This window comes from Flavobacterium keumense, from assembly GCF_029866485.1.
GTDB lineage: Bacteria > Bacteroidota > Bacteroidia > Flavobacteriales > Flavobacteriaceae > Flavobacterium > Flavobacterium keumense.
Genome location: NZ_CP092332.1, coordinates 576714 through 692056, shown reverse-complemented (window position 1 = coordinate 692056; position 115343 = coordinate 576714). Strand labels below are relative to the sequence as shown.

The window sequence follows — 115343 nt, the reverse complement described above, 5'->3', positions numbered from 1 at the left end:
ACAAATCGATTGGAAACCCTAAGCTTTCAAAAACCAATCGGTGTCTTTCAAACATCGTGGTCAAAGGCCGGAAATTTTTATTTTCAGCGCGTGTTAACGCTTTTTTCTCGGCGCGTCCTTTATCTACAAAACTGACTTTTTTACCGCTTAAAGCAAATAAACTCCGAACTACTTTGGAACGCAACACGTTATGTAAATCCGCAAACGCATCAATTTGTAACCTTTTTAAATCTTGGAACAACCGCCACAAACCTAAAACTCCTTTATGACGTTCTTTTTCGTCAAAAGCAAAGAAATGTAGATTTGGAATATCCTTGAAAAAAGGTTGAAAAAACGGTCTTGAAATTACTGTGATTTTCAGTTCAGGATATTGGTTTACCAACGCCCGTAAAACAGGAACCGTCATAGCGACATCTCCCATTGCAGAAAGTCTCATAACGGCTATATGTTGTATCTTTTTAAACAATTACTTAATGTATAAAACCATTAAGAGATTAAGGTTCATTAAGTTTTACTTCATTTTCTTAATCCCTTAATGGTTAAAATATAGTTTCTTATTTTTTGTTTTGGTACAAAACCGGATTTAAATCATCGTCGTTGTACATTTTCATTTGTTTGTACACTTTCATGAATTTGTTTCCGTTTTCAATGTCGGTCAACAAATCGTCAATAGCAGTCGATAAATCGGTTCTTTGTTCTAAAAGGACGTTTAGTTTTTCTTGACACTTGTCTTTGTGTTCTTGTGAAGCGTCTGGCCGACTTACCTCTTCTTGCATGTGGTAAATTTTCAAAGCCAAAATAGACAATCTATCAAATGCCCAAGCTGGACTTTCAGAATTGATTTTTGCATCTACTTTTACTTTAACATGACTGTATTTTTGAAGAAAATAACTATCAATATATTCCACCATATCGGTACGTTCTTGATTGGAAGCATCAATTCTTCTTTTCAAAGTCAAAGCCGCAACCGGGTCAATATTGGGGTCACGAATAATATCTTCAAAATGCCATTGCACCGTATCGATCCAGTTTTTTAGATACAATAAATGTTCAAATTGTTCCTTTGGAAAAGGATTATTAATGGGTTGATCTACATTATCAAATTGATGATAATCTTGAATACTTTGTTCAAATACTGAATAGGCTAATTTTGAAAACATGTCTTTAAAATTGAATCACAAAGATACTTTTTTATACATTTATAGGATTGAAAAAACGATTAAAGTTTTATAAAACCATTCTAAACTCAATTTATGCAAATTCATCATCTGTCTGAAAACAATAGTGTTCTGAATCATTTCTTAGGTCAAATTCGCGATGTGAATATCCATAACGACAGCCTCCGTTTTAGAAAAAACATGGAACGCATAGGCGAAATTATGGCGTATGAAATGAGTAAAAGTTTAGACTATCAAGCGGTTACTATTCCAACACCTTTGGGAACAAAACCGACTCATTACATCAAAAATCCATTAGTAATTTGTTCTGTTTTACGTGCTGGTTTAACACTACACAATGGGTTTTTAAACTATTTTGATGCCGCTGAAAACGGGTTTATTTCGGCCTACCGCCACCACCCCAACAACGACGATTTTTTTGAAATTATAGTGCAATACCAAGCGGTTGCTGATATTAACAACAAAACGGTTGTAGTGGTTGATCCTATGCTGGCTACCGGACAATCTATTGTAGCTGTTTTTAAACGATTGATGGAAAGAGGTACTCCTTCCGAAATTCATATAGCGGTAGTAATTGCTGCACCAGAAGGAATTGCACATTTAGAAACGGAATTGCCTGACACTTGTCATCTTTGGATAGCCGCCACAGACGACCACCTCAACGAGCATAGTTATATTGTTCCAGGATTGGGCGATGCGGGCGATTTGGCTTACGGCCAAAAATTATAATTGGCTCACAAACGAAAACAAACTACACAACACAACAGCAATAAACACCATTTCTTGCTTGAATTTAGTTTGTAAATACTCCAAATGTGCACTAGCTAAAATGGCTAGCGGGGCAATCGTCAAAAGTAAAAAATCACTGCTTTTATTGGCCGAAAGGACAAAAACAATCACTCCAATAAAGAAGGAAGCAACAATTTTTTTATACGAAGTTTGTGTTATCGAGGGACGATGAGACAAAGTAATGAACATGGAAAAAACAAAAAACAAGGCTACCGAAACATAAATCGAAAAAGCGATATTTTGGTTAGTATTGGTAAAATAATCTATCGCTATATCTATTTGGGTATTTTGATGCCAATAGTCTAAGATGTTAATGCCGAAAAAAGAAGTGAAAAACGCAAAGAAAATTGCCACTGCAATGAAAGCAATAAAAGGCAAAACCCAATTGGTATAATCTCTCGAAACATGGAAAATAACCGAGATAAAGACCAAAATCAAGAAAAGAATACTCCAAAAACTAAACAAAGAGGCTACAAATATCCACAAAGAGGCATCAAATATTTTTTCCTTGGACGCTTTCATGGACTGTAACGAGATTAAACGACGTAAAGCCAATAGAATAAAAAAATTGGCTAAAAGAATGTTCAAATTATTAAGAATCGTAGGGAAGAACAATAACAGCAACAAGAAAAAAATTGCGGTATAACTACTATTTTTAGTGAGACCGTTACGTTTTCCAATGAAACTCGTTAGGAAAATAGACGCCAATACGACTAGAAAAGTAAACGCTTTTTTTAGAAGCAAAACACCCGAAGCTACCCATGATGTATCTTGGATTTGGTAGATAAAAAAGAAAAACAACACTAAAAATACTGTTAAAGCGTAATTTAATGGTGTAGATTTTTTAAAAACACTTGCAATCATAAGGATATTTTATACTTTTGTGTTTGTAAATATACTACTTGTTTAAAACAAGTTCAAAAAAGATGCTTTTTTAAACGTTCTTTTTGCATACTTACTCAAAAAATAAATAACATTATAATTTTATATCATTATGAAATCATTTTTCGAAGGAATTCAGTTCTTATTTGTAGATGTATTATTTGCACCACTTGATTTTTTAAGATCTTTAGAGCTTTCTTCATGGACTGCTGCTAATGCTATCAACTGGATTTTCATGATTATTTGTGCTGCTGCTATTGTATATTGGATTAAACAATTACAAATTTTTGACGAAGCAGGTACAGAAAATCAAGACACCACTGCACATTCTTTCTTGAAATAATAAATTAAAAAAATATTGGAAACTACTTTAAGTCGTTTCCAATATCTCTTCTAAAATACATCTTATCAAATTGAAGCTTCGCGATATTTTGATAAGATTTTTTTATGGCCTCTTCAAAGTTATCACCATACGAAGTAACGGTTAATACACGCCCCCCGTTAGACAAGACCTGATTATTTTCTAATTTGGTTCCCGCGTGGAATACAATAGAATCAGTAATGTTTTCTAAACCAGTAATTACTTTCCCTTTTTCAAATTCTTCGGGATAACCACCTGAAACCACCATAATTGTGGTAGCGCTTCTTTCGTCAACCTCCAACGCAATTTGGTCTAGTTTTTCATTGGCTACCGCCAAAAATAATTCCACTAAATCGGTTTTCAATCTTGGAATTACCACTTCGGTTTCTGGATCACCCATGCGTACATTGTATTCAATCACGATTGGCTCTCCTTTTACGTTGATCAAACCAATAAAAACAAATCCTTTGTATGCAATCCCATCTTTTTGAAATCCGTCAATCGTTGGTTTTACAATGCGTGTTTCGATTTTTTCCATCAAAACAGTATCTACAAATGGCACTGGAGAAACAGCTCCCATTCCGCCGGTATTCAAACCGGTATCGCCTTCACCAATGCGTTTGTAATCTTTGGCTGTTGGTAAAATTTTATAGCTTTTTCCATCGGTCAAAACAAAACAGCTTAATTCAATTCCGTCCAAAAATTCTTCGATTACCACTTTGGCACTCGCTGTCCCAAATTTTTGATGTACCAACATATTGCGTAATTCTTCTTTGGCTTCTGCCAAATCTTGAATAATCAACACGCCTTTTCCGGCAGCTAATCCGTCTGCTTTCAATACATACGGCGGCTGTAGCGTTTCTAGAAACTGACATCCTTGTTCTACCGTTTCAGCCGTAAAACTATCATAAGCGGCTGTTGGAATGTTGTGTCTGAATAAAAATTCTTTAGCAAATTCTTTACTTCCTTCTAATTGCGCACCAATAGTGGATGGACCAATCACTGGAATATCTTTTAAGCCGGCATCATTCAAGAAGAAATCGTAAATTCCTTTTACCAATGGATCTTCTGGTCCTACCACAACCATTTCCACTTTTTCTTTTAAGACAAAGTCTTTAATGGCTGGAAAATCCGTTGGGTTGATGTTAATATTGTTAGCTATTGCTGCGGTTCCGGCATTTCCTGGTGCAACAAAAAGGGTGTCGCAAAGCGGACTTTGAATCATTTTCCACGCAAATGCATGCTCTCTTCCGCCTGAACCCAAAAGTAAAATAGTCATGTTGTAGTTGTATTAGTTGTGGCGCAAAAATAATGGCTTTTGAACGGAAAAAATAATTAATTTTTAAAAAGTTGTTGGGACACCCCTTTTCCTGTGAGGTTTCTTAAACCTTGTAGGCATTCAACTAATCTTTAAAACAAAACCTACAAGGTCAAAAAGACCTTGCAGGTTAGATAAGTTTTCCAACAAAAAACCCGCTTCAAAAAGCGGGTTCATTTTTATTTAATATAATTCGAAAAATCTTTGTGTTCCTCTTTTGAGAGTTCTTCTGGCGAAAGGGATTTAAAATACTCATAGGTAATTTTCATTCCTTCGGCTCGCCCTACTTTGGCCTCCCAACCCAATAATTCTTTGGCTTTGCTAATGTCGGGTTGACGTTGTAAAGGGTCGTTAATAGGCAACGGATGATAAACTACTTTTTGATTCGTACCTGTTAATTTGATGATTTCTTCAGCAAAATCTTTGATGGTAATTTCGTCTGGATTTCCAATATTCACTGGATACACATAATCGGAATGCAAAAGTCTATAAATCCCTTCTACTTGATCGTCTACATAACAAAAAGAGCGGGTTTGCATTCCGTCGCCAAAAATGGTTAAATCCTCTCCACGAATGGCTTGACCAATAAAGGCAGGAATAACTCTTCCATCGTTGAGACGCATTCTTGGGCCGTAGGTATTAAAAATTCGAACAATGCGGGTCTCTACACCGTGAAACGTATGATACGCCATGGTAATTGATTCTTGGAAACGTTTGGCTTCGTCATACACCCCTCTCGGGCCAATGGTGTTTACATTACCGTAGTATTCTTCAGTTTGTGGATGTACCAATGGATCGCCGTACACTTCAGAAGTAGATGCAATTAAAATTCGCGCTTTTTTCACGCGCGCCAAGCCTAATAAATTATGTGTTCCTAACGAACCTACTTTCAGGGTTTGAATGGGGATTTTTAAATAGTCTATCGGACTTGCTGGCGAAGCAAAATGCAAAATGTAATCCAACTTTCCTGGAACATGGACAAACTTAGTGATGTCGTGGTGGTAAAATTCGAAGTTTTCAAGCTTAAATAAATGCTCGATATTTTTCAAATCGCCCGTAATCAAATTGTCCATCCCTATAACAAAATAGCCTTCTTTTATAAATCGGTCACAAAGATGCGACCCTAAAAATCCTGCCGCTCCTGTTATAAGTATTCGTTTCATAGAAAATTAGTATTGACTTATTTTACATTAAAAATTTGTTCCAAAATTTTGATCGTAATCAAATAAGTTGGCTTTACTCCTGTCGTTCCCAAACCTCCTGAAGCCAAAGTGCTTCCGGTTTCTAATGGATTATCCGAGGCATAATACGCGTAACGCACTTTGATGTCTTTAGGCACACTTTTTCTAATTCTCGAAGCTGATTGGATGGCTTTTTGATAATATGCGCCCTCCATTTCTAATCCGATTGCTCTCCAAGTTGATTCGTGGAAGAATTTCAATAAATCTCGGTTTTGCAATGAAGTTCCTAAAACCGTAACCATTGGACCGGCAAAAACTGCAATATCATTTCCTTCAAACATCTCAGCCGTTAATTCATTTTCAAAAAAGTAATTATCCGCTGTTCCTTCGTTGATGTGCGCATTCGGAATCATAATATCGCCCTTGCCTCCTTCTAAAATTCCCGCTTTTCCCATAATCGAAATCGACTGGGCATTTAGGAAGGTTTCTTTTTTATACGGCTTGAACAACTCGTCAATCGTTTCATAGGCTTGCTCTCCAAAAGCATAATCCATTACGATAATCACTGGTTTTTCGTCGCCTAAATTAGCTTTAGGGAAAGAGGTTTTGCTCCAATCTATTTTGGCGGTGTCAAAAATCTGAACATCGATGTTTGTTCCTGAAGTGTCTGGCAACGAAATCATTCCTTGCTTCAAAGCCACCGCTTCAACCAAATCACGAACATCATTGGCTCCAGACTTACTCAATTCTTCATAAATAACAAAATCCGATTGGTTTTTGAACTTCGTTTTCAAAGCCGGAACGGCAAAAATGGAATTCATTACCGAGTGCATATTAGCACTAATGACATGAATAGGTCTGCCTAATAAATTATTTTCTTTTAAAACTTCTTTGATATTGGTTGCCCAAATTTCGCCGTGAATATGGTGTCCCAAACGCTCTCTCAAGACTGGGCTGAAAGTGATGGTGCGTTTGTTGTTTTCTACAATTTCTTCAATGGCTAATTTTCCTAACCAATAAATAACGTGCAAGAAACGATCTGGGGAGGTAGCCGAACCGAACGCATCGTAGATGTCTAAAACTTCTTCGAAGGTTCTACCCAAAATATTAGCGGTATGAGAAATTGCTTTCTCTTTCTCAATTTGAGTTAATTTTTTTGTTTGTTTGGCGGCAATTTCTAATTTTTTCCAATCGTGGGATACTTCCCCACCTTCATCTAACAACACTCTGTTTTTAATCTTATGCGATTCGATGAAAATAAAGGTTAAGTGCGTCAAAATATCGTAAATGTCCGAACGTCCACGAGTAATCACTACGTTCATTTGGTCCTCGTCGATGCGGTAGCAATTACGGCGTCTTTTTGGAGGGACAATCGCTTTAAAGTGCGATTTAGAATAGCCTTCTTCTGAAGTTAAGTTAATGAATCGGCATTCTTCAATTCCGATAGGAAGTCGTTCAATAACGTACAAAAGTCCGTTCAATTCAACTTTTTCATCGGCAATGTTTCCGTAAATTTCCGGACGTAACGCTAGTAAAGCTTCTCTTAAAGTATCTCCTGAAACACCCATTGGTTTGTAAAAACCTCTGTTAAATAAATGCCTCATGGTAATGTACAGTCGTTCAATAGCTGCTGACGACTCTTGCGCTCGGGAGCGCGAAATGTTTTTGATTTCTATCATCTTTATTTATTTTTTAACCTGCAAAGATAACGGATTTATTTTGAGTTTAACGCATCTGCGATTTTTCTGTCGTTAGCTAAACGAGGAATTTTGTTCTGACCCCCTAGTTTTCCTATTGATTTCATATAGTCTTGAAATCCGTTTTTTGGCACTTTTGTAATTACCAATGGGCGCAAGACGTTGCCCACAATTAAGTCGTCATAATACACGTTTTGTTTGCGCATCGCGATGTCGATTTGTAACGCAAATTCATCTAGGTTTTCAGGTTCGTTTTCGAATTCAATCAACCATTCATGATACGGCAGTCCTTCGGCAGGGTTGATTTGTGGAGCAACGGTAAACTCATTCACGCGAGTTGAACTCCCTTTCATAGCTTCTTGCAAAGCACTTTCTACTTCTTTACCAATCACGTGTTCGCCAAAAGCGGAAATGTAATGTTTGATACGGCCTGAAACTATCACTCGATACGGTTGTAAACTCGTAAACTGAACGGTATCACCAATGTTATACCCCCAAAGTCCAGCGTTTGTTGACAAAATCAAAACGTAATTCACGCCTAATTCTACTTCGCCAATGGTATACCGACGCGGATTTTTATTTAAGAATTCGTCACTCTTAATGAATTCATAGAAAATTCCCGAATTCAACAACAGCAACATGCCTTTTTCCTTCTGACTATCTTGGTAAGCAAAAAATCCTTCCGAGGCTGGAAATAGCTCAATTGAATCCACTTTTCGATCGATTAAATTTTCGAATTTGGCACGATAGGGTTCGTAATTGACTCCGCCGTAAATGAACAAATTAAAGTTTTTAAAGATTTCGCCAACAGGCTTGCCTCCTTTTTGCTGCAATTTTTCAAAATACATTTGAACCCAAGACGGAATTCCTGAAATCACCGCCATATTTTCGTTGAACGTTTCTTCAACAATAGCGTTGACTTTGGTTTCCCAATCCTCAATGCAATTGGTTTCCCAAGATGGCATGCGATTTTTTTGTAAATATTTCGGAACAAAATGCGCGACAATTCCAGACAAACGCCCCAATTTTATTCCGTTTTTTTCTTCTAGAATAGGGCTTCCTTGCAGGAAAATCATTTTACCATCCACAAAATCAGCGTTTCCTGTTTCGTGAATGTAATGCAAAATGGCATTGCGAGCCGCCTCGATATGGTACGGCATGGATTCCTTAGTCAACGGAATGTATTTTGCTCCCGAGGTTGTCCCCGAAGTTTTAGCAAAATAAAGCGGTTTTCCTTTCCAAAGCACGTTCTCCTCCCCTTTTACTACTCGCTCCACATACGGTTTCAATTCTTCATAATCGCGAACCGGAACGTGTTGAGCAAAATCGGCAGGGGTTTGTATTTGGTCAAAATGATGGTCTCGTCCAAATTGCGTGTCTTTCGCTTGACGAATTAATTTTTGGAACACCTTGTTTTGGGTTTCCACAGGATTTGTAGCCCAAGCCTGTGTGTTTTTCACCACTTGGCGTGCAAATAATCGAGCCGCAATAGATTTTATGGACATTGTGTAAATTTATTTGTTCTTTTTAGACGCTTGTTGCTCTTCTTTAGTTACTCGTTTTCGTAATTCTAGTTCTTCTTTTGAAGCGGATAAATTACCTTCTGCTGGAGCTTCTTCCACCGAAGAAAGGATAGAGTCTTTATTGAATTTAGCATACTCTAACTCGCCTGTCAACACTTTTTTAAGTGATTTGATGTAGGCTTCATTTTGTTCCAAAGCCTGAGTCAAAGAATCTGATTTTAGGGCTAATTCGGTAGCATCACGTTTTAATTGTGAAGAAGAATATCCCGGAATAAATTCCCGTAAAGGAGTAAAAGCAATGATAAAAGTGGTCACAAAAATGATGAAAATAGCGCTCAAACTTACCACCACAAAAACATTCATCAAAGTGAGTTTTAGCGAAAAGGTTTCCTCAAAAGTATCTTCGTTTAAAATGATTAAACGCCTTTTGTTGAACAGGTTTTCTTTTAATTGCTGTCTTTTTAATCCCTTTTTAGACATTTTTTTTGGTTTATTGAACAAATATAAACAATTATTAGCTTTGGTACTAGGGCGTAATTTTAGAAGAACAAAGACTACAAAATCACATTTTAATAGAATTTTAACGCTTTTAAAACCAAATAAATGATTAAAAAAGAATTGCCATTCACTAATTCTATATACATTTGTACTTCATTGTTAAACAAATTTGCTACGGCATATAAAATATCTTAGTTATGGGAAGATTTGGTGTTACGGAATTACTTGTTATTGGAGCATTTATTTTATTGCTTTTTGGAGGTAAAAAAATTCCAGAATTGATGAAAGGTTTAGGAAGCGGAATTAAAGAATTTAAAAACGCTGCCAAAGACGATTCATCAGATAAAAAAGAAGACTCAAGCCAAAAAGGCGAATAGGCGAAGCAAACAAAAGAGTAATTCTTTATATTTAAAATAAAAACCCAAGTTACAACTTGGGTTTTTGTTTTATAAAATCATCGTCAATTGAATTCGTTTGCGGTCTTCATCCACTTCAGTTACTTTTACCTCTACGTGTTGGTGTAATTTTACCACCTCATTCACATCGCTCACAAAACCCGCTTTCAGTTGGGAAATATGAACCAAACCGCTTTCTTTAATTCCAATATCTACGAAACAACCAAAATTGGTAATGTTATTCACAATCCCTGGTAAAATCATGCCTGATTTCAGGTCTTTTATGGATTTAACATTCGGGTCAAACTCAAATATTTTAGCCGATTTTCTTGGGTCTAACCCTGGTTTTTCTAGCTCTTTTAAAATGTCTTTTAAAGTCAACAAACCAATTTCTGGCGTAGTATAATTTTCAGCTTTGATTAAAGCTGTTTTGTCTTTGTTGCCAATTAATTCATGTACCGAAAGCTTCAAATCTTTAGCCATTTTTTCTACAATTGGATAGGCTTCAGGATGCACCGCCGAGTTGTCCAGCGGATTTTTTCCTTCTTTAATTCGGATAAAGGCCGCGCCTTGTTGGAACGCTTTATCACCCAGTCGAGGCACTTTTTTCAGTTGTTTTCGGTCGTCAAACGGACCATTTTCTGAACGGTATTGGACTATATTTTCGGCCAACTTCTCTCCTATTCCACTCACATAACTCAATAAATGCTTGCTAGCCGTATTGATATTGATTCCCACCGAGTTGACACAACGAATCACGGTAGCATCTAATTCTTCTTTTAGTTTGTTTTGATCCACATCGTGTTGGTATTGGCCTACGCCAATGGCTTTTGGATCGATTTTTACCAATTCGGCTAAAGGATCGCTCAATCGTCGCCCAATAGAAACAGAACCACGAACGGTAACATCATAATTAGGAAATTCTTCTCGGGCAATTTTTGATGCGGAATAGACCGAAGCGCCCGCCTCTGAAACCACAAAAACCTGAACTTCTTTATCGAAAGCAATTTTTTTGACAAAAAATTCCGTTTCGCGGGAAGCGGTTCCGTTACCAATGGCAATGGCATCAATTTTATACGAATTAACCATTGAACGGATTTTTTTCATAGCCATAGCGTCTTCGTTTTGAGGCGCATGCGGGTAAATCGTTTCGTTGTACAACAAATCGCCTTTTTCGTCCAAACAAACTACTTTACAACCCGAACGATAACCGGGATCAATCGCTAAAATGCGTTTTTCGCCCAAAGGAGGCGCTAACAAAAGTTGACTTAAATTGGTCGCAAAAACCTGAATAGAATTGGCATCAGCTTTAGCTTTAGCTTCTTGCAAGGTTTCATTGGCAATCGCGGGAAGTAACAACCGTTTATAACTGTCTTCAATGGCTAATTGAATGTGGGGAGTGGTATCGTTTTGACGTTTCAAAATCAATTCGTCAATGATATCATACGCCTCGTCAATATCCACTTCAATTTTTAACTTAACAAAACCTTCATTTTCGGCACGCAACATCGCCATTAATCGATGGGGTGGTGTTTTACTCAAGAGCTCTGACCAATCAAAATATTGCGAAAATTTTTGTGCAGCTTCGTCGTCTTTTTTAATTTTTATCACCTTAGTCGTAATAGTTGCTTTTCGATGAAACAAGCGACGCAACTGTTGACGAACGTGAATATTTTCATTAATCCATTCTGCAATAATATCACGAGCGCCTTGCAAAGCGGCTTCTTCGTTAATCACATTATCATTGATGTATTGGGTCGAAATAAAGTCAATATCATCATTATTTTGCGCCATAATTATTTTAGCCAATGGCTCCAAACCGTTCTCGCGCGCCACATCAGCCTTGGTTTTTTTCTTCTTTTTGAAAGGCAAATACAAATCTTCTAACTCTTGCAAATCAAAACTATCTTGAATTTTTTTAGCTAATTCAGGCGAAAGTTGCCCTTGCTCCTCGATAGTTTTAAGCATGCTTTCTTTTCGTTTGATTAACTCATCGTATTGCTTGTTCAATTTAGCAATTTGTTCAATTACTACCTCGTCTAGATTACCCGTTTGGTCTTTTCGATATCGAGAAATAAACGGAATCGTACAATCTTCGTTCAATAATTGAACTGTTTTTTGAATATTAACGGGGGCTGTAGCCACCGATTTTGCGATGAATTGAATGTTGGTCATGAAGTAAAAATATATTGTAACACGAAAATAATATCTTTACCCCACATATCTACTCTCATGCTGCTTTTATATTATTATTTTTTAACCATTTCTGTTTTGAGCTTCATTCTGGTAGGTTGCGATAAATATTTAGCCCGAAACAAAAAACGAAGAGTCTCCGAAAACACTTTACTTTTCTGGGCTTTTTTAGGAGGGAGTCTGGGTGTCGGAATGGGAATGTGGGGATTTAAACACAAAACTTCCAAAAGAAATTTCCTTTGGAAGTTTTATGGAGTTCTTATTATTCAACTAATCTTCTTAGTTGTAATTTATTATTTTATTGACAAGCAATTTTATTCACGCGGTTTTGGTGTCTTCCGCCTTCAAATTCAGTAGATAAAAAAGTTTCAACCATTTCTACGGCTTGCGGAATAGAAGTATAACGAGCAGGAATACTAATTACATTTGCGTCATTATGTAAACGAGCCAAAGCAGCAATTTCTTTCATCCAACATAAAGCGGCGCGCACTTTTTGATGTTTATTCACCGTCATCGCAATTCCGTTACCACTACCGCAAATCACAATGCCAAAATCAGCTTTTCCTTCTTCTACATCTTGAGCGACTGGATGCGCTAAATCAGGATAATCTACTGCATCAAAAGAATCGGTTCCATAATTAGTGATTTGGTGACCTTTTGCCTCAAGCATAGCTACAATTGCTTTTTTATACTCTGGACCAGCGTGGTCGTTTCCTATTGAAATTCTCATTGTTAATTGTGTGTTTAATTTGTGTTCAAAAATAGGGAAAGATTTCGAGTTAGAATTTATAAATAGATGGGTTTCTTTGTTTCTTTATTAACTAAAAACTAATTTTTTTAAAGAGTGCTGTAACTGTCAATTTAACAAAGTATTACTAAAAAATTAATTTGTAACAATTTAGAAATCAACTATTTTTTTACATCAAAAATGTTAAAATTTTGAATTGTTAACAGCAAAATGCAATTAGTTGATTTTCAGAGAATATTAAATTAACATACTTTGTTAATAACTAAAAATAGAAAATAAGAAGTTTTTAATCTTTGAAAAGAAAAAATTTATAATCAAAAACTGGATTTAAAAATCCTAATTTAGTTTCTATAATTTTTAGAAAAGTTATGAAAAACAAAAACATCTTTATTAACAAATTTTAAAAATTTACTTATCTACAAAATGAATGTTTTTTAGGTTATCAACTGTTGTTAATTAAAATCAAGAATGTCTTTATTTTTAAATATTTAACCGCGAAAAAAGGTGTTAACAACTAAAAATAACTACTTACAACTTCATTTCAAATACGTTTTAAAAAAATTTATACTAACTATTAACACGCTATAATAACCATCAAAAAATAAATTTTAATTTTCTTTTCTTTTTGATATTTTAAATAGATGTTGACAACTTTGAAGTTTTAAAAAATATATTTTTTAAGGATAATTAATCTTTTACTAAAAGTTATATTTTTAATAAATCTGAGTCTTTAAAAAGGTATTCTGATATCTTATTTGTAATTTTAGACTTTTAAGAAAAGAAATATGGGAAAGCGTTTAAGAAAACCGCTCAAAAAAGAGAAGACTTACTCTGAAAAAATTGTAAAAATACTGTCTCAAAATGCTAATAAAGTATTTAATTACAAGCAAATAGCCGCTAAATTAGATTTAGACGATACTCAAAGTAGAAATCAAATTATAAAAGATTTAAAAATTTTAGCAGCTAAAAAAACAATTATCGAATCAGAACCTGGAAAATATTTAATTAAGGCGGTTAGTCAAGATTATTACGAAGGTACAATTGATATGACCAGCCGTAAAACTGCTTATTTTATTTGTCCAGATTTAGAAGAAGATGTTTTTATTCCAACTAATAATTTAAATAGAGCTTTAGATAAGGATACGGTAAAAGTGTATGTTTATAACCGTAGAAAAGGACGTCGACCAGAAGGAGAAGTGATTGAAGTAATTGAACGAAATAAAACCGATTTTGTTGGGGTTATTGATATTCAAAAAAACTTTTCTTTTGTTGCTACTGCCAATCCAAAAATGTACACTGATATTTTTATTCCAAAAGACAAAATAGGAGAGGCGGAGCAAGGTGATGTGGTGTTGGTTCATATTGAAGATTGGCCTAAAAGAGCCGATAGTCCTTTTGGAAAAGTAATAAAAGTGCTTGGAAAACCAGGAGAACATGATACAGAAATTCACGCTATTTTAGCTGAATATGGTTTACCGTCTGAATTTCCTATTGAAGTAGAAACCTATGCGCAAAAAATAGACACTACAATTCACGAAAGCGAAATAGCCAAGCGTCGGGATATGCGCGATACTTTAACTTTTACTATCGATCCAAAAGACGCTAAAGATTTTGATGATGCGTTGTCTTTCAAAAAGTTAGAGAATGGAAATTATGAAATTGGAATTCATATTGCCGATGTTTCTTTTTATTTAGAAGAAGGTACTATTTTAGATGACGAAGCTTATCAAAGAGCTACTTCGGTATATTTAGTAGATCGAGTAGTACCAATGCTTCCTGAAGTATTGTCAAATTATGCTTGTTCTTTACGTCCACACGAAGAAAAATACACTTTTTCTGCGGTATTTGAAATCAATGAAAAAGCGCAAGTAGTTAATCAATGGTTTGGAAGAACTGTAATTTTTTCTGACCAACGTTTTGCTTACGAAGAAGCCCAATATATTATTGAAACCAAAGAGCATACTATTCCGCAAGAAATCTCGATTACAGGCGCACCGTATCAAGTTTCAAAGGAAATTGTTGATGCTACACTGAAATTAGATGCATTGGCTAAAATTTTGCGTAGAAATAGAATGAATGAAGGCGCTATTTCTTTTGATAAAGTGGAAGTAAAATTCAACTTAGATCAAGAAGGAGAACCTGCTGGAGTGTATTTCAAAATCTCCAAAGATGCTAATCATTTGATTGAAGAATTCATGCTTTTAGCCAATAGAAAAGTGGCTGAATTTATTGGTAAACAAAAGAAAACTTTCGTATACCGTATTCACGATGAGCCTAATGAAGATAAATTAATTGCAATGCAAACTGTTATTGCTAAGTTTGGCTATAAAATCGACTTTAGAAACAAAGGTGATATCTCTAAATCGTTGAATAATTTATTGAGTGAAGTTGTAGGTAAAAAAGAGCAAAACTTAATTGATACTTTAACTATTCGTAGTATGAGTAAAGCAAAATATTCTACGGATAATATTGGTCATTACGGATTAGCTTTTGATTATTATTCCCATTTTACTTCACCTATTCGTAGGTATCCAGATGTAATGGTGCATCGTTTGTTGCAGTATTATTTAGATGGTGGAAAATCAGTAGATGAAGAAACTTACGAATCCAAATGTTTACATTCGTCTACTATGGAAGGTTTAGCTACGAATGCAGAGCGAGATTCTATTAAATACATGCAGGTTAAATACATGCAAAATCACCAAGATCAAGAGTTTTTAGGGGTAATTTCTGGAGTAACCGAATGGGGTATTTATGTCGAAATTATCGAAAATAAATGCGAAGGTATGGTTCGAATTAGAGATATTAAAGAGGATTATTATACTTTTGACGAAAAACAATACGCTTTAGTTGGTGCTACTTCTCATGGTTTATTACAACTAGGAGATGAGATTTTTGTAAAAGTTAAAAATGCCGATTTAGTTAAAAAACAATTGGATTTTCACTTTATCAGAAGAAACGAATAAGTTTATTTTAAAAAAAGTATTATGAAAAAATTACTATGTAGTCTATTATTAATCAGTTCATTAACCTATTCTCAAACTGAGAAAAAAGTAGGTGATTTTCATAAAGTAACTGCTTTTGACCAAATAACAGTGGAGTTAATTGCTTCAGAAGAGAATAGAATTGAACTTTCAGGGATTAATTCAAATGAGGTAGAAGTAGTCAATAGAAATGGGGAGTTAAAATTGAGAATGCCATTGACTAAATTATTGAAAGGAAATCAAGTAAAAGCTAAAGTATATTATACTGATTTAGATGCAGTTGAAGCTAATGAAGGTGCTCAAATTTCGAGTGAAGCTGTTTTTAAAGGAACCACTTTTAATATTATTGCAAAAGAAGGCGCTAAAATTGATGTTCGTTTAGAAGTGTCAAAATTAAATGTAAAAATTATAAGTGGAGGTATAGTCAACACAGAAGGAATTGCTAAAAATCAAGATATTTTAGTATCAGCTGGTGCACTATATGAGGGTAAAGAATTAACTACTGAACAAACTGTAGTTAGTATCAATGCAGGGGGTGAAGCCACTGTTTTTGCTACAGAATTAGTAGATGCTAAAGTAAGAGCAGGAGGTGATATTACTGTGTATGGAAAACCAAAACAAGTCAATCAAAAAACAGTTATTGGTGGACGAATTGAAATAATAAAATAAGTAGTTTAAACCCAAATCTATGCTAATGATAAATGATATTTTAACTGGATTACCCTGGGGAATTTTCCTCAGTTTTATGATAGGTCCTGTATTTTTTATTTTAATAGAAACCAGTATAACCAAAGGATTTCGAGCTGCTTTAGCTTTTGATTTAGGAGTGGTTTTAGGTGATATTTTCTTTATTGGAGTAGCTTATTTAGGGAGTTATCGTTTGATTTCAAGTTTAAAAGATAAACCCGCTTTATTTATTTTTGGAGGAATTGTAATGGTAGCTTACGGAATAATTTCGTTTGTTAAATTAAAAAAACAAGCTAAAATTCAATACGAAGCTATTGATGACGAAATCATTAAAAAAAATTACGGAAGTCTTTTAGCAAAAGGATTTTTCTTGAATATTATTAATATTGGAGTGCTAGGATTTTGGTTAGCTATTATCATTTCTGTAGGGCCAAAATTAGAAATGCAAACTCCTAGAATGATGACTTTTTTCACCTCAGTAATTGTAACGTATTTACTGGTAGATTGCTTAAAAATTGTTTTGGCCAAGCAGTTAAAATCAAAATTAACACCCACTAATATCCTTAAAATTAAAAAAGCAATTAGTATTGTTTTAATTGTTTTTGGTGTGATTTTAATTTCGCAAGGTTGGTTTCCAAAAGAAAAAGAAATGGTTAAAAATGCTTGGGAGAAGATTGAGGAAAGATAAATATTTAAACTTCTAAATAGACTATAGGTTTTGATTGTATTTTGTCCCTATAATTCAGGAGAACTGGAGTAGCATCTTAACTTTATCTAATTTTTAAATTACTTCGTACCTCGCAATTAAGTAAAAAAAAGAGACACATCGCTGTCCTTTTTGAGAGTTATCGTCCGGATTCAAACTATAATTTTATTTAATTTTTTCTAAAAATTAATCATAAAAAAACCTCCAAGTTTCCTTAAGGTTCTTGAGGCATCGTCTGGATTCGAACTATAATTTTACTTAATTTTTTTTAAAAATTTAAACAAAAAAAAGAGACACATTGCTGTATCTCTTCTTGAGGCATCGTCCGGATTCGAACCGGAGTAGGAGCTTTTGCAGAGCCCAGCCTAGCCGCTCGGCCACGACGCCAATTGTTTATTGGGTGGCAAAGATAACAAAAAGTTTATACTTTACAATAGCCCCTTTTACAAATTAAGTTCTGTATTCTTCCATTTCAATGGTAACTGCTTCAACGTCACCACCAATAGGCGGATTTAATTTTGAAACCCCAATTTTAATTCGGGAAACAGATGGTGCTTCTGCAAAAACACGAACAATAATACGATGTGCAACATGTTCTAATAAATCAGAACGAACCGCCATTTCTTCAACCACAATTTGGTTTAAAAGCACATAATCAACCGTATCTGCTAAATCATCTGAAATACACGATTTACGTAAATCGGTTTTTACTTCTAAATCCACGCTATAATCTGACCCAATTTTTCCTTCTTCTACTAAACAACCGTGATACGAAAAAGTGCGAATATTTTTTAGTTTAATAGTTCCCATTGATGTTATTTGCTGGATAAATTTTTATCGTTTTAAAAGGATAAAAGTACAAAATGTTTTGTTTTTTTAGTTGTAAAGCCGAATAAACCACCTTATATATCGACGAATCACCAACAAATTTGATAACTTTGCTTTTCAAAATTTTTAAAATGGCATCAGAAGAAAAATCATTGCATTTCATTGAACAAATTATAGAAGATAATTTAGCCTCTGGTTTTCCGCAGGATCAATTGCGTTTTCGCTTTCCACCGGAGCCAAATGGGTATTTACACATTGGTCACGCTAAATCAATTTGTTTGAATTTTGGTTTGGGTTTAAAGTACAATGCGCCAGTAAATTTGCGTTTTGACGATACTAATCCAGCCAAAGAAGAGCAAGAATATGTAGATGCAATTAAAGAAGATTTACAATGGTTAGGATTCAATTGGGCTAATGAACAGTATGCTTCTGACTATTTTCAGCAATTATACGATTGGGCAATTCAATTGATTAAAAACGGAAAAGCTTATGTAGATAGCCAAACTTCAGAAGAAATGGCGGCTCAAAAAGGAACACCCACGCAACCTGGTGTGGATAGTCCGTTTAGAATCCGTTCTGTTGAAGAAAATTTAACCTTATTCGAAGCCATGAAAAACGGCGATTTTCCAGAAGGAACTCACGTTTTACGAGCTAAAATTGACATGGCTTCGACTAATATGTTGATGCGTGACCCGTTGATGTACCGTATTTTACACCGTCATCATCATAGAACGGCTAACGAATGGAAAATCTATCCGATGTACGATTATGCACATGGAGAAAGTGATTATATCGAACAAATTTCACATTCTATTTGTACCTTAGAATTTGTGATGCACCGTGAATTATACAATTGGTTTTTAGACCAAATTTATGATGTTAATAAAGTGCGACCTAATCAATACGAATTTGCACGTTTGAACTTGAATTATACGGTAATGAGTAAAAGAAAACTCTTGCAATTGGTTCAAGAAAATTTTGTAGATGGTTGGGACGACCCAAGAATGCCAACAATTTCAGGATTACGAAGAAGAGGATATACACCCAATTCAATTCGTAAATTCTGTGATATTATTGGTGTTGCCAAAAGAGAAAATGTAATTGATTATTCACTTTTAGAATTTTGCTTACGCGAAGATCTGAATAAAACAGCTCCTCGTGTGATGGCGGTTTTAGATCCTGTAAAAGTGGTCATCACGAATTATCCTGAAGGAAAAGAAGAATGGTTAGATGCTGAAAATAATCAAGAAGACGAAAGCGCTGGTTTTAGAAAAGTACCCTTTTCTAGAGAATTATACATCGAAAGAGAAGACTTTTTAGAAGAAGCTCCTGCTAAGTTTTTCCGTTTGAGTTTAGGTAAAGAAGTCCGATTGAAAAACGCCTACATCATTAAAGGCGAATCTGTGGTGAAAGATGCTAATGGTAACATTACTGAAATTCACGTTTCGTATGACGAAGATAGCCGAAGCGGAAGTGGAAGCGAAGCCAGTCAAAGAAAAGTAGCAGGCACCTTACACTGGGTTTCTATTGCTCACGCCGTAGCAGCCGAAGTACGTTTGTACGATCGTTTATTTATTGACGAAGCTCCCGACAGTCATAAAGAGAAGAATTTCTTAGAGTTTATGAATCCAAATTCGTTGCAAATTACCACTGGATATGTAGAACCAAGTTTAAAATCAGTTCAAGCAGGTGATAAATTTCAGTTCCAACGTTTGGGTTATTTCAATGTGGACAAAGATTCAACGGCCGAAAACTTAGTTTTCAACAAAACCGTAGGATTGAAAGATGCTTGGGAAGAAAAAGGGAAGAAGGAAGAAAATGTATTGATAAATACTCAAAAAGAAATCAATAAATACGTTAAAGAAAAAGACGCTTCTGCTGCCGAAGCCATATTAAAGACGATTATTGATAACATCAAAACTATTGATAATTATAGTTTAGTCAATCAAACGATTTTGAAAAACATCAAAAACGACAATAATTCCTTATTGTTTGCCAATTTGATTTTGGAACATTCAGATAAAGTAAATCCAGCCGATATTGATTCAGAGGCGTTATCAAAATTATATACCATGTCGTTGAAAAGTCAATTGGCTTTAGTTCGAATCGCTGTTTTACAAAACTTGATTCACGACACGATTCATTTAGAAAATTTTAAAACCATGTTATTTGAATTGAAAGCCACTGAAAAAAATGAAACGGTTTTGTCTCTTTTAAATCAAATTTAAAAAAGAATACGGTATCAATTTTATAAATTAAAAACCCACTTACTAGTGGGTTTTGTTATTATAATCGATATTTATTACTATTTAATTTTTAATTGATTTATCTAATTAAAAACAGCTTAAATAAATCAATTTTGAGCAACTATTTTTCTTTTTATAACATAGAATACTATTTTGTAAAATGAATCGATTTAAACTTATTTATTTACTTTTTATCTTATAAAAGGACAGTTTAACGAGTTCTTATCTCAAAAAAGAAAAAAATAACGTATCTTTAAGGTAGCAATTGATAAAAAATAGAAATTATGTCAAGTACTTCAGGAAATTCTTTATTGGCACTTGTAACAGGTGCATTAATTGGTGCAGGAGTTGGAATTTTATTTGCTCCAGATAAAGGTTCAAAAACAAGAGAAAAAATAAAAGATGGTTTTCAAGAGGCAAAAGACGATTTGAAACAAAAATTAGATGAAGTTTCAGAGCAGCTTAAAAATAAATTGTCATCTTCCAAAGATACTTTAGAAGACTCATTTGAAGATTTGATTTCTAATGTGAGTTATAAAACAGAAGATGTTATTTCATTTTTAGAACAAAAATTAGCCGAATTGAAAGAGCAAAACGCCAAACTTCAAAAATAAGTTCCACCCCAAATACCTAAATTATGGCTTTTGAAGAAATAAAAAATCAAACCGAACAAATTCAAGAACACGCAAAAGGGTATATAGAAACCAATATTGAGTATTATAAACTTCGTGGTTTTAAAGTTTTGATGCAATCAACCACAATGATTGTTAAATTCCTTTTAATTGTACTTTGTTTGAGTATGGTAATTTTGTTTGGTTCTATTGCAGCGGCGTTTGCTATTGGAAGTTATTTCAACAATACCGCTTTGGGTTTTCTAATCGTTGGAGGATTTTATTTGATTCTTACAGGATTATTATTTTTAGTGAAAGATAAAATTGTAGAAGGACCTATTTTAGAGAAATTTTCAGCCATCTTTTTTAATGATTAATTATGTCTAAACACTATTCATCCTACGATCAAATTAATGCCGACTTAGAAATTCTAAAGCTGGAAAAAGAAATTCATAAGCAACATATTTTGTTGAGTGTGGAAAAAACAAAAGAAACATTACAACCCAAAAATCTTTTTCAAGAAGCATTAACGTCTTACAAAAAAGTGTTTTCTAATTCGTATGTACGCATTTTACAACTAGCCATTCCGTATGTTATTGATTGGCTTATCCATAAAAAAAGAGGCAATTAAGCCTCTTTTATTTTTTTGCCAAGTTTAGAATTATAAACTAGCTATTGCTTTTTGAATTCGTTGAATGGTTTCTTGTTTTCCAATCAATTCAGCAATGTCAAATAGGTGAGGGCCTTTTAAAGCACCTACTAAACTCAAACGGAAAGGTTGCATTATTTTTCCCATTCCAATTTCATTAGCCGTCATCCATTCTTTAACAACCGTTTCTATTGTTGAAGCAGTAAAGTCTTGAATCCCGTCTAAAACAGCAATTAAATTTTGCATTAAAGCAGGCGTTTCCTCTTTCCAGTTTTTGGATGCTTTTTCATCGTACGAACTTGGCGCTTCAAAAAAGTAGTCACTTAATTCCCAAAATTCAGAAACAAAATGCGCACGTTCTTTTATTAATGAAACAATGGTAATTAATTTATTTTCTTCAATTGTAATTCCTTTTTCGGTCAAAATAGGAGAGAAGGCTTTCGCCAAATCAGCATCTGGCTGTTGTATCAAATATTGGTGATTGAACCATTTATTTTTTTCAGGATCAAATTTAGCTCCCGCTTTATGTACTCGATTTAAATCGAAATTTTGGACCAACTCTTCCAAAGAAAATAATTCTTTTTCGGTTCCATCGTTCCAACCCAATAAGGCTAAAAAGTTAACTACAGCTTCTGGAAAAAATCCTTTTTCTCTGTAACCTGATGAAACACCTTCTTCTGTTTTCCATTCTAATGGAAATACCGGGAATCCCATTTTATCACCATCTCTTTTGGATAATTTTCCGTTTCCAATTGGTTTTAGAATCAAGGGCAAATGAGCAAATTCGGGCGCTTCCCAACCAAAAGCACGGTACAATAAAACGTGCAACGGCATAGAAGGCAACCATTCTTCGCCACGAATAACGTGTGAGGTTTCCATCAAATGGTCGTCCACAATATTTGCCAAGTGGTACGTTGGCATTCCGTCGCTTTTAAATAATACTTTATCGTCTAGTAAATTGGTTTCAAATTTTACGTCTCCGCGAATGATGTCGTGTAAATGCAAAGTTTCATTTACAGGAGTTTTAAAACGGATTACATATTCTTCACCTGCAGCGATTCTTCTTTCGGTTTCTTCTTTAGAAATCACTAACGAAGTGTCTAATTTTTCTCTATTGTGATGGTTGTAGATGAATGTTTTTCCTTGTTCTTCGTGTTGTTTTCTATGCGCATCCAAAGCTTCAGCAGTATCAAAAGCATAATACGCATTTCCAGAATTGATTAATTGATTGGCATATTGCTGGTACAACTCTTTTCGTTCGCTTTGGCGGTAAGGGCCAAATTTTTCATTCTTTCCAACGGTTTCATCAGGTGCAATCCCTAACCAATTTAAGGCTTCCAAGATGTATTCTTCGGCACCAGCTACAAAACGATTTTGGTCGGTATCTTCAATTCGTAAGAAGAAAGTTCCGTTATTTTTCTTGGCAAACAAATAATTAAATAAGGCGGTACGAACCCCACCGATATGTAAAGGTCCCGTTGGACTAGGTGCAAAACGCACACGAATTGGCTTTAACATGATAGCTTTTTTTAACTTTTTATTCTTTTGCAAATATAGCTTCAAATTACTTGATATTTCGATTGATTTTTTTAACAGTGGTGTATTCTTATAAATTGTTACTTTTATTGGTTAAAAATAAAGCCGACGTATTTGTCAACTGAAGAAATCATATATCAGAAATTAGAAGCTTTCATAAGAAAGTATTACGCAAATGAATTGATCAAGGGAATCATCTTCTTTTTCGGTTTAGGATTGCTGTATTTTCTTTTCACTTTGAGTATCGAATATTTTCTATGGCTGAAACCAAATGCACGCACCGTTTTGTTTTTGGTGTTTATTTTGGTTGAATTGGTTTTGTTGATTCGGCTGATTTTGTTCCCCACTTTCAAGTTGGTTAAACTAAAAAAGGGAATTAATTATAAACAAGCGTCTGAGATCATTGGGAATCATTTTAACGAAGTAGGAGATAAGCTAACTAACTTTCTTCAGTTGGCACAAAATACAGCGCAATCCGAATTGTTATTGGCGTCTATTCAACAAAAATCAATCGAATTACAACCTATTCCTTTTACTAATGCAGTTAATTTTAAGGCCAATAAGAAGTATTTACCTTGGGTAGTAGTGCCAATAGGTTGTATTTTCTTTTTTTATGCAACTGGCAATAGCAGTGTGTTATTTCAAAGTTTTAATCGAGTGGTCCATTTCAATACGGCATTTGCTCCACCTGCACCTTTCCAATTTCAAATTCTCAATACCACTTTAACTACCGAAGAAAATAAAGATTTTACGATTCGTGTCCGTACCGAAGGAAAAGTGGTTCCTGAGAAAACCATGATTTTTTTCAATAACGAAAGTTATTATATGGAAACCGTTCGTCCTGGCGAATTCAAATACACGATTACCCATCCTAAGCAAGATTTAACTTTTCATTTGGAAGCGAATGAAATCAGTTCCAATGAGTATCAATTACAAGTAATTGCAGTGCCTTCGATAACCAATTTTGAAATGCAATTGAGGTTTCCATCTTATTTGAAAAAGAAACCCGAAACCCTTCAAGGAACAGGTAACGCTATAATTCCTGAGGGAACGCAAGTAGTATGGAAAATTACGACCCAAGCCACTCAAAAAATGAATTGGAAAAGTGCTGGAACGGCCGTTTCTTTTGCTAAAAAAGGGAATCAATTTATTTTGGCTAAAACGATTATTCAAAACACAGAGTATCAAATTAGTAGTTCCAATGCTAACGCAAAACAGCACGAAAAGTTAAATTATCAATTTGCCGTGGTAAAAGACCAGTTCCCCGCTATTCAAGTCGGCCATGCTCCAGATAGTTTAAAGTTGGGAACCAATTATTGCGTGGGTCAAATCTCGGATGATTATGGTTTGTCTAGGCTTCAAGTTGTGTATTATCCTAAAGACAAACTCGCCAATGCTAAGCGTGGAACAATTGCAATTAAGCCAGCGGCTTTTGATCAATTTATTTTTTCGTTTCCAAGTAGTTTACCGGTTCAATCAGGAATTGTTTACGAGTACTATTTTGAAGTTTTTGACAATGATGCGATACATCATTTCAAACGAACTAAATCCGCTGTTTTTTCTTCACGTTTGGCCACAGCCGAAGAGAAAGAAGAACAATCCTTGCAACAGCAAAACGAAAACAGCAACGGATTAGAAAAGTCGTTAAAGACTCAGGAAAAGCAATTGGTCGAATTAGATAAATTGAAAAAATTAGGAAAAGAGAAAAACGAGTTTGAATTCAAAGAGCAACAAAAAGTAACAGATTTCTTGAAGCGTCAAAAAAACCAAGAACAAATGATGCAGGAATTTGCAGAAAAGATGAAAGCCAATTTAGAAAGCTTTAAGTCGGATCAAAAAGATCCTTTGAAAGAAGACTTGGTAAAACGTCTTGAAAAAACCACTCAAGAATCCGATAAAAACAAAAAGTTGTTAGACGAACTTCAAAAACTAAATGACAAAATAGGAGCAGAGGAGTTGCTTCAAAAATTGGACAATTACAAACAGCAAAGTAAAAATCAAACTAAAAATTTGGCACAATTGGTGGAGCTCACTAAGCGATTTTATGTGGAGAAAAAAGCCCAGCAATTGGCAGCTAAATTAGATCACCTTTCAGAAAAGCAAGAACAATTGTCTAACAGCGGAAAAGAAAATAAATCCGACAAGCAAGAAAGTATTAATGCGTCTTTTGATAAGATTCAACAAGAGTTGAAGGATCTTCAAAAAGACAATACCGAATTAAAAGCCCCATTGGATTTACCCAAACAAGAATCTAAAGAAAAAAGTATTGACGATGATTTGAAAAAAGCGTTGGACGAATTGCAGCAAAACAACACTCCAAAAGCACAATCTAAGCAAAAATCAGCCGCTAATAAAATGAAAGAAATGTCTCAAAAAATGCAAGAGAGCATGGAGTCTTCTGAAATGGAACAATTGCAAGAAGATGTGAAAATGTTGCGACAAATTACAGATAATCTTTTGGCTTTTTCTAATGCTCAAGAAGAGGTGATGAAACAATTTAAAGAGACGAAATCGGCTTCGCCTTCGTTTAATAAAAACATAAAAATTCAACAGAATCTAAAACAACAATTCAAACATGTTGACGACAGTCTATTTGCGATGTCTTTGCGCAATCCTAAAATTGCTGAAGAGATTACCAAGCAAGTGGGCAATGTGCAATACAATGTCGATAAAGCTATTGAAACCCTAACCAATTCTCAATTTACTAAAGGGATTTCACACCAACAATATGCCGTTTCAGACGCCAATAAATTAGCGGATAGACTGAGTGATATGCTGTTCAATATGCAACTGTCTTTGTCGGGAATGAGTAGTGGAAAACCAAAGCCAGGTCAGGGGCAAGGAATGCAATTGCCCGACATTATTAAAAAGCAACAAGGCTTGGGCGAACAAATGAAGCAAGGAATGAAAGAGAATGGACAGCAAGGCAAATCTGGCAAGTCACAAAAGAACGGTCAAAGTGGAGAACAAGGTGAAGGTGATGCTGAGGCGATAATGCAACTTTATAAAGAGCAACGTAAACTTCGAGAAGCGCTTGAAAGCGAATTAGAAAAGCAAGGAATTGGAGGTAAAGGACAGTCTGCTTTAGATCAAATGAAACAGTTGGAAAAGCAATTATTAAACAAAGGTTTTAAGAACGAAACCGTTCAAAAAGCTAACAACATTCAACAAGAATTATTAAAATTAAAAACAGCGTTGCAACAACAAGGAGAAGAAAATAAAAGAGAATCAGAAAGCAATAAAAAACAATTTTCAAATACAGCCAATGCTTTACCCAAGCCTTTGTTAGAATATTTGAATAGCATTGAGATATTAAATAGACAATCCTTACCTTTGCGCTCGAATTTTAACGAAAAGGTTCAAAATTATTTTAATAAAAAATGATCGATTTCAATTACGAAACCAACTTTACTTTAGAGAACGAAGACGCGATTTCTTCTTGGTTGTCTCAAGTAATTATTTCAGAAGATAAGAAGGAAGGGGAGATTAATTATATCTTTTGCGACGACGAATATCTTTTAAAAATCAACTTGGAATATTTAAACCATGACACGTTAACCGACATCATTAGTTTTGATTATTCGATGGGTAACGAACTAAATGGTGACATTTTTGTTTCGGTAGAAAGAGTACAAGACAACGCCAACGATTTTAAGGTTTCGTTTGAAGAAGAGTTAAAACGAGTAATGGTTCACGGGGTGTTACACTACTGTGGATACAAAGACAAAACACAATCGGATGAGCAAGTAATGCGCTATAAAGAAGATGAAAAATTAGCAATGTTTCACGTGGAACAATAGCTGGTAATTTTAAATTAAACGCAAGATGTTTCACGTGGAACATCTGCAAAATATATTCAATTCATAATCCAACCGAGGGAATTAAATTAATAAAAAATGTTTTTAAACGAGTATGATGTAATTGTTGTGGGCGCGGGTCACGCAGGTTGTGAGGCCGCTGCCGCCGCTGCTAATTTAGGTTCAACAACATTGTTGGTTACAATGAGTTTGCAAAACATTGCGCAAATGTCATGTAATCCCGCTATGGGTGGAATTGCAAAAGGACAAATTGTACGCGAAATTGATGCTTTGGGGGGTTACTCTGGAATAGTATCGGATAGAACCGCAATTCAATTTAAAATGTTGAATAAATCCAAAGGACCAGCAATGTGGTCGCCACGAGTACAGAGTGATAGAATGCGTTTTTCTGAAGAATGGAGAATGATGTTGGAGACCACTCCCAATCTTGATTTTTATCAAGAAATGGTGAGCGGTTTGATTATTGAAAACGGAAAAATCAAAGGAATTAGAACAGCTCTTGGAGTGGAAATAAAATCCAAATCAGTGGTGTTGACCAATGGTACATTTTTGAATGGATTGATTCATATTGGCGAAAAACAATTTGGTGGTGGTAGAGCAGGAGAGAGCGCTGCGTATGGAATCACAGAAGATTTAGTAAATGCGGGTTTTCAAGCGGGACGAATGAAAACAGGAACACCTCCTCGAGTGGATGGACGTTCGTTGGATTATTCTAAAATGAATGAAGAAAAAGGAGATGCTAAACCAGATAAGTTTTCGTATTCTGATGTAACGTCTCCGTTGATTCATCAAAGATCATGTCACATGACGTACACTTCTTTAGAAGTTCACGATATTTTAAGAGAAGGTTTTGATCGTTCGCCCATGTTTAATGGCCGAATTAAGAGTTTGGGACCAAGATATTGCCCTTCAATTGAAGATAAAATCAATCGTTTTGCAGATAAAGAAAGACATCAATTATTTGTAGAACCAGAAGGATGGAAAACGTGCGAAGTGTATGTAAATGGCTTCTCTACTTCTTTACCTGAAGACATTCAATTTAAAGCACTGCGTTCGGTAGCAGGTTTTGAAAATGTGAAATTTTTACGGCCAGGTTATGCTATTGAATACGATTATTTTCCACCAACTCAGTTAAAACATACCTTAGAAACCAAGTTGGTTGAAGGCTTGTATTTTGCGGGACAAATTAACGGAACAACAGGCTATGAAGAAGCAGCTTCTCAAGGATTAATGGCGGGAATTAATGCCCACTTAAAAGTACATGAAAAAGCACCGTTAATTTTAAAAAGAGACGAGGCTTATATAGGTGTTTTAATTGATGATTTGATTACTAAAGGAACAGAAGAACCGTATCGAATGTTTACTTCTCGTGCTGAATATAGAACCTTATTACGCCAGGATAATGCCGATTTTAGATTGACGCCTATGTCGTACGAAATTGGTTTGGCTTCTGAAGCACGTATGCGCCGTATGGAATTTAAGTTAAACGAGTCGGAGAAAATGGTCAATTTTTTCAAAGAAACAAGTGTTTCGGTAGCAGAAACGAATCCAATTTTAGAATCTAAAGCTTCTGCACCAATCTCTCAGGGGGATAAAATGTTTAAAATATTTTCTAGACCTCAAATAGATTTGGATGATATTTTAAAGTTTGAAAAGGTAATTACCTATGTCAAAGAAAACAATATCGATCAAGAAGTGTTAGAACAAGCCGAGATCCAAGTAAAATATTCGGGTTATATTGAAAAGGAAAGAAACAATGCGGATAAACTAACGCGTTTGGAAGAAGTTAAAATCCCCGAGGACTTTGATTATCACAAGATCAAATCAATGTCAATTGAGGCGAAACAAAAGCTAAGTAAAATTAAACCCACTACTATTGCTCAAGCTTCTAGAATAAGCGGCGTATCACCGAGCGATGTTTCAGTTTTACTGATTTATATGGGAAGATAAATTGTTCCACGTGAAACTACGCTGTGAAGACCTGTTTTTAAAAGGATTTAAAACAAAAGAATATAATTTACAATGACTATTTCAAACAAAAAACATTTTCTTACTGTTACTGATTATTCTGTTTCCAAAGAAATTTTTGACCTGTATCTAGACGAAGAGTTGGATATGTTGATTACGCATCCACAACCTAGTTTAGATGTGCTTGGAAAGTATTATGAAAGTGCTGATTACATTTCGCACACAGACAGTAAGCGCTCTTTGTTTGAAAAAGCGTATCATTTTGTAAAATCCATTGCTTTAAAAAACAAATTAAATTTAATTAATTCGTTGCAACCTAATAAGGGACGAATTCTTGACATTGGAGCAGGTACGGGAGAGTTTCTTTCGGTAGCCAAACAAAACGGTTGGGAAACTACAGGCGTCGAACCTAGTGATAAAGCAAAACAGATAGCCATTAACAAAGGCGTTTCTTTTGTAGAGGCTATCGCGCAACTAGATGACCATTCTTTTGATGTAATTACAATGTGGCATGTTTTAGAACACGTACCTGATTTGGATCACCAAATAAAAGAATTGAAGCGTTTGTTAAAACCAACAGGTTCTTTAATTATTGCAGTTCCTAATTTCAAATCGTTTGATGCGGCATATTATGGTAAATTTTGGGCAGCATATGATGTACCTATTCATTTTTGGCATTTCTCAAAAAAAGCGATTCAAAAATTATTTCAAAAAGAACAAATGGAATTAGTTAAAATTCTTCCTATGAAATTTGATTCGTTTTATGTGAGTTTATTATCTGAAAAATACAAAACAGGAAGAATGAACTTTATAAAAGCATTTTTCATTGGATTATGGTCAAATATAAGAGCAAAATCAGATTTGGAGTATTCTTCTCATATTTATGTGCTTAAAAATTGGTAAAAATCATTTAAAGCGCTTTTAGAGCGCTTTTTTATGGTTGCATAAGGATTTGGTTGTATTTTAAAAGAAACCGTTTTAAATCGAGCCGTTAGGAACCGTTTTTAATAATCGTAAATTATAACAAACGCGATCACTATAATAAAAACTGATGTATTAAATAATACACCATTTTTTCAAGTTTTTGTTAGGACTATCTATTTTTTTATATTTTTGTCCGATACACTTAAAATTTACAAATTCACAAAATGAAAAAAGTATTAGTAATTATTGCACTTTCAATTTCAGTTATTGCTTGTGACAAAAAAGCAGAGGTTAAAGAAGTTAAAACCGCTTATGTAGATACTTCGAAATTAATGAGCGAATACACAGAAGCTAAAGATCTTGAAGCAAAATACAAAGCACAAGCAGAAGAAAAAGGAAGGTTGTTAGAAGCAGAGATTAATCGTTTTAAACAAGAAGCGTCTAATTTTCAAGCGCAAGCACAAGCCAATGGACAAGCTTGGGCACAACAAAAGGGTGCAGAATTACAAAAGAGAGAGCAACAATTGGGCTATGCTCAACAACAATTGTCTCAACAATTACAACAAGAAAGCGGAAAAGAAATGGATTCGTTGGTTTCGGGTGTTAAAAAATTCATCAAAGCCTACGGAAAAGAAAAAGGATACTCTTATATCTTTGGAACAGGTGATGTGGCATCAGTATTGTATGCTGAGGACAAGTATGATATTACCGAAGATTTAATCAAAGCGTTAAACGAAAAATATAAAGCAACTGGAGTTAAAGAAGAAAAAGCACCAGCTAAAAAATAAGAAAAACGTATTTTTCAAAAATGCCTTCATCTTGAACTAGATCGGAGGCATTTTTTTTGAGTCAACTTTACTAAGGAATCTTTATTTTCAATATTTTAGCACTCTCAAATCTATACGCCCGATGCAAACTATATCCGAAGCCGCTTCTTATACTCTAAGATTTATTAATCAAACGCAATGTTCCGTTTTTCTTACGGGCAAAGCAGGAACCGGAAAAACAACGCTTCTTCGCGAAATCATTGAAACTACTCATAAAAATACCGTTGTTGTTGCCCCAACAGGAATTGCAGCTTTGAATGCTGGAGGAGTTACCATACATTCGATGTTTCAATTACCTTTTGGCGGATTTTTACCAGATAATTCAGCACCTGATTTTTCAGAGCACACCAAGTTTGAATCGAAAGCCACCTTGCGACGTCATTTCAAAATGAGCGGTTTAAAACAATCTGTAATCCGCAACATGGAATTATTGATTATTGACGAAGTAAGTATGTTGCGCGCCGATTTGCTTGATGCAATGGATTTTATGATGCAAACAGTGCGTAAAAACAACAAACCGTTTGGTGGCGTTCAGGTGTTGTTTATTGGTGACTTATTGCAATTACCTCCTGTAATTCGAGATGACGAATGGCGTACCTTGAAAAACTATTACAAAGGAAAATTCTTTTTTCATTCGCAGGTGGTGCAACAAAATCCGCCTTTATATATTGAGTTGGATAAAATCTTCCGTCAGACGGATGATGCGTTTATTTCGGTTTTGAATAACCTGCGCAACAATCAAATTTCAAAAGAAGATATTACCACTTTAAATCAATACGTTCAGCCTAATTTTGATTTGAAAGCCAATAAAGGCTATATCACTTTGACGACTCATAATGCCAAAGCGGATACGATAAATTCACAAGCCTTGGAAGACTTAGAGGGTAAAGAATGGTTGTATTCGCCAGAAATAACAGGTGATTTTCCAGATAAAATTTATCCAGTAGATGAAGTATTGCGTTTGAAAGAAGGAGCGCAAATTATGTTTGTTAAGAATGATTTGTCTTTCGATAAAAAATACTTCAACGGAAAAATGGGCGTGATTAAATCACTTTCTGCCAAAGAAATTCTGGTTTATTTTCCCGAAGAAGATAAAACCATTGAGGTTGAAAAATACGAATGGCAAAACATTCGCTACAAAGTAAACGACACGACCAAAGAAATTGAGGAAGAGGTTTTAGGCACGTTTGTGCATTATCCGATTAAGTTAGCTTGGGCGATTACCGTTCATAAGAGTCAAGGCTTGACGTTTGACAAAGCTGCGCTCGATGTATCGCAAGTTTTTCTGCCCGGGCAGGCCTATGTTGCCTTATCACGTTTGCGTTCGTTAAATGGGCTTATTTTGCTTTCTCCGCTGCAAATGAATGGTATTTCAAACGATCAGGACGTGATGGACTATTCATTGAACAAAGCTTCAGAAACGCATTTGGAAAACGCCCTGCATTTTGAAACCAAAAATTTCATTCATCAGTATTTGGTCCAAACCTTTGAATGGGCAGATTTAGCTCAAGAATGGCGCAACCATCAGTATAGTTATAACGATAAATCGGAGGTGTCTTCCAAAGCCAAATATTCCTATTGGGCTAAGGAACAAACTGAAAGAATAGAGAAAGTGGTTGAGCCGGCTAAAAAATTCATTCAGCAATTGAATGTGCTATTTAGTCAAGAAACGGTCGATTTGAATCATATTTCAGAACGGATACAAGCCGCTTATACCTACTTTTTTAATCCAATGGACGAGTTGGTTTTTGAGATTTTGTGGAAACTAGAAGAAGTGAAGCGACTTAAAAAAGCCAAGGCGTATTTTGACGAATTAGTGTTTTTAGAAGAACTTCAAACCAAAGTTGTTTTGCGATTAATGAAGGCCAAACGTTTAATAGAAACTGTTGTGGCGGGAGAAACTATTTCGAAAGAAAAATTAGCTTCACCCGAAATTAAAATGTACGTCAGTCGAAAAGTAGCAGCCATTCAAGCTACCTTTAAAAAGGTAAATGCGAACTTGATTGAAGACGACTTAGACGAAGAACGTTATCTTCCTAAAAAGAAAACAAAATCACCTACCAAGAAAACCACGGTGGAAGAAACCTATGATTTGTGGAAACAAAACAATTCAATTGCTGAAATAGCTTCCATCAGAATGTTGACCCAACAAACGATTTACAATCATTTCGTTCGTTTGATACAAACGGAAGTAGTTGCTATTGAAGACATCCTTCCTTCGGATAAATTAGACGAACTTGCGGCTGCATTTGAAGGATACAAAGAAGAATCGTTAAACGGATTAATGGAAAAACATGGCGATAAATTCAGCTGGGAAGAAGCCAAAATGTTTAAAGCAAGTTTGAATATATAGTCAATAAAAAACCGCCTTTCGAGGCGGTTTATATTTTATAATGATTCAATTAAAATCCAAGCTTCAGGATTTTCTTTGGCCCTGATTTCATTCTTAATTTTTTCAGCTTCGGCATAAGTAGAAAAACTTCCATAAAGAACCGGATATAAACCGTGTTTGTTACGCTCAATTCGTTTGGCTTTGTATCCTTTTTCACTTAAATCCTCAAAGATGCGTTGTGCGTTTTCTTCGTCTCTAAAAGCACCCGCCATCACATGATACGGTAACTTACCTTCTTTAACAGTAAGTGTTACGGCTGGAATTGGACTTTCTATAAAGAAAGTAGCCTCTTGTATTTTGTTTTGAACCTGTCTTTGAACAGCCGTTTCTACAATTATTTTTTGGGTTTCTATTTCATTTTGATAAATAGGGTAACCCACCGTTCCTAATAATCCTAATCCTAAAACAAAAGCCGCGGCATATTTCAAGAAAGTGTATCTGTTTTTGTGTTCAGGAACTAATTGGATTGTTTCTGTTTCTTCTAAAGCTTCTAATTGTTGTTCAAATAGTTCTCTTTTTACAAGTGGAGAAACAAACGGACTCAAACCAAAAGAACTGCTCAAATAATTGGTTTGATCGTGTGGAGTGAATATTAAATTTCTATCGGCGTTCAGACAAAAGTCACCTACGTTTTTAATAGAGAAAACACCAGTTTCTTGCAAGGTTTTTTTCCAATTGAATACTTCATATTGAATAGCGCTAACTGCATATTCGTATGAAGTTTTTTCAGTTTGTGCAATATGATTAGCCAATAAACCGTCGTTATTCTTTAAATAAGAATTAAAAGAAATTAATTTCTTTGGTGGAAAAAACGAGTTGGAACTTTCCACTAATTGAGCGGATTGGATTTCAGTTAAAAAAGCCCCAAAACCCGGCACAGTTACACATTGGTAACGGTACAAAAGTTGCGCGATGTAATTTTCAATTTTCATAGTAACAAAGTTATGCAAGGAAAATAGTTATCAAAATTTTATTCACAATTTTTATTAACAATCGGAATTATTTTTACAGCTATTTCAATTTCAAGGAGTTACTACTATTTTGTGAATTTCAAAAATAAAGAAAATAGAATTTTAGCCACTAATTTTTATCAAAAAAGAACTGATTTTACGACTTTATACCTAAATTTAGACTCCAAATTGACCCCCAATGAATGACCAAGAATTATTTTATTTACTTGCCTTACAACGCGTAGAAGGCGTAGGCGATATTATCGCAAAAAAATTGCTCACGCATTTTGGTTCTGCCGAAGCGGTATTCAAAGCCAAATCGTCACAATTAGCTTCCATTGATGGAATAGGAACTATTCTGTTGAAGAATTTCAAAGACTCATCTGTTTTTGCGAAAGCAGAACGCGAATTACATTTCGTCGCTTCCAATCCAATTACTGTAACTACTTTTCAAGATGTCGATTATCCAGAACGTTTGAAACATTGTTTTGACAGTCCGCTCGTGTTGTTTAGTTCAGGTAATATCGACTTGAAAAACAAGAAAACGATTAGCATTGTCGGTACACGTCAAATTACTTCGTATGGTTTAGAGTTTTGTCGCAAATTTATCGAAGATATAGCTCCTTTGAATCCCGTTATTGTGAGTGGATTTGCTTATGGAGTGGATATTGTTGCACATCAATTGGCTATGGAAAACAACCTTCAAACAGTTGGAGTAGTAGCGCATGGGCTGAACCAAATTTACCCCAAAGCCCATAAAAAATATGTGGCCAAAATGGAAGAAAATGGTGGTTTTATGACTGAGTTTTGGAGTTCGTCCAATCCCGATAAAGAAAATTTTGTGAGAAGAAACCGGATTGTGGCAGGAATGACCGAAGCTACGATTGTCATTGAATCGGCAGAGCGCGGAGGTTCTTTGATTACGGCCAATATGGCGAATGAGTACAACCGAGATGTATTTGCTGTTCCGGGTAGGGTGACTGATAAGTACAGTCAGGGATGCAATACGTTGATTAAAACCCAAAAAGCCAACGTGCTTACTAGTGCTGCCGACTTGATTTATATGTTGAATTGGGACTTAGAAAAAGACGTTAAATCGGTACAAAAACAACTCTTTGTAGCTTTGGACGAAGACGAACAAAAAATCTATGACTATCTTTTAAAAACAGGCAAAGAATTGCTTGATCTTATTGCGCTACACTGTGATTTTCCTATTTATAAAATATCGGGAATCTTGTTAAATATGGAGTTGAAAGGCGTGATTAGACCTTTGCCGGGTAAGCTGTTTGAAGCAATTTAACTTACGATTTACGATATTGGATTTACGAGAAGGAACGCAGATTAGAGAAATTCAAGAAATCTTAATTTATCTTAATCCCTTAATGGTAAAAAAATTGTGGAATTGATGTTAACCCATTTTTTCGAAGCCCAATTTTTCTCTCACTTTTGCTAAAACACCATTTGCTACGGCACTTGCTTTTTCAGCGCCTTTTCGAAGTAAACCATCGACCTCGGTTAAGTTGCTCATGTAGTAATTGTATTGCGCTCTTTCGTTTTTAAATTTTTCCACAATTAGTTCAAACAAAGCTTGTTTGGCGTGACCGTAACCATAATTTCCACCTAAATAATTGGCTTTCATAGTTTCGATTTCACTTTCAGAAGCTAGAAGTTTATAAATAGCAAACGCATTGCAACTGTCTGGATTTTTTGGATCTTCTAGTGGTGTACTATCCGTTTCTATGCTCATAATTTGCTTGCGCAACGTTTTGTCGTCTAAGAAAATATTGATAACATTATTAGCGGATTTACTCATTTTTCCACCATTGGTACCCGGAATAAGCATACTATCTTCTTGGATTTTGGCTTCAGGAATAACAAATGTTTCGCCCATTTGGTGGTTGAAACGAGAGGCTACATCGCGAGTAATTTCAAGGTGTTGCAATTGGTCTTTTCCCACAGGAACAAATTCAGCGTCATACAATAAAATATCGGCTGCCATCAGCATAGGATAGGAAAACAATCCTGCATTCACATCGTCTAAACGATCCGCTTTATCTTTGAAAGAGTGTGCCAAAGTCAATCGTTGGAACGGGAAAAAACAACTCAAATACCAAGACAATTCAGCAGTTTGAGGCACATCCGATTGTCTATAAAACACTACTTTGTCTACATTTAATCCACAGGCTAACCAAGCTGCTGCCGTGCTGTACGTATTAGCGCGTAAGGTTTCGCCGTTTTTTATTTGGGTAACCGAATGCAAATCAGCAATGAAAAGAAATGATTCGTTTGCTGGATTGTTAGACAATTCAATTGCAGGAATGATTGCGCCTAATAAGTTTCCTAAATGGGGAGTTCCTGTACTTTGAACCCCTGTAAGTATTTTTGCCATTGTTGTTTTTTCTTGCGCGCAAAGTTCGCAAAGTTTGCTTCATTTTCGCAAGCTTTCGACGGATTTTTTAAAACCACAGCAATTTTGGTTAATGAAAAGTAGTCTGAAGCACTTTTAGCATGGTAGGAGTGGACCAAGTTCCCGCTATAGTTTTTCTTCGAACGGTGAATTCAGGATGCGTTTTGTCTTTTGCCGAAGAAAGGATAAAAGCGAGTTTGAAATGTTCGGATCTGAGTTTCGAAATGGCATTTTGGTTCCACAACCCAAAGGGGTACGAAAAATAATCAATGGGTTGGCCAATCAGGTTTTCTAATTGTTTTCGAGGACGAATTAATTGGGTATTCCAATCATTTTCGGTATAATGAGTGACCGCTGTGTGGTCCCAAGTATGTAAGCCAATAGTATGTCCTGTTTGAGATAAAATTTTGATTTGATTTTTAGTCATATAGCCCGGTTTTCCTATTGAAACGGTCATAATAAAAAACACGCCCTTGAAGTGGTATTTGTTCATTTCGGCTATAGCCAAGGTAAATTGTTCGGCACGCGTATCGTCAAAAGTAATGAGAATGGGTTTTGGTGGCAATAGCGCGTTGTGAATTAAATAGCGGTACAATTCGTCAGGAGAAATGGTTTGGTAGCCGTTATCGTATAGGGCTTTCATTTGTTCTGTAAATCGTTTGGGAGTGGTGGAGTAGGCTTTGACATCAGGACTTGCCTTGGCACTAAAATTTTTAATGTTGTGGTAGCACAAAATCGGAACTTCTTTTTTATTATTGGGTTTTGTGTGGCAAGACCAGCTGATGGTCAAAAAGGAAAAAACAACACCTAAAACAAGACTCTTTTTCATAATTATTGGTATTGAATGTAAATGGGTTTAGGTTTGAATCGGAGCAGTTCTTCGGGAGAGTACAAACCAGCGCTATTTCCTTTAGTGTCGTTTTTATAGAATAATTTGAAACCTGTAAATTGAACAGGTTCTTTAAAAACACAATCGTGGTAGGTTGATTTTTTTAAGGTTTTGTTGCCAAAACCATCCATATTCATCACAACTTGGACTTCGGGAAGCGGTTTGATTTTATGATAATCAGTGACCATTTTTTGGGTAAACCGATGGACAATTAGTACTTTTGGAGGCAGTTTGTTTTCACGGACAATTTGAGCCAAAAACCGAATCGCATAGTTGATATCTTTTGCCGAGTAGGTTCCGATTTTGGTTCCTGGAAGACTTTTATTTTTCATTGAAAATTCTGGGTCAATGCCCAAATGAACCTGAGGCAGTTGAAGGTATTTGACCAAGGTGGGTAATTCCTCTTGCAAGGTACTATGTCCCACTTGCACATCTAAAAAAACGATACCCTTGATTTCTTTTGCCCAAGATAGTACAATATCAATTTGGTGGTGCGGCATTCGCAGTCGATGGGTGTTGCTTTTTCCGGGAGTATTTTGGGCAGTAATAGCAATATAATGCAATGCAGGAATGGTGGTTACAGAAGCATCGGCTTTGTGCCATCGGTTGACTTCGTAATTTAGTTTTTGGAGCATTTGTTGCTTGGGTAATGCGCCTAAAACGCCCATTCGTTTGGAATACAAATTGCCATAAAATGCCACGATGCGATGGTAAGGTAAAATAGCCCCAGCTAGGGGATAAACTGTTTTAACAGGCCATCGTCCCGAAGCATCTTGGTTGCTTAAAGCCCAAAGACGTTGGTTGTAATCAACAGTGTCAATATGGGTAGTAATAGACTCTTTTACAATCGAATCCTTTACAACTGTTTTGGTTTTCTTTTCTTTTGAAATGAACGCAGGTGCTGTGCGTGCTTTTTCGCAACTGATTACTACTAGTAAAACAGCCAAAAACATCAGCAAAACCAGCACCTGTTTCATTAGTTTAATTTCCTTTTGATTAAAGATAGTTTGGTTTTTTAATAATCAAAAGGGTTTAAGACCAACACCTTTTTTTCTCGTTTAAAAGCACAAAAAAAGACCTAAGTACTTAGGTCTTTTTGTATTGATATCACGTTTTTGGAATGATGTATCTAATTTTTGTTCTCGATTAATTTGTGGTAATACATGTAAGAAACCGCTAAGATCCCTAAAACTACTAACGGGAAAAAGGTTTGTCCATTGATACTATCAACAGCACCGTGGCTGATTGCCGCAAATAGAAAGTTAAAAGCAAAACCCGCATACGCCCATTCTTTTACTCGTTGAGGAACTTGAGGGATAATTAATGCCAGCACTCCTAACACTTTAAAAACAACCAAGGCGTTTCCAAAATACTCAGGATACCCTAAATGTCGAATTCCTTCTTTTGCCAATTCAGTTTGTGAGGTTAAGGCGGGTAACAGCCCTTCAAATAAAGCAATTAGAGTAGTTGCTGTCCAAAAAATTATTTTTTCTTTTTTCATTTGCCTGCTATTATTTCGCTAAATAACTATTGTTTTCCAATTTCACATCCGCCATCAACCCGCTTGGATCAAGGGTAATTTTTTTGATGCTTGCCTTGGGCTTCGCAATACTAAATTCAAAAGTAGGATACGCCCAAGCCCAGTCGTTTAGGACCGTTCTTTTGATAGCAGGAGTTGGGTTTTCTTTTTCAAAACTCATCAAACGCAACGGGATATAGAAACTTTCTGAAGTACCGTCTGCATATTCTACTAGTACATCGATAGGCATTGGCATTCTTCCTATTCGCTCTAGCGTTACTGTAGTGTTTGCAGCATTGTCTTTTACTTCTTTAATGCCGTAATCAATAGTGTTAGTCGTTTCTGTCCAGTCCAATAAGTACCAATCCAAATTAGCGCCTGTAACACGTTCTGCAGAACGTTTAATGTCATTTGGCGTTGGGTGTTTGAATTTAAAATCGGTATAGTAACGGTGTAGTGTTTCTTTTAATTTATCTTCTCCAATCAAGTAACCTAATTGCGATAAAAAGATACTTCCTTTTACATAAGACGAAATGCTGTACGAGCGGTTTTCATCGTAGCGATCACCGTGAGTGCTTTGTGGTTGTTCTTTGCCCGACTCCACTAATTTGGCGTAAGCCATATAACTTCCTTTGAACGGATTGGCAACTTTCTTTTCGGAAAATTCGTTAAGCGCTAAATCTTCAATAAACGAGGTAAAACCTTCGTCCATCCAAGGGTGTTTGGATTCGTTAGACGCCAAAATATGTTGGAACCATGAATGTGCTAACTCGTGTGCCGCTGTTCCCGAAATACCTTCAAAACTTCCGTTTCCTAGCATCAAAGTACACATGGCATATTCCATTCCGCCATCGCCTCCTTGGATGAAAGAATATTGTTTGTATGGGTAGTTCCCTACGGTAGTATTGTAAAAGCCCATCACTTTAACCATTAGTGGTTGTAGTTTTTTCCAATTTTCAATAATCGCAGGATTGTTTTTGTACAAAAAGTGAATCGCCACATTATTAGGCCCTTCAACCACATCGTGAAGATAGTTTTTGTCGGCAGCCCAAGTAAAATCGTGCACCATTGGCGCTACAAAATGCCAAGTTAGGGTTTTTGTTTTCTTGGGTTGTGCTACAGTAATTCCCGCATCTTGGTAACCATAACCAATTTCGTTTTTGTTTTGCAAATATCCCGAACCGCCTAAAATATAATTAGAATCAATAGTAATATTCACATCAAAATTTCCCCAAACACCATGAAATTCTCTCGCGATGTAAGGATCGGCGTGCCAACCTTCAAAATCAAATTCGGCTAATTTTGGGTACCATTGCGCCATGGATAATTCCACACCTTCGGCATTATTTCTTCCCGAACGACGAATCTGAACTGGTACTTGACCATCAAAATCCAAACTAAAAGTAGTTTTTGAATGAGGTAATATTGGCTTCGCTAAAGTCACTTCTAAGATTGTTCCCACTTCTTTTGCCAAAGCAGTTTGTCCATCTTGTTTGAAATTAGCAACGTGCAAATACCCAATTTCATTAGGTTGCAACGTTTTGATTCGGCTTTCTTTAACTTCGGTTTCTCCTACTTTTATTTTGCGAACCATTCTCGCGTCTGGATCTTTAATGCTTTGAATTCTGGCGTCCATTTCGCTTCCTGGTTGAAAAGCATTGTTGTACAAATGATAATACACTTTTCGCAAGGTATCTGGCGAATTATTGGTGTACACCAATTCTTGTTTTCCTTTGTATTGATACGTTTTCACATCCATTTTCACATCCATTTTATAATCGACATGTTGTTGCCAATAGGATGTGTTTTGTGCCATTCCGGTTATTCCAAAAGAAAAAGCAGCGATTAAAAAGAGGTTCTTCATGGTTTAAATTAAAAAAAGGAAGGGCTTTTGCCCTTCCAAGTTGGTTTCAAATTCGAATTATTTTTTTGACATTTTTGCAGCCATTTGCAAGGCGTTGTAGGCATTTACGATTTTTCCTGATTTAGAAAGTGCCGAAAACGGACGTGTATCTGCTGGTTTTCCACCTACAATTACATCGCTTTCAATTGCTACACCAGAATCCATCAAAATATGTTTTACTTGTTTAGCTGATAATTTAGGGTAGTACGAACGAATCAAAGCGGCTACCCCAGCCACGTTTGGCGATGCCATTGAGGTTCCTTGTAAATAACTATACGTGTTATTTGGCGTAGTTGCGTAGATTTTTACTCCAGGAGCAAAAACATCTACATTAGTTTTTCCAATATTTGAAAAGCGAGCTACTAATTTAGCACCGTTTTCAAAATTCAATGCACCAACCGTAATCATATTGTCTGCAAATTCAGTTACTTTGTCATCAGAATCATTAGGAAAATTATCGTTGTAATCAATGTCTTTAGCATCATTTCCAGCGGCGTGAACTATTAAAACATCTTTCTTTTCAGCATATTTAATAGCGTCGTAAACCCATTGCTTATGAGGCGAAAAAGGTTTGCCAAAACTTCCGTTAATTACTTTAGCTCCGTTGTCTACAGCATAGCGAATCCCCAAGGCAATGTCTTTATCGTATTCGTCTCCATCAGGCACGGCGCGAACGGTTAGAATCTGAACATTAGTCGCAATTCCGTCTCCTCCAAGATTGTTGTTTCTTCCTTGAGCTACAATTCCAGCCACGTGGGTTCCGTGACGCGCTTCTTCTTTATCTGGGCCAATAACGTTATTGTTTCCGTATTTAGTATTTGTAATGTCGTTTGGATTGTCTCCCAACACTTTACGATAATTAGGTTTAAGGTTGTCACCATTTAGCAAAGCAACAAATTCGTCTAACTGTTTTTGAATGGCTTCTTTTAATTCAGCAATTGGCATCCCAAAAGACAACATTCTTTGCATATCAGCCTTGCTTTTTTGGATTGCTGGCACATCAGAATTAATGGCATTTACTTCTTCGGCAGTATAGGTGGTTTTTCCTAAATGTTTGCTCAAGGTAGCATCGCCTTCAGTAAGAGTTACCAACATTTGTTCCAAACGCACTTTTCCTTGAGTAGCTTCGGCTACTTTTTTATCATTCATTGCTTTAGCAGCCAAATAGGTTTTTTCGTCCACCAATGATTTGTCTTTGATGATGCGTTCGTATTCTACATTTTCTTTAGTGATGTCGCCCAAAAAGTTCCATCCGTGAATATCATCAATGTATCCGTTTTTATCATCGTCAATTCCGTTTCCAGGAATTTCTTTTTTGTTGGTCCAAACGACTGATTTTAAATCCTCGTGTTCAATATCTACTCCCGAATCCACAATTCCAACAATAACAGGAACGCCTTTTTTACCTTTTAACAACTCAGCATACGCTTTGTCTACACTCATTCCCGGAATAGTGTCTTTAGCTAAATCCAAATGACTCCATCGGTTCAATTCAGTTTCTGTTAGTTTCGCTTTTTTAGTAACAGTTTGTGCCGTTGCCGAAAACGACAAACCAGCCATCACAACAAGTGATAAAAGGGATAAGTTTATTTTTTTCATCGGGTTGGTTTTTAATGATTATTCAAAAATACTTTTATTTGGGTCAATTAATCGCAAAGATTAACTTTATTTTAATATCTCGTCCGCAGAAAACACATCTTTTAATCGAACACCTCTTTCTGTTTTTTCCACCGTAATAATTTCGTTATGCGCATCGTGTTGTAAGAATAAATAATAATTATTCTCAGCTGCGGCATTCATAAATTTTGTTTTTTCAGGCATAGTTAACAGCGGACGCGTATCATAACCCATTACATACGGAATCGGAATGTGTCCGGCTGTCGCCAATAAATCAGCACAAAAAACAATGGTTTTGTCTAGGTATTGCAGGTGCGGAATCATTTGCTTTTCGGTATGACCGTCTACAAATAAAATTCCAAAACCCAATTCGGATTTCACTAAAAAATCTTCTTCAGGACGTTGAATAAAGCGCAATTGCCCACTTTCTTGCATGGGTATAATATTCTCTTTTAAGAAAGATGCTTTTTCTCTCACATTGGGTTCGGTTGCCCATTGCCAATGGTTTTCATTGCTCCAAAAGACAGCATTTTTAAAAGCGGGTTCGTAGCCCGTTCGGTCTTTGTTCCATTGAATACTTCCGCCACAATGGTCAAAATGCAAATGCGTCATAAACACATCCGTGATATCATCGCGATGAAAACCGTATTTTGCCAAGGATTTGTCCAAAGAATGGCTTCCCCAAAGCGAATAATAGCCAAAAAACTTGTCCGATTGTTTGTTACCCATTCCGGTATCAATCAAAATTAGTCTGTTCCCATCTTCAATCAACAAACAACGTGCTGCAATATCAATCAAATTGTTCTCGTCTGCAGGATTGGTTTTGTTCCAAATGGTTTTTGGCACCACGCCAAACATAGCACCACCATCGAGTTTAAAATTTCCAGTCTCTATAGGATATAGTTTCATCACTTTTTCAATTAAAACGGATGCAAATTACTAAATAGTTTTATTCCAATTCTGGAAATCAATTTTTTCTATATTAACATTAGTTATAAAAATCCTATTGTGTATGGCAATTCCTTTAAAAGATAGTATCTTTGCTCTTTATTTAGAAAAAATAAAAATAACACCATTCAACACATGATAAAAGTTTCAGATACAGCAAGCAAAAAAATCATTGAAATGATGCAAGAAGACGGTTTTGATGCAACCCAAGATTACGTTCGTGTGGGCGTGAAGAGCGGAGGTTGTTCAGGCTTGTCTTATGAATTGAAATTTGACAAAGAACTCACCGAAAACGACAAGGTTTTTGAAGATAATAATGTGAAAATTGCCGTAGAGAAAAAATCATTTTTGTACTTAGCAGGAACGGTTTTGGAGTTTTCAGGTGGATTAAACGGAAAAGGATTTGTGTTCAACAATCCCAACGCAAGTAGAACTTGTGGGTGTGGGGAGTCTTTTTCTCTATAAAAATTTAAATTATGTCAAAATATACAGAAGACGATTTAAAAATTGAACTCGAAAACAAGGAGTACGAGTACGGGTTTTATACTGAACTGGATTCGGAGACCTTTCCTATTGGGTTAAATGAAGAGATTGTACGCGCTATTTCTAAGAAAAAAGAAGAGCCACAATGGATGACCGATTGGCGTATTGAGGCGTTTCGTGCTTGGGAACAAATGGAAGAACCAGAATGGGCGAATGTGCATTATGAAAAACCCGATTTTCAAGCGATTTCCTACTATTCAGCTCCTAAAAAAGCCGACCCAAATAAAACACTGGATGATGTAGATCCAGAACTGTTGGCGATGTACGAAAAACTAGGTATTTCTCTCGATGAACAAAAAAAATTGAACAATGTTGCCATGGATATTGTAGTAGATTCAGTTTCTGTAGCTACTACATTCAAGAAAACATTGGCCGAAAAAGGCATTATTTTTATGAGTATCTCTGAGGCTATTCGTGAATATCCTGAGTTAGTTCAAAAATATTTAGGAACTGTGGTTCCAATGAAAGATAATTTCTATGCCGCTTTGAATTCGGCAGTATTTTCAGACGGATCGTTTTGTTACATACCAAAAGGAGTCAAATGTCCGATGGAATTGTCGACCTATTTCCGAATCAATCAAGCAGGAACAGGTCAATTTGAGCGCACGCTTTTAATTGCTGATGAAGGTAGTTATGTGAGTTATTTGGAAGGATGTACAGCGCCAAGTCGTGATGAAAACCAATTGCACGCAGCAGTTGTAGAATTGATCGCATTGGACGATGCTGAAATTAAATATTCTACAGTTCAAAACTGGTATCCTGGAAATAAGGAAGGAAAAGGCGGAGTTTATAATTTTGTAACCAAAAGAGGGTTGTGTGAGAAAAATGCGAAAATTTCGTGGACACAAGTAGAAACCGGTTCTGCTGTAACTTGGAAATATCCTTCTTGTGTGTTGAAAGGGGATAATTCAATTGGCGAATTTTATTCAATTGCCGTTACTAATAATTTTCAACAAGCAGATACAGGAACCAAAATGATTCATTTGGGAAAAAACACCAAATCGACCATTATTTCCAAAGGAATCTCAGCAGGAAAATCACAAAACAGTTACCGCGGATTGGTTCAAATTAGCCCTAGAGCCGATAACGCTCGTAACTTTTCGCAATGCGATTCGTTGTTGATGGGAAACAGTTGTGGCGCACACACCTTTCCCTACATTGAAAGTAAAAATCCAACAGCTAAAATAGAACACGAAGCCACCACGAGTAAAATTGGCGAAGACCAAGTGTTTTATTGCAATCAGCGTGGTATTCCAACCGAAAAAGCCATTGCCTTAATCGTAAACGGATTTAGTAAAGACGTTTTGAACAAGTTGCCAATGGAATTTGCCGTTGAAGCACAAAAACTACTAGAAATTTCGCTTGAAGGAAGCGTCGGTTAACTTAATGAATCTTAACACCTAAATGGTTTAAAATAAAAGAATAAAATGTTAAAAATTAGCAATTTACACGCTTCAATTGGCGATAAAGAAATATTAAAAGGAATCAATCTTGAAGTAAAAGCAGGAGAAGTACATGCTATTATGGGACCAAACGGTGCCGGAAAAAGTACGTTGTCTTCGATTATTGCCGGAAACGAAAATTATGAAGTAACCGAAGGAGAAATTTTCTTAGATGGCGAAGAATTAGCAGATTTAGCACCTGAAGAAAGAGCACACAAAGGAGTCTTCTTGTCATTTCAATATCCAGTAGAAATTCCAGGTGTTTCGGTGACTAATTTTATCAAAACGGCTATTAACGAAAAGCGTAAAGCCAACGGTCAAGAGGAGATGCCAGCGAATGAAATGCTAAAATTGATTCGTGAAAAATCCGAATTATTAGAAATGGACAGAAAGTTTTTGTCACGTTCTTTAAACGAAGGTTTTTCGGGAGGAGAGAAGAAGCGTAACGAGATTTTTCAAATGGCAATGTTAGAACCTAAAATTGCTATTTTGGATGAAACCGATTCAGGTCTAGACATCGATGCATTACGTATTGTAGCTAACGGTGTCAACAAATTGAAAAACGAAAACAACGCGGTTTTAGTAATTACGCACTACCAACGTTTGTTAGACTATATTGTTCCTGATTTTGTTCACGTTTTGATGGACGGAAAAATCGTAAAATCAGGCACAAAAGAATTAGCCCTAGAGTTAGAAGAAAGAGGATACGACTGGATTAAGGAAGAGTTGGTTTAAAATGTTCTCAGTTTTCTGTTTTCCGTTTTTGTACGGACAACCAACAGCTGACAACCGATAACTTTAAAAAATGGAATTAAAAGAAAAATTACTATCGTCTTTTATGGCTTTTGAAGAGCGTGTGGATGTTCAAACTGAACTTCATGACTTGCGTACTTTGGCTATAAAAAACTTTGAAGATAAAGGCTTCCCAACCAAGAAAGACGAAGCGTGGAAATACACTTCTTTGAATGCAATTCTAAAAAAGGATTTTAGTGTATTCCCAAAAAACGAAGCCACTATTGAGTTCAAGGACGTAAAAAAATACTTTTTGCACGAAATTGACACTTATAAAGTGGTGTTTATTGACGGCGTTTTTAGTTCGCATTTGTCTTCTACCACACACGACGGAATCGATGTTTGTTTGATGTCTTCGGCATTGACCAAACCCAAATACAAAATGGTAATTGATACCTATTTCAACCAAATTGCAAGCAAAGACGAATCGTTGACTTCTTTAAATACGGCTTTCGCCAATGAAGGAGCTTACATCAACATTCCGAAAAGTAAAGTGGCTGATAAACCAATTGAAATCATGTATTTTTCTACTGGTTCAGAAGCAGCACTTTTGGTACAGCCAAGGAATTTGGTCATTGTGGGTGAAAATTCACATGTGCAAATCATCGAAAGACACCAATGCTTGAATGAAAATGCGGTGTTGACCAATTCGGTTACCGAGATTTTTGCACAAAAAAGAGCCATTGTGGATTATTATAAAATCCAAAATGATGAGTTGGAAGCCAACTTAATTGACAACACTTATGTGTCTCAAAAACAAGAAAGCCACGTTTCAGTACAAACCTTCTCTTTTGGAGGAAATTTGACGAGAAACAACTTGAATTTTTATCATTTTGGCGAACGTTTGACAAGTACTTTAAACGGAATTACGATTATTGGCGACAAGCAACACGTGGATCATTATACGTTGGTGCATCATGCGCAACCGAATTGCGAAAGTTTCCAAGATTACAAAGGCATTTTTTCAGACCGTTCAACAGGAGTGTTCAATGGGAAAGTATATGTGGAAAAAGAAGCGCAAAAAACGAATGCTTTCCAAAAAAGCAATAACATTTTGTTGAGCGATAAAGCGACGATTAATGCGAAGCCACAATTGGAAATTTTTGCTGATGATGTGAAATGTTCTCACGGATGCACAGTGGGGCAATTAGACGAAACGGCTTTGTTTTACATGCAACAACGCGGAATTCCAAAGAAAGAAGCCAAAGCGTTATTGCTATATGCGTTCTCTAATGCGGTGATTGAAAACATTAAAATCCCCGAATTGAAAAACCGAATTACCACTATTATCGCCAATAAATTAGGCGTGAAGTTAGGGTTTGATTTATAGTCAGCGCAAGGAATGACCCTTCTCATAATTATGTAAAGGCATTATCTAAAAATGTATTCTTGTCAAACTGAACTTGTTTCAGTTTCTATAAAGTATTAATTTACAGAATTTATAGATTCCGAAATAAATTCGGAATGACAAAACAAGTACTTTTTAGATAACGTCTTTTGTTTTTACTTTTTTATACTGCGAACAATTCCTCCAAGTAGCCCATTAAAATTAAACTCTGGGTCTTCTTTCAGTCCCATGCGCACAACAACTAAGTCGTGACTTGGGAAAATGGCAACCATCTGTCCTTGAAAACCACTGGCAAAATACAAATCCTTAGGCGCATCAGGAAAACGCCCGCCCGCATTCAGCCAAAATTGCCCTCCATATTGTCCGTTTGAAGTGTTGGTAGGTGTAGCCACATATTTTGCCCAATTGGGTTTAAAAAGTTGTTCTCCGTTCCAATTTCCTTGGTGCAAATACAACAATCCAAACTTCGCCCAATCACGCGTGGTAGCCCATCCATAAGACGAACCCACATAATTGCCCATCATATCGGTTTCGACCAACATGGAGTGCATTCCTATTTTATCAATTAAAGCCGAATACCAAAAATCCAGGTACTCTTGGTGGGTTTTGAACTGTTTTCTCAAAATTCCGGATAGCAAATTAGTTGTTCCTGAAGAATAGTTCCAATGGGTATTGGGCTGGAAAGCCAATGGTTTTTCGAGTTGCGAACGCGTCATGTCTTCGGCTTGAAAAAGCATTTTAGTCACATCGGATATGGCGCCGTAATTTTCTTCCCATTCTAAACCGGAGTTCATGTGCAACAAATCGTTGGTGGTGATTTTTTTGCGCGCATCGTTTGCCCATTCGGGGATAGGAGCGGGTTGGTAAATGTTGAATTTCCCTTGTTTTTCTAAAATCCCGAACAGGGTAGCAGTAATACTTTTTGTCATGGACCACCCCAATAGTTTACTGTTTTTGTCAAAACCCGTGTCGTATTTCTCAGCAATAATCTTGTCTTTGTAAATCACAATTACTGAGCGGGTGCGCTTGTTTTTCTGTCCTTTTTTGTCAAAAGCGTTGGCTACCGTTCGGTTCAATTGGTCGTAATCAATGTTGGAAAACACCCTGTCTTGTTGCTCCGCATCGCCATACGGATACACCAAACGAGCCTTTGACGAAGTTCTTTTAGGAATCAAATACGGTTTTGAAGTATCAAAGTTATCGTTGATGAGCGTGGCGCCCAAACCTTCGCGATAAATTGCTTTGCGTTCTTTTACACCATTGACCGAAGCGGTAGCGAATAAACCTTTTTCGTCAATTGTATTTTGTGCCAAATCGATGAGGTTGATATCGTTGTCGCCTTGTTCAATTAGTTTTTGCGAACGATGGTCGATAAAATGCGCCGAGGCAATGCTTTTGGCCGAAAAACCAGAGATTAAATCGAGTTTAGGGTAGGTGGTAAACCCAAAATACAATAGTCCAATAACAGCCGATATACCAATAAGTTGAAGAATTTTTTTCATTGGGAGTGATTTGAAATTGATGCAATTTAGTAAATAATAAACATAGATTTCTCGAATGGACTCAAATTTAAAATTCCATCTTTGGAAAATTGTGGAGTTTATGTCGAATAAAACTTTAATTTTATTAACAACTGTTTTGTAAAAATCCACTTCAATTTTATTACTTTTGTATTTAGAAAAATTCTAAATAAATGTTTGACATTCAAAAAATAAGAGCCGATTTTCCAATACTTTCCAGACAAGTAAACGGAAAACCTTTGGTGTATTTTGACAACGGGGCGACCTCGCAAAAACCACAAGTAGTGATTGATGCGATTGCGACTTATTATAGCGAAATCAACGCCAATATTCATCGTGGTGTGCATACGTTGAGCCAGTTAGCTACTGATTCCTATGAAGCGTCTCGAATTAAAATCCAAAATCATATCAACGCTCAATTTTCTCACGAGGTGCTTTTTACTTCGGGGACTACGCATAGTGTGAATTTGGTTGCCAATGGATTTGCCTCGATTTTGAAAGCAGACGATGAGGTTTTGGTTTCGGCCTTGGAACACCACAGCAATATTGTGCCGTGGCAAATGTTGTGCGAAAAAACAGGTGCCGTTTTGAAAGTCATTCCGATGAATGAAAAGGGAGAGTTGGTGATGGCAGACTTTGACCAATTGCTTTCGGATAAAACAAAAATTGTAACGGTCAATCATATTTCCAATGCGTTAGGAACGATTAATCCGATTAAATATATCATAGACCAAGCGCATCAATTTGGCGCTGCCGTTTTTATTGATGGCGCACAAGCGGTGCCACATTTAAAACCCAATGTGCAGGAATTGGATTGTGATTTTTATGCTTTTTCAGGGCATAAAATGTGCGGCCCAACCGGAACCGGAATTTTGTATGGAAAAGAGGCGTGGTTGAATAAATTACCTCCTTATCAAGGTGGTGGCGAAATGATTAAAGAAGTCACTTTTGAGAAAACGACTTATGCCGAATTGCCTCATAAATTTGAAGCAGGAACGCCAAATATTGCCGGAGGAATTGTGTTAGGAGTTGCGATAGATTATCTAAATTCGATTGGTTTTGAGAACATTCAAAAACAAGAATTGGAATTATTGAATTACGCCACCGAGCAGTTATTATCCATTGAAGGATTAAAAATTTACGGAACGGCTGAAGAAAAAACTTCGGTGATTTCATTTAATATTGATGGGATTCATCCCTATGATATTGGAACGATTGTGGATAAATTAGGCATTGCCGTTAGAACAGGACACCACTGTGCGCAACCGATTATGAATTTCTTCGAAATTCCAGGAACCATTCGTGCTTCATTTGCTTTTTACAACACCAAAGAAGAAATTGACATCATGGTCGAAGCGGTGAAAAAAGCTAAAATGATGTTGTCTTAAAACGACTGAAAAATGAAAAAGGCGATCGTTTTGTTGTTCACTATTTTATTTTTTGCTGGATGTGTTGGGCAAAAAAAAGCAGTTGATAGTTCCATAAAAGTCGAATATAAAGCCTATTCAAGAGGATTTTATCAAACCGTTAGGGTGGAAAATCAAATGGTTTTTATATCTAAAAACAGAGAAGAAAAACCAGTTGCATTCAAACTTTCGGCCGCTGAATGGAATAGTTTAATTTTGGTTGTTAATGAATTGAATTTAGAAACGCTTTCGCAAATGAAGGCACCTACCGAAAAACGATTGTTTGACGGAGCAGCGAATGCTAGTTTTAAAATAACCAAACAAGGGAAAGTTTACGAATCCCAAAGTTTTGATCACGGCTATCCGCCGGCTGAAACAGAAAAAATAGTGAATAAAATGCTTTCTTTTGTAAAGTAAAATAGTAAAGTTTGATTATGACAATTAAAGAAATACAAGAAGAAATAGTTGACGAATTCTCGATGTTTGACGACTGGATGCAGCGCTATGAATACATCATTGAGCTAGGTAAAAACTTACCGTTAATCAAAGAAGAACTCAAAACAGAGGAGAACATTATCAAAGGTTGTCAGTCGAAAGTGTGGTTGCAAGGTGAACAACAAGGAGGCAAAGTTGTTTTTACCGCAGATAGTGATGCCATATTAACCAAAGGAATTATTGCTATTTTGATTCGGGTTTTTTCCAATCAAAAACCAGCCGATATCTTGGAAGCTGACATGGACTTTATAGACGAAATCGGACTCAAAGAACATTTGTCGCCCACTCGTGCTAATGGATTGGTTTCGATGATTAAAAACATAAAAATGTATGCCCTGGCATTCAACTCCAAAAAATGATATTAAACATATAAGTCATATAAGTTTTTGAAAAATATGAATATAACAAGGACGTATCTTAAGGATTTAATTTACCAAGTAAATGGTGCGGCTATTGAAGTTCATAAAAATTTAGGACCAGGGCTTTTGGAGAGTGTATATCATCAATGTCTTAAAAAAGAATTAGAATTACGAAAAATAAAATATCCGTCTGAGTTTTTAATTCCGTTAAATTATAAAGGTTATGAATTAGAATCAAAACTAAGATGTGATTTGTTTATTGAAAACACACTTGTTGTTGAATTAAAATCGGTTGCAGAAACAAGTCCCATTTTCGAAGCACAATTGCTTACTTATATGAACTTATTAAATGCCCCAATAGGGTTGTTGATTAATTTTAATGTGAAAAATATCTATTAAGAGGGGCAAAAAACAATTGTTAACGAAATATACAGAAGATTAGAAGATTAAGTAATTACAAGTAAAATTTATATGACTTATATGGTCACAAACAACAAATTATGACACAAGAAATAGACACTAACGAATTAGGAGAAGCGATTGTAAAAAAATTAAAAACAATTTACGATCCAGAAATTCCTGTTGATATATACGAATTAGGTTTGATTTACGATGTAATGGTAAATACGGATTACGAAGTAAAAATCTTAATGACGTTAACCTCTCCAAACTGCCCTGTGGCAGAAAGTTTGCCAAGAGAAGTGGAAGAAAAAGTAAAATCCATCGAAAATGTAAAAGATGCCGATGTAGAGATTACGTTTGATCCGCCTTGGAGTAAAGATTTGATGAGCGAAGAAGCAAAATTAGAGTTGGGAATGCTGTAAAATGGAAGACGAAATCATTAATAAAGTAGCCCAAAGTTCCTTGGTAGTATTCGATTTAGAAGATTACTATCCAGATGATCATGTGGTTGATTTAGATGTTTCACAGTGGTTAACCGAAGGGTTTCTCTTGAGAGAAACGGAGTTTAGGTCACAATTAAAAGTGATGGATTGGACTCCATTTGAAGACAAATACGTGGCTTTATATTGTTCCACTGATGCTATTTTACCTGCTTGGGCGTTTGCTTTGGTAACGGTTCATTTAGCTCCTTTTGCATTAAAAATAATTCACGGAACCAAAGAAATGGCTATTATCGAATGGTATCAAGACATTTTAAATAAGTTGGATTACACGGATTATTTTGAAAACCCTGTCATTTTAAAAGGCTGTTCCAAAAAAGCCGTTCCGAATGAAGTCTATACCTTGGCGATTCAAAAATTGATTAAAGTTTCTAAAAGCGTGATGTTTGGCGAGGCTTGTTCGGCAGTGCCATTGTATAAAGCGAAAAAATAAATTGATTTATTGTTTAGTAAAAAAGCCCTTTTGAAAACTCAAAAGGGCTTTTTTTATTCTTCTTTCTCAACTGCGTCTTTATAATCGGGATACAAGAATTTATTATAAGGAAAACGCGTAATGTGAATTTGTCTAACGGCTTCATATACTCGCTCTCTAAATTCTTCAAAGTTTTCTTTTTGGGTGGCCGAGATAAATAAGGCATTTTGTTCTCCCACACGGTTCATCCAAGTCGATTTCCATTCCTCTAGAGTATAATGACGCGTTGTTCTCTCGGTCATTAAATCGTCTTCGTCAATCGTTAAGTGTTGGTAGGAATCAATCTTATTGAACACCATAATTACCGGCTTGTCATTGGCTTTGATGTCTTGCAAAATTTGATTTACAGCTTCAATATGATCTTCAAAATCAGGATGCGAAATATCTACAACGTGTAATAATAAGTCGGCTTCGCGGACTTCATCTAGTGTACTTTTAAAGGAATCTATCAATTGCGTAGGCAATTTTCGAATGAATCCCACCGTGTCCGAAAGCAAGAAAGGTAGGTTTTTAATCACCACTTTACGAACAGTGGTGTCCAAAGTGGCAAACAATTTATTTTCTACAAATACTTCACTTTTCCCCACGGCATTCATCAAGGTCGATTTTCCTACATTGGTATAACCCACTAAAGCCACACGAACCATCGCTCCACGGTTACTACGTTGAATGCCCATTTGTTTGTCAATCGTTTTGATTTTGTCGCGCAAAAGCGAAATACGATCACGTACAATACGGCGGTCGGTTTCAATTTCGGTCTCTCCAGGTCCACGCATTCCGATACCTCCTTTTTGGCGTTCCAAGTGCGTCCAAAGTCCTGACAAACGAGGCAATAAATAAATACATTGTGCCAATTCTACCTGAGTTCTTGCATAAGAAGTTTCGGCTCTTTGAGCAAAGATATCTAAGATTAAATTAGTTCGGTCTAGAATTTTACAATCAATAATCCGAGAGATATTTTTCTGTTGCGAAGGACTTAATTCATCATCGAAAATTACGGTCGAAACACCATTTTCTCTGACATACAAATTGATTTCGTCTATTTTTCCCGTGCCTAAAAAAGTTTTAGGATTCGGTTTGTCCATTTTTTGCCAAAAGCGTTTCACCACCTGTCCACCCGCGGTAAAGGTTAAAAACTCCAATTCGTCCAAGTATTCCGTTAATTTTTCCTCGGATTGACTTTGAGTAACAATCCCAACAATAACGGTTTTCTCGAAATTTAATACTTCTTTTTCTAGCATAACATTGAATAAGCCACAAATTTAATCATTTGCTTTTACTTATTCTGTTAAATCTGCATCGTGTCGGTTTTTAAAACGGAACTACTATTTTTATAGAAAATAGCTAGACTTTAATTTTGCTTAACTATTGTATTTTGGATCGTAATCTATCATCCATTCAATGCCGTATTTATCTCTAAACATGCCAAAATAGGATCCCCAAGGGCTATCGCCAATTGGCATTTCAACGGTTCCATCTTTAGAAAGTCCGTTGAATAGTTTGTCCGCTTCTTCCTTGCTTTCGGCGCTGATTACAATTTTGCTTCTGTTTTCGTTTTCATTCGTTTTTCCCATTATTTCAGGAACATCATTCCCCATTAAAACAGAATCTCCTATTGGAAGTGCGATGTGCATTATTTTGTTGGCTTCGTGTTCTGCAACTGGAAACTCAGGACCCGCCAATGCTGAGAAACGCATGACCATGGCGAACTCTCCACCAAAAACAGATTTGTAAAAGGTAAATGCTTCTTCGGCATTGCCGTTGAAGTTAATATGAGGATTTATTTTTGCCATGGTTTTAGTATTAAGTTTGTGTTTCAAAAATATAAAATTTTACTTTATTTTTCTCCATAAATCTGAACATCATCAATTTGAAAGGCACCGTCTAAAGTAAGTGTTTTTCCAGAGCCTGTGTAACGAAAGGCAATATGTACTTTCCCACTGTAGGAAGACAAATCAATGCCACCCGAACCCACAAACTGATACCAGGGCGTGGCTTGAGTAGGTAAATTAGCCTTGAGCGGAATCCAAGTAGCTGAGGCAACGTTTACTCCATCGAAATTATTCGAAATAAAGACATCTAAAGCGTTCAAAGGTGAATCAACATCTAAATGATGCTGAGCGGCACGAAATGTCAAAATTTCGCCTGTATGAACGTCTAAATCGATTTTAGGGGAGATTAACCACCCCACATTCGAGGCAACTTTGGTGCCACTTATAGCATATTCAGCACAACCGTTACCCGAATAGACCGAACCTTTCCAATACAAGCTCCCTTTTTGAACAATATTGGTCCAACCTGCCAAGTTGATATTGGTATTGGCTACGATACTTTCAAAATTCTCCGCAAAAAAAGGCGTGTTGCGTTTACTATTTAGAGCAACGTCTTTTTCAGAACGCGCGAGTAATTGATAGTCGGCACCAAACTTGGTCAAAATACCTTTCACTTTTCCGCTCCCTGAAGGAACAATGCTACTAGCAAAATCAGCATAACTACTCGTTCTAAAAAACACTTTGTTGCCTAGTTTGTCTTCCAAAGACCAATTGGTGCCTCCGCCCACATCGTTACTACTTTCATAATAATGCCTTCCAATGGCATCCGAAGCAAATTGTACATCAGGAATTTCCACCAAGGTGTTGAGGTAGCTGTTCTGAAGCAATTCGTTCAGCGCCACCGTTTTTGTTAAAACTTTTTCATTGACTGTGGTGCAAGAGGCGTGGAGTACCGTCTTGTATATATTTGGCGAAAGCCGTCCAACACTTCCTTCGTTAAACGAATTGACATAAATGCTCCCAATACGCAGGCCACCATAAAAAATATCGGTGTATTGGTCTTTCAATTTGAAATACACTTTATTGCCCACCCGAAAATCAATATAAGTATTACTCACATCCACAGGAACACTAAAACCAATAGCGGGTTTAGTAGCTGTAGCCAAAGTTTGAAACGAAATGGTTTTGAAAAAGTTGCCGTGTTCGTCAGATGAAACCACATAGGCTTCGATGATGTCGTCGTATTTGTATTGCGCCACAATGGCATCGGCGGTCTTGTGCACTTCCTCCACGCTTCGGTTAACGGTGAAATTCGGTTGTGTGCATTCTAGCGAAGGGATAGCGACTTCGTCTTTGACACAATTGGTTGTTACTACAGCGAGTACAAAACAAAAAACACGATTTAGAATATGAGATTTCATAGTGATTTGGGATTTAGAAGTTAATAGAAAGGCTTACAAAATAGGTTCTTCCGTAGCCATAAAAATATTTGTTACCAAAGTTGGGTGTTCCGCTGGTTATGTCTTGATTGCGTTGCCTAAAGTTGGCATTCCGAGCTTGTTCGTAACCACCCGTTTTAAACGAAGTGTCCAATAAATTGTTGATGCTACAAAACAAATTCAGGTTCTTTTTGAAAATGCGCCACGACTTTCCTCCGACTAAGTTCAACAATAGTAGGGGAGTCAATTCTTCTTGTTTGAGGAGTTCTCTGCCGCGTTCTTCGGTAGCTTCTGGAAAAGGAAATCCACTAGCGGGATTGATAAAAAAATTTGAAGTTCGCGCAATGGGAGAAATGTCGATGTAATTTTTTGCCAAATAATTCACATTGGTACTTAGCCACCAATATTTTGGATTTCGGTATTCTAATCCCAACGAATACGCCTGTTGTGGTGTTCCTGCTTGATGGTAGTTTTTGAGCGCAGCAGTGCCAAAATTAAAAACGGGATTCGTATTTTCAACCGAAGCTTTGGCGTCATTAGTAATGGTTACATTGGGATTGCTGGCATAGATATATTCGCCAAAAGCTGCCGCTACAATAGTTTTCAAAGTGGGATTTATTTGGTATTCAAAACTCAGTTCAGTTCCCCAATTCTTTTTGTCTAAATGGGTTAAGGTTTGGCTCACAAAAGCATTGGTACTGTTGTTGCCCGCTCCGTTGTCAAAAATTCCTTCGGCATAAAAAAAGGAAGTTTCTGTTGCGTTTTTTATTTGGCTAAAATACCCTGTAAAACGCATTTTTAATTTAGGCGAACGATAAACATAACTCGCATCTAAACTGCTATTGTTTTCACTTTCAATTCCATCCACAATGGAATTATTGAGTCGGGAATTAGGAAAAACGGCTTTCAAATTAGGTGCTTTGGAAGCGTGTGAGCCATTGAAAAGTAGCAATTGTTTACCGGATAATTTCCAAGTCAGCCCCCCTTTGAAACCAAAATTTTCAAAATGAAGAGTTGGGCTTTCGCCAAAAGAATTGGTGGGGTAAATCCCGTTTTTATATAACCCTTCGCGTTGATAGGTAGAGCTTGAATATTCTTGTGCCAAATAAAAATCGACTTTTTTATACCGAAATTGGAATTGGGTAAACCCTTCTAATTTGGCAGACATTAAATTAAAATTGTATCCATAAGTGTCGCCCACTTTCACTTGTCGGTTTGGGTTGTTTAAATCTGATTCTGCTTGATCGCCTTTGTAAAATACATCAACATCTTCAAAATACAATCCGCCCAGTAAATCCAATACATTTTGATAATTATGAGAATGTAATTTATTGAAGGAAGCGCCAGCATTGAGTCGGATATCCTCCGTCAGTTCTGTATTTAAAAGAGCAGAGAAGGCTAAGTTTTTGTCGTCGGTTCTATCTTCATAAAGAATGTATTTGCTCTGGGCGGGTTCAAATTCCGTAATTTTCCCATTGGCATCCACAATTGGGTTTTGATTGGCTTGATACATCGCTGCCCAATTGATTTGTGGTTGGGATAAAAACAACGTTTTGCTACGTTCGGCATTCGCCAAATCAGGAGTAAATGCACCCGAAAACTCCCCCTCATCTTTGGCGTATAGCGAACTAAAGTAACTGGGCATTTTTCGATAATAAGAGGGATCGGGGCTATTAGCGTGTTGGTAATCAATGTTGCTGTTGCTAATTTTTCCAAATTGGTAAAATGCGCCCAAATTCAGCTGGGTGGTAGCATTAATTTTGAAATAATCGTTTAGCATGAAGACGGGTTCTTCGATATATTTGATGCGAGAATTGCGTTGTTTTCCGTTTTGAAAACCCCAATACGAATTGTATTTCTCTGAAGTTAAGGAGACAACTTCATCGGTATTAGGCGAGTTTTTCCCGCGTGAATTGGGTGTATAAAAAGCCGTAAAGTTGATCGAGTTTCGGGGACTAATTTTCTTTTCAACACTCGTAAAAATGGAATTGGCATCATAGTTTGTACCTTCAAAATAACCTTCGTTAGCATAGCGTTTTCCTGCAGAAACGACAAATGCCCAGCCTTTCTCATTCATTCCTGAGGCATAGGTAACCATCGCTCGTCCTTGGTAATTGGTATTGGTTCCAGAGAACGCTATCCGAGTTCCTTTTTTATAGGTGGAAGCTTGTGTGCTGAGGTGTTGTGTGCCTAAAATACCTCCAAAAGCATAGTCGGAAGGGCTGCTGCCAATGGCAATTTCTTGGTTACGCAACACGTCGTTGAGACCGCCCCAATCGCCCCATTGCGGTCTGCCATCATACGCTTTGTTCATTGTTAATCCATTGATCAGGAGTTGGGCATATTGGCTGTCTAGCCCACGCACTCGAAAACGAGATTGTCCCCAATTGAACGCTGCAGCTTGTTGGAAAGCATCTTTAGAAGCCTGCAACAAACCCGAAGTGCTTTCGGAACCGCCATTGTTTTCGTCTAAATCATCATCCAAAATGGAGATGACAGCTCCTTGTTGATTAACTTCATCCTCTTCTTCTAAAACGATGATTCCCAAGTCAATTAATTTGTTTTCTTGTATCTGAACAGCAATTAGTTTGTCTTTGTAGCCTTGATTATGAAATAGTACTAATTGATCGCCTTGCAAATTAGTTTTGAATTGGAATTTACCATCTGCAGCACTCAATTGCATTTGATTGGTGTTTTGAATAGTAACCACAACCGAAATTAAAGGGCTTTGTGATTTTGAATCGATAATTTTTCCAGAAATGAGGGTCTCTTTTTGGGCAAAGAGCAGGCTTGTATAGAATAGAAAAAACAGCTTGGGGCAGAGGGTTTTCATACAATTTGGGATTAAAATGAAAATGGGATTTTTCAAAACAACAATGGGTGTATTGTTTTGAAAGCAAATACTAAAAAGGGTGTTTTTGGAAAAAGAATGGGTAGCGTGGTATTGTGTTCCAATTCTGAAGTTAAAAGTAGTAAAAAAAATTATCGATTGATTTTTTCGGCAAGTTTTTTTGTTTTTTTGCCACAAAGGCGCAAAGTTTTTGAACCATTAAGAGATTAAGAGAATTAAGATTTTCCTGATTTCTTGAATTTTTCCAATCTGCGTTCCACCTCGTAAATCGCACCTCGTATATCGTAAATAAAAACACACCCCCAACCCCTATAACTCTCTTTAATATTATTTTTTGGAATCGTTGAATCTTCGATTTCGAGAGGGGAACGTGTAATCTTCATATCTCGTAAATCGTCCCTCGTATATCGTAAATCAAACTTTTAATTTACTCTGCCGTTTTAATCTTAGAAACCATAAACGAGATGAATACTCCGAAAATTCCAATGAAAGCAAAAGAAAATTGTAATCCAAAAGCCTCTGCGATATAGCCAATTATAGGTGGCCCCATTAAAAAACCTAAGAAACTAACGCTTGAAACAGCCGTTAACGCTTCGCCAGTAGGAATTTCAGGATGTTTTCCAGCGATACTATATAGGGTTGGAATAATAGTCGAAACCCCCAATCCCACAAACATAAATGCGATAGTACACGGAATTAATAATGGAAAAAAGACTGCTGTAAAAAGGCCACTGGAAATAACGACACCGCTGATTTGCATCACTTTTTTTCGTCCAAATTTTTGAATGAAACGATCGCCTAAAAAACGACCGCTGGCCATCATAATCATAAACGAGGTATAACCCAAAATTGCAAGTGGACCAGGCGCTTTTACTACATCTTTGAAATACACGCCGCTCCAGTCAAACATCACACCTTCGCTTGCCATACAACAAAATCCGATAACACCTAACCACAATAACATTTTGTCGGGTTTTCTGAATCCTTTTTCTTTTTTCGGTTGCGGTTTTTCGACTGCTATGATGAGGTATTTGATATTGAATGAAATTAAAGATAAAACAAGGATACCCACAATAGCAAAATGCTGAAAAGGGGTTAGCTTCAAAGCCAACATTCCCAATCCCACAAACGCCCCGGTAAATCCCGCTAAACTCCACATTCCGTGAAAAGACGACATGATGGTTCTTTTGAACAATCCTTCTGTATAAACCCCTTGGGTGTTTACCGAAATGTTAGATAAATTCCCAAACACGCCAAAAAAGAACAATCCTAAAGCCAGTAACCAAGGGTTGGGTGCCAAACCTAAGTTAGTTAAACTAATTGCATACATGATAATGGCAAAAACTAAAGTACGGTGACTCCCGAAACGAGTGACTATCTTTCCCGAAAACGGCATCATTGCTAATTGGCCTACAGGAACAGCAAACAAGATAGAACCCAAAGTAGCTTCGCTAAGATGTAAACTGGTTTTAATATCGGGAATTCGGCTAGCCCATGACGCAAAACACAATCCCATTCCGAAATAAAAAGAACCCACTCCTAATCGGATTCTATTCAAATAAGAGGCTTTGGCTTCGCGGTAGCTTTTTTTGTATTTTCCTTTGCCTTTGAATCGGCCTAAAAAGTTTAAATCTATCAAAATGAAGTCTTTAGGGTTTGTTGTCGCAAAAATACAAAAACAGCAGATTTGGGAAGTATAAATCCGTTAAGAACATTCAATTATAACGTTATTGTTTATAAAAAGAGGGATTTGCCACAAACCTGCCTGCCGCAGGCAAGGGCGCAAAGACACAAAAAAGTTTTTAAACCATTAAGAGATTAAGTTAATTAAGATTTTTTTGATTTCTTGAATTTCTTAAGTCTGCGTTCCATCTCGTACTTCGTACTTCGTATATCGTAAATTTAACCTATTGTAATTACTTTTTGTTCAGTATTACTTTGAATAGCGGCTTCAATAATTTGCATCACATTAGTGCCTTCTTGACCGGTAACAGGTTCTGGTAAATTTTGAGTTATGGATTGATAGACCGCATCAAAATAATCGTAATAATTGCCTTGAAGCGTTGGAATTTTTTCACGAATTATAGCCCCATTTTTTTCAGTATGCAACAAACCCTCTTTGTCTTTCGGTTCGGCTCCCCAAGTGGTTAAATTAGGTTTTTTGCCTAGTTTTAACTCGTCTTCTTGCACATCGCCACGGGGTTTTAAGAACGACCCTTTTTTACCGTGTAGTACAAAGGATGGATTGGGTTCGCGCACAAAAAAACCAGCTTTCAGGCGGACTCTTTTATCCGAATACAATAACAAAATATCAATGTAATCATCTACGATAGAATGTTCGCGAGTGATACGAATATCAGCAAAAACAGACTTTGGCATTCCGAATAAAAACAAGGCTTGGTCAATTAAATGAGGGCCTAAATCTTTTAGAATACCTGCACCGAAGTTAGCTGTTTCTTTATGAATTTTTGGACTTAAAAGTGGGTTGTAGCGATCAAAATGAAACTCGGCCTCCACAATTTCGCCTAAACTATTTTCGTTCAGAATTTTTTGAACGGTTTTGAAATCACTATCCCAGCGTCTGTTTTGAAACACGGCTAGTTTTAATCCTTTGGCTTTAGCCAAATCAGTCAATTCTTTTGCTTCGGCAAGGGTGGTGGTAAAGGCTTTTTCGACCACCGCATGTTTGCCTGCCAGCAATACTTTTTTGGCATATTCAAAATGTGTTCCTACTGGAGTATTCACTATAATGAGTTCAGCATCAGACTCTAAAACGGATTCTAAACTCGGATAACTAGTTACACTTGGATAATCTTCTTGGATTAATTTTTTGGTTCTTTCCCAAGAACCCAACAATTCAAATCCTGGGTGAAGTGCTATAAATGGGGCGTGAAACACTTTTCCAGACATGCCGTAAGAGAGTAATGCCGTTTTGATTTTTTGCATGATTTTTTGTTTTTGATGCGTATGCAAAATAACGATTTTTTTGCCTCAAAGGAGCGAAGTATTTTAAACCATTAAGAGATTTAGTTATTAAGATTTCTTCAATCTGTGTTCAACCTCGTAAATCGTAAATCGTATTTCGTAAATTGAAAACCATATAAGTCATATAAGGAAACAAAAGAAGGTCGCTTCGCTCAATAGAAGAACATATAAGATTTCCTGAATTTCCCACATCTGCATCCCACTTCGCACCTCGTAAATCGTACCTCGTAAATTGAATTAACAAACTTTTAGCAGCCACTACATTTTTATACTATTTGAAATAGAAAAGAAAAGTCTATTTTTGTGCATCGAAATACGAATTAAAACAACACCATGGATATTGTTATCAAGCTTTCTCAGTTTTTATTGAGTTTATCATTATTGATTATTTTACATGAACTAGGGCATTTTATACCTGCTAAGGCATTTAAAACCCGAGTAGAAAAATTCTACTTGTTTTTTGATGTTAAATTTTCGCTTTGGAAAAAGAAAATCGGAGAGACTCAATACGGAATTGGGTGGTTGCCACTGGGTGGTTATGTCAAAATTTCGGGCATGATCGACGAGAGTATGGACAAGGAGCAAATGGCTTTGCCTTCGCAACCTTGGGAGTTTCGTTCAAAACCGGCTTGGCAACGTTTGATAATTATGCTAGGGGGTGTAACGGTTAATTTTATTTTAGCCTTTGTTATTTACATTGGGATGACATTTGTTTACGGCGACATGTTCATCGCTACTAATGATTTAAAAGACGGGCTGTTGATTGAGAACCCAGTGATGCAAAAAGCAGGTTTCCAAACAGGAGATAAAATTGTAGCCATTGACGGCCAAAAGGTGTTGAAGTTTGACAATCAAATGAATGCTCAGATTTTAATGGCTAAACAGGTTTTGATTGAGCGAAATGGAGTACAGCAAACAATAACAATGCCGGTCGATTTTGTAGACCAATTGTCAAAATTAGAAAAAGGTCCGTTGGCAACAATCCGAATGCCGTTTGTGGTAGGGACTGTCTCTGAAGAATCAAAAAACAAGACATTACAACCTAAAGATGTTGTGTTGCGTTTGAACGAAGAACCTGCAAAATATTTAGATCAAGCTAAAGCTATCTTGGAAAAGAATAAAAACAAATTGATTGTAGCTGGAATTTTAAGAAATGACAAAGAAATGCAAGTTCCAGTTCAAGTGGACGGGGATGGGAAGTTGGGGGTACAATTAGCAGCTTTAGATTTGGCTTCTTTAGAAAAATTAGGCTATTACAAAGTGAGTAAACAAGAGTTTGGTTTCTTGGAATCATTTTCTGTAGGTATTCAAAAAGGAGCCGATCAGTTAGTAGGTTATGGCAAACAATTGAAAATGATTTTTAACCCAGAAACCAAAGCCTACAAACAAGTGGGTGGATTTGCGGCTATTTTTAATATTTTTCCAAGTACTTGGAGCTGGGAAGTGTTTTGGAACATTACTGCACTGTTATCGATTATGCTTGGGGTCATGAATTTATTGCCTATTCCTGCTTTAGACGGAGGACATGTGATGTTTTTGTTATACGAGATCATCAGCGGGAAGAAACCAAGCGATAAATTTTTAGAAAATGCTCAAATGGTTGGTTTTGTTTTACTTATCACATTGCTATTGTTTGCTAACGGAAATGATATTTATAAAGCCATTGTAGGCAAGTAAAAAAAATTGAAAATTTAGAGCAAATTATTTGCGAAAATCAAATTTTGCCCTATATTTGCACCGCTTTAAAAGTGAAATACACTTTCCTCCTTAGCTCAGTTGGTTAGAGCATCTGACTGTTAATCAGAGGGTCCTTGGTTCGAGCCCAAGAGGGGGAGCGAGAAAGGGTTTAACGGATTTTTTCGTTAAACCTTTTTTCATTTTACCTTGTAACCCCCTGTTAATACTGGCTATCTCACTTAAGATTGGATTCAAATTTGCGGTTCGAACTTTTTTATTTTCGAATTGAATATTTTTTTCAAATATCGAACCAATTATCTTCCGTTTTTGCTCTAAATCAGAGTTATTGTATTGAATATCAATATTTATAAACTTTTTTGTGGCTTTGCTGTACAAATCAATTAGCTTTTTATTGTCTTCTGAAGATATTTCTTTGGATTTAAGATCGGCAAGTAAATTTTCATACCGTTCTTTTGCAGATTCATAACCTGATTTATCTATTCCACCATCAATGTATAAATCTTGAACTTTGACCAACTTATCTTCTATTGATTTTACATTTTCATGGTGTTTGGGTCCTAAAACTTTTCGATTTGTATCTTCTAATAATTTTTCTTTGATGATTTCAAAATACAATTCTTGGAATTGCTTATCAAAAGACAAATCTGCTAAAAAGGCAGTTACTTGCTGGTGTACTTCCTCAGATGTATATCTCCCTTTACAAGGGCTTACACAATGGTAATAGCTGTAGTATTGTGTTCTTCCTTTTGATGTGCTAGCCCTCATTTGTTTGTTGCAAATTGGACAATGTAAAAACCCTTTCAAAGGAAAGTTATCATTGTAAACTTTTGGTGCTTTCTGTTTTCCCCTTTTTCTGTTATTCATTACTTGCTGTACTTTGTCAAATAATGCTTTGGTTATTATAGGCTCGTGAATTCCATTAACAATTGTTTCTTTCTCGTCTTTATATGCTTTTATAAATACTCCTCCGTAATACAAATGATTGTTTAAGATGTTTGCAAAAGCGGTTTTACTTGACTTAAATCCCTTTTCTTTCAACTTGTAAAAGACCTCATTGCGCTGGTAATTCCCTGTTGCCATGAGTTCAAAAGCTTCTTGAACGAATCTTGCATCTTCATTTGGAATTAAAATAGGCTTTTTAGCCGCATCTTTTCCATTATCATACCCTTTGGGTGCATAACCCACATATCGTCCTTCTTTGAAGGCTCTTCTCATCCCAGAAATAACATTGAGAGAACGTCGCTGATTCTCCACCTCTGGCATTGAGAGATAAACAGCCAACATCAATCCTTGTTCTGGAATGGATAAGTCCAATGGTTGTTCAATCGCATTTACTTGGATAGCTAATTCATTGAACACTCCAATCATTTGATAGGATTCAGCAGTATTTCTTGAAAACCTATCCCATTTGATGAAAAGTAATTGGTGTATTTCTTTTTTGTTCTTTTTACAAAACTCTAATAGTTTTTTAAATTCAGGACGCTTGAATGTTTTAGCAGAATAATCTTCTCTGAATATACGCAACACATTGAAATTATTGTTTTGGCAATAAGTAATCAACTTCTGCTCTTGGTCTCTGAGTGAATATCCTCTTCCTGCTTGCTCATCGGTAGACACCCTAACGTAAAGTATGACATTTTTCATTTTTGATTTCTTTTTTAAGATTATTAATTGTACAACTTGCAAGCATTTCAGCCAAGGCGATAATTTCTTGTATTTGACTTTCTGTTAATTCTTTGTTTTTGTTTAAAATTTGTTTTGCTCTTTCTAATTCCATTTTGACTCTCGGACAAAAAGAAGTAGGACATACTTGTTTTTGTTATAAGTCGATTTTGTGCTAGGGGATACCTAGGACGTATTTAATTTAATTATTTTCTCTTTGTGTATTTTTAATCACTAGATGTTTATCATTTCGGTAGATTACTTCTACCTTTTCGTATTGTTTTAAACCCAAAATCTTTCTTATTTCTTTTGCATGGTCACCCTTTACATCTACTTCCTTTGTTATATCAAAAGTAATACGCTCCGAGTCGTATTTAATGACGCTTATCTTCTTACAAGAATCATCATTTAAGGCTTTGAGTAGTTTCTTTTCGTGGGAATTAAACAAACCAAAAGAAACACAATACTTCTCGAAAGTTTCATCTTCAAACAATTGACTTACTAATGGCACAATTGGAATATTAATTAGTGTATTTTTTGAAAGATGGGTAGCATATTGTTCATACAACTCTTCTTTTTCTTTAATTGATGCATTGCTATTATTTTGTGCAATAAAAAAGTCTAATTCAGATGTTTTGGTTTCTTTGATGATAACAATTGAAACTGCTTTTTTTAATAGTAAAACATCAGTAAGTAAACTTCCAATGTACTTAAAGGCAATAATAGATTCTTCATCAATTACATTTTCTAAAAAACTATCCATGTTTTTCTCTGACAATTCTTCTTTAACTCCATCATGTAGCTCTAGTGGAATTGTTTCTAAAAAGGTATCAATAATTTCTTCAAAAGTAGGTGCCCCTACTTTGTTTTCATCTACTTGTACTATTGTGAAAAGAAACTTTTTTAGTTCCAAAATAGTTTTTAAGTCGATGTTTAAATTTCGAAGTTCTTTAATAATTAAAACCCAAAGTGCCTCAAAAGCATTCAGAAACACCTTTCTTCTTTGAACAGCTATCTTATCATCATTTGGATTAGATTCCTTTTCGTTTAACAAACCTTCTTGTTTCCAATTGAAATACACCCTTGGATGAACATCTAAAGGTTTTAAAGGGATTTTCTTTTCCGTTAGTAAAGGGTAATAGTTTAGTATGGATATCATTATTGATGAATTTGATTACTCAAAAGTAATAAAAAAAAATTCAAATCCTAAAATTAACGTAAAAATATAAAAAATATATAAAAAAAAGAACCTGTTTATGCCTCTAATATAAATTGGTTATAGAATACTTTAAACTTTGAAAATCAAAAGAAGCTATTTTGCAATACTAGTTGTAAAACCGTTTTCATTATTTATCTGACAAAGAAGAAAATCACAATGAATATGAATTTGAAAAAGCATACAAACACAATTAGGAAATAGCGTTACATTTCTTCAAATAAAACCTATTTGAAGTAGATGCCAAAATTGCTAAAGCACTCGAATTCAAAAGAAGTGTTTACATAAGTACCAAACAATTTTCACTAAGTGAGAAACTATATCATTCTTTAAAGAAAATCAAAGACATTTTCTTTAGATACAACATTGAACAAGATGTGATTTGTTTTTATAAATACACTAAACTAGAACAACTATCTTTTATTTGTTTTATTTGCTTTGTTTGCTTCAAAAAACAATTACAACAACAAAAATAATTTAATCAAAATAGCTAAATAAAATTAGGCGGTTTGCTGTATGTAAGATGATACTAAATCGATGCCCCCACCAATTTGCAAACCGCCAAGATCCCAAATCTTAATTCAAAGATAGTAAATGTTATTTCAGAAAAAATGCCGGGATTGTTTCTTTACGATTTCTAATTAACTACTAAAAAGAACATTAGAAACAATTTAGTGTTGAATTGAAAGAAAAAGAAAAGAAAAAAAACAATTGCTACAAATAAAAAAGAATAAACCTTTAGGCATGTATACATAATTGCTTTTGTTTAGTTTGTTCTTTTATTAAGTTTAAAATAGAAAATGGAGTTTTCTAGTTTTAAAATTAGAAAAGAAAGATAAAAAGGAATAGTAAAAGAAAAGTAATACAAAAGCCTAATAAATTTATTAATGCAATAACTAAAACAAAAGCCATTTAAAACTCTTTATAGTTTACAAACAAATACAATTGTTTATAAACGATTTTGGACTATTTGTTCTTTTAGACTTTTGTTTTGGTTTTTGACAGAAAAAAGGTCTTCAAGTAGTCTTCAAAAAGATTTTCTAACCTTCACCTTTAGGTTTTTCTAAGGAAATTTATGATAACAAAATAGTATTCTAAATAATAAAAAATATCATTTGAGATATTTCATATTATTTATACTATTTTTTTTCAGCGCCCTAATAAGCAGCTTTTTTTAAGCCATATTCTATGTTTAATGAGGCTAAACAAACAATCATTCCTTTAAAATTATTTGAAAGTTTAGTTGTATTAGCCGTCGAATGGGTGAGTCTACTTACTCTCCAATTGCTGAATTTTATCTTCAAGCATTTTGATATACTTCTGAGTATAATCGTCTACTTTATTTAGGTTGTTGGTAATGTTACTTTCTTTACTCCCTAACCCTTGCACTTGTTGATTATTAGAAATACTTGGATAAATACAAGATTAAACACTTAAATACGTGTTAATAATAAATCTATTAAAAAACATTGAGAATCAAATTTAGAAAGCGAAGTTTTACTTCTCTCTTTTGTACCTTAAGACAATGACAGTCTAGTAAAATAAGAAGTTAACTAAGTTGTATTTTTTTAAGGTTTTTTTTATAATTTTACATAGTGAAATAAATTGCACGAAAATATACTAATAGCGTTTTGCTATACTTCTTGTCTTGAGAACCGACCAAGTATTAAAGGAACAAGGAAGTATTCAAAGTTGCGCCCGTCGGGCGTAGGCTTTGCTTATACTTTGTTCCAAGTTCTTGGTCGGACTTTCAAGGCAAGTATCTGCAAATGTCCTACGCCTTTTAGTTTTTATTATCTATCTAAACCTTTCAAGGACAGAAAGGATAATTAAACTATGAAAACTATTATTACAAAAATTGTTGTTGTTCTAACTTTGGGACTGTTTTTTGGATGTTCTTCGGATACATTGATTCCTTGTGTTCCTCTAAGTTGTAAAAACGGCGGTGTTTCAACCTCAAATTGTGGTTGTACTTGCCCTCAAGGTTATACAGGTATAGATTGTTCGCTACAAGCTACCCCTTCAAAGATTACAATTACTAAAATTACTGTTAGAACATTTAGTAATTTTGATAATGGAAGTAATTGGGATGTGTTATTCCCTACATCTGCAAATACTACACCAGATATTTATGTTAAGATTAAAAACTCAGTAGGAAGTGATTTCTACACTAGTACTACTTATTATGCAAATGCAATATCTGATGGTACTAGAACATTTGACTTTGTACCAACTACTCCATTAGAAGTTACAAATGCTTTTTCAGCATTTACTTTTCAGTTATTTGATTATGATTTTGCCGATTCCAACATTAATGATGGAGTAGATGATTTAATGGCTTCTAAAGTGTTTTCTGTATATAGCCCAACAGGAGGATTTCCATCTACTTTAACAATAACAGACTCTTCAACTTTATTATCATTTCAATTGACATTAAGTTATACTTGGTAAAATGATGAAAAAATTTATAGTAGCTTTAGTTTTGCTTTCTAATTCATTTTTATTGGCTCAAGAAAGCGTAAAGAAATTGTACAGTGCGCCTAATATTTTGGATAGAGTATCTAATCACAAAATAATCGCGGTTCTTCCATTTAAAACGTCTTTAAAATTTAGAAAGATTCCTAAGGGTTATGATGAGCAAAAAAACAAAGAGGAAGAAACTGTTCTATCTTACAATTTACAAAATAATTTTTATGCTATGATGTCTATTAAAAAAGAAGATTTCCCGATAAAGGTTCTAAATGTAGAAATTACGAATTCAATCTTAAAGGAGAATAATATGCTTGGAAATCTTGATTCGTTTACTCCTCTTCAAATTGCTAAAGCATTACAAGTTGATGCAGTTGTTTATTGTGATTATACTTATACCAAAACAAATAGTGAGCTAGGAGCAATGGTAAACGAATATTTTTTAATGTCCAATAAAGTTGCGTTAGGAGAATTTACGATGTCAATGTACGATGCTACAGATGGAGAATTATTCTGGAGTTTTAACAAAACAATGAAGCAAGAGTATGATAGTTATCCCTACGTAATTATTGAGAGAATGTTTAGTAAGGTGGGTAGAAATTTTCCGTATCGTAAATAGTTTTATTTTCTAATCAGTTGTTATAGTAAGACCTTCACAATTACGTGAAGGTTTTTTTTAAAATTATATTCAAAAATGGTGGACGGCTCAATAAAATTAAATATAAAGACAAAATTACCACCCAAAGCTCAAATCTGAGGGCTATCATAAAAAAAGTAAGCTTCTAAGGCTAATGTCAATGAATTCTGTTAGTGACTTTCCTAAATTGGTTGAAAGCAGTCAAAGTGAACCAATGCCAATATTAAAGACAAATTTTAAAGTACTAAATTAACTGCAAACTCATCCCAAGGAAATCCATCCAATTGACGTTGCGCAATTTTTTGAATAGAAAAATCAGAGATGCTTTCAATTGTGAAAGCAATTACAATTTCTTCTTTCGATCTATTTCACTTGTAGTCATAGTAACAGTCTTTTTCATACGGTTATTTCATTTTAAAAGCAATCCCAATTTTAAAAAAATGCGGCGCTATTGTATATGACAAGAACAATTACACTGTGTTTGATTTTGTTTTTTTATCTCTTTGAAAAAAGCCAAACAATCAATTTCTAGTATATCGAGTAATTGAAAAAATAAATCTAAAGAGAGTTTAGCTTTGCCACGTTCAATTTTGGCATAATAACTTTGAGTTAGGTTCAATCTTGTGGCGATAAATTCCTGAGAGTGGTTTCTTTCGATTCGAGCTAATCGAATAGATTTTAAGACGTTTGGCACCATATTTCGTTACAATTTAGTTTGTATTAGTTTCATTGAGGGGAGTACAATTTTACAAAAAAAGGAGATTAAAAACTAAAATTATTTGCATTTAGTCCTAAATGGAATTATTTAGAATATATGTGAATTGGATATTAATTTTTTGTTTTTCAAATTTGTAAAGTAAATACATCTAGAATTTTTATCACGGATTTAAAAAGCGATATCATTCAGAAAATACCACGTATTTGCAAGAGTACCCAAATTGTTCGTATTATACCTAACCTTTTTCACTTATGAAAAATTGCCCTCTTTCAAGACTCCGTGTTTACGATTCTGACTTTGCTAATGGTTTATAGAAAACCTTAAAAAAATCTTAAAAAAATCGCAGAACACGTTCGAAAACATTTTCAAAATTGCTTCGTTGAAAATACGCCCTTTCAAGGTGCTATTTTCAATAGCTTTTTAAACAACTAACCAAAACCACCATTGCATATGAAGAAAATCTACTTCTATTTATTGCTATTTGTACCGTTTTTAATCCAATCGCAAACTATTCTTTGGGAGAAGTCCTACGGGGGTAAATATGCCGATTACTTATTCGATGTACAACCAACGGCTGATTATGGCTTTATACTGGCAGGTAGTTCTTTGTCTGATAAATCTGGAACCAAAGAAGAAAACAACCAAGGTGACCTAGATTATTGGGTTTGGAAGATGGACGAGAATGGAAAACCAGATTGGCAAAAAAGCTTAGGAGGCTCCGGATTCGACTTACTTAAAAGTATCAAGGCAACCAAAGACGGTGGTTTTATTCTAGGAGGTACTTCCAATTCTGAAAAAGGACTTCATAAAAAAGATTCCTGTAAGGGCAATACTGATTTTTGGGTATTGAAACTCAATGCTAAAGGCGATGAGCAGTGGCAAAAAACCATAGGAGGCTCGGGTCAAGAAGAATTACTATGCGCTTTTCAAACTAGTGACGGAGGCTATATCCTTGGTGGTTCTTCCAGCTCCGATGTAGCTGTAGCCATTGCCACAACTAATAAAAATGCGCTTACGATCACCAAAAAAGACCTAACCTCTAAATCAGAGCCTAGTCGTGGTAATATGGACTACTGGATTGTAAAACTCAATGCACAAGGCGAAGTACAATGGCAAAAAACCTATGGAGGTAAGTATGCTGATGAGCTTAGAAGTATGGAACAAACTAAAGATGGGGGTTACATCTTAGGAGGCTATTCTAATTCGCCTCAATCTGGAGATAAAACCCAGCCTAGTATCGGTATTGGGGATTATTGGGTAGTGAAGATAGATGTTTCGGGTGGGATAGAATGGCAAAGAACCTATGGCGGTAATGGCGACAATCAATTGTATGTGATTCATCAAACAAATGACGAAGGCTATCTTATAGGAGGTAATTCCAATAGTACGAGCTCACTAACCTCTAAAGGAGGCACAGTGAGTAATGGTACTGATTTTTGGCTACTTAAAATTGATGCTAAAGGCAACGAAGAGTGGTCACAAACCTATGACTATGGCAAGGTGGACATCTTAACCTCTTTGGTGGAGAACAAAGACCATACGTTTTTAATTGGAGGGTACTCCCAAAACGACACCTCCAGCGAATCTGGGTTAGCCTTAAAGAAACAAGCCAAAGGTATTAACGATTACATCGCTTTGAAAGTAGACGCCACAGGACAGGAAGTATGGACACAATCTGTAGGGAGTGCAGGAGAAGATATCTTAAGAAAACTAATCGAGACTCGTGATGGTGGTTATTTATTAGCCGGAACCTCGAATGCGAGTTCGTCAGGAGATAAGAATAGCACCATAGGCAGTAATGACTTTTGGGTGGTTAAACTACAAGACAAAGCCAAAATAGAACCTGCTAAAGTAGCTGTAGAGGTATTTCCTAATCCGGTCTCGACTTTTACCAACGTAATTATCGGTTATGAGTACACCAGTGGTACGGCTACCCTAGTGGATTTATCAGGAAGAACACTCCAACAATTCCCTATTACCAGTAGAACAGTACCGATTGATTTTACCATGTACCCTGAAGGGGTTTATATCGTGAATATCAAAACCGATGTGAGAACCGATGGTCTCAAACTGATTAAGAAAACCAAAAAAGAGTAATTCCCAATTGCACCCATTTACTATGAGAAATATATTCAAATTATTCAATCGATCTCTTAGAGATAAAAAACAACTATACTCCTTCGTTTTTTTGCTTTCTATTTCTTCAGTACAAGTAGTAGAAGCCCAGTACCAACCTTTTCAATCCATTAAAAGCCCTAACGTGGCTTCTATGGAAAGATTTGGTGATATCCCTGTAAATTTATTCACAGGTACTCCGGATATATCAGTTCCTCTTTATAATTTGAGTTCTGGAAATATTAGTATTCCAATTGCTCTACGTTATCATCCAAGTTTGGTGAAACCGAATCAACCGTCTAGTTGGGCTGGTTTAGGTTGGGATTTATCTTGTGGTGGCGCTATCAGCAGACAAGTTCGCGGTTATTATGATGAGAGAGACTTAGGAGCTACCTCGGTATTCAATGTCATCAATTACCTCAATGGAGGAGCCACTTCAGTTGAGTCGGATAATACTTGGTATGATTCCGATAAAATGTATGGAGAGTATTATAAAATAGCTGGATTTAGTGAACAACAAGCAGATGAATTCAATTTTAATTTTTTAGGTCATAGTGGTAAGTTTTACTTCTCAGGAGCAACAAAAAGTTGGGTAGTAGTTTCTGATGAAAAAATTAAAATAGAAGTAAGAGGTTTTCTGACTCCTTATGAGATTATCAAAGATGCATTGTTTAAATACAAAACATTCGACCCTAAATGGTATAATGATAGTAGAATTGATTATATTAAGATGAACCAAACGAGTTTTTTTAAAGAATTCACTCTTATTACCCCTGATGGCACTAAATATACTTTTGGAGGTATCGAAGGAGTTGAATTTACTACAAATTTTACAGATTCAAAAACTCAATCTACCCCTTATGAAGGAATAAATGTGACATCATGGTTGCTTAAAAGTATCTTAGATACCAATGGAAGAACAGTAAACTATACCTACAAAAAAGAATACCCGTATGTATCTCTTTCTCATTACTGTAATTCCTATACAACAAGTCAAGCAGACCAAAAATGGAGCGGAAGTTGGGGATTAGGAGGATATTCTGGTTCAAAGGGTAGTAGTAGTAGTTCTTTTTCTCAACTAATAAACCCTTATCGATTAGCAGGAAATTTTGTTTTCCCAATGTATTTGACTTCAATTGAATCGGATATGGAGACCGTTTCTTTCACAAGTTCACCAGCAACAACTTTAAATTACACAGAAGCTCAAATTAGTTCAGGTTCCCACCATTGGGATAATTCAGACGAGTACAATATTTGGATTCCAAATCTAAAATGGAACAAACTAACCAATATTGACATTAAACCCAAAATAGGAAATACTACTAGTTTAAAAAGCTGTTCTTTTGAATACTTTGAAGCTCCTAATCAACGTTTTTCTCTTACTAAGTTAAATATCTTAGGGTCGGATGCAAACGCTTTTCAAAAATATGAGTTTCAATATGATGATATAGCTTCTTTGCCTTTATTAGGAGGGAATTACACCGACCACTGGGGATTTTTTAACAATATAAATATCCGCTCAACTCTAAACACTGCTTTTCAAGATAGACAAACAGACCCTAATTATGTAACTAAAGGGCTGTTGTCTCAAATCAAATACCCTACCGGAGGGATGAGCAAATTGTATTGGGAAGCCCATACTCATAATAAAGTTTTGAGCACCTCCAAAGACCAATTAACTGATTATGTTGGATATGCAGGAGGAAGTAGAATAAAGTCAATAGATAACTATACTGATGTTGGAGTACTGGCGAGTCAAAAAAAATATCTCTATGTAAGGGGATATACTTCTGCATTAAATCCAAGTACCCTTGCTTCATCAGGGGTATTAAATGGAATCCCTAGTTATAGTTTTAGCTTTAATAACTACAAAGGAAAGATTGGAGTTACAACCTTTTCTTTTGATACTTTTAGTTTGAACTCATTCACCAATAGTAATCCTACGGGCAATGGGTCTCATATTGGGTATGATGAAGTAGTAGAACTAAACATGGATAAATCATATACAAAACACTATTTTACTAATTACGGTGCTGATATTAATGGAGAATCGCATTATGACAAAGCCCCTGTAGGGTTTACAGGTTGGAAAATAGGCGAAAATAGTGTTTATATGGCTTTTTCTTCTTTGGAGAATGAGAGAGGGAAAGAAATAGGAACTTACCACTACAATGCTCAAGACAATCTAGTACAAAAGAAAAAATACATCTTTAGAAACGATGCTGCTCGTTTTGACCAATTTGTTAAGCAAAAAATTGTATCAAGTGATTATACTAGTGATACCTCAGGCGATGCCTTAATGTTTGCAGTAGCAATTAAAAATTTCACCTATTCCTATTATCCAATTTCACAGGAGATTACCGATTATGATTTAAAAGGACAAAATCCAATAGTAACCACTACCTATTTTACTTATAACTCTAACAATCAGCTCTCAGAAGAGACATTAGTAAATTCTAACAATAAGAATATTACCTCAAAATATTATTATCCTCAAGATTTTAGTTCGGAACCTTATATGCAGAATTTGATAACTACCAATCGAATTAAAACACCTATAAGTATTGAACAGTACAACACTAATTTATTATCCAAAGAAAAAACAATCTTCATTAGTGACGCTACTACTTCTAATTTAGTACTACCTAAAAGTGTTTATGGGGCTAAGTTTCCTAATAGTGTTGCTTTTACCACCAATATTGGCAATTTAGAAAAGAAGCTCACCTACGATAGCTATGATAGTGCGGGGAATCTGACTCAGTATACCCCTGAAGGAGGAGTACCAGTGTCTATTATTTGGGGGTATAACAAAACCCAACCAATTGCAAAGATTGAAAATGCTACCTATTCCAATGTTGCTTCTTATGTAACTAATCTACAAACTCTTTCTAATACTGGAACTCAAGCGAATTTAATAACGGCACTTAATCAATTAAGAACCGCATTACCTAACGCTATGGTTACTACCTATACCCATATTCCGCTAGTAGGAGTATCAAGCATTACTGACCCTAAAGGACAAACGGTTTATTATAATTATGATGGACTCGGTAGATTACAAAATGTAAAAGATGCTCAAGGGAATATATTGAGTGAAAACGAATACCACTACAAAAATTAATTCATTCAATTGTTTTGAATTTCAGCAAAAAGAATCATTATGAGCAATAAAAAATCTTTAATCCAACTGTATTTAAGTTTAGCGCTACTTTTTTTAGTATCTAACTCCAGTTTTAGTCAAGTGCTGATGTATTGTAGTAATAACAATTACTCATTTCAACATATGCATAATTATCTCTATATCGATGCTGATAAGGATGGTTATGGTAGTACTCAAAAATCAACCACCTTACAATGTACATACAAAGTGCCTAGTGGCTATTCTACTATGAATACCGATTGTAATGATTCCAATGCTTCCATTAATCCGGGTACAATTTGGTATCAAGATGCCGATGGTGATAGCTATGGAAATGTGGCTCTTACCACTACGGGTTGTACCAAGCCCACAGGCTATGTAAGTAATTACAGTGATTGTAATGACTTGGACGGTACAGTGGCAATTATCTCTACTTGGTATAAGGATGCCGATGGAGACGGCTATGGAACCAGCGCAATAAGTACTACTTCTTGTAATCAGCCCTCAGGTTATGTGCGCAATTCAAGTGATTATAATGACGGTACAGCCAACATTACCAATATTGCACCTTCAACTTTTTATAGAGATGCTGATGGAGATGGCTATGGTAGTCCTACAGTTACGGTATATTATAGTGTTAAACCTTCTTCAGGTTATGTCACTAATAATTTAGATTGTAATGATGGGGATGCAGGCTTAAATCCTAATACTCCTTGGTTTAGAGACAATGATGGTGATGGTTATGGTTCGGGTGGAGCCCCGATATTTAGTTGTTCACAACCTGTTGGATATGCTAGAAATACAGGCGATTGTAATGATTATGATAGTTCATTTAGTCCCGCAACGATTTGGTACCGTGATGCCGATGGTGACGGATATGGAATCAGCAGTACAACCACTACTTCGTGTACCCAACCTATAGGCTACGTACGCAATTCAAGTGATTATAATGATGGCACGGCAAACATTACTAATATTGCGCCTTCAACTTTTTACAGAGATGCTGATGGAGACGGCTATGGCAGTACTACAGTAACGGTATATTATAGTGTCAAACCAGTGGGTTATGTCACTAATAGTTTAGACTGTAATGATGGCGATGCTACACTAAATCCTAATACTACTTGGTACCGTGATGTAGATGGTGATGGCTATGGAATTAGCACTACAACGACTAATTCTTGTACACAACCTTCAGGTTATGCAAGGAATTCAGGAGATTGTAATGATTATGACAATACGATAAGTCCCGCTACAATTTGGTACCGAGATGCCGATAGAGACGGCTATGGAACAATTGCTACCACTACTAATTCGTGTACCCAACCTATAGGCTATGTACGCAATTCAAGTGATTATAATGACGGTACAGCCAATATTACCAATATTGCACCACAAACTTTTTATGCTGATAGTGACAGGGATGGTTTTGGAAATCCTAATTTATCGGTTTACTATAGTGTACAACCCACAAATTATGTCACCAACAATTTAGATTGTAACGATGGTGATGCTACGTTGAATCCCAATACAATTTGGTACCGAGATGCCGATGGAGACGGCTATGGAACAATTGCTACTACTACTAATTCGTGTACCCAACCTATAGGCTATGTACGCAATTCAAGTGATTATAATGACGGTACAGCCAACATTACCAATATTGCTCCACAAACTTTTTATGCTGATAGCGACAGGGATGGTTTTGGAAATCCTAATTTATCGGTTTACTATAGTGTACAACCCACAAATTATGTCACCAACAATTTAGATTGTAACGATGGTGATGCCACCCTAAATCCAAACACCAAATGGTATGCGGATGCCGATGGAGATGGCTATGGTTCAAAAACAGTATATAAAACACAATGTACACAACCTACAGGTTATATTCGTACTACAGGAGATTATGATGATAGTACCGTAAACATTACTAATATAGCGCCACAAACTTTTTATGCTGATAGCGACAGGGATGGTTTTGGAAATCCTAATTTATCCGTTTACTATAGTGTACAACCAATAAATTATGTTACGAATAGTTTGGATTGTAACGATGGCGATGCTACGTTGAATCCCAATACAATATGGTATGCTGATGCTGACGGGGATGGTTTTGGTTCCAAAACGGTATTTAAAACACAATGTTCACAACCTACAGGCTATATTAGGACTACAGGAGATTATGATGATACTACGGTCAATATTACCAATATTGTACCCCAGACATTTTATGCCGATAGCGACGGAGATACTTTCGGGAGTAAAATAGTAAGTGTGTATTATAGTGTAAAACCTATAGGGTATGTAACTAATAATAGTGACTTTGACGATACAACAGCAAACATTACCAACATAGCGCCACAAATATTTTACCGTGATGCTGATAATGATGGATTTGGAGATGCTAGTCCGAACACACCAACGCTGTATTATAGTGTAAAACCTACGGGATATGTTACTAACAAAACCGATTGTGATGATACCAAAAACACCATTAATCCCAACACCAAATGGTATGTCGATTCCGATGGAGATGGACTAGGCGATGCTAAAACTTTTGTAACACAATGTATCGCGCCCGCAGGGAAGTATGTACTCAATAGTACCGATAATTGTCCTTTGGTAGCTGGGACTAGTAGTGATTGTGGCACTCTGTCTAATCCCGCTCAAGATAGAAACTATATCATTACTAGAACATATAAACAAGCTAGTACTACATCAATTGCTTCGCCTACGCCTACGCAAGCTAAAGTTGGGATTACGTATTACGATGGACTGGGTAGACCTATACAACAAATTGCCAATCAGCAGTCTAGTACTGGTAAGGATATTGTAACGCATATGGAGTACGATGCTTTTGGAAGACAAACTAAGGACTACTTACCTTTTGTGGGAACTAATCGCAATATGGCATTTGATGGAAGTGCAAAAAACAATACCCTTGCGTTTTACAACACTGCAAAATACGAGAATACGGCTAACCCTTTCTCAGAGAAAGCCATGGAAGCCTCACCACTGAACCGAGTGTTGAAACAAGCGGCTCCTGGTGCGGACTGGGCTTTAGGGCAAGGGCATGAAATTAAACTGGATTACCAAACCAATGTAACAAATGATGTCAAACTCTATACGGCTACGGCTACTTGGAATGCTACCTCTGGTTTGTATACCACTGCTTTAGATAATATGGCTGGGACTACGTTTTATGATACAAACCAACTCTATAAAAATTTAACCTATGATGAGAATACGGCTGCCACGCCTAGCGAAACTAGTGGGTCAACGGTAGAGTTCAAAAATAAAGAAGGACAGGTAGTTCTTAAAAGAACCTATGATGCGGGAGCCAAACACGATACCTACTATGTGTATGATGTATATGGTAATTTGACTTATGTACTCCCGCCTAAGGCAGATATGGCATTGACACAGGCTATTTTGGACGAGTTGTGTTACCAATACCAGTATGACAACCGCAACCGCTTAGTGGCTAAAAAACTACCGGGTAAACAGTGGGAGTTTATGGTCTATGATAAATTAGACCGTGTAGTGGCGACAGGACCAGCGTTTTCTCCTTTTAGTGATGTGACCGCTTCGGGCTGGTTGATAACCAAATACGATGCGTTTAACAGGGTAGTCTATACTGGCTGGGTTAACAGCAGTGCCACGGCAGCCACAAGAAAAACCATGCAAGATGCGCAAAACACGGCTACTACCATTAGTGAGAGTAAACAAACCTCAGGCACTATTGACGGTATTAGTGCGTATTACAGTAATGCAGTTGCACCAACGAGTTTTAAACTCCTTACAGTGAACTACTACGATAATTATGTTTTCCCGAATATAGGGATAGCTCAAACCATAGAAGGACAAACCGTGGCAACTTCAGTAAAAGGTTTGGCAACAGGTTCTTGGACACGAGTGGCTACTACCACGGCAGAGACCAAGGGCGAAACAACACATACCTTGTATGATGTTAAATACCACCCAGTGCGCACGCACAACAAAAACTATTTGGGCGGATATACGTACACTGACAGTAAAGTAGATGCTTTTACGGGTCAGGTGCAATACACCATAGAGCGCCATAGACGTTTGATAACCGATACTGAACTGGTGGTAAAACAGAATTTTACCTACTCGGCGCAAGATAGATTGATGAAACATACCCACCAAATTAACGGTGGAGCAGAGCAACTCTTGGCAGAGAATACCTATGATGAGTTGGGGCAACTCGTGAGTAAAAAAGTGGGCAATACCAGCGCCACACCACTTCAAAAAGTGGATTATGCTTATAACATAAGAGGCTGGATGAAATCCATTAACAACCCTACTGCTTTGCAACAAGGCAGCGACCCTGCGGATTTGTTTGGCTTTAAAATCAATTACAATACGATAGAGGGTAGCACAGCTGCGGCAAACAAACTCTATAATGGGAATATTGCCGAGACGTTTTGGAGTACGACTACTGATGGTGGTTTTGTTAGAAATTACGGTTACAAATACGATAATTTGAATCGTTTGAAAGACGCTACGTATCAAAAATCAAACGTGGTGACTAATATGTACAACGAAAACCTGACCTATGACAAGAATGGGAACATATTGACCTTAAAACGCAACGGAGATAGCGACACACAAGCTGGGACAATAGGGATTGATAACCTTACGTATGGTTATGCCCCTAACTCGAATAAATTAATGCGCGTAACCGAAGCCCAACCCACAGCAACGAGTGGGTTTAAAGACGGCAACACCACAGGTGATGACTATGTATATGATGCCAACGGGAACATGACCGTGGACAAAAACAAGAAAATTACTGCCATAACCTACAACCACCTGAACCTGCCAACAAAAATAATTTTCCCAACAGGAAATATTGTTTATATTTACAACGCTAGTGGGCAAAAAGTACAAAAAGTAGTAACGGAGAATACAACGGTAACCACGACTGATTATTTAAGTGGCTACCAATACAAAAATACGGTATTGCAATACTTCCCAACGGCAGAGGGGTATGTAAAAAACACTCCTGTTAGTGGGACTAACGCTTATAGTTATGTGTATAACTACACGGATCATTTGGGAAATGTGCGATTGAGTTACACCAAAAACCCTAGCAATAACGTTCTTACAATTCTTGAAGAAAGCAATTATTACCCATTTGGATTGAAGCATAATGGGTATAATCCTATTGCGCCAATTCCGGAGAATAGAAGACTTTTTAACGGTAAAGAATTACAAGAAGAGTTGGGGTTGAACCAATATGATTATGGTGCTAGAAACTATGACCCTGCATTAGGACGTTGGATGAATGTTGACCCATTAGCAGAGAAAATGAGACGTTATAGTCCATACAACTATGCTTTTGATAACCCAATTCGATTTATTGACCCTGATGGGATGGAAGCTACTGATTGGTATAAAGGTCAAAATGGAAAAATCATCTGGTTTGATAGTAAAGCTAAAAATTTAACGGATAGAAATGGAAGTAAATGGACAAATTTAGGAGCAACTACATCTGAAGTTCAAAAAAATATGAATATTCCAAAGACAGATGTAATAAAATATAATTCATTACAGGCTTTTGGAACAGACGGTCAAAACGGGGCAGGAAAAGCAGGTGCTGTTGCAAACCTTGTGACGTTTAAAAATAGCGTGCAGTTACAATATAGTATGAATGTCGAAAACAAAGGAGCAAATGGACAATTAATAAGCGGAAAAAGTGAAATTACAGGTATAAATGTCAATGCTAGATTCTCTTCAGAAACATGGGCTCCCGGAATGCAAATCGATGGTGTCTCAGGGACGTTTGGAGTTAAAGAATGGAAACCTACAGGGAAAAATTTCACTTTCGAAAGTACTCCTTTTAAAGATATTGGAACTCCTATGCTAAGTAACGCACCATTTCATGCAACATCCGAAGCAGATTTAACAGTTTCTTTAAAAGCATATTCTCGACTTACAAATTATTCTTCAGGTATAACAGGAGGGGCTTTAGACTTAAAATTCAATACTACAGCACAAACAACTACTGTACATGGACAAGGAGATGAAATACAATTTAATATAGGAAACTAATGAAAAATAAATTATTCTTAATGCTTTTTTGCTTGGCAACTTTGACTTCGAATTGTCAAAGTAAGTCAACAGATTTTAAATGTAAAGAGTTGTTCAGAAAATATAAAGAAAAAAATTCTGCATCTGAAGTTGATAGTGCTCGATATTATATTAATAGTGCTATGAAATGTGCTCCTGAAAACACGAATTTTATTAATAATAGTATTCAATTTTATATTAAAGTAGCAGACTACAAAGCTGCGATTAGCCAAGTTGAAAAACTTAAGGGTTCAGATGGGGATAAATCCTTAAGTTTTATGATTTCAGTATTAAAATTAAAAGACGGCTCTATTTCTGCAAAAAATGATTTGAGGAAGCTTTATGAAGAATATAAGAATGATAAGCAATTATCTTCAACTAATGTAATTTATAAAATAACTCTGGATAATTATTTTAATAATAAAGAATTTGCTTTAGCTCAAATTAAAAAATATCAAAAGATTTATAATTCGGAATATGATGTTCAAAATTTAGAGGCTATTAAGAATCTGATTGTGACTCTTAATAAAGAAAAAGTACTTTTTTCACTCTTTAATATTAAAAACTAAGGAAAATTATATCTGAATAATTAAGGATAGAAAATATAAAATTATACATAATCATTATGGGTCGTGTATCAAAGTTAGTGATGACACAAATTCCATAGTTTAATGTGTTGATAATCAATATTTAAATTAATTTATTTCAAACAAGGGGAGACTATAGTCTCCCTTTTTTTTTGAGTACTGAAAAATAAACGGGTATTCTAGCCCCGATAGTAGTGGCATCCCCCGCTAGGGGATATAGCGAATAGCGGGACAGTACGGGTTGAGAAGATGGGATGGGTGCTGCTAAAAAAAACAAAACCATAGAAGGACAAACCGTGGCAACTTCAGTAAAAGGTTTGGCAACAGGTTCTTGGACACGAGTGGCTACTACCACGGCAGAGACCAAGGGCGAAACAGCACATACCTTGTATGATGTTAAATACCACCCAGTGCGCACGCACAACAAAAACTATTTGGGCGGATATACGTACACTGACAGTAAAGTAGATGCTTTTACGGGTCAGGTGCAATACACCATAGAGTGCCATAGACGTTTGATAACCGATACTGAACTGGTGGTAAAACAGAATTTTACCTACTCGGCACAGGATAGATTAATGAAACATACCCACCAAATTAACGGTGGAGCAGAGCAACTCTTGGCAGAGAATACCTATGATGAGTTGGGGCAACTCGTGAGCAAAAAAGTAGGGAATACCAGCGCCACACCGCTTCAAAAAGTGGATTACACCTACAACATTAGGGGCTGGATGAAATCCATTAATAATCCTAATGCTTTACAACAAGGCTCAGACCCTGCGGATTTGTTTGGCTTTAAAATCAATTACAATACGGTAGAGGGTAGTGTAGCTGTGGCAAACAAACTCTATAATGGGAATATTGCCGAGACGTTTTGGAGTACGGCTACCGATGGTGGTTTTGTTAGAAATTACGGTTATAAATATGATAATTTGAACCGTTTGAAAGACGCTACGTATCAAAAATCAAACGTGGTGACTAATATGTACAACGAAAACCTGACTTATGACAAGAACGGGAATATCATGACCTTAAAACGTAATGGTGATAACGATGCGCAAGCAGGAACCATTGGGATTGATAACCTTACGTATGCTTATGCTACTACCTCAAATAAATTAATGCGAGTAACCGAAGCCCAACCTACAGCAACAAGTGGATTTAAGGACGGCAACACCACAGGCGATGATTATGTGTATGACGCCAACGGGAACATGACCGTGGACAAAAACAAAAAAATTACCGCAATAACCTACAACCATTTGAACCTGCCTACAAAAATAATTTTTCCAACAGGAAATATTGTGTATATTTACAATGCGGCAGGGCAAAAGGTACAAAAAGTAGTAACGACCACCACTCCTGCCAGTGTGGTTACAACGGATTATTTAGGTGGTTACCAATACAAAAATACCGTGTTGCAGTATTTTCCAACGACTGAGGGGTATGTAAAAAACGCTCCTGTTAGTGGGACTAATACCTACAGTTATGTGTTTAACTACACCGACCATTTGGGTAATACTCGATTGAGTTATACTAAAAACCCTAGCACCAACGCTCTTACAATTCTTGAAGAAAGCAATTACTATCCATTTGGATTGAAGCATAATCCGTATAATACCATTACACCAGCTCAGGAGTATAAGGTGAAATTCCAAGGGCAAGAACGCCAAGATGAACTTGGTTTGAATTGGGATAGCTTTAAGTATAGAAATTATGATTTTGCTATTGGACGCTTTATGTCTGTTGACCCATTAGCTGAAGAATATGCTTATAATTCAACTTATGCATTCCAAGAAAATAAAATGGGAATGGGCACAGAACTAGAAGGAAAAGAGCTGCAATTACATAACTGGTTGGTTATTGACGCCGCAGTTAATCCTAATGGAATTGGTGCTCATACTCAAGGTATTAGTCAAGGACTTGTAAATAGTGCTGTTGGATTATGGAATGCTATTACAAATCCTATAGAAACAGCCAAAGAAGTAGGAAATAGTGTATTGTGGCTTGCTGTTGGTTCTCAAGGTTCCCAAGCTGTAGATAAAGCTTTAGGTACAAATTCAACAGGAGCGGGCAATAATATTTTGAATTCCGTTGTTAATGGTACTGACAAATTAGTTAATGGTAATGGTAATCAAAGAGGTGAGGTTATTGGTAATATTGCTGGAGCTGTAATTGGAACTAAAGGTATCGGCGCAGGATTAAAAGCAGGAGCAGCAGCAATTACAACTTCAGATGGATTTTTGATAGGAGGAATAAATATAAAAGCTCCTATTGATATACCAGTTCAAAGGTTTGGCGGACAAATGTCAAGTTCTGGAACTAATTTTTGGGGAGCTAAAATAGGAACTAATTCGTTTGTTAATAGGACTTTTGGTGCTATTAAAACAGGATGGAATCCTCTAACAACATACACAGAGGGTGTGATTCCAAAAGGGACACCTACTAAAGCTGGAATAATCGGCCCACAAAGCGGAGGATTTTATCCTGGAGGGTCATTACAATTTATCACAAAATCAAAAGAAGTTATCGAGCAAACAACCAAAACAATTAACAGATAAGCTAATATGACAAATTTAGATACCCCAATGGACTTCCAAATAGAAAAAGATTTTGGAAATCATAAATTGAAATATATTGACTTAACCGAGATATGCCAAGGAGGACCAGAAATCGGAAATATAACTATTGATAATAAAGTTATACCATCTGCTTTTTTTGGCGGACCAGCAATCAGTGAGAATAATTTTTTGTATATTCCTAAATTCGAAAAAGCCTTTTTAAAAAGTGGTTTTATGATATGCAGAATAAATTTACAGACTTTAGAGACAATTACTTTTGGAAAAATTAAGGACATTATATTCTTTGATAAAATTGAAAATAATGTTATTAATTATTATGAAGACTTAAATAGGAATAAAAAATCATTCTATAAATTACCGGAATAAACAATTGGTGATGTATCAAAATTAGTGATGGCTTAAAATGAATGAGTTATTATGTTGATAATCAAGGTTTAAATTAATTTTCAACGCTAGTGGGTAAAAAGTACAAAAGGTGGTAACGACCATCACTTCTGCCAGTGTGATGACAACGGATTATTTAGGTGGCTACCAATACAAAAATACCGTATTGCAGTATTTTCCATCGGCTAAGGGGTATGTGAAAAACACTCCTGTTAGTGGGACTAACACCTACAGTTATGTGTACAATTACACTGACCATTTAGGGAATACTCGATTGAGTTACACCAAAAACCCTAGCAATAACGTTCTTACAATTCTTGAAGAAAGTAACTACTACCCATTTGGATTAAAGCATAATGGGTATAATCCTATTGCGCCAATTCCGGAGAATAGAAGACTTTTTAACGGTAAAGAATTACAAGAAGAGTTGGGGTTGAACATGACAGCGATGGATTATCGTCAATATGATAATACTTTGGGGAGGTTTAACTCTATAGATGTTCTGTCAGAATTAGCATATTCCATTACTCCTTATCGTTTTGCAAATAATAATCCTGTTTATTTTAATGACCCAACAGGTCTTTTTGAAACAAGGAAAGAAGCAAGAGAATATAGAAAAGAACATGGTATTAGCGGTAGTATTTCTAAACAAAAAGATGGCTCATTTGCAATTAGTGATAAAAAAAATGGAATTAGTTATTCAAAAGGAGACGACTCACAGGGGTATGAAAAATTTGCCAATGATGGTGTCCAAGAATCCGTTTTAGTCCAAGCACCATCAAAAAAAGAAGGAGTAAATGGAGGAACTGGTTTTGGATGGCTAACTTTTTGGGGGACTGATAGAAGTGGAGATACAAGTGGTTTAAAAGGAACTACTACACATTCTCTAGAATCAAGTGATTTTATAACACCTCAGATTTCAAGTTCTTTAAATAAATTGACAGGTCTTTGGGAATGGGTATTAAATCTTTTTAAAAACTCCATTGATACATATCAACAAGGAATTACTATACAAGAGGCTATCAAGAAAAACGGAAACACAGCTACTATGGAGGTACAGAATACAGAACCAATTGTGACTTCATCAATAAAAGTGATTACTTACACCTACAATTTAAATGATAGTACGATTATAAAAAACACAAATACTGTTAATTTAAAAGGAAAAGCATCAGATGTAAAAAGACAGGTGGACTCAACAAACAATAGAAATGCGGCTAGAAATGCTGATAAATCAGCTTGGTTAAGTTCTTGGGGGAAATAATAAATAATAATAATATAAAATAATAAATAATGATTTTGAAAAAACAATTAATTCTAACAATAACCTTTGGTATCTTTTTAATGATTATTGTATTTTTTATTTATAGTGGCTCATTTCATAAGATTAACTCTTCTGTAACTAAGTTTACTAAATTAAATAAAAGACAAAAACTGCAAAGAGGAGAATGGATAAGTAATACTGATAGTTTGTCTGGGATTAGTATCCGAGAAAATAAAATAGCTTTCTTTAAAAATATGAAATTTACTTCTGAAGATATTTATGAATATAAGATATTTGATTCCATCTATAAAAATAATAAAAGCGAAAATAAAGTAGGAGAATATTTGGTAATAAAAGATTTTTCTGACACTATTTATTATCAAATTATTAAAAAAAATGATACGAGTATTACTCTAAAATTGAATGAAACTAAAACAGAAACATTTAACCTTAAAACAACTAAACTAAAAAAGGGGTAGTGTATCAAAGTGGTAGTGTATCAAAGTTAGTGATGACTCAAATTTCATAATTTAACATATTGATAATCAATATTTAAGTTAATTTATTTTACAAAAGGAGAGGCTGTATGTCTCTCCTTTTTTTTGAGTACTGAAAAATAAACGGGTATTCTAGCCCCGATAGCAGCGACAACCCCCCGCGAGGGGATATAGCGGATAGCGGGACAGTACGGGTTGAGAAGATGCGATGGGTGCTGCTAAAAAAAAAACAAAACCATAGAAGGACAAACCGTGGCAACTTCGGTAAAAGGTTTGGCAACAGGTTCTTGGACACGAGTGGCTACTACCACGGCAGAGACCAAGGGCGAAACAGCACATACCTTGTATGATGTTAAATACCACCCAGTGCGCACGCACAACAAAAACTATTTGGGCGGATATACGTACACTGACAGTAAAGTAGATGCTTTTACGGGTCAGGTGCAATACACCATAGAGCGCCATAGACGTTTGATAACCGATACTGAACTGGTGGTAAAACAGAATTTTACCTACTCGGCACAGGATAGATTGATGAAACATACCCACCAAATTAACGGTGGAGCAGAGCAACTCTTGGCAGAGAATACCTATGATGAGTTGGGGCAACTCGTGAGTAAAAAAGTAGGGAATACCATCGCCACACCGCTTCAAAAAGTGGATTATACTTATAACATAAGAGGGTGGATGAAATCCATTAATAACCCTAATGCTTTGCAACAAGGCTCAGACCCTGCGGATTTGTTTGGCTTTAAAATCAATTACAATACGGTAGAGGGTAGTGTAGCTGTGGCAAACAAACTCTATAATGGAAATATTGCTGAGACGTTTTGGAGCACAGCCACCGATGGTGGATTTGTGAGAAACTACGGTTACAAATACGACCAGTTGAATCGTTTGAAAGACGCTACTTATCAAAAATCAAACGTGGTGACTAATATGTATAATGAAAACCTGACTTACGACAAGAACGGAAACATCTTGACATTAAAACGCAATGGCGATAGAGATGTACAAACAGGAACCATAGGAATTGATAATTTAAGTTATGGCTATGCTACTAACTCTAATAAACTTATGAGTGTGGTGGATAATACTAATAATACCAGTGGTTTTAACGATTTTAATAAATCAGGAAATGATTATGCTTATGATGCCAATGGTAATATGACCTTGGACAAGAACAAGAAAATCACAAGCATTGTGTATAACCACTTGAACTTACCTACAAAAATAGTTTTTCCAACAGGAAATATTGTGTATATTTACAACGCTAGTGGGCAAAAAGTACAGAAAGTGGTAACAGAAAACACAACCGTAACCACGACTGATTATTTAGGAGGTTACCAATACAGAAAGAAAACTGCGAGTGAGCCTGTCGAACTCCAGTTTTTTCCAACGGCAGAGGGCTATGTGAAAAACACCCCTGTTAGTGGGACTAACACCTACAGTTATGTGTACAATTACACTGACCATTTAGGGAATACTCGATTGAGTTATACTAAAAACCCTAGCAGTAACGTTCTTACAATTTTAGAAGAAAGCAACTACTATCCATTTGGATTGAAGCATAATGGGTATAACCCTATTTCGCCAGTTCCTGAAAACAGAAGACTTTTTAATGGTAAGGAGTTGCAAGAAGAGTTGGGATTGAACATGTATGATTATGGCTCACGTATGTATGACCCTGCAAGAGCTGGTTGGAGTAATGTTGACCCATTGGCGGAGAAAATGCGTAGATGGTCTCCATATAATTATGCTTTTGATAACCCAATTCGATTTATTGACCCTGATGGGATGGCGCCTACTGATTGGTTTGTTAATACAAAAACAGGTACAGTTGTACATGTTGAAGGACAATCAAAACTTACACAATCTACTGCTGATAAAATTGGAGCTGGTGATGCAAAAAATTATGAACGTTTAGGGGCAGATAATATGTTCGGGGATAAAAATGGAAAAGCAAATAAAATTAGAGAACAAGGGGCTAGCGTTGTTGAAAACTCTGAAGTATTTATGGAAAAGCAAGGATATAATAAAGCTGAAAAAGTAAAAATTGTTGAAACAGAATATACTTCAGGAGGGAAAGTTGGAGAAGAGAATATATCATTAACACATAGTACTATAAAACAAGTTGGAGAAAGTAAAATCACTTATGCTAAACCTGAAAATTTAGATTCTAAAGCTGATATTCAAATTAAATCAAGTTCAAGTACTTACAGTAGTATAGAAACTACAAAGTATATCCTTACGAAACCTTATGGGCAAGATAATAATAATACATCTGTTTATGGCTCAAAAGAAACTTCAAATAACATACTCAAACCACTGCAAATAATAGGTGATTTAGTACAACAAATTATCTCAAAATAAAATTAAGATGAAAAAATTATTATTATTATTCGGATTTTCTATGCTTATTTTTAGTTGTAATGGGCAATCTATTAGTAAGAAAACTAAAGAAAAATATATTAGGTATAAAAATGAGTTTAATAGAGAACTAACGAATCATTTTCCTAATCAAGTAACTAGTTTTCCCAATAGTATTGTTAAAAATAAAGATTTATCAAACAACAATGTTTGTTTTATGCTTTACGAATATAAAGTTGATAGAAATACAATAGATTCTTTAATATCACATATACAAAATAAATATATAGCTAAATACAAATCTGAGGATAAGTGTCTTTTAATTGTTAATCGGTTTGATACTTTTGAATCTCTTGAAAAAATGGAAGCTACTATTATTAAAGATAGTACCAAGATAAATCAAGATTGTTATAAAAATTTATATCCTATTCCAAATTTTATAGATTACAGTTACCCGAAAGAGAATAATGAACTAAAATTAGAAGCTGGTTTTGATATTTATATTTTAGAAGCTAAATCGGGTAACTATTTTAAGGAATTTGAATTACTGCCTAATCCCCAAATGCCGAAAGAATGGGAAAATGGTTATTCAAAAGGCATTGCTATAAATAGTAAAAATAAAACTTTAATTTTTTGGGGGTTGATTTGGTAAAATAAAATTATCCTAGAATTAGAATTTCAAATTATTTATAGAAGTTGATAACCATTACCACGCCAACTAGTGTAGCTACTACAGATTATTTAGGTGGTTACCAATACAAAAATACCGTATTGCAGTTTTTTCCAACGGCAGAGGGCTATGTGAAAAACACTCCTGTTAGTGGGACTAACACCTACAGTTATGTGTTTAACTACACTGACCATTTGGGTAATGTGCGTTTGAGTTACACCAAAAACCCTAGCACCAACGTTCTTACAATTCTTGAAGAAAGCAACTACTATCCATTTGGGCTCAAGCATAATGGGTATAATCCAATTTCTCCAATTCCTGAAAACAGAAGACTTTTTAATGGTAAGGAGTTGCAAGAAGAGTTGGGGCTAAATTCCTATGATTATGGTGCTAGAAACTATGACCCTGCATTAGGACGTTGGATGAATATTGACCCGTTAGCGGAAACGTCAAGACGTTTTTCTCCTTATACTTATGCTCTTAATAATCCTGTGTTATTTATTGACCCTGATGGGATGGAGGCTTACAAATCGCAAGTCGATAGAAGTAGCGGAATGAGTAATTCTGAATGGAACTCCAATAGAAGAGCCGATATGGATAGGCAAGCTGGAGGAGATGGAATTGATGTTGCGAACCCTAATGGATATGTAAAACCTAAATATACTGTCACTGCATCGGATGCTGATAATGAAGTTGAAAAAGAAGATGGTGATTCAAATGAAGATAAACCAAAGAAAAAAAATAATTTAGCACAAAATATTAAAGACAACCCAAGTAAAATTTCAGAAGTAGCAGAAGTAGCAATTTCTTTAAAAAAATTGAGAATGTTGGAGATTAGACAAGGTCTATCTATCAAAGATAGAATAGGAACTTTGGGTAAATTCTCTTCAAAATATGCTAGTTATTCAAAGGCTGGGAAAGTTTTAGGTAAAGTTAATAATGTTGCGATGGGTTATAGTACTTTTTTAGATGTTAAAAGTTATTATAATGGACAATTAAGTGGAGCGAGACTATCTTATAGATTAGGAAGTAATACCGCTACTATAGTAACTTCATCAGCAGTAGGTACAGAGTTTGGAGGACCTGTTGGCACCATTGCTGGGTTCGTTGTTGGGCTTGGCACAAGTGCTGGAGAAATCATATATGACGGTTGGAACAATAATGTAATGCCTGTGATTAATCAGGGTGTTTATGAAATCAATAATAATCACGGATATTCTAATTTCCACCCTTAAATCTTGTTTTATGAAGAATATTAAAATAAACCTTAAAAGTCAATTATACAATTGGTATGACTTTTTTTTACAAACCATATTGTTTATTCCTTTATGTCTTTATTTGTATAATAAGTATAGTAGTACTAGTGGATTTATTGTTTTTTATATTTTTCTTCTAATTCAATTTTCTTTTACCTTTTATCTTCATTTGGTTTATTATTTAAAGAATAAAGGAGAGAACTTTAGTATAAAAGAGGATAAAATAGAGAGGGTGAAAAATGGACAAAAAGAGGTATTTTATTCTGCAGATATAAAAAAAATAGTTATTTGTAAATCTGCTAATATGGATAAATGGGGTATTCCGTATACAACATTTGAAAGTTTTAGAGTAGCAAGAGTTTACCTTAAAGATGGTAGGTCTTTTATAATGACAAATTTATTAGAATATGATTTGGAAAAACCATTGCAAATATTAAAAGGAGTTAAATTTGAAAGAAGAAAAGGTTTTTCATTTTTTATTTAGAGTGATGATAAATCAAAGACCCCCCGCTCCCGCACGAATCCTTTCGTGTGGTATGTGAGTATCGGTAGTGGGTCGTGTATCAAAGTTAGTGATGACACAAATTCCATATTTTAATATGTTGATAATCAATATTTAAATTAATTTATTTTAAACAAGGGGAGACTATATGTCTCTCTTTTTTTATTTTTATTGTTTCTTAAAAACGCTAAAAATGGCTTTTAATACGTCCTCGTGTATCAAAGTTAGTGATGACTCAAATTTCATAATTTAACATATTGATAATCAATATTTAAGTTAATTTATTTTACAAAAGGAGAGGCTGTATGTCTCTCCTTTTTTTTGAGTACTGAAAAATAAACGGGTATTCTAGCCCCGATAGCAGCGACAACCCCCCGCGAGGGGATATAGCGGATAGCGGGACAGTACGGGTTGAGAAGATGCGATGGGTGCTGCTAAAAAAAAAACAAAACCATAGAAGGACAAACCGTGGCAACTTCAGTAAAAGGTTTGGCAACAGGTTCTTGGACACGAGTGGCTACTACCACGGCAGAGACCAAGGGCGAAACAGCACATACCTTGTATGATGTTAAATACCACCCAGTGCGCACGCACAACAAAAACTATTTGGGCGGATATACGTACACTGACAGTAAAGTAGATGCTTTTACGGGTCAGGTGCAATACACCATAGAGTGCCATAGACGTTTGATAACCGATACTGAACTGGTGGTAAAACAGAATTTTACCTACTCGGCACAGGATAGATTAATGAAACATACCCACCAAATTAACGGTGGAGCAGAGCAACTCTTGGCAGAGAATACCTATGATGAGTTGGGGCAACTCGTGAGTAAAAAAGTAGGGAATACCATCGCCACACCGCTTCAAAAAGTGGATTATACTTATAACATAAGAGGGTGGATGAAATCCATTAATAATCCTAATGCTTTACAACAAGGCTCAGACCCTGCGGATTTGTTTGGCTTTAAAATCAATTACAATACGGTAGAGGGTAGTGTAGCTGTGGCAAACAAACTCTATAATGGAAATATTGCTGAGACGTTTTGGAGCACAGCCACCGATGGTGGATTTGTGAGAAACTACGGTTACAAATACGACCAGTTGAATCGTTTGAAAGACGCTACTTATCAAAAATCAAACGTGGTGACTAATATGTATAATGAAAACCTGACTTACGACAAGAACGGAAACATCTTGACATTAAAACGCAATGGCGATAGAGATGTACAAACAGGAACCATAGGAATTGATAATTTAAGTTATGGCTATGCTACTAACTCTAATAAACTTATGAGTGTGGTGGATAATACTAATAATACCAGTGGTTTTAACGATTTTAATAAATCAGGAAATGATTATGCTTATGATGTCAATGGTAATATGACCTTGGACAAGAACAAGAAAATCACGGCTATCACCTACAACCACTTGAACCTACCTACAAAAATTGTATTTACAACAGGAAATATTGTTTATATTTACAATGCGGCAGGGCAAAAGGTACAAAAGGTAGTAACTACCACCACACCAGCCAGTGTAGTGACAACAGATTATTTGGGAGGCTACCAATACAAAAATACAGCATTGCAGTATTTTCCAACGGCGGAGGGGTATGTGAAGAATACTCCTATGGGTAGCACTAATGCTTACAGTTATGTGTTTAACTACACTGACCATTTAAGGAATACTCGATTGAGTTACACCAAAAACCCAAGCACCAACGTTCTTACAATTTTAGAAGAAAGCAACTACTATCCATTTGGATTGAAGCATAATGGGTATAATCCTATTTCACCAGTTCCTGAAAACAGAAGACTTTTTAACGGTAAGGAGTTGCAAGAAGAGTTAGGGTTGAATATGTATGATTATGGCTCACGTATGTATGACTCTGCAAGAGCTGGTTGGAGTAATGTTGACCCATTGGCGGAGAAAATGCGTAGATGGTCTCCATACAATTATGCTTTTGATAACCCAATTAGATTTATTGACCCTGATGGGATGAAACCTGTCGATTGGATTAATTGGACTGGACAAGACGGGAAACAGCATCTAACCTATGACCCTAAAATAAAAACGTTACAAGAGGCAAAAGATAAAGGATACTCTACAGCAAGCCAAGTGTTTGCAAAAGGTAGGGGAACCAATGATAAGACTAATGAAGTGGTTAGTTTTCAAGAAGGTGGAAAATTCAGCATTAATGGGAAAACAATGAATTCGGCTGATGGCGCATATACAACTCAGACTGGAGCCATAATAGATAGAAATAAAAGTGGTGTAGAACAGATTACTGCTGTTGGGCAAGGAGTTGGGGATGGAATAACAGCTATAGGGTTAGTAACATTTCCACCACTTGCAGGTGCTGGAGAAGCTATAAGTAATACCTTTTTAGGTTTAGAAGTTTTAGATAATTTAAGTACTGAAGGACTTTCAAAAGAAACAGTCATTGACAATGGTGTTAAAGTTGGATTAAGCATTGGTTTTGGAGAGTTAGGCAAAGCCGGGGTTAAGGGAACTCAAACCGTTGCTGGTGAAGCTACTGTTAAAGCAGGTAAAAATATGGTTTCTGAATCTATAATCCAAGCAACAACAATGGCGGGACAAAAGGCAACAGAAAAAATCATTGAAGATAAAAGAAAATAAATACGAATATGACGCTTTTTTTATTAGGTATTGTCTTTATTGTTGCTGGTGTAATAATAATGATAAGAAATAAATTTTATAAGACTAGTACCAAAACTATGCTATTTCCAGCTGAAATAAAATTGTTTATGTCAGGTTTAATTTTATTTTTAATGGGAATTTATGTTTTAATAAGTGAGATTTTAAAGTTTTTTAATTAATATATTTAGGATATGAAATTTTTAGGAATTATTTATCTAGTTTTTTGTGGATTTATTTTACCGCAGGAAAGTATGATTAAAGGAAGATATGAGATGCAATTTGAAGAGGAATTTAATTCTCAAAATTGCATAGTCAACTTTGATGGCAATATTTACAAAAGAAAACTTTCTGATGGAAAAACTGTTAAAGGTAAAATTGAGTATTCAAACCAAAGAATACTTTTAAAAGATACAAATACCTCTTTACAAATGGAATTTTATAAGGATGAAATGCCTAATGATACAATTTACTTTAAGACTAAAGATTTGAAAAATAAAAACAAAGGTAAAGAAGGAGAGATAGTTATTTATTCAGGTAAATTGATACGAGTGAAGTGGTAAAGGGTAATGTATCAAAATTAGTAATGGTGATACAATTGCTAATTAGTGAATTAAAAATTCTCAGTAGACGCAAGTGTATCAATTGTAACTGCTAAAAATAACAGCTAGCGACAAAATAAATAGGCAAATACACTATATTTAATAATATATTTGTTTTGTCCCCGTACTGTAATTTAATCAAAAAATTATAAATTAATTTAAACTATTTAATAAGCAATATTGATACCAAATTTTGACCATAATAATGTAATACCCCCGCATCTAGGAAACCCAACTCTTAAAGAACATTTGAGTCCTTATTGTTGTACAACATTAGAACTTTGTACAACATTTGCAACCTCAAAAGAGAGAATTGAAATTTTGAAAGGACTACTATTGTTTAGAAAAAAAATGAACGATTTAGGTATAAAGCAAGGATTTCAATGGTTAGATGGAAGCTTCATTGAAAATATTGAGATTGCTGAAAACAGAGCCCCAAGAGATTTAGATTTGGTAACTTTCTTTGGAGGATTGACTACTGAACTTCAAGAGAAAATACCTGTTGAATTTTTAGAATTTGTTAATCCATTGATTTCTAAAGAAAAATATAAATTAGACCATTACCCAGTAGATTATTGTTTTAGTCCTGAGGTTACGGTAGAGTCAACAAGGTATTGGATACAGTTGTTTACTCATAATCGGTTGAATATATGGAAAGGGATATTGCGTTTAGAATTAAATACTCCGGAACTCGATGCTGAATCTGTTAAATATCTTAAAGAAGTTATGTTATGAGTTTATTTTGGGAAATTGAACAAACGAAAGCTCAGATTGTAGATACTGAAAGAATGTTGAATTTAGTTAAGGGACACCCTCTAATGTCCGTTAGTTTTCAAGAAAAATTAAATTTCTTGAAAAATAAACTAGAAGGTTTACCAAAGGATTCGAAAGAACCAAAAATAAGATTGTTATTTAGTGGCGGAGCCGTTATGGGTTCTATCGGAATAAAATCAAAATTTGTAAGTAAAACAATCAATCCTATTCAAGAACTAATAAAAACTCAAACGGCTTTAGTGCGCTTTGGTGAAGTTGGTAAACGAGGGAGAGCTAAGAAAACAAGTATTTCAGATTTATATTTAACGGCTTTACCAATTGGTTCATTTGGAATAGAGTTATCTCAATTAGAATCAACGGATTTGTTTGTGGAGCAAGAGGTAGGTACAGCAATCCATCAAGTAATGGAATTAATTTCTGCTACAACAAGTAGTAATGAGGCATTCGAAGAAGCTATTGAACATACTCCCAAAAGAAATCTTAATAACTTAAAAGCTTTTTTGAAACAGATTGATGAGGAAAAATCAATTCTAAAAATAGAATCAGGTTCGTATGGGATTAACATAACTGAAGAGCAAATTCATCAAGGTTTTGAAAGAGTTAATCTAACGGTAAATGAAGATTCTGAAATTATTATTAATGGAATTTTGCGAGGGTTTTTACTTGACAGTAGTAAATTTGAAATTACAGATGAAGATGGGAAAACTATTACAGGCATTATAGGCCCAGAATTAACCGAGGAAAAAATACTTGAATATGACAAAAACTATTTGAACAAATCATGTGTTTTTCATCTCAATTTTTATAAAACTATTTTTACTTCTGGTACAGAAAAGTTAAGTTATGAATTACTTGAAATAAAGCCAATTGAGAATAAAAAAGTAAATTAGTCTATTATATTACTCTTATGGTATGAAAACATATAAATTTACAATTTTATTAATATTAATATCAATTTCCAGTTGCAAGAACAAAATTGAATTGGATAAAAAATATTGTTCAAACAATGAAAATTCTGCTACTAAAATTGCCGAAAAAGAATGGCTTAAAATTTATGGTAAGGAAATCTATAAACAAACTCCGTTTATTGTGAAATTAAAAAATGACACTATTTGGGTAGTTGAGGGGACATTACCTGAAAACTCAGATGGTGGTGTACCATATGCCGAAATCAATGCGAAAACTTGTGAAATTCTAAAAATAACACATGGTAAATAGAACTTCAATTGTTTATACTTTAACGGGAGCGTATTAAAATCAATAACAATTATAAATTTATACACGATGAAATACATTAATTTATTTTTAGATTGGTTAGATGTTTTAATGGTAAGTATAGCTACTTTTAAATGGATTCAAAAGATTAGAAAAAATCCAGAAAATGTAAAAATAAAGTTAAATTATTATTTTTATCATAGAAATTCTATAATAATCATATATTGGTTTTTAACAGGGACTTCCTTATTACTTGGACTAAATAATTTACTTATTTTTTGCTTAATTTGGCTTAAATTTAACTTATCTATAGAGGGATTTTACCTAGGAGTTATTTTCGTTTTAGTATTTACTTATGTACCTCGTAGAATCTTTATTAAAATTATTGAAGACCATAGTAGAGATGTTAAACGAATTAATCCGGTCTTGCAGATAGTGTAAAATTTCGTTGATGTATCAAAATTAGTGATGACTCTAAATCAATAAGTTACTGTATTGATAATCAATGTTTAAGTTAATTTATTTTACAAAAGAAGAGGCTGTATGTCTCTCCTTTTGTATATTTATTATCGCTTAAATCTTTTAAAATGGCTTTTTATCAGTCCTGGTGTATAACTTCGTTCAGTTCGCAAAAGCTCGAGTCAAAATTTGCGATACTAAAATTTTTCCTCATTGTACTGCTCCTACACTTATTAAAAATAGGTTTACTGCTAACCAAAAACAACAATTTTATTGTAAAACGTGCACGAAACGATGTATCGATTTTTATACAAATAATGGTTATGGTAAAGAAATCAATGCCCATATTGTAATGCTTATTAAAGAGGGTATGGGAATTAGAAGTATGGCTCGCATTTTATGTATTTCTACCACCACTTTACTAAAACGTATAGTATTCATTGCCAAAGGAGTTCAATCGCCACCCATTAGTTCGAGTCAAATATATGAAGTAGACGAGATGAGAACTTTTTTACGACATAAAGGGAAGGTAATTTGGATTGTATATGCTTTAGATAGAGTCAATAAAAATGTAATCAGTTTTGCTGTTGGTTCAAGAACCAAGAAAACACTCAATCAAGTTATTAAAACCGTAGTACTTTCCAATCCCAAACGAATTTATACTGATGGGTTGATTCACTACAAATTTTTAATTCACAACACTATTCATAAAGTTACCCGTTTTGGAACCAATAGAATTGAAAGAAAGAATCTGAGTCTCCGTACTCAATTAAAACGTCTCAATAGAAGGTCAATTTGTTTTTCTAAAAGTTTGCTTGTACTCAGCGCAGTGCTAAGGATTTATTTTTGGTCTAGATAACTTCCGAAGAGTAAACGCCTAAAAACAACCGAGGTATCAAAACGCAAACAAACACGTATTAATGGCAAGTTTAACCTATAACTTGAAGTCCACGAAGTTGCAGCGAAGCTAAATACTTACGCTTTACCATCAAAAAACCATCCATTTTAGCCCAAGTTATTTCCCTAAAACAAGGGAAGTGCTTTGCTTTTGTAAAAACGGTCTATCAAGACGTCATAATCTCAAATTTAAGCACCCAAAATTTTAGAATTTTCTATAAGAACTAAATAACAAACCTCGCTTAAAAGGGCTTAAACGAGGTCGGAATTTTATGTTTTTTGTCCCGATGCTTCGGGATATTTTAAAAAATGGTAGTTGTGCAACAGTTACCGCTGTTGGCAGTATTTTTTTTACCAATATCTATTTTCTTTTAAAGTGTTCGTAATTTCTACTGCAATTTCTGAACACTTTTTTATTTGAGTTAATTCATCTTCAAAATCTTGTGGCTTGAACTCAAGAAATTTATTTAATATTTTTACGAACCCATGAGTTACTTTTTTAAATTCTACTTTTCTAACCTCGCAAACAAAGACCAATCCATTTTCGGTTTCGTGTAAACTCCAAAGCCCATGAATAAATAGATTTCTGTTTATTCTAATCTTATCAATTGAATTATGTAAAGATTTAATTTTGACTTCTTCAATTTCGTGATATTTCGATAATTTTAATAAGAGTTTTAGATTTTGACTAATTGAATTATCTTCTAACATTATAGAACTTACAAATTCATCTTCGGACTTAATTAAGATATAAATAAGTTCTTTTATTTGGCTTTCAAGATTTGAAAAACCAATTGATATTTGACCAATTTGTGAGTAAAAATTTTGTTCGTTTAAAGTCATTAATTCATTATTTTTATGAGTTATTTTAGCGGTAATTATAAATTTTATTCTACACTATAAGTCAATTTCATATATGATTTACAAATAGAGAGAATTAGAATTTGAGATTCTTTTAAATTAAGTGTTTTTTGAGGCATTCCAATACCTAATTCTCCGTGTCTTGCTTTAACACCAAGTATTCCATAATTATTTACTGTTCCTGTAAATGCGTGAATATCTGTTTCTGAATAACCTGAATCAGCTAATATATTTTTGAAATGATTTTTATTAATTTTTTTTGAATAAGTTCGAAGTGAATCAAATATTGAGTATAAATTAATCCATTCCAATCCATTACCTAATTGTAGAAGAATATGCAAAATATCATTTTCTGTTTTTGATAAATTTATTAAATAAGCAAATCTGTTTTTGACTGATAAAAATTTTGTATCCAAGACTAATTCGTCATCAAAGGGATAACTTTGAGCGATATCAAATTTATTTTGTGGAGTTATATCTATAAACTTATCCCAAATAAACATTTTGACAAGTTTTTGATTAGAAGTGTCATCATAATCATCGTTTATTGTGCAATATAAATTCGCTACTCCATTGTATAAAGACATTAAAGTTAATGCTCTTGCCCAAATTTCTTCTGGATTAATTAAACTTGATAAATGTGGAGATGTAAATAAGCAATTTGGCGGTCTATCATCTTCTTCACAGACAATACATATATCGTGTCCATATAAATTTGAATGTGATAGAAATTTATTATTCTGATAAAATACTGTAAAAATGTATTTGTTTTCCAATTTTTTAGTTGTTTAGATTTCTGTACGGCTTTAAAATTACTGCCAACGTTTTGCATATTTATGAAGTGGAGGCTTTTGAAAACCGATGTTTCTTTTTTGTACTTAACTTTCTTTGATACACATAGTTTCATTTTAGCACTAAACCCGCCATTTCATAAATATGCTGTTGGTGGCAGTACTTTATTCGGTTTTAATTGTTATTACTTGTCTTATCTCACCGTTTTCTATTTGCATTCTTAATCTTTCAAAGTCAAAATTTTGTCCACTTGAAATTGATACATTATCTATTGCATCTAAAGGTCCTTCGATTTTAAGGTCATCTACAAGTTTTATTTGTCCTCTCGTTAAACTTCTTTCTACTAAAGTCAAGTCTTTAGTGAAAGAAGTAGGGTAATTTGAACCTACTTCACTTCCAAACAATCTTAATAAATTTTCTGGAAAGTGAGTTTCTGCAAATTCTTGAGGATTTATTATTCCTGTTGTGTTTTCTCTGTATAATGTATTTAAAGCGTTTTTAAGCCCTCTTTTATCTTCAAATGATGCTACATTAGTTTCAATGAATTGAAATAAGTCATCTTTAAATCTTTTTGTAACCAATTTATCATTTCTGTTTGTTTGAAAACCTAAAAACTCATTATAAAAATATTCTGCTAAATCTCGTTTGCCACTGCTAAAATTGTCATCATACATATAACAAGAATATATATCATTCGGTGGAGTAAGATTATTTGTATCTTCAATAATAAAACCTATTTTGTAAAAATCTTTTGCTGGTGAGAGGAATAAATCATTTACAAGTTCAATTAGTTTCTGATTGTTAAACTCTTTGATTGTAAATGCTTCTTGTAATTCTGCTTTAATTACAAGTACAAAGTGTTTTCTGTGCAAAAAGCCATCAAGAATGAGCAATAAGCCAGCTGGAATGGTCTTTTTATTATGACTCATTGCTAACAAATCTGAAATGCTTTTTGATAAGTCTAAAAATCTATCATTATCTGCATTTTTAATACTCCTCGAATATCCATAAAATGAATTATCGTCTGATTTAGCAATTTCAAGTTTAAAAAATCTTTTAGCCTTGGAAAATGCAGTGCCAATTCTACTTTTTAGTGTTTCAAGTTCTAAAGCACCAAATGTAAAGAGATTTTCAGAATATTCTGCAAACCCAAACTCATCACTATCAGTTTTCTTATGAACTCTGTGTATTACTATTCTATTTATTTCTAATTCGCTAATTTCTATCATATTAAAATTCGTTTATAAAGTCAATATTGTTAGGGTTAATTTCAAAAATATTCTGTAAGTACTCAAGCATATTTGGACTTCCCAAAACGCAAGTATTTAAGTGCTCTAAAACCATATAATACAATGTGCCTAATGAGCTTCTTTTCTTGTCAAACTTTAAAAGAATCCATTCATTATTCTCATTATTTTTATTTATAAATTCTGGGTATAAGTTCACTTTAAATATATTGCTTTCTAATTCTGCTTTGTTTATATTAACTATTAACCCTCTATCATAAAGACAAATGATATTTGGCAAAAACTTCCAATCAGTTTTATTGTAATAATCCTTAATATGTTCAAATGAAAATGATGAACTGTCGCCTATAAACATAAAAGAAAATAAAGGATTTTTATATTCATTTGTAGTAGTTGGAATATTCAGCATTATTCCTTTTCCTCCAGCATCTAAAAATTGTGGGCTAATATTTTCTCTCGTTAAGAATTTATTAAGCCTTTCTTTTGTAGTTACAAAATCGTCAATATGTTTTTTATTCCAACTCGATTTAATTTCAGCATAAGCATAAATTGATTCATATGTCAAATATTCTGTTTCATCAAATGTCTTGTATAAAATTGGTGTTCTAAAATTGTCAGCAATGATTAAATCTAATTGAGGACTAGTTGAAAGGCTAGTGTCTATAATATGACCATTACTTATATAATACTTCTCTGGTAGTTTCTTTTTGAAGAAATTCCTAATAGCAACTTCTAACTGACTTCCAGAAGCGTAAATATCTCCGGAATTATGAATTAATTTGACTTGACTTTGGGCTATATCAATTCCGTCTGCTTCAAAATTGAAGAAGGTGTCAATTGAAAGCTTTTTAAAATCTTTATCTTTTTTGTTGCTCATTTGTTAGGTGTGTAGATTCTGTAGTATTGCCACCAACGGTTTGCTTGTAGGCGATGTTGCCTTGTGTTGCGCCTGCGGCAAGGTAATATTGCTTACAAGCTGTTATAGGAAGTTATTTTATTCAATTTATTAATAAAGGCTACTTCTTTACCTGGTGCACTATTCTCCGCTTTTAACAATCGAATTTCAGTTCTAGTCAAATCAAATATTACTTTGCTAGCTTCACTTAACTTCAATTTTGCTAAATTTTCAATGAAAGACAAGGAAGTTGATACTATAGTTTCAATTTTCCCAAAATCGTATTCAATTCTGTGGAGATTCATATGATTCGAATACTCCAAAAGAAGATATTCTATTTTCTCTTCCATTTCCTTCGTACTCATTTTTGTGTTAGATACTTCGGTTATCCAATTTCGTAAACGACCCAATTTTAATTTTGTGTCGGGATCGGATTTAAACTCAATGACATTTTCAATAGAAATATTTTCATTTATAATTGGAATTTTTTTTAATACTACTCTAACAGCATCCGAAATATCTAACTTCTCTGTGATTAATGTCTTCTTATATTTTTCTCGAATAATTGGTATGTAATGGTCTGAACTCTTAGAGTTATTAATAATTGAAAAAATCCGAGATTTTAATTCGACTATTTCTCTTAACGAACTAAGAGAACCAAAAATATTGTCTTTCGGATTGTTTTTATCTAAATATGGGTTTTCAAAGTCGCTTTCAATTAAGTATTGACCTAAATCTTTGGTCTCATCAATTGAGTGGAAAATTGCATAGTCTTTTTTGAAATCATTAGCAGAATAATCAATAATTAATCCTGCCTTCATATATATTTCTATTTCCTTCAGCTTTCGCTTCACTAAGTCCTTATCGCATGGTCTTAAAGGCAGATTTGAACACACTAATTCTGCAGATGCAATACTTGCTGAACTGAACATTAATTTGTCAAAAAACAGTATATCTTTTGCGATTGGTGTTTCCTCCAAAATATACCAAGGTTCAAACGATAAAAATCCTATTGTATTCATGTGTATAATTTCCTATAACACCCAAATATACGCATTGCGTACATTCGAATTTACAAACATGCGTACATCCATTTATGATTAAGCGCTTTATTGTTGGGAATACCATATTTCTATACTAAAACTAAAAAATTTGTAAGTAAATTAATTTAATTGACGCAAGTTTCTTACATTTATCATCCCAACCCAAATCGATTACGATGGATATTCAAATTTACCTGCAACGCTATACCGAGCGTTTACAAATTCAACGTTACAGTCCTTCCTCTATAAAGAACTATCAAAGTAATGCGTCCCTGTTTTTAACAGTTGCTTCTCACAAGTATACTTCTGCTGAAGAAATTGAAATAGCAGCAATAGAGCAATACATCTTTTGGAAAATTAAAAAAGACAACATAAGCGCCTCCCATCAACGTATTATTTTGGCTAGTATTGCTAAATTTTATGAGTTGGTATTAGTCAAAAGAATCAATCTAAAACATCTTTACCCAAAAAGGAAAGAACATAAATTACCCAACTTCCTAACATTTGCCGAAGTAAGAAAACTCATTGATGTAACTACTAACTTAAAACACAAAAGTATCATAATGCTATTGTACTCAGGAGGCTTGCGTCTTAGCGAAGTTGTTAATTTAAAAATAACTGATATAGATTCCAACTCCATGACCATCACTATTCGACAAGCTAAAGGCAAGGAAGAGCGTCAAGTGATGCTGTCTGAAAGTTTCTTACTAATTTTTAGACAGTATTGTTTAAAATACCAACCTAGCTATTATGTATTTGAAGGACAAAATAATCTGCAATACTCAGGAAGAAGTATTCAACAAATAGTAAAACAAAGTGCTATAAAATCAGGTGTCAACAAAAGAATTTGTCCTCATATTCTTAGGCGTAGCTTTGCAACTCATTTATTGGATATGGGTACTGATATTCGTCACATTCAAGAGCTATTGGGGCACAGTCACCTAAATACCACTAAAGTCTATACCCAGTTAACAGATGTAGCTAAAAATAAGATTAAAAGCCCTTTAGATAGATTGTAGGATTTAAAAAAAATCACTCCAAATTAATCTAGGTCATTTTTTATTAAACAGAAAATTGACAATCTGATTTTTTCTTTTTCAAGATATAATAAAAAGTTTAAACCGAATTACAATTCTAAATTACCATCACAGATTTATGAAACTATTTTAATAAACTGTCTATATGTATAAACCTTTTTTTTTAAATAAATTATGGAAAGAACTCAAGTAGTAACAAGAGAAGAACTTTATGATTTAGTATGGGATAATCCTCTTTCTAAATTAGCTAAACAATATAACCTTTCAGACAATGGCTTAAGAAAAGTTTGTAAGAAACTAGAAATTCCATTGCCTAAAAATGGGTATTGGCAAAAGATTCAATTTAATAAAAAGGTAATTAAAGAAAAATTACCCTTAAACAATACCGTAGCATCTTCAATAACTTTGAAATTTAGAGATAATTCTGAAACTCTCATAAATGGGGAAGAAAATCAATTAAACCAACTCACCAAAGAATTGAAAGTCCAATTAAAAGACATTACCCTATTTCCCGAAAAAATAGCAAAGCCAAGCCAATTGATAATTGATGCTAAAAATGATTTAAAAGGAAAAAAGCCTTCTTCATTTCACGATAGAAATGGATTATTAATCACATCTCAAAATATAATTAACATTGCTGTTTCTCCACAAAATGTAACACGGGCATTGCTGTTTATGGATGTTCTCATAAAAGCCATACAAAGTAGGGGGCATAAAATAATTGTTGATAATGGAACTAAAATAATAATCAACAACATTGAATTAAAAATCGATCTTAGAGAACGATTAAAAAGAAATATAGTTAAAGGAACCCATTGGGATTCAACAGTATTAGAACCTTCAAATATTCTATCATTACGGTTAGATATTTATCCAGTAAAAGAGTGGGCAGACACCAATACTACTCAATTAGAAGATAAAATTCCTAATATAATTGCAAAATTAGAATTACAAGCCATCGAAGAAAAACAAAAAGCTATTGAAAGAGAGATTTGGCAAAGAGAATATGAACGCAAAAAAAAGATTGAAGCAGATTTTGAGGCTAAAAAAAACTCTGAGATAAAAGAGTTTAAAAGTTTATCACAAAAAGCCAACAGATGGCATCAAGCTGAAATTTTAAGAAAATACATCGCTGAGGTTGAAAATAAATCAATAGAAACTAATTCTTTAACCGAAGAAGTTACCCAATGGTTAGAATGGGCAAAAAATAAAGTGGCGTGGTATGACCCTTTTATCGAAAAAGAAGATGAAATATTCCAAAAAGTAAGTCGTGAAACATTTGACTAATTGGAGATGAAAAATTAAGATACAACACGTTTTACCAACACCTGTACCAATGACCTTAAATTCATTTTGAGGTCATTGGTTTTTTATATTCAACTCATAACCTTCATAAAATCAATGATTTAATTGAAATTGGGATTAAAATTAGAAGTATTTTGTATCCAATTACTTTAAATCAGTAGGAGGGATGGCGCCTTTTGGGTTAAATAATTCCCAATCGTCCCAAATGTAATCAGAGGTATCAAAACTGTTTACCCAGTCAATAAATAGCAACCTAAAGTTTTCTATTTCGGTTCGGATAAGATTTGTAAATGTTTCATCAATAGATTCATCATACAAACTCAAACCACCCACTTGGGTATATAAACTCATGGCATGAAATCGAATGATAGCTGCATTTTGCATTCGTATGCTGTATATATTACCAGCTTCAGCGCCTGCAATCTTTGCAGGTAGCATCATAGCATCTGCGCGCATAATTTCTTTCATACTTTGAAGCAGTTCATTGTCTTCTGGCAAGGAAGCCGCTAAACTCTCTACTAACTGAAACAAGAGTTCAGCCTTTTGATAAATAGGGAGCTGTTGGGTTTTATTGTGGTTGGGCATGATTGGATGTATAATTATTTCAAACTCGCTATTATTGCTCTAAAACTTTCCAATCCCGCTTCAATATTTTCTATAATATCCGTTGCCAAAACATCAGGGTCGGGTAAATTATCTAAATCAGCTAAGGATTTATCTTTCAGCCAAGTGATGTCTAAACTCGTTTTGTCTCTTGCTATGATTTCATCGTAACCAAATTTTCTCCAACGACCTTCTGGATTGGTTTCAGCGTGGTAAGTTTCCGTTCTCTTATGGCGATTTTCTGGATTGTATAACGCAATGAAATCTTTTAAATCCGATAATTTTAACGGATTTTTCTTCAACGTATGGTGAATGTTGGTTCTGTAATCATAGACCCAAACCTCTTTTGTCCAAGGTTCTTTACTTGAGGGTTTCCCATCAAAGAACAATACATTCGCTTTGACACCATTGGCATAAAAAATACCTGTTGGCAAACGCAAAATCGTATGCAAATCGGTGGTTTCTAATAACTTTTTACGTACGGTTTCACCTACACCACCTTCAAACAATACATTATCAGGTAATACTACAGCGGCTTGACCAGTAGTTTTTAACATGGTGCGAATATGTTGCACAAAGTTCAATTGCTTGTTGCTTGTTGTTACCCAGAAGTCTTGACGGTTATAGGTCAAATCTTCTTTTTCTTGTTCGCCTTCTGCATTGGTAAAGGTCATGCTACTCTTTTTACCAAAAGGCGGATTGGCTAAAATGTAATCATAACGTGTACCCGAATCGGTAATCAAAGAATCATTAGGTGAAATAAAATTATCCGATTCAATATCCCCAATGTTGTGCAAGAACAAATTCATTAACGCCAAACGACGTGTACTGGCTACTATTTCATTACCAAAAAACGTTTCATATTTCAAAAACTTAGCTTCTTCTTTGTCTAAATCTCTATTGTCAACTATCCAATCATAAGCAGCCAAAAAGAAACCTCCTGTACCACAAGCTGGATCCGCTATGGTTTTCATAGGTTCTGGACGCAAACATTCTACCATAGCCTTAATTAATGGTCTTGGGGTAAAGTATTGCCCTGCGCCACTCTTGGTATCTTCTGCGTTTTTTTCTAAGATGCCTTCATAGATATCGCCTTTGTCTTTTACGCCCATCAATATCCAGTTTTCGGCATTGATGAGTGCGATGAGTTTGTATAGCTTGGCAGGGTCTTGTATTTTGTTCTGACTCTTGACAAAGATTTGCCCTAAAATACCTTTTTCTTTGGCTAACTCACGCAACATATTGTTGTAGTGACTTTCCAACTCACTACCACTTTTACTAATTAGCGTATCCCAAGCATACTCGCTAGGAATAGGCATTTTTCTATTATGTGGTGGTTTGCTATATTCATCAGCCATTTTTAAAAATAACAAATAAGTTAACTGCTCCAAGTAGTCGCCATAGCCTACACCATCGTCTCTAAGGGTTTGGCAAAATGCCCATACTTTACTGACTATACTGGATGCGTTTGCATTTTCTTTACTCATTTGTTATGTTATAAATGTTTTTTGGATTTGTATTTTAATAATTTATCGGTAATGTTCAATCTTTGAAGGTGATACTTTAATACCACTTAAATTTGAATTAAGTTTTTTTGCTTTTATTTCAATGTTTTTCCGCACTATCATTTCCCTAATTTGTACTTGATTTATAATTTTCTCTGGACATTTTGGCCCAATAATTATTTCACTTAGTTGAAATGGAGATTTTAAGTCATTTAATCTAAAATCAATCACTGGATTAATAATTGAATTACTATTTGTTAAAACCCAATCTTCATTAATTTTTTCCAAGAATTCATTATCAATAGCCAAAATTCTTATTTCTTTTTCAATTTCGTATTCATAGGGTTTAAAAAAATGTCTCCATATTTTAAGCTTTCTAAATTCAAAATTAAAGTCTGTTTGGCTTTTTACATTACGTATTATTTCGGCGATAAAATCTAACTCTTTTAGCTCACCTTTACTATTTGCATATTTAACTTTATTAATAAGAAAGCTAGAATTATTTTTTTCAGAATTAATTTTAAATCCTAGACAAACACCTTTAGCATCATCACCATATAATCGCCAAAGTGTTAAATCATCTTTGTTAGTTGAGCAAGAACTAATATATCTTTTGTTCAAGGACGATATAGTTTTGTGGTGCTGAAAGTTTAATGGTTTCTCATTAATCGGCTTTGTTTCTATTTTACTAAAATATTGGTCTACAAAATTTGCTTCAGATTTGTCATTCATTCCCATTATACCACTCATTCTATATGAAAGGTTTTTAATTGAATCAAATAGAGTATTTAATGATGTATATCTGTAAATTGTTTTTGCTTTAAATTCACCTAGTAAATGTGTAAAGAAAATGTTTTCAAAAGAATTAAAGTTATTGTTTTCCAATTCATTAAAATGAAAACAATTTTTTATTTCATCAAAACCGATAGTGTTTGCTATTAAATTATCATCAATATATTTAATAAAATCTTTATTATCATCAAGATATAGTTTAGCTGTGTCTTTAATAATCTTTAAGACGGTTTCAATTTGCTGGGGATTAACTGAACTGTATTTAAAATTGTTGATTTGACTTATGATTTCATCAAATGTGTATTTCAAAACTTCGTTTTTATTCCTTTCATAAAAATAAAAGGAATTATTGTCAGTAATAATACAAAATCTAGTATTTGTTAGAGTGGTAGTTTTTTCACAAAACACAAGGTAAGTATTCTTATCATCCTCTAATAAATTATTTTTAATTTCAATTATCGCTATTGGTTCATTTTTTTTGAATATTACTAAATCAAAAAAAGAGAGTTGATTATCTACTTCCCAATTAATTTTGTTGTTAATAACAAAGTCTTTACTAAGAAATTGTTTAAATCTATTAAAAACTAAACTCTCCAATGATTCAGTATTTCTATTATTTCCTTTTCCGAAGTAACCACCCATATTCTATTATTTTAAACCAACTCCCCACTAAACGCCTTTTTCAATATACTCTGACGCAATGCCTCGGCTTGTTGTAAGCTTTGTGCAATACTTTCCTCCATTTTATCCGCCACACTCAAACGGCTTTCGATTTCTTGAACGATGCGGTGTTGTTCTTCAATTGGTGGAAGTTGAATTTTTAAAGTTGATAATTCTTCTGAATTGATGTTATTTACTCCGCTTGTAGATTTTGCCTTTTCTTCAATCTGATTTCTTAAATCAATTGATGTGAGTATATTAATTAAATATTTAGGGTTTACTTTATTAATTATTGGACGTAATCGAATCAAATAACCTGCATATAAATAACCTTCATCTTTTTTTGAAATCAAAGCACATTTACCAACTAGATCAACACTTCCATTTGAACGAATAGTTAATATATCTCCTTCTTTTAAGGAATAAGTTTCTATCTCTTTTTCGTCAAATTTTGCAAATTTTAAATCTGTACTATCAACAATTCCTTTTGCAATATTTGGAATTCTTAAAACTCCGATTCCCTTTATTGTATAATCACATTTTTTGGAAGTTCCATATTTTGGTTTTTCAATTACTTTTGACATATTAACCATTTCCCAACCCTCAGGCAGCTCACCCTCTTTTACATTTTCATTGGTCAACTTCCCTTCAAAAGCCCATTTCAATACACTTTGTCGATAGGTTTTGAGTTGCTGTTGTGCGGTTTTTAAATCTTCTATGCCTTTGTCTAGCTCACTAAAGAGTTCTTCTATTTTGGAGACAATGGCTTGTTGGGTTTCGAGTGGAGGTATTAATAAATAATAATTCCAAAGTAAGTTAGGATCTACGTGAGGAATACCAACTCCCTTTGCTCTTGTATTAATCTCAATATACTTTGATTGTAAAAAATAATAAGCATAATTGTTTTCTAAATCTGGAAAATTAAGTCTCACTAAAGTACTTCCTAATGCTCCTTTTATTGCTTTTCCTACGTATCCTGAACGCGAGCCGTCCCAAACCATTAAAAAGTCACCTTCTTCACAAATAACACAGCCAACACCATCCGTATACTCGTCAACTATCCCTTTTTCAAATGCTTTTATATTTACATAAGGTAGATAACATTCATTAGTTTTTTCTTTGGAAATTCTTTTTGGTTTTTTACCTTTTGTAGAAATAACATATTTCCCAACTTTAACTATTTTCCAATCTTTTGGTAATTTTTTATTGATCATGCCTTCTTAATATTGAGTATTAATTCATTAATTTCAATATTATCCGTAATAATTTTTTTTCTAGAATAATGAGAATACTCATTTACCATCTTACAATTTTTACTAGCAATAATTAGTTCTTTACCTATTTTAGTTTTATTTGCATAATAATTGAATTCAAAAATATTTTTGGTGACTTCCTTGTATATTGAATGTATAAGTGAATGATCATCATATGAAGTCAACCAAACATTTTTTAAATTTTTTTGTAGATATTTTGATAATCTAATATGATCTGAATGATTAAAATATTCTAAATATAGTTCTTTACCTTGCTGAACATATGGAGGGTCTAAATAATACAAAATTTCATTTTCTTTAAATTTTTTCTTTTTTAGATCATTAAAAAAATCTATAACATCTTTATTTGACAAATGGATTCTTTCTTTATAATAAAAAATCTTTTCAATTCTTTTCATTAAATCAGCTTTGTTATACCTAGCATCAATTTTCCATTCTCCTTCTTGCTCTTTTCCTCCTATTACACCAGCTTTTAAAATTCCTGATCTATTAGACCTATTTAAGAAGAAGGTTGTAAATGCGATTTGTACATCAGATAAATCTTTTTGGATTTCTTCGCTTTTTAAAATTTTTTTTCTGTAATTCCATTCATCTAAATTAACTTTTGTATCATTTATCAATGCTAAAAGTTCATCTGTATGATTTAAAACTGAATCCCAAAATTTATAAATAAATTTATCTTTATCATTTAGATAAATTTCATTGACTTCTTCAAGCATTAATAACTTTAATGCAGCTCCTGCACCGCCAGCAAATCCTTCTGCATAAACTCCATCTATTATGCCATTTTGCTTAAGCATTTTTTTTAAAAAATCATAAAGAGAAACTTTACCGCCTGGGTATCTTAATGGGCTATAATGCTGTTTAATCATCTTTTTGATTTTATATTAATTACCATGTATTCAAGTATAGGCTCTAGTTTATCCCAAACAGATTTTAAACCTTCTTGATCATTTATATAATATTCATTATGAACAAGAAGATTAAATTCATTATGACCAATAACTTTATCTACTTTACTATCTTTATTCAAATAACTTTGAAGAGTTGATTTTAATTTAGGTTCAGAAATTAAATCAGATTTAGTTAAGTGAGCCAACATAAACCTTAAACTTGGAATAAAGTCTTTACTGATTCCACCATTTAATTTTAGAGCTTTAGCCAACTTGACAATATCAATCTCCTCTTCAATTTTAAATTCAGTTTTAAAAAAATCAGCAATAGTATTTATCGTCTTTTCATTTTCCTGCTTTAATTTTACGCCTTGATCTACAAGTATTTCTTTAATCCCATTATTGTTTTTTAAGAATTGATACGTTACCATATCAATATAACTTCTTAAAAGAACTGCAATAGAATTGGGATGTTTTTTAATATTAAGATCTTTCATTTCATCAAAAATATCATCTATCCTTTTAATACCAGTAATAAAATGCAAACTTCCACTAATTAATTTAACTGAAGAAGTAGTTCTACCTGTTTTTAAAGATTCTTTTTCTTTTTTCTCTTCTTCCTCTATTTTTTTTTCTTCTTCTTGTTCAAAATCAGCATATTTTTCGTCAAGTTCAATGGTAGAATCAAAAGCATCTGATTTTATTAGATTTTTCAAATACTCTTCTTTCTCTTTTTCTGTATTTAAAGTTCTAGAATTTATTTCTCCTTGAATAACCTTTTCAACAATTGTTTTTAATCTTTTAGAAAATTCTTCTTTTGGAAGAAGCTTTTTGATTTTACCTTCATCATCAAAATTAACTCCTAAAAAATCTCTTCCAAATTTAGAATCATAAACTCTTTCAACATTTGTCATACTAAATTTTACTTCCTCTCTCAATACTTTTTTATACTGCTCTTCTAAATCAAGTTTACTAATTTCAGAAAATACATTATATCTTCTCAATGCCTTTTTAATATCTCCTTTTGATATAGAAAACTTCTTAGATAAACTTTCTATTGACTCTCCATCTGTAAACCGGTTATGAATAAATCTATCTTGTTTAGTCTTGTCCCATCTTTCTACTACGGAACCTCCGGTATGTCTGTTTACAATCATATCGTCAGCAGAGGATCTATTTGGAGAAATATAGACTTCTAATTTTGTAATAATACTTAAGTCAAAGTCTTTGAGTAGCTTTTTAAGAGAATTTCTTTTATTATCAGATTTTATCAAATCAGGGTTTATAAGAATCTTGCAAGCGGCTACCCTTCGGTTACCTTCCAAAACTACAAACTTATTGTTTTCTTTTGTAACAATAGGCTGCTCATTCAAAAAATAGCTTTGTACTATTATACTTTTTGCTAGATCTAAAACTTTTTCGTTTTCAATAAGATAGTCAATAATTTCTGATTGATTTGGTCTAGAACCAAATTGTGTCAGTCGAGGATTCTCATAATCAAGCCTTAAAGTTGTTATTGATATTTTTCTTTTTGGCCATTCAAAATAATTTGTCATAATTAAAACTTTTATGCCGCTAAAACTTCATTTAATTCATTAATAATACTATCCGTTTCTTCTCCAAACAATTGCCACATTTTACTCAAACCGCCTTCAGCATTAAAAGGGCTTAGGTCAAAGTCGTCTTTGTCTATGCTAAAACTGTTGGCTACATAGTCTTTCATCATGCGCAACCATTGCATTTGAGCTTCGGTAAAAGCGTTGTGTTGCCCTGCATTTTTCTTAAAAATCCACTCTTGGAAGTTTTTGTCAACGGTTTTGTCATAAGCCGTTAAGGTGGTGTCAATACCCGCCACTTTGCGTATCAAACTTACCAAGGCAATCAACTCGTTTTTAGCCGAGCCATTGGTTTTTTCCAATTGTTCATAGGCTTTCCAAACAGCTAAAGGCGCTAAAACAGGTTTCTCGGTTTTTAGCTTTTCGCACAAGTCTTTAATCATTTTGTATGTAAACGTGCGGTGGCGGTAGTCTTGTGCATAAAAAATCTGTAAAGCCGTAATCTCGTCTTTGTGGTTTTCTATCCAAGTTTTAAAATCGCCAATTAAAGCTGCGCTACTTTCTTCTTGGTCTTTTACCCAACCAATGTTGGTAATGGTATCTATGTTTACAATGTCTATTATCTGGTCATATTTCTTGCGGATGTCCACAATAAAATCTCGCAAATCGGGGCTGTTAAATACGGCTACAGCATCGTCTATTAACTTTTGTTGTTCGGTAGCAATGGCTTTTTCAATTTCTATGGGTGCACAACCGCGCATATTTCCTCTAACGGCAACTTCTATTTGCTCATTCGTATCAGGGTTATATGCGTTCAACAATTTTTTTACAATTTCTTTAATGCTTAAACCATCAGCTTTTTCACTAAATGCCGTTTTATCTTTGTCTTTTAATTGTTGGTCTAAACGAATTAATCGGTTAGCAAGCGTAGTCAACATGTCTTCGCTTGTGTTTCCCATGGCTACACTTTGCAACACATCTTTTAACGAAACACCTGGTGCTTTCTCTAAAGGTCGGCTGTCTGTTTTTTGCGATTGCTCCACACCAATAGCGTCAATAATTACAAAATGGTCTTTGCTGTATTTTGCCGTGGGTGTTCCTTTGGCTTTCAATTCTTCCACCGAGCAAGTTCGTGTACCACGCCCTTTCATTTGCTCATAATAAGAACGACTTTTTACATCACGCATAAACAACAATACTTCCAGTGGACGTATGTCGGTTCCTGTAGCAATCATATCTACCGTAACGGCAATTCGTGGGTAATAATCGTTTCGAAACTGTTGCAAGACGCTTTTTGGGTCTTCCTCGCTTCGGTAAGTAATTTTTTTGCAAAACTTATTTTCTTCGCCAAATTCCTCACGCACTATGTCGATAATGTCTTCGGCATGGCTATCGGTTTTTGCAAAAATTAAGAGTTTAGGTACTTCAAAGTTTCCGTTACTATCCAAGCGGTCAGGAAACATTGCAGGTAAATTTTCTTTGGTGGCACGTATAATCGTTCGAATTGTACTTGGGTTTACAATGTCTTTGTCCAATTGTTTACCGTTATAAACTTCATCTTCGTCTAAGGCTTCCCAAAACTTTTTACGAGTCAGGCGTTCCCGTTTATCTACTTTTTCGCCTAAGGTAATGACACTACCGTTTTTAGTGATTTCAGTTTCAATGGTAAACACATTGTATGGCACTAAAACCCCGTCAACAACCGCTTTTTCATAGCCATAATCACACACTAAGTTTTGGTTGAAATACCCAAACGTTCGATTATCAGGCGTAGCGGTTAACCCAATTTGAAACACATCAAAATAATCCAATACTTGTTTCCAAAGGTTGTAAATACTGCGGTGGCATTCGTCTATGACTACAAAATCGAAAAACTCAATCGGCACTTTTTCATTATACCCCACAGGAACAGGCTCTTTTGCCTGAAACGCCATTTCGTTAGGATTTTCTTCTTCGGCACTTTCATCCAATTCGGTTTCTTTCAAAATCGAATACATGCGCTGAATCGTACTAATATATACTTGTGAATCATTGGGGATAAAGGAGCTACCCAAACGAGTTACACCATACAATTCGGTAAACAAACGGTTATCATCATTTGCAGTAAAGGCACGAAATTCGCTTTCGGCTTGTTCGCCTAAGTTTTTGGTATCAACTAAAAATAAAATGCGTTTCGCTTTGGCAAACTTCAACAAACGATAAATAAAGGTAATCGCAGTAAAGGTTTTTCCTGAACCCGTAGCCATTTGAATTAAGGCTTTTGGGCGTTGGTCTTTAAAGGATTTTTCTAAATTCGTAATAGCAGTTACTTGACAATCTCTTAACCCCTCTTCAGGTAAAGCTGGTAAATCATGCAAACGACCGCGTAAGGTTTTCGTTTGACTTAACCATTGCACAAAAGTTTCAGGACGATGAAACGTAAACACATTTCTCGAACGAGGTTTTGGGTCTCTGTAATCTGTAAATCGAGTGACTTCTCCTGTGCTTTCATACACAAACGGCAAAGGATCATTATTCAATAAACGAAGTTTAGCATTGGCATATTGCGAAGATTGCTCTTCAACCGTAGTCAGTCGTACCCCTTCTTCTTCACGTTTGGCTTCAATAATACCAATAGGTTTTTTATCAACAAATAAAACATAATCCGCAGGACCAATATCGGTTTGATATTCTCTGATAGCAATTCCTAAGCCAGCAGCAAGATTCAATTTCTTTTTATCTTGAATAATCCATCCACAAGCAATTAACTGCTTGTCAATATTATCACGTGCTATTTGTTCAGGGTTTTGGTTGAACATGGGCAAATTGATTTGGTAAAACCAAATGTAGGTTTTTTATGGTAAAATTCAAATATAATACATAATGAATTATAAAAATAATTTATTATCGTTAGCATAGTTGTAAATGAC

At 34.8% G+C, this 115343-nt stretch carries 95 protein-coding genes and 2 tRNA genes (1 of these 97 only partly in view); 53 read left to right on the top strand and 44 right to left on the bottom strand.

Annotated features, from left to right (window positions below; genetic code table 11):
• On the bottom strand, positions 1 to 436 hold the 5' end (the start) of the coding sequence (locus MG292_RS03000; protein ID WP_264534175.1) for a glycosyltransferase family 9 protein. It extends 578 nt beyond the left edge of the window; 436 of the gene's 1014 nt are visible here — the first part of the coding sequence; its start codon is at positions 434 to 436; the stop codon falls past the left edge of the window.
• Between the two features lie 118 nt (positions 437 to 554).
• Positions 555 to 1160: a DUF4254 domain-containing protein gene (locus MG292_RS02995; protein WP_229330940.1), complete on the bottom strand. Its 606-nt coding sequence runs from the start codon at positions 1158 to 1160 to the stop codon at positions 555 to 557.
• A gap of 93 nt (positions 1161 to 1253) precedes the next feature.
• Here MG292_RS02995 and upp point away from each other — a divergent pair, with 93 nt between their 5' ends.
• A complete protein-coding gene (upp, locus tag MG292_RS02990) occupies positions 1254 to 1907 on the top strand; it encodes a uracil phosphoribosyltransferase (RefSeq protein WP_264534176.1) in 654 nt (217 codons plus the stop codon).
• Here upp and MG292_RS02985 read toward each other — a convergent pair.
• Positions 1902 to 2831, bottom strand: a complete 930-nt coding sequence (locus MG292_RS02985; protein WP_264534177.1) for a DUF6427 family protein — start codon at positions 2829 to 2831, stop codon at positions 1902 to 1904. The genes upp and MG292_RS02985 overlap by 6 nt on opposite strands.
• A 130-nt stretch (positions 2832 to 2961) precedes the next feature.
• On the opposite strand from MG292_RS02985, the gene MG292_RS02980 reads away from it, so the two are divergent.
• Complete coding sequence (locus MG292_RS02980) at positions 2962 to 3192, top strand: DUF6341 family protein (RefSeq protein WP_229326316.1); 231 nt, start codon at positions 2962 to 2964, stop codon at positions 3190 to 3192.
• Between the two features lie 22 nt (positions 3193 to 3214).
• Here the strand turns inward: MG292_RS02980 and purD are convergent, their stop codons facing one another.
• From purD to MG292_RS02955, 5 genes are all read right to left on the bottom strand, one after another.
• Positions 3215 to 4489, bottom strand: a complete 1275-nt coding sequence (gene purD, locus MG292_RS02975) for a phosphoribosylamine--glycine ligase (protein ID WP_264534178.1) — start codon at positions 4487 to 4489, stop codon at positions 3215 to 3217.
• Positions 4490 to 4707: 218 nt separating this feature from the next.
• Complete coding sequence (locus MG292_RS02970; protein ID WP_229317992.1) at positions 4708 to 5691, bottom strand: UDP-glucuronic acid decarboxylase family protein; 984 nt, start codon at positions 5689 to 5691, stop codon at positions 4708 to 4710.
• Positions 5692 to 5708: 17 nt separating this feature from the next.
• The gene (locus MG292_RS02965; protein ID WP_264534179.1) at positions 5709 to 7388 is read right to left on the bottom strand and encodes a DUF6909 family protein; all 1680 of its coding nucleotides are present in this window, start codon (positions 7386 to 7388) and stop codon (positions 5709 to 5711) included.
• A gap of 35 nt (positions 7389 to 7423) precedes the next feature.
• Positions 7424 to 8911 carry a GH3 auxin-responsive promoter family protein gene (locus MG292_RS02960; RefSeq protein ID WP_264534180.1) on the bottom strand — a complete coding sequence of 496 codons (1488 nt, stop codon included), beginning with the start codon at positions 8909 to 8911 and terminating at the stop codon, positions 7424 to 7426.
• A 9-nt stretch (positions 8912 to 8920) separates the two neighbouring features.
• The gene (locus MG292_RS02955; RefSeq protein ID WP_264534181.1) at positions 8921 to 9409 is read right to left on the bottom strand and encodes a peptidase; all 489 of its coding nucleotides are present in this window, start codon (positions 9407 to 9409) and stop codon (positions 8921 to 8923) included.
• Between the two features lie 215 nt (positions 9410 to 9624).
• Here MG292_RS02955 and MG292_RS02950 point away from each other — a divergent pair, with 215 nt between their 5' ends.
• A complete protein-coding gene (locus MG292_RS02950; RefSeq protein WP_264534182.1) occupies positions 9625 to 9804 on the top strand; it encodes a Sec-independent protein translocase subunit TatA/TatB in 180 nt (59 codons plus the stop codon).
• A gap of 69 nt (positions 9805 to 9873) precedes the next feature.
• Here MG292_RS02950 and MG292_RS02945 read toward each other — a convergent pair whose 3' ends face one another.
• Positions 9874 to 11997: a Tex family protein gene (locus MG292_RS02945; protein WP_264534183.1), complete on the bottom strand. Its 2124-nt coding sequence runs from the start codon at positions 11995 to 11997 to the stop codon at positions 9874 to 9876.
• A gap of 57 nt (positions 11998 to 12054) precedes the next feature.
• Here MG292_RS02945 and MG292_RS11360 point away from each other — a divergent pair, with 57 nt between their 5' ends.
• Positions 12055 to 12372, top strand: coding sequence for a DUF1294 domain-containing protein (locus MG292_RS11360; protein ID WP_413614220.1), 318 nt, complete (start codon positions 12055 to 12057; stop codon positions 12370 to 12372).
• Here the strand turns inward: MG292_RS11360 and rpiB are convergent.
• Positions 12314 to 12745 carry a ribose 5-phosphate isomerase B gene (rpiB, locus tag MG292_RS02940; protein WP_264534184.1) on the bottom strand — a complete coding sequence of 144 codons (432 nt, stop codon included), beginning with the start codon at positions 12743 to 12745 and terminating at the stop codon, positions 12314 to 12316. The genes MG292_RS11360 and rpiB overlap by 59 nt on opposite strands.
• A gap of 803 nt (positions 12746 to 13548) precedes the next feature.
• Between rpiB and rnr the strand changes: the two genes are divergently transcribed.
• The 3 genes from rnr to MG292_RS02925 are packed head-to-tail and all read left to right on the top strand — an operon-like array spanning position 13549 to position 17122.
• On the top strand, positions 13549 to 15729 hold the full coding sequence (gene rnr / locus MG292_RS02935; protein ID WP_264534185.1) for a ribonuclease R: 2181 nt from the start codon (positions 13549 to 13551) through the stop codon (positions 15727 to 15729).
• A 21-nt stretch (positions 15730 to 15750) separates the two neighbouring features.
• A complete protein-coding gene (locus MG292_RS02930; RefSeq protein WP_264534186.1) occupies positions 15751 to 16416 on the top strand; it encodes a head GIN domain-containing protein in 666 nt (221 codons plus the stop codon).
• A 25-nt stretch (positions 16417 to 16441) separates the two neighbouring features.
• Positions 16442 to 17122 carry a LysE family translocator gene (locus MG292_RS02925; RefSeq protein ID WP_264534187.1) on the top strand — a complete coding sequence of 227 codons (681 nt, stop codon included), beginning with the start codon at positions 16442 to 16444 and terminating at the stop codon, positions 17120 to 17122.
• 334 nt (positions 17123 to 17456) lie between these two features.
• On the opposite strand, the gene MG292_RS02920 is transcribed toward MG292_RS02925, so the two are convergent.
• Both MG292_RS02920 and folB read right to left on the bottom strand, forming a co-directional pair.
• Positions 17457 to 17527: transfer RNA gene (locus MG292_RS02920), tRNA-Cys, on the bottom strand.
• Between the two features lie 63 nt (positions 17528 to 17590).
• A complete protein-coding gene (gene folB, locus MG292_RS02915; protein WP_264534188.1) occupies positions 17591 to 17950 on the bottom strand; it encodes a dihydroneopterin aldolase in 360 nt (119 codons plus the stop codon).
• Between the two features lie 149 nt (positions 17951 to 18099).
• Here folB and MG292_RS02910 point away from each other — a divergent pair, with 149 nt between their 5' ends.
• The 4 genes from MG292_RS02910 to MG292_RS02895 all read left to right on the top strand — a co-directional run bounded on the left by MG292_RS02910 (position 18100) and on the right by MG292_RS02895 (position 21456).
• Positions 18100 to 20196 (top strand): glutamine--tRNA ligase/YqeY domain fusion protein, encoded by a 2097-nt coding sequence (locus tag MG292_RS02910; protein WP_264534189.1) that lies wholly within the window; start codon positions 18100 to 18102, stop codon positions 20194 to 20196.
• 302 nt (positions 20197 to 20498) lie between these two features.
• Positions 20499 to 20828: a YtxH domain-containing protein gene (locus MG292_RS02905; RefSeq protein WP_264534190.1), complete on the top strand. Its 330-nt coding sequence runs from the start codon at positions 20499 to 20501 to the stop codon at positions 20826 to 20828.
• Positions 20829 to 20851: 23 nt separating this feature from the next.
• Positions 20852 to 21202 carry a competence protein gene (locus MG292_RS02900; RefSeq protein ID WP_264534191.1) on the top strand — a complete coding sequence of 117 codons (351 nt, stop codon included), beginning with the start codon at positions 20852 to 20854 and terminating at the stop codon, positions 21200 to 21202.
• Between the two features lie 2 nt (positions 21203 to 21204).
• Entirely contained in the window at positions 21205 to 21456 is a 252-nt protein-coding gene (locus MG292_RS02895; protein WP_264534192.1) for a DUF6327 family protein, read from the top strand.
• 30 nt (positions 21457 to 21486) lie between these two features.
• Here the strand turns inward: MG292_RS02895 and gltX are convergent, their stop codons facing one another.
• Entirely contained in the window at positions 21487 to 22992 is a 1506-nt protein-coding gene (gene gltX / locus MG292_RS02890; RefSeq protein WP_264534193.1) for a glutamate--tRNA ligase, read from the bottom strand.
• Between the two features lie 132 nt (positions 22993 to 23124).
• Here gltX and MG292_RS02885 point away from each other — a divergent pair, with 132 nt between their 5' ends.
• The 6 genes from MG292_RS02885 to MG292_RS02860 all read left to right on the top strand — a co-directional run bounded on the left by MG292_RS02885 (position 23125) and on the right by MG292_RS02860 (position 32900).
• Positions 23125 to 26394, top strand: coding sequence for a DUF4175 family protein (locus tag MG292_RS02885; RefSeq protein ID WP_264534194.1), 3270 nt, complete (start codon positions 23125 to 23127; stop codon positions 26392 to 26394).
• The gene (gene ybeY / locus MG292_RS02880; RefSeq protein WP_264534195.1) at positions 26391 to 26810 is read left to right on the top strand and encodes an rRNA maturation RNase YbeY; all 420 of its coding nucleotides are present in this window, start codon (positions 26391 to 26393) and stop codon (positions 26808 to 26810) included. Before MG292_RS02885 ends, ybeY begins: the two co-directional genes overlap by 4 nt.
• Positions 26811 to 26906: 96 nt before the next feature.
• A complete protein-coding gene (gene mnmG / locus MG292_RS02875; protein ID WP_264534196.1) occupies positions 26907 to 28778 on the top strand; it encodes a tRNA uridine-5-carboxymethylaminomethyl(34) synthesis enzyme MnmG in 1872 nt (623 codons plus the stop codon).
• Positions 28779 to 28850: 72 nt separating this feature from the next.
• Positions 28851 to 29699, top strand: coding sequence for a class I SAM-dependent methyltransferase (locus MG292_RS02870; RefSeq protein ID WP_264534197.1), 849 nt, complete (start codon positions 28851 to 28853; stop codon positions 29697 to 29699).
• Between the two features lie 245 nt (positions 29700 to 29944).
• The gene (locus MG292_RS02865) at positions 29945 to 30508 is read left to right on the top strand and encodes an OmpH/Skp family outer membrane protein (protein WP_264534198.1); all 564 of its coding nucleotides are present in this window, start codon (positions 29945 to 29947) and stop codon (positions 30506 to 30508) included.
• Between the two features lie 121 nt (positions 30509 to 30629).
• Entirely contained in the window at positions 30630 to 32900 is a 2271-nt protein-coding gene (locus MG292_RS02860) for a helix-turn-helix domain-containing protein (protein WP_264534199.1), read from the top strand.
• A 35-nt stretch (positions 32901 to 32935) separates the two neighbouring features.
• On the opposite strand, the gene MG292_RS02855 is transcribed toward MG292_RS02860, so the two are convergent.
• Positions 32936 to 33871 (bottom strand): HU domain-containing protein, encoded by a 936-nt coding sequence (locus MG292_RS02855; protein ID WP_264534200.1) that lies wholly within the window; start codon positions 33869 to 33871, stop codon positions 32936 to 32938.
• A gap of 217 nt (positions 33872 to 34088) precedes the next feature.
• On the opposite strand from MG292_RS02855, the gene dprA reads away from it, so the two are divergent.
• Positions 34089 to 35189 (top strand): DNA-processing protein DprA, encoded by a 1101-nt coding sequence (dprA, locus tag MG292_RS02850; RefSeq protein WP_264534201.1) that lies wholly within the window; start codon positions 34089 to 34091, stop codon positions 35187 to 35189.
• Positions 35190 to 35297: 108 nt separating this feature from the next.
• On the opposite strand, the gene trpS is transcribed toward dprA, so the two are convergent.
• The 7 genes from trpS to MG292_RS02815 form a co-directional block, all read right to left on the bottom strand.
• The gene (gene trpS, locus MG292_RS02845) at positions 35298 to 36278 is read right to left on the bottom strand and encodes a tryptophan--tRNA ligase (RefSeq protein ID WP_264534202.1); all 981 of its coding nucleotides are present in this window, start codon (positions 36276 to 36278) and stop codon (positions 35298 to 35300) included.
• A gap of 88 nt (positions 36279 to 36366) precedes the next feature.
• Positions 36367 to 37125, bottom strand: a complete 759-nt coding sequence (locus MG292_RS02840; protein ID WP_264534203.1) for a polysaccharide deacetylase family protein — start codon at positions 37123 to 37125, stop codon at positions 36367 to 36369.
• Positions 37126 to 37127: 2 nt separating this feature from the next.
• Positions 37128 to 38162, bottom strand: a complete 1035-nt coding sequence (locus MG292_RS02835; protein WP_264534204.1) for a hypothetical protein — start codon at positions 38160 to 38162, stop codon at positions 37128 to 37130.
• Between the two features lie 152 nt (positions 38163 to 38314).
• Complete coding sequence (locus MG292_RS02830; RefSeq protein ID WP_264534205.1) at positions 38315 to 38686, bottom strand: DoxX family protein; 372 nt, start codon at positions 38684 to 38686, stop codon at positions 38315 to 38317.
• A 10-nt stretch (positions 38687 to 38696) separates the two neighbouring features.
• Positions 38697 to 40568, bottom strand: a complete 1872-nt coding sequence (locus tag MG292_RS02825; protein WP_264534206.1) for a M1 family metallopeptidase — start codon at positions 40566 to 40568, stop codon at positions 38697 to 38699.
• A 57-nt stretch (positions 40569 to 40625) separates the two neighbouring features.
• Positions 40626 to 42206, bottom strand: coding sequence for a S8 family peptidase (locus tag MG292_RS02820; RefSeq protein ID WP_264534207.1), 1581 nt, complete (start codon positions 42204 to 42206; stop codon positions 40626 to 40628).
• Between the two features lie 66 nt (positions 42207 to 42272).
• The gene (locus MG292_RS02815; RefSeq protein ID WP_264534208.1) at positions 42273 to 43133 is read right to left on the bottom strand and encodes an MBL fold metallo-hydrolase; all 861 of its coding nucleotides are present in this window, start codon (positions 43131 to 43133) and stop codon (positions 42273 to 42275) included.
• Between the two features lie 174 nt (positions 43134 to 43307).
• Here MG292_RS02815 and MG292_RS02810 point away from each other — a divergent pair, with 174 nt between their 5' ends.
• The 4 genes from MG292_RS02810 to sufD all read left to right on the top strand — a co-directional run bounded on the left by MG292_RS02810 (position 43308) and on the right by sufD (position 47279).
• Complete coding sequence (locus MG292_RS02810) at positions 43308 to 43637, top strand: HesB/IscA family protein (protein WP_264534209.1); 330 nt, start codon at positions 43308 to 43310, stop codon at positions 43635 to 43637.
• A gap of 11 nt (positions 43638 to 43648) precedes the next feature.
• Positions 43649 to 45097 carry a Fe-S cluster assembly protein SufB gene (sufB, locus tag MG292_RS02805; protein WP_264534210.1) on the top strand — a complete coding sequence of 483 codons (1449 nt, stop codon included), beginning with the start codon at positions 43649 to 43651 and terminating at the stop codon, positions 45095 to 45097.
• Between the two features lie 45 nt (positions 45098 to 45142).
• Positions 45143 to 45892, top strand: a complete 750-nt coding sequence (gene sufC, locus MG292_RS02800) for a Fe-S cluster assembly ATPase SufC (RefSeq protein ID WP_264534211.1) — start codon at positions 45143 to 45145, stop codon at positions 45890 to 45892.
• Positions 45893 to 45962: 70 nt separating this feature from the next.
• Positions 45963 to 47279: a Fe-S cluster assembly protein SufD gene (gene sufD / locus MG292_RS02795; protein ID WP_264534212.1), complete on the top strand. Its 1317-nt coding sequence runs from the start codon at positions 45963 to 45965 to the stop codon at positions 47277 to 47279.
• Positions 47280 to 47452: 173 nt separating this feature from the next.
• Here sufD and MG292_RS02790 read toward each other — a convergent pair whose 3' ends face one another.
• Entirely contained in the window at positions 47453 to 48799 is a 1347-nt protein-coding gene (locus MG292_RS02790) for a serine hydrolase domain-containing protein (RefSeq protein ID WP_264534213.1), read from the bottom strand.
• Between the two features lie 191 nt (positions 48800 to 48990).
• On the opposite strand from MG292_RS02790, the gene MG292_RS02785 reads away from it, so the two are divergent.
• The 6 genes from MG292_RS02785 (at position 48991) to MG292_RS02760 (ending at position 52412) form a co-directional block, all read left to right on the top strand.
• A complete protein-coding gene (locus tag MG292_RS02785; RefSeq protein ID WP_264534214.1) occupies positions 48991 to 50205 on the top strand; it encodes an aminotransferase class V-fold PLP-dependent enzyme in 1215 nt (404 codons plus the stop codon).
• Positions 50206 to 50217: 12 nt separating this feature from the next.
• The gene (locus MG292_RS02780) at positions 50218 to 50640 is read left to right on the top strand and encodes a hypothetical protein (RefSeq protein ID WP_264534215.1); all 423 of its coding nucleotides are present in this window, start codon (positions 50218 to 50220) and stop codon (positions 50638 to 50640) included.
• 17 nt (positions 50641 to 50657) lie between these two features.
• Positions 50658 to 51077 (top strand): SufE family protein, encoded by a 420-nt coding sequence (locus MG292_RS02775; RefSeq protein ID WP_264534216.1) that lies wholly within the window; start codon positions 50658 to 50660, stop codon positions 51075 to 51077.
• Positions 51078 to 51113: 36 nt separating this feature from the next.
• Entirely contained in the window at positions 51114 to 51476 is a 363-nt protein-coding gene (locus MG292_RS02770; RefSeq protein ID WP_264534217.1) for a GxxExxY protein, read from the top strand.
• Positions 51477 to 51577: 101 nt separating this feature from the next.
• Complete coding sequence (locus tag MG292_RS02765; protein WP_264534218.1) at positions 51578 to 51901, top strand: SUF system Fe-S cluster assembly protein; 324 nt, start codon at positions 51578 to 51580, stop codon at positions 51899 to 51901.
• Between the two features lies 1 nt (position 51902).
• Positions 51903 to 52412 carry a DUF2480 family protein gene (locus tag MG292_RS02760; protein WP_264534219.1) on the top strand — a complete coding sequence of 170 codons (510 nt, stop codon included), beginning with the start codon at positions 51903 to 51905 and terminating at the stop codon, positions 52410 to 52412.
• 53 nt (positions 52413 to 52465) lie between these two features.
• Here MG292_RS02760 and hflX read toward each other — a convergent pair whose 3' ends face one another.
• From hflX to MG292_RS02730, 6 genes are all read right to left on the bottom strand, one after another.
• Positions 52466 to 53692, bottom strand: coding sequence for a GTPase HflX (hflX, locus tag MG292_RS02755; RefSeq protein WP_264534220.1), 1227 nt, complete (start codon positions 53690 to 53692; stop codon positions 52466 to 52468).
• 120 nt (positions 53693 to 53812) lie between these two features.
• Positions 53813 to 54244, bottom strand: coding sequence for a VOC family protein (locus MG292_RS02750; RefSeq protein ID WP_264534221.1), 432 nt, complete (start codon positions 54242 to 54244; stop codon positions 53813 to 53815).
• Between the two features lie 44 nt (positions 54245 to 54288).
• Complete coding sequence (locus MG292_RS02745) at positions 54289 to 55644, bottom strand: DUF5689 domain-containing protein (RefSeq protein WP_264534222.1); 1356 nt, start codon at positions 55642 to 55644, stop codon at positions 54289 to 54291.
• Between the two features lie 13 nt (positions 55645 to 55657).
• Positions 55658 to 58495, bottom strand: a complete 2838-nt coding sequence (locus MG292_RS02740; RefSeq protein ID WP_264534223.1) for a TonB-dependent receptor — start codon at positions 58493 to 58495, stop codon at positions 55658 to 55660.
• A 445-nt stretch (positions 58496 to 58940) separates the two neighbouring features.
• Positions 58941 to 60155 carry an MFS transporter gene (locus tag MG292_RS02735; RefSeq protein ID WP_413614238.1) on the bottom strand — a complete coding sequence of 405 codons (1215 nt, stop codon included), beginning with the start codon at positions 60153 to 60155 and terminating at the stop codon, positions 58941 to 58943.
• Positions 60156 to 60415: 260 nt separating this feature from the next.
• The gene (locus tag MG292_RS02730) at positions 60416 to 61459 is read right to left on the bottom strand and encodes a Gfo/Idh/MocA family oxidoreductase (protein ID WP_264534225.1); all 1044 of its coding nucleotides are present in this window, start codon (positions 61457 to 61459) and stop codon (positions 60416 to 60418) included.
• Positions 61460 to 61831: 372 nt separating this feature from the next.
• On the opposite strand from MG292_RS02730, the gene rseP reads away from it, so the two are divergent.
• Together rseP and MG292_RS02720 are read left to right on the top strand one after the other, a co-directional pair.
• Positions 61832 to 63175: an RIP metalloprotease RseP gene (rseP, locus tag MG292_RS02725; protein ID WP_264534226.1), complete on the top strand. Its 1344-nt coding sequence runs from the start codon at positions 61832 to 61834 to the stop codon at positions 63173 to 63175.
• 84 nt (positions 63176 to 63259) lie between these two features.
• Positions 63260 to 63333 (top strand) — tRNA-Asn (locus MG292_RS02720).
• Here the strand turns inward: MG292_RS02720 and MG292_RS02715 are convergent.
• The 3 genes from MG292_RS02715 to MG292_RS02705 form a co-directional block, all read right to left on the bottom strand.
• On the bottom strand, positions 63299 to 64840 hold the full coding sequence (locus MG292_RS02715) for a recombinase family protein (protein WP_264534227.1): 1542 nt from the start codon (positions 64838 to 64840) through the stop codon (positions 63299 to 63301). The two genes, MG292_RS02720 and MG292_RS02715, sit on opposite strands and share 35 nt — an antisense overlap.
• The gene (locus tag MG292_RS02710) at positions 64815 to 64973 is read right to left on the bottom strand and encodes a hypothetical protein (protein ID WP_264534228.1); all 159 of its coding nucleotides are present in this window, start codon (positions 64971 to 64973) and stop codon (positions 64815 to 64817) included. Before MG292_RS02710 ends, MG292_RS02715 begins: the two co-directional genes overlap by 26 nt.
• Positions 64974 to 65060: 87 nt before the next feature.
• The gene (locus tag MG292_RS02705; protein WP_264534229.1) at positions 65061 to 66017 is read right to left on the bottom strand and encodes a hypothetical protein; all 957 of its coding nucleotides are present in this window, start codon (positions 66015 to 66017) and stop codon (positions 65061 to 65063) included.
• Between the two features lie 1893 nt (positions 66018 to 67910).
• Between MG292_RS02705 and MG292_RS02700 the strand changes: the two genes are divergently transcribed.
• Both MG292_RS02700 and MG292_RS02695 read left to right on the top strand, forming a co-directional pair.
• On the top strand, positions 67911 to 68525 hold the full coding sequence (locus tag MG292_RS02700) for a hypothetical protein (RefSeq protein WP_264534230.1): 615 nt from the start codon (positions 67911 to 67913) through the stop codon (positions 68523 to 68525).
• 1 nt (position 68526) lies between these two features.
• Complete coding sequence (locus MG292_RS02695) at positions 68527 to 69162, top strand: hypothetical protein (protein ID WP_264534231.1); 636 nt, start codon at positions 68527 to 68529, stop codon at positions 69160 to 69162.
• Positions 69163 to 69628: 466 nt separating this feature from the next.
• On the opposite strand, the gene MG292_RS11355 is transcribed toward MG292_RS02695, so the two are convergent.
• A complete protein-coding gene (locus MG292_RS11355; RefSeq protein WP_413614222.1) occupies positions 69629 to 69877 on the bottom strand; it encodes a helix-turn-helix domain-containing protein in 249 nt (82 codons plus the stop codon).
• Between the two features lie 471 nt (positions 69878 to 70348).
• On the opposite strand from MG292_RS11355, the gene MG292_RS02690 reads away from it, so the two are divergent.
• From MG292_RS02690 to MG292_RS02600, 19 genes are all read left to right on the top strand, one after another.
• On the top strand, positions 70349 to 71995 hold the full coding sequence (locus MG292_RS02690) for a T9SS type A sorting domain-containing protein (protein WP_264534232.1): 1647 nt from the start codon (positions 70349 to 70351) through the stop codon (positions 71993 to 71995).
• A gap of 22 nt (positions 71996 to 72017) precedes the next feature.
• A complete protein-coding gene (locus tag MG292_RS02685) occupies positions 72018 to 75134 on the top strand; it encodes an RHS repeat protein (RefSeq protein ID WP_264534233.1) in 3117 nt (1038 codons plus the stop codon).
• 39 nt (positions 75135 to 75173) lie between these two features.
• The gene (locus tag MG292_RS02680) at positions 75174 to 81233 is read left to right on the top strand and encodes an RHS repeat-associated core domain-containing protein (RefSeq protein WP_264534234.1); all 6060 of its coding nucleotides are present in this window, start codon (positions 75174 to 75176) and stop codon (positions 81231 to 81233) included.
• Positions 81233 to 81820 (top strand): hypothetical protein, encoded by a 588-nt coding sequence (locus tag MG292_RS02675; RefSeq protein ID WP_264534235.1) that lies wholly within the window; start codon positions 81233 to 81235, stop codon positions 81818 to 81820. Before MG292_RS02680 ends, MG292_RS02675 begins: the two co-directional genes overlap by 1 nt.
• Before the next feature lie 272 nt (positions 81821 to 82092).
• Positions 82093 to 84399 carry an RHS repeat domain-containing protein gene (locus MG292_RS02670; protein WP_264534236.1) on the top strand — a complete coding sequence of 769 codons (2307 nt, stop codon included), beginning with the start codon at positions 82093 to 82095 and terminating at the stop codon, positions 84397 to 84399.
• A gap of 6 nt (positions 84400 to 84405) precedes the next feature.
• Entirely contained in the window at positions 84406 to 84786 is a 381-nt protein-coding gene (locus tag MG292_RS02665; RefSeq protein WP_264534237.1) for a hypothetical protein, read from the top strand.
• A 109-nt stretch (positions 84787 to 84895) separates the two neighbouring features.
• Positions 84896 to 86068, top strand: a complete 1173-nt coding sequence (locus MG292_RS02660) for an RHS repeat-associated core domain-containing protein (RefSeq protein ID WP_264534238.1) — start codon at positions 84896 to 84898, stop codon at positions 86066 to 86068.
• Between the two features lie 35 nt (positions 86069 to 86103).
• Positions 86104 to 86547 carry a hypothetical protein gene (locus MG292_RS02655; protein WP_264534239.1) on the top strand — a complete coding sequence of 148 codons (444 nt, stop codon included), beginning with the start codon at positions 86104 to 86106 and terminating at the stop codon, positions 86545 to 86547.
• 270 nt (positions 86548 to 86817) lie between these two features.
• Positions 86818 to 88938 (top strand): RHS repeat domain-containing protein, encoded by a 2121-nt coding sequence (locus MG292_RS02650; RefSeq protein ID WP_264534240.1) that lies wholly within the window; start codon positions 86818 to 86820, stop codon positions 88936 to 88938.
• Positions 88939 to 88945: 7 nt separating this feature from the next.
• Positions 88946 to 89587, top strand: coding sequence for a hypothetical protein (locus tag MG292_RS02645; protein ID WP_264534241.1), 642 nt, complete (start codon positions 88946 to 88948; stop codon positions 89585 to 89587).
• 44 nt (positions 89588 to 89631) lie between these two features.
• A complete protein-coding gene (locus MG292_RS11350; protein WP_413614223.1) occupies positions 89632 to 90840 on the top strand; it encodes an RHS repeat-associated core domain-containing protein in 1209 nt (402 codons plus the stop codon).
• 10 nt (positions 90841 to 90850) lie between these two features.
• Positions 90851 to 91345 (top strand): PH domain-containing protein, encoded by a 495-nt coding sequence (locus MG292_RS02635; RefSeq protein ID WP_264534242.1) that lies wholly within the window; start codon positions 90851 to 90853, stop codon positions 91343 to 91345.
• Between the two features lie 486 nt (positions 91346 to 91831).
• Positions 91832 to 94006 (top strand): RHS repeat domain-containing protein, encoded by a 2175-nt coding sequence (locus MG292_RS02630; protein WP_264534243.1) that lies wholly within the window; start codon positions 91832 to 91834, stop codon positions 94004 to 94006.
• Positions 94007 to 94218: 212 nt separating this feature from the next.
• Complete coding sequence (locus MG292_RS02625) at positions 94219 to 94587, top strand: PDDEXK family nuclease (protein WP_264534244.1); 369 nt, start codon at positions 94219 to 94221, stop codon at positions 94585 to 94587.
• Between the two features lie 219 nt (positions 94588 to 94806).
• Positions 94807 to 95361 (top strand): DUF6932 family protein, encoded by a 555-nt coding sequence (locus MG292_RS02620; protein WP_413614224.1) that lies wholly within the window; start codon positions 94807 to 94809, stop codon positions 95359 to 95361.
• Positions 95358 to 96290, top strand: coding sequence for a hypothetical protein (locus MG292_RS02615; RefSeq protein WP_264534246.1), 933 nt, complete (start codon positions 95358 to 95360; stop codon positions 96288 to 96290). Before MG292_RS02620 ends, MG292_RS02615 begins: the two co-directional genes overlap by 4 nt.
• 22 nt (positions 96291 to 96312) lie before the next feature.
• Positions 96313 to 96618: a YbbC/YhhH family protein gene (locus tag MG292_RS02610; protein ID WP_264534247.1), complete on the top strand. Its 306-nt coding sequence runs from the start codon at positions 96313 to 96315 to the stop codon at positions 96616 to 96618.
• A 66-nt stretch (positions 96619 to 96684) separates the two neighbouring features.
• Positions 96685 to 97056, top strand: coding sequence for a hypothetical protein (locus MG292_RS02605; protein ID WP_264534248.1), 372 nt, complete (start codon positions 96685 to 96687; stop codon positions 97054 to 97056).
• A gap of 166 nt (positions 97057 to 97222) precedes the next feature.
• The gene (locus tag MG292_RS02600; protein WP_264534249.1) at positions 97223 to 97933 is read left to right on the top strand and encodes an IS1 family transposase; all 711 of its coding nucleotides are present in this window, start codon (positions 97223 to 97225) and stop codon (positions 97931 to 97933) included.
• A 389-nt stretch (positions 97934 to 98322) separates the two neighbouring features.
• Here the strand turns inward: MG292_RS02600 and MG292_RS02595 are convergent, their stop codons facing one another.
• The 5 genes from MG292_RS02595 to MG292_RS02575 form a co-directional block, all read right to left on the bottom strand.
• The gene (locus MG292_RS02595; RefSeq protein WP_264534250.1) at positions 98323 to 98814 is read right to left on the bottom strand and encodes a hypothetical protein; all 492 of its coding nucleotides are present in this window, start codon (positions 98812 to 98814) and stop codon (positions 98323 to 98325) included.
• 44 nt (positions 98815 to 98858) lie between these two features.
• Complete coding sequence (locus MG292_RS02590; RefSeq protein WP_264534251.1) at positions 98859 to 99608, bottom strand: hypothetical protein; 750 nt, start codon at positions 99606 to 99608, stop codon at positions 98859 to 98861.
• Positions 99609 to 99788: 180 nt separating this feature from the next.
• Complete coding sequence (locus tag MG292_RS02585) at positions 99789 to 100853, bottom strand: nucleoid-associated protein (protein WP_264534252.1); 1065 nt, start codon at positions 100851 to 100853, stop codon at positions 99789 to 99791.
• 1 nt (position 100854) lies between these two features.
• Entirely contained in the window at positions 100855 to 101748 is an 894-nt protein-coding gene (locus MG292_RS02580) for a DUF6602 domain-containing protein (RefSeq protein WP_264534253.1), read from the bottom strand.
• Positions 101749 to 101840: 92 nt separating this feature from the next.
• Positions 101841 to 102788 (bottom strand): hypothetical protein, encoded by a 948-nt coding sequence (locus tag MG292_RS02575; protein ID WP_264534254.1) that lies wholly within the window; start codon positions 102786 to 102788, stop codon positions 101841 to 101843.
• 197 nt (positions 102789 to 102985) lie between these two features.
• Here MG292_RS02575 and MG292_RS02570 point away from each other — a divergent pair, with 197 nt between their 5' ends.
• Both MG292_RS02570 and MG292_RS02565 read left to right on the top strand, forming a co-directional pair.
• Positions 102986 to 103828 carry a tyrosine-type recombinase/integrase gene (locus tag MG292_RS02570; RefSeq protein WP_264534255.1) on the top strand — a complete coding sequence of 281 codons (843 nt, stop codon included), beginning with the start codon at positions 102986 to 102988 and terminating at the stop codon, positions 103826 to 103828.
• A 192-nt stretch (positions 103829 to 104020) separates the two neighbouring features.
• Complete coding sequence (locus MG292_RS02565) at positions 104021 to 105133, top strand: hypothetical protein (protein ID WP_264534256.1); 1113 nt, start codon at positions 104021 to 104023, stop codon at positions 105131 to 105133.
• 162 nt (positions 105134 to 105295) lie between these two features.
• On the opposite strand, the gene MG292_RS02560 is transcribed toward MG292_RS02565, so the two are convergent.
• The 7 genes from MG292_RS02560 to MG292_RS02530 are packed head-to-tail and all read right to left on the bottom strand — an operon-like array spanning position 105296 to position 115232.
• Positions 105296 to 105736, bottom strand: coding sequence for a hypothetical protein (locus MG292_RS02560; protein WP_264534257.1), 441 nt, complete (start codon positions 105734 to 105736; stop codon positions 105296 to 105298).
• Between the two features lie 14 nt (positions 105737 to 105750).
• Positions 105751 to 107241 carry a type I restriction-modification system subunit M gene (locus MG292_RS02555; RefSeq protein WP_264534258.1) on the bottom strand — a complete coding sequence of 497 codons (1491 nt, stop codon included), beginning with the start codon at positions 107239 to 107241 and terminating at the stop codon, positions 105751 to 105753.
• Positions 107242 to 107283: 42 nt separating this feature from the next.
• Entirely contained in the window at positions 107284 to 108693 is a 1410-nt protein-coding gene (locus MG292_RS02550) for a DUF2971 domain-containing protein (protein ID WP_264534259.1), read from the bottom strand.
• A gap of 11 nt (positions 108694 to 108704) precedes the next feature.
• Positions 108705 to 109925: a restriction endonuclease subunit S gene (locus MG292_RS02545; protein WP_264534260.1), complete on the bottom strand. Its 1221-nt coding sequence runs from the start codon at positions 109923 to 109925 to the stop codon at positions 108705 to 108707.
• Positions 109922 to 110857, bottom strand: coding sequence for a DNA adenine methylase (locus tag MG292_RS02540; RefSeq protein WP_264534261.1), 936 nt, complete (start codon positions 110855 to 110857; stop codon positions 109922 to 109924). Before MG292_RS02540 ends, MG292_RS02545 begins: the two co-directional genes overlap by 4 nt.
• Positions 110854 to 112434 (bottom strand): hypothetical protein, encoded by a 1581-nt coding sequence (locus MG292_RS02535; protein ID WP_264534262.1) that lies wholly within the window; start codon positions 112432 to 112434, stop codon positions 110854 to 110856. The genes MG292_RS02540 and MG292_RS02535 overlap by 4 nt, the downstream gene beginning before the upstream one ends.
• An 11-nt stretch (positions 112435 to 112445) precedes the next feature.
• Positions 112446 to 115232 carry a type I restriction endonuclease subunit R gene (locus tag MG292_RS02530; RefSeq protein WP_264534263.1) on the bottom strand — a complete coding sequence of 929 codons (2787 nt, stop codon included), beginning with the start codon at positions 115230 to 115232 and terminating at the stop codon, positions 112446 to 112448.
• Between the last annotated feature and the right edge of the window lie 111 nt (positions 115233 to 115343).

Excerpts from the sequence above, each read along its gene's own strand:
- dprA (WP_264534201.1), top strand. The coding sequence starts at position 34,089 with ATGAATGACCAAGAATTATTTTATTTACTTGCCTTACAACGCGTAGAA.
- MG292_RS02580 (WP_264534253.1), bottom strand. The coding sequence starts at position 101,748 with ATGAGCAACAAAAAAGATAAAGATTTTAAAAAGCTTTCAATTGACACC.
- MG292_RS02565 (WP_264534256.1), top strand. The coding sequence starts at position 104,021 with ATGGAAAGAACTCAAGTAGTAACAAGAGAAGAACTTTATGATTTAGTA.
- MG292_RS02685 (WP_264534233.1), top strand. The coding sequence starts at position 72,018 with ATGAGAAATATATTCAAATTATTCAATCGATCTCTTAGAGATAAAAAA.
- MG292_RS02925 (WP_264534187.1), top strand. The coding sequence starts at position 16,442 with ATGATAAATGATATTTTAACTGGATTACCCTGGGGAATTTTCCTCAGT.
- MG292_RS02530 (WP_264534263.1), bottom strand. The coding sequence starts at position 115,232 with ATGTTCAACCAAAACCCTGAACAAATAGCACGTGATAATATTGACAAG.
- MG292_RS02785 (WP_264534214.1), top strand. The coding sequence starts at position 48,991 with ATGTTTGACATTCAAAAAATAAGAGCCGATTTTCCAATACTTTCCAGA.
- MG292_RS02705 (WP_264534229.1), bottom strand. The coding sequence starts at position 66,017 with ATGATATCCATACTAAACTATTACCCTTTACTAACGGAAAAGAAAATC.
- MG292_RS02595 (WP_264534250.1), bottom strand. The coding sequence starts at position 98,814 with ATGACTTTAAACGAACAAAATTTTTACTCACAAATTGGTCAAATATCA.
- MG292_RS02775 (WP_264534216.1), top strand. The coding sequence starts at position 50,658 with ATGACAATTAAAGAAATACAAGAAGAAATAGTTGACGAATTCTCGATG.
- MG292_RS02675 (WP_264534235.1), top strand. The coding sequence starts at position 81,233 with ATGAAAAATAAATTATTCTTAATGCTTTTTTGCTTGGCAACTTTGACT.
- MG292_RS02930 (WP_264534186.1), top strand. The coding sequence starts at position 15,751 with ATGAAAAAATTACTATGTAGTCTATTATTAATCAGTTCATTAACCTAT.
- MG292_RS02540 (WP_264534261.1), bottom strand. The coding sequence starts at position 110,857 with ATGATTAAACAGCATTATAGCCCATTAAGATACCCAGGCGGTAAAGTT.
- MG292_RS02625 (WP_264534244.1), top strand. The coding sequence starts at position 94,219 with ATGAAATTTTTAGGAATTATTTATCTAGTTTTTTGTGGATTTATTTTA.
- MG292_RS02710 (WP_264534228.1), bottom strand. The coding sequence starts at position 64,973 with ATGGAATTAGAAAGAGCAAAACAAATTTTAAACAAAAACAAAGAATTA.
- MG292_RS02740 (WP_264534223.1), bottom strand. The coding sequence starts at position 58,495 with ATGAAAACCCTCTGCCCCAAGCTGTTTTTTCTATTCTATACAAGCCTG.
- MG292_RS02560 (WP_264534257.1), bottom strand. The coding sequence starts at position 105,736 with ATGCCCAACCACAATAAAACCCAACAGCTCCCTATTTATCAAAAGGCT.
- MG292_RS02840 (WP_264534203.1), bottom strand. The coding sequence starts at position 37,125 with ATGAAAAAGAGTCTTGTTTTAGGTGTTGTTTTTTCCTTTTTGACCATC.
- MG292_RS02945 (WP_264534183.1), bottom strand. The coding sequence starts at position 11,997 with ATGACCAACATTCAATTCATCGCAAAATCGGTGGCTACAGCCCCCGTT.
- MG292_RS02810 (WP_264534209.1), top strand. The coding sequence starts at position 43,308 with ATGATAAAAGTTTCAGATACAGCAAGCAAAAAAATCATTGAAATGATG.
- sufD (WP_264534212.1), top strand. The coding sequence starts at position 45,963 with ATGGAATTAAAAGAAAAATTACTATCGTCTTTTATGGCTTTTGAAGAG.
- MG292_RS02780 (WP_264534215.1), top strand. The coding sequence starts at position 50,218 with ATGAAAAAGGCGATCGTTTTGTTGTTCACTATTTTATTTTTTGCTGGA.
- MG292_RS11360 (WP_413614220.1), top strand. The coding sequence starts at position 12,055 with ATGCTGCTTTTATATTATTATTTTTTAACCATTTCTGTTTTGAGCTTC.
- MG292_RS02825 (WP_264534206.1), bottom strand. The coding sequence starts at position 40,568 with ATGAAGAACCTCTTTTTAATCGCTGCTTTTTCTTTTGGAATAACCGGA.
- MG292_RS02665 (WP_264534237.1), top strand. The coding sequence starts at position 84,406 with ATGACAAATTTAGATACCCCAATGGACTTCCAAATAGAAAAAGATTTT.
- MG292_RS02550 (WP_264534259.1), bottom strand. The coding sequence starts at position 108,693 with ATGGGTGGTTACTTCGGAAAAGGAAATAATAGAAATACTGAATCATTG.
- gltX (WP_264534193.1), bottom strand. The coding sequence starts at position 22,992 with ATGTTAAAGCCAATTCGTGTGCGTTTTGCACCTAGTCCAACGGGACCT.
- MG292_RS02765 (WP_264534218.1), top strand. The coding sequence starts at position 51,578 with ATGACACAAGAAATAGACACTAACGAATTAGGAGAAGCGATTGTAAAA.
- MG292_RS02985 (WP_264534177.1), bottom strand. The coding sequence starts at position 2,831 with ATGATTGCAAGTGTTTTTAAAAAATCTACACCATTAAATTACGCTTTA.
- MG292_RS02830 (WP_264534205.1), bottom strand. The coding sequence starts at position 38,686 with ATGAAAAAAGAAAAAATAATTTTTTGGACAGCAACTACTCTAATTGCT.
- MG292_RS02715 (WP_264534227.1), bottom strand. The coding sequence starts at position 64,840 with ATGAAAAATGTCATACTTTACGTTAGGGTGTCTACCGATGAGCAAGCA.
- rseP (WP_264534226.1), top strand. The coding sequence starts at position 61,832 with ATGGATATTGTTATCAAGCTTTCTCAGTTTTTATTGAGTTTATCATTA.
- MG292_RS02760 (WP_264534219.1), top strand. The coding sequence starts at position 51,903 with ATGGAAGACGAAATCATTAATAAAGTAGCCCAAAGTTCCTTGGTAGTA.
- MG292_RS02900 (WP_264534191.1), top strand. The coding sequence starts at position 20,852 with ATGGCTTTTGAAGAAATAAAAAATCAAACCGAACAAATTCAAGAACAC.
- MG292_RS02645 (WP_264534241.1), top strand. The coding sequence starts at position 88,946 with ATGAAAAAATTATTATTATTATTCGGATTTTCTATGCTTATTTTTAGT.
- MG292_RS02745 (WP_264534222.1), bottom strand. The coding sequence starts at position 55,644 with ATGAAATCTCATATTCTAAATCGTGTTTTTTGTTTTGTACTCGCTGTA.
- MG292_RS02700 (WP_264534230.1), top strand. The coding sequence starts at position 67,911 with ATGAAAACTATTATTACAAAAATTGTTGTTGTTCTAACTTTGGGACTG.
- folB (WP_264534188.1), bottom strand. The coding sequence starts at position 17,950 with ATGGGAACTATTAAACTAAAAAATATTCGCACTTTTTCGTATCACGGT.
- MG292_RS02750 (WP_264534221.1), bottom strand. The coding sequence starts at position 54,244 with ATGGCAAAAATAAATCCTCATATTAACTTCAACGGCAATGCCGAAGAA.
- MG292_RS02980 (WP_229326316.1), top strand. The coding sequence starts at position 2,962 with ATGAAATCATTTTTCGAAGGAATTCAGTTCTTATTTGTAGATGTATTA.
- MG292_RS02770 (WP_264534217.1), top strand. The coding sequence starts at position 51,114 with ATGAATATAACAAGGACGTATCTTAAGGATTTAATTTACCAAGTAAAT.
- MG292_RS02905 (WP_264534190.1), top strand. The coding sequence starts at position 20,499 with ATGTCAAGTACTTCAGGAAATTCTTTATTGGCACTTGTAACAGGTGCA.
- MG292_RS02910 (WP_264534189.1), top strand. The coding sequence starts at position 18,100 with ATGGCATCAGAAGAAAAATCATTGCATTTCATTGAACAAATTATAGAA.
- hflX (WP_264534220.1), bottom strand. The coding sequence starts at position 53,692 with ATGCTAGAAAAAGAAGTATTAAATTTCGAGAAAACCGTTATTGTTGGG.
- MG292_RS02615 (WP_264534246.1), top strand. The coding sequence starts at position 95,358 with ATGAGTTTATTTTGGGAAATTGAACAAACGAAAGCTCAGATTGTAGAT.
- MG292_RS02575 (WP_264534254.1), bottom strand. The coding sequence starts at position 102,788 with ATGAATACAATAGGATTTTTATCGTTTGAACCTTGGTATATTTTGGAG.
- MG292_RS02695 (WP_264534231.1), top strand. The coding sequence starts at position 68,527 with ATGATGAAAAAATTTATAGTAGCTTTAGTTTTGCTTTCTAATTCATTT.
- MG292_RS02865 (WP_264534198.1), top strand. The coding sequence starts at position 29,945 with ATGAAAAAAGTATTAGTAATTATTGCACTTTCAATTTCAGTTATTGCT.
- sufB (WP_264534210.1), top strand. The coding sequence starts at position 43,649 with ATGTCAAAATATACAGAAGACGATTTAAAAATTGAACTCGAAAACAAG.
- MG292_RS02815 (WP_264534208.1), bottom strand. The coding sequence starts at position 43,133 with ATGAAACTATATCCTATAGAGACTGGAAATTTTAAACTCGATGGTGGT.
- rpiB (WP_264534184.1), bottom strand. The coding sequence starts at position 12,745 with ATGAGAATTTCAATAGGAAACGACCACGCTGGTCCAGAGTATAAAAAA.
- MG292_RS02610 (WP_264534247.1), top strand. The coding sequence starts at position 96,313 with ATGAAAACATATAAATTTACAATTTTATTAATATTAATATCAATTTCC.
- MG292_RS02960 (WP_264534180.1), bottom strand. The coding sequence starts at position 8,911 with ATGTCCATAAAATCTATTGCGGCTCGATTATTTGCACGCCAAGTGGTG.
- MG292_RS02570 (WP_264534255.1), top strand. The coding sequence starts at position 102,986 with ATGGATATTCAAATTTACCTGCAACGCTATACCGAGCGTTTACAAATT.
- ybeY (WP_264534195.1), top strand. The coding sequence starts at position 26,391 with ATGATCGATTTCAATTACGAAACCAACTTTACTTTAGAGAACGAAGAC.
- rnr (WP_264534185.1), top strand. The coding sequence starts at position 13,549 with ATGGGAAAGCGTTTAAGAAAACCGCTCAAAAAAGAGAAGACTTACTCT.
- MG292_RS02730 (WP_264534225.1), bottom strand. The coding sequence starts at position 61,459 with ATGCAAAAAATCAAAACGGCATTACTCTCTTACGGCATGTCTGGAAAA.
- MG292_RS02690 (WP_264534232.1), top strand. The coding sequence starts at position 70,349 with ATGAAGAAAATCTACTTCTATTTATTGCTATTTGTACCGTTTTTAATC.
- MG292_RS02680 (WP_264534234.1), top strand. The coding sequence starts at position 75,174 with ATGAGCAATAAAAAATCTTTAATCCAACTGTATTTAAGTTTAGCGCTA.
- MG292_RS02870 (WP_264534197.1), top strand. The coding sequence starts at position 28,851 with ATGACTATTTCAAACAAAAAACATTTTCTTACTGTTACTGATTATTCT.
- upp (WP_264534176.1), top strand. The coding sequence starts at position 1,254 with ATGCAAATTCATCATCTGTCTGAAAACAATAGTGTTCTGAATCATTTC.
- MG292_RS02670 (WP_264534236.1), top strand. The coding sequence starts at position 82,093 with ATGGGTGCTGCTAAAAAAAACAAAACCATAGAAGGACAAACCGTGGCA.
- MG292_RS02970 (WP_229317992.1), bottom strand. The coding sequence starts at position 5,691 with ATGAAACGAATACTTATAACAGGAGCGGCAGGATTTTTAGGGTCGCAT.
- sufC (WP_264534211.1), top strand. The coding sequence starts at position 45,143 with ATGTTAAAAATTAGCAATTTACACGCTTCAATTGGCGATAAAGAAATA.
- MG292_RS02605 (WP_264534248.1), top strand. The coding sequence starts at position 96,685 with ATGAAATACATTAATTTATTTTTAGATTGGTTAGATGTTTTAATGGTA.
- MG292_RS02955 (WP_264534181.1), bottom strand. The coding sequence starts at position 9,409 with ATGTCTAAAAAGGGATTAAAAAGACAGCAATTAAAAGAAAACCTGTTC.
- MG292_RS02860 (WP_264534199.1), top strand. The coding sequence starts at position 30,630 with ATGCAAACTATATCCGAAGCCGCTTCTTATACTCTAAGATTTATTAAT.
- MG292_RS02835 (WP_264534204.1), bottom strand. The coding sequence starts at position 38,162 with ATGAAACAGGTGCTGGTTTTGCTGATGTTTTTGGCTGTTTTACTAGTA.
- purD (WP_264534178.1), bottom strand. The coding sequence starts at position 4,489 with ATGACTATTTTACTTTTGGGTTCAGGCGGAAGAGAGCATGCATTTGCG.
- MG292_RS02820 (WP_264534207.1), bottom strand. The coding sequence starts at position 42,206 with ATGAAAAAAATAAACTTATCCCTTTTATCACTTGTTGTGATGGCTGGT.
- MG292_RS02535 (WP_264534262.1), bottom strand. The coding sequence starts at position 112,434 with ATGACAAATTATTTTGAATGGCCAAAAAGAAAAATATCAATAACAACT.
- MG292_RS02545 (WP_264534260.1), bottom strand. The coding sequence starts at position 109,925 with ATGATCAATAAAAAATTACCAAAAGATTGGAAAATAGTTAAAGTTGGG.
- trpS (WP_264534202.1), bottom strand. The coding sequence starts at position 36,278 with ATGGCAAAAATACTTACAGGGGTTCAAAGTACAGGAACTCCCCATTTA.
- MG292_RS02855 (WP_264534200.1), bottom strand. The coding sequence starts at position 33,871 with ATGAAAATTGAAAATTACATCGCGCAACTTTTGTACCGTTACCAATGT.
- MG292_RS02995 (WP_229330940.1), bottom strand. The coding sequence starts at position 1,160 with ATGTTTTCAAAATTAGCCTATTCAGTATTTGAACAAAGTATTCAAGAT.
- MG292_RS02790 (WP_264534213.1), bottom strand. The coding sequence starts at position 48,799 with ATGAAAAAAATTCTTCAACTTATTGGTATATCGGCTGTTATTGGACTA.
- MG292_RS02585 (WP_264534252.1), bottom strand. The coding sequence starts at position 100,853 with ATGATAGAAATTAGCGAATTAGAAATAAATAGAATAGTAATACACAGA.
- mnmG (WP_264534196.1), top strand. The coding sequence starts at position 26,907 with ATGTTTTTAAACGAGTATGATGTAATTGTTGTGGGCGCGGGTCACGCA.
- MG292_RS02965 (WP_264534179.1), bottom strand. The coding sequence starts at position 7,388 with ATGATAGAAATCAAAAACATTTCGCGCTCCCGAGCGCAAGAGTCGTCA.
- MG292_RS11355 (WP_413614222.1), bottom strand. The coding sequence starts at position 69,877 with ATGGTGCCAAACGTCTTAAAATCTATTCGATTAGCTCGAATCGAAAGA.
- MG292_RS02895 (WP_264534192.1), top strand. The coding sequence starts at position 21,205 with ATGTCTAAACACTATTCATCCTACGATCAAATTAATGCCGACTTAGAA.
- MG292_RS02950 (WP_264534182.1), top strand. The coding sequence starts at position 9,625 with ATGGGAAGATTTGGTGTTACGGAATTACTTGTTATTGGAGCATTTATT.
- MG292_RS02635 (WP_264534242.1), top strand. The coding sequence starts at position 90,851 with ATGAAGAATATTAAAATAAACCTTAAAAGTCAATTATACAATTGGTAT.
- MG292_RS02555 (WP_264534258.1), bottom strand. The coding sequence starts at position 107,241 with ATGAGTAAAGAAAATGCAAACGCATCCAGTATAGTCAGTAAAGTATGG.